This is a genomic window from Sphingobacterium sp. SG20118 (assembly GCF_044740685.1).
GTDB lineage: Bacteria > Bacteroidota > Bacteroidia > Sphingobacteriales > Sphingobacteriaceae > Sphingobacterium.
Genome location: NZ_CP172826.1, coordinates 3,229,602 through 3,344,944, shown reverse-complemented (window position 1 = coordinate 3,344,944; position 115,343 = coordinate 3,229,602). Strand labels below are relative to the sequence as shown.

Below are 115,343 nucleotides of genomic sequence, written 5' to 3'. Positions count from 1 at the left end.
ATTATCCCTATATGCGTTTAGCAGATGAACATGGAAATCCTTTGGAAGTAAATATGGGCGGGTTTAACCCTGTTTTCAAGGATACGGTAGCCGGGGGTCGATTATTGGATTGGTCCTATTTTCCTTTGAAAGAATTGGATGATTCAAAAGAAACACAGAACATAAACGAGTTTTTTACCACGATGAATGCAGGGTATCATTTTGATTTTGGATTAAAGTTAAATATTTTGTACGCTTACCAACGATCTTCTTCTACATTTAAAGGATGGAGAGGTGTTGGTTCTTTTTTACAACGTGATTATATCAATAGTTATGCGAGTTGGAATGACAAGAAGGTTACTTGGAATCTACCAGTCGGTGACAGTTTTTATTTAGCAAATTGGGATAATCATACGCATCAGGGGCGTGCAACCGCTGTGTATCATAGAAAATGGAAAAATAAACATGAGCTGAACCTATTTTCGGGTATAGAGATGCGGAATATTGAAAAGAATGCTACGTCCAGTCAATATTTTGGTTTTAATCCAGAGACAGGGTCCTATAAACCTGTCCCCTACGGTGTATTGGTGCCCAAGTTGAATGGAATCATGGGCTCTTCTACGATTCCTGACCCCAATATGTATCAACATTTTCAAAATAATTTTATATCCTATTTTGCCAATGTTGGCTATACCTATTTAGATAGGTATATATGGAGCGGGTCTTACAGAAAAGATGCTTCCAATCTGTTTGGTGTCAAGAGTAATGATCGTGGGCAACCTTTCTGGTCCATAGGAGGAGCATGGCTATTGTCCAAAGAATCCTTTATGCAAGACAGCCCATTTGACTATTTGAAGTTGCGCAGTACTTTTGGGTATAACGGTAACATGAACAATAGAACTTCGGCCTATCCGATTATCAGTATCGCTATCAATCCAAATAGTACGACTGGGCAGAATTATGGTATGATCACGTCACCGCCAAATCCCAGTTTGCGTTGGGAACGGGTAGCGATCACGAATCTCGGGCTCGACTTTGCATTAAAGGGAAACAGGGTTTCAGGGAGTGTGGAATACTATGTCAAAAATGCAAAGGATCTAATTGCTCCAGACCGTGTTGACCCGAGTACTGGGTTTACGACTTTGATGATTAACAGTGGAAATATTCGTACCAAAGGTTGGGACGTTAGTTTGAATGCAGTTCCTATACAAGCTAAGAGCTGGACATGGAGCAGTAATTTCGTTTTTAGCCATGCACGTACCAAGGTGTTGCAATCGTATATCGAGAATGAAAATGGTAAAGATTTTATCAGTTCAGCGCAATCTAATGCAAGGACTGCAGTTACCGGTATGGATCTATATAGCCAATTGGCCTATAAATGGGCAGGTTTAGATCCTGAAACGGGTCAAGCTCGAGCTTATTTGAATGGAAAGGTGTCCAAAGATTATAATGCCATCTTAGCCTTGAAGGTACATGATCTTGAAAATTATGGTTCGACTGTTCCTGTGTATACGGGGAGTTGGCGCAATAGTATACGTTATAAAGCAATTGAACTCTCCTGGAATATTTCCTATCAATTGGGACATAAATTCTTGCGTAATTCTTTTGACAATAACCTGTTTTTAAACAGCAATATTGGACATAAGGATTACGCTTTTCGTTGGCAAAAGCCAGGGGATGAATTGGGAACAGATGTGCCTATTTTTCAATACCCTGCAGACTTAGGTAGTCAAGTATTTATGCGTTCGTCTGCTTTATTAGAGAATGGTGGGCAGATCAAGCTGCGGGATATACAGTTAAGTCTGAACGTACCTTTTGCCAATAAGTTTAAATTGAAGAATTGCCGAGTATACGCTTATGTGCAAAATGTAGGAGTTATTTGGCGTGGTAATAAGTTGGGTATCGACACTGAATATGGCTCCAATATACCTGACGCCATGCAGTCGTCTTTAGGTCTTAGTTTTAATTTTTAATCCCCGAAATCATGAAGATATACATTTCTATTTTTAGTATCTCTACGCTATTGTCATTTTGTTGCTGCACTGATTTTTTAGAGGTCAAGCCGGATATCAAGATGGTCATCCCGAAAAGTCTGGAAGATGCAAAGTTGTTGCTCAACGATTATGCAACGATGAATACCGGTTATCCCATATATGGGGAGTGGTCTGCCGATGAGTATTATATTACGGACGAAACCTTTGATGCGCGTTTAGATTTTGATCAACGCAACACTTATATGTGGATGGATGTCATTTATGATGATGCTACACAATGGCAAAAACCCTTTAAAGCTGTATTCAATGCCAATCAGATTATTGATATCATTACTAAAGGAGTAGTGGATAAGAATACTTTGGAAGCGAAGAAACCTATTGGGTGTGGCATATTTCTTTCGGGCATTTGCTTTCCAGCAATTGGTGGAAGTTTTTGCACCTGCTTATCAGGCTAAAACAGCTTCTTCAGAGATGGGGATTCCACTTCGTCTGTCACCTAATATGGATGAACCTTCTGTACGTGCTACAGTACAAGCAACGTACGATCAGATCGTACAGGATTATAAGGAGGCATCTTATCGATTACCTATTGATGAAGAGATTAAAGGACGGCCTTCACGAGCAAGTGCCTATGCCGGTTTGGCAAGAACTTATTTGGTGATGGGGAAATTTGAAGAGGCTTATGCTTATGCGGATTCATGCTTGCAATTGAACAGTACACTGATGGATTTTAACGACTTGAAGAGTGGGAACAGTTTGCCTATTGCAAGGTTTAATTCCGAGGTGCTTTTTGCTGCTATATCGGCAACCTCGGGGCCAATGAATCTCAATAATGGGTTGGTTGATTCTACATTATATAAGAGTTATGCGCCCGCCGATTTGCGCAAAGTTGTTTTCTTTCGGTTGAACACGTATCCATTAGATTCTTATGGTTTTAAAGGGAGCTATGATAATTCCATGGCGAATCTATTTGTTGGTTTTACTACAAGTGAAATCTATTTCATCAAGGCTGAGGCAGCCGCGCGAATTGGAAAAATCGACGCGGCTTTAGGAGCATTGAATACGTTAGGTGAAAGTCGATATGAATGGGGTAAATATGTTGCTGTGACGGAACAAAACCCATTATCGTTATTGACCTTGATTTTAAAAGAAAGACAAAAGGAGTTGGTCTTCCGTGGACGTCGCTGGTCGGATCTGAAAAGATTGAATCTGGATCCTCGATTTCAGAAAACGCTGACGCGAGAGATGCATGGTGTGACTTATCAACTGGAACCTAATAGCCGTACATATGCTTATAGACTTCCTGAAATCGTGGTCAATAATGGAAAAATACCACAAAACAAACGCTAATCATTAAAAAAATAGTGAAATGAAATATTTAAAACTAAAGGTACTGCTGTTTGCGATGTTGATGCTATGTGTCGATGTGATTCATGCGCAGTCAGGTAAAAAAGGAGATTTAAGTAAAGCACTTAAAGCGGGGGATACTTTTGTGCCGCCAAGTAAATTACATCATATACGTCATGCTGGAAAAATAGATTTAAAGAAATTAGCGGACAAAGTGGTCATCTTGGATTTTTTTGATACATCTTGTGGTACCTGTATACAGTCGCTGCCAAAACTGCAAAAATTGCAGGATAAGTTGAAAGATAAGATGGAAATTGTTATCGTCGCTTGGCAGGATAGGGCTACTTTGGAAAAGTTCTTTGATAAGAATGAATTTCTAAAGGAGAATAAGGTCAATCTTCCTGTGATCTATTCAGATCTGTATTTGAAAGAACAATTTCCGCACCTCACGGTGCCCCATGTAGTACTCCTCTATAAAGGAAAGGTTCAAGCGATATCGGGTAATAAGGTAGTCACTGAAGAGCATGTTTTGGAGTTATTTAATAAGGGAAAGATAGATCTACCACTCAAGAATGATTTTGGCGAAGGAGACCTGGTGGGGGCAGCTAAAGGTAGTAGACAAATAAGGGGAGTCGTTACCTTATCAGGCTATCAAAATGGTGTTCCTTTTCAATCTTTTATAAGGCAGCAGGATAGTTTGACGGGCTTGCAAAAGACATCCTTTTACAATGTCTCTAACTATAGTGCAGTACTATTTACTTGGGCCAAAATTAAAAAGGCAGATTATGTACCAAGACCGGAGCGGCTGTTGCTGAACGTAAAAGACCCGAATCAGTATGAGGATACCGCTAATGTTGGCGATGTCTGGTATGCGCAACATGCGATTTCTTATGAGCGTTTGGATTCCATACAACGTACCGATTCGGCTCAGGCACGTATCGTTCTACAAGATTTACATAGTTTTTTGGGTATCCGTAGTTACAAAACGATGAAGTATATAGAATGCCTCATACTGAAACCCTGCCCAATAAAACCTTACAAGGGGAAAGTACCACTGAATGGTTTGATATTTGAAGGCAGTTCGGTCTTCGCGGTTATGACAGATATGGGACGACAATTTCCCCCAGTTCTAGACCTGGTCAAAAGTAAGGTGGTGATAAAACTTGGGAAATACCGTAATTTGGAAGAATTGAACGAGCAGCTTGCAACCTATGGTATTGTAGCAACGATTGGGATGGGAGAGCAGGAAGTGTTGGTGATTGAAGAAGTGGAATAGTAAAAATAATATAGGGTATGATGATTCATACCCTATTCTAAGTTTAGCGAATGCTGATTTTAGACCTATAATAAGCTACCTAGATTCTAGCTTGTAAAGATACATTAAGGCCGTTAACCTGATTTTGAAGTGAATTGATCATTTCATCCTTCAAGTCTTCGGTGATAATGGGTTTACCATTACCATCATCATCGGCTTGAAGTGTACACATTTGCTGTGTCGGACTAGAACATACAATAGGAGTTGTTGCTAAAGTATAAGAGTTCGGTTTCTGACGGGTTTGATCCCGTATAATTGAAAATTGCCATAACTTTGGTGGCTTTTACAAGATTTGAAAGCCATAAAATTTATAATCGTTTAACTTATTTATATAAATATTTCGTATATTCATATTGGTTATAATCGCTCATCTTGGTAAGATGATAGTCAAATAAGAGCTTCCATGATAGGAGGCTTTTATTTTTATAGTAGTCTTTTTGTTTTCCCATACCCGCCCTTGGGGAAGGTTGTAAACTTACGTGGATACCTCATTTTTAATGGCACGAACCAATAAAAGCTAAAATTTGAATAACTAACCAATATAAAAACATTAAAAATTATGATCTCGAGTATAGGACATGACAATACCAACTGGGCATGTAGCGCAGTCCGTAGGCATAGTTGCTGTCTTTTTATCCATTGGATAAAGCTTTGCATATGCGGTATATTGAACATGTTTGTTTTCATTGTGTATGCTAATTTTAAACTGTGCTTAAAAAACTCCCCAGCTCTTTCCGAGCTAGGGAGCCATGGCTGGCTTAATTAAACGGGGCGGTAATCCCAACAGACCCATTTTACTGTTTCGAAGTGCTTACATCTTAAGAATTTCAGCCTTCTTGTTTAGATGTAAAGCAATCTTCTTTTTATTGTTGATTTGAACTAAGACTAAGGTAAAGAGGATTTTGAAGGGAGCGTTAGCAGATTTCTTACATTTTTATTGCAACATATGTTGCAATAAAAATGTAAGAAATGCGACAGTTTTATTGTTACAACTGCGCATTAATTATCGATTTACAATGCATAGATATTGTAAATCGATAAAACGCATTTTGCTGTTGAAGATTTTCATCCAATTTGTGTTTTTATGGCACCCTCATTGTTCGCGGACGAAATTCTGCGTGGAATAGTGAGGATTGAAATTTTTCTAGTTTTTTTGAAGATTTCATGTCTTCAGGGATACTAGTAAACATGCTTTTATAATTCTATAGTGTCTGTAAGCTTAGGTGCAGGTTAAGTGGTGGGTATTGTAGATGGCATAGAACCGAGTTCTAAGGGAGCTTCTGAATGGGTATAAAAGATGTTTACTAAAAAAAGGATTATAAATTCTCTTTATAATCCCTTTTTAACAAAAAATAAGGTTGACAAAATTATGAAGTGGTTTTTTAGCTAGCTTATCCTCCTTTACCTTCACAAGGAATGTTATCTAAGCGCACGTTTGTTGATTCTACTTGATTATTAAGTGCATTTGTGATTTCTATGCAAAGTGGAATTGTAATAACGGGTTTTTCCATGTTATCATTAGCTTGGATTACACAAACATATTTTTTTGGGGATGAACAAAAAATTGGTATAAGTCCAATAAGTACATAATTATTGGGATCGCAGGGGGCACACGATGGAAGTATGGGTTGAAATTTGTACCAAGGCATAATGGTGCTGCTTTTTAGATAAAAAAGCTTAAACTTTAATGATATGCCTACTCTGTTATAGGATTTTCAGCAAACTCCTTACTTAGGTCATGTATTATCTATCAGTAATTAATATTTATAGCTAGGGTTTTAGAAGCACATTTGTAGTTTCAGTCCTACTGTTCACTGCATTAACAATCTCGCATACTAATAAACTGATAATAATGGGTTTTCCCATATTGTCATTGGCCTGAATGGCACAGAGAAAATTATTGGGATTTGGACATGGGGGAGGATTGTTACCATACAATGAATAATTGTTCGAATCACAGATATCTCCTCCGTTATAAATATACCAAGGCATAATTGTAGTGCTTTTATACATCAAAAAGCTTAAACTTTAATGTAACGCCTACTCTGTTATTGGATTTTCAGCAAACTCCTTTATTAGGTTCTGTATTATTTATCAATAATTTATATTTATAGCTAGGGTTTTAAAAGTACGTTTGCTGTCTCTATTCCATTTTGAAGTGCATAAATTATTTCTGCACATAAATCATCTGTAATAATAGGCTTGCCCATAAAACCAAGGGCGAATATAGCACAGAGTTGATCATTGGAGCCGGGACATGGGGGTGGGGTATTGCCGTGCAATCTATAATTATTGGAGTCGCAAGGGTCTGAAGAAGTGGTAGTCGGCATAAATAAGTACCAAGGCATAATGGTGCTGCTTTTTAAATCAAAAGCTTAAACTTTAAATTTTTAGCTTACTCTATTACAGGGTTTTCAGCAGCGCCCTTTTATCTTTAACCAGCTTTTGATTGTCGGTTTGATAATAGGCACCGTACCAACATTTACTCTTTTGTAAGGGAAGTGGTACGGGCCTAGTGATCTGAACTAAGACTAAGGTAAACAGGTTTTTGAAGGGAGTGTTAGCCGAAATCTTACATTTTTATTGTTACATCTGTTGCAATAAAAATGTAAGAAATGCGACTCTTTTATTGTTACAAGTGCGCATTTTTTATTACAATTCGATATAAAAATCCTGTAATTCAATAAATGTAACTTCGGTGGTGGAAGTTCTTTTCGTTTTCTGTTGATTTCGGCACTGCGATTGTCGCAAAGCGGAATTCTGCGTGAAATAAGAAGGTTTGTGGTTATCGTTGGTCTTTCAGTGGATTGCATGTGGACTACCATAAGGCTAGTGATGAAATTGAAAAGATCGATTTCGATATCTGGTGTAAAAGAACGCAATTGATCTTTTATACGGCATGGGAGTTGGCGAATGCTGCGACAAGGCCGGTGGTGGACAAAAAGGTGAACAATTTAGGTAGATAGGGAGGTAGCGCTCGTGTGGTTATTCTAGGTTTTTGATTTTCTTTTTAGCCCTCTCGTAGGTTTGTCTGCATATGCCCAGATGCATGGCTTTGATGGTTGAGTTGGCTACTAGGCTAAATAATGGGTTGTCTGCTTCAAGGCGGATAATACGCTCTTGTGTAGGTGCATTGAGCAATTATCAACTCTTCTATGATTTTTACCACGAAAGAGTTGATATGGAGCTAACCTTTCCGTTTTATGTGACTATAGCTTTTTCTTTTTAGACCTACGTGCATCGCTTTGATGTCCAGATTGGCAATACTACAGAACAGTGGGTTTTCCTTCTCAAACCGTATGATGCGAGCCAAAGAGGGCTCATTGAGCAACTGGATCCGATGCTGATGGGCTTGCTCATTCTGCAGGATGGTTTGTTCGATATCGGCAGATACTTCTGGAAATTCACTGCGAATGGTCAGCATATCCGGATAGCTTATCGAAGTGACGATCCCACCTTCGAGTACCTGTACATAATGACTCCGGTCTGTACCGTTCAACAGGCTCGATGCAAATAGGATAGCTTCTTTTTTCTTCCAGATCTGTGTTCCATAAATAGCATCTTTGCTCTTGCTATAGTAATAGCTGTGAACGATAGCTTGTGCAGAATACCAAACGCGCCCTTCACTGGCTGGGCCCGGCGATTCCAAATCTTGGAGTTTTAGGGCCGATTGGATCGAGAACATGGGGGCTATACGCTCAAACAATAATTGCTCGCGATCAGGAGTTAAATTGAGAATAGTCTTTATATAATGCTTGATCAGGTTGTCCTTATGTTCCTTCATGACCATTGCTTTTCACGAATCGATCTTGTATGATTTTGTGATGTAATTTAGGTTTAGCGTTTAAAAGATAGAAACGCGATTGATTTAGGTTGTTCATAATTTATTAAGTTTATTTTGATTTAAAAGGTTGATATAGGGTTATGGACGATACCGGATGAGAATCATAAGCGGTAGTGGAATTGGATTGCCCGAGCTCATCATCATAAGTGGTGAATTGGGGTCGGACATGATGATATCTTTTGCATCAGGTACATCGTCTTCGGCTAAGGTCTCTTTGTAAAAATTGATAGGTTGACCAGACTCCCAAGTCGTAGCAATGCCCTCGGCAAGCATCGATTTAAAGGAGTCGGACATACTGTTGATCTGGATGATTTGATTTTTATGTAGATCAAAATGCGTCGCCATGAATAGGGCGAAATCAAGACGGATCTGCATGATCAGAAATTGTTGCTCTGATAGAGAAAGTTGGAACAGCTCGGCCTGAAACAAACCGACTCCCTCGTTGTTAAGATTTTTTTTCATATTTTATTTTTATAATTAATGGCGTTATAAAAATCGGAACATTTTGGAGCGAAAACAAGAGCAACGTGTAGGTAATATGGATAATATACACTTTAATGCATATATTTTCCCAAATGTACAACGTGTACATCGTGCGTAATGTAGAAAATACACCGCTTATAGGACATTTGATTGCGTTACAGGAAATGGTATGATTTGTTTGGAATTATTTTATCGATTTGCAGGTGTTTTTACCATACTTTGTAAAGAAGGTAATAATCGGTTTGTAATTTTAGCGATAATTTTCTCCGTGATTAAAAAAAGAGTTAATCAAGCCGATTTATGACCTTAAAGGTGTGATATTGTTTGCTGCGAAATACTTCATATGGATGATTTCATACATATGCTTAGCGTTTGACAATATTGACAAGCTAGGGCAGGAAAGGTCTATATTTGGTGATTTAAACTAAGACTAAGATGCAGGCAATAGCCTAGCTGGCAAGCGGTTTTTGTAATGGTTATCAAACTGAATATTGTTTACTTTAAAATTGCTGCTGCTGTTGATCTGGATAAACTACTGCAGCATTTATTGAGGTGGAAATAATTCAAGTATTTTATCTTTTAATGCCTGCCCTTTTAAATCTTTTGCAATCACTTTTCCTTGTGGATCTATTAGAAAATTGCAGGGTATTGTACTTATACCATACTGGTTATGAACCTCACTGTTGCTAGCCTTAAGGTCAGAAACCTGACTCCACAATAGACCATCCGCAACAACAGCATTTATCCACTTATCTTTTTTACTATCTATGGATACGCTCAAAATATCAAAGTTTGAATCTTTGTATTCACTATAAACGGTCAACAGATTTGGATGTTCTTGTCTACAGGGTAGGCACCAGGATGCCCAAAAGTCCAATAATAAATATTTCCCTCTGTATTTTGATAGCTTGATTTTATTCTCATGCATATCCATCATTTCAAATTCTGGCGCTAGAGCACCAACAGATACCCTATTTTTTTTCAGAAACATTTGTTTCGCAATTTCAGCCTCAGGCAACTGTTGCAGGTCTGGTGAAAGTAAATGGAATACTTGTTGCGCTTGATGGATATAGTTATTATCTCTTGCTATGTTGTTAACGATATCAAGACTGACAAATGAACTCGTATATTCTTTTGCAAAAGTCAATTGAATATCAAAGCTTTTATAATAATTAGCTTCAATTAATTTGCTGTTGTTAATGACCAATAAGGTGTCTTTTCGCTCTTCATCGCTAAAGAAATCAGGGTCTTTTATCAATTGACGTTCCTTATTCAAAGGTGCTAATCTCGCCTTTAATAGCTGAAAGGTATTATTCTGTGCAGTACCGCTTATGACCGAATTTTGTAAAGTATCCGGGCTAATGACTTTAACTACTCCTTTTTCAAGATATAGGGTTGTAAGATCATTTATAAAATCATAATTGTGGGTAGGGTTTTGATTTCTATATAAATTGGCCTTTATTGGAGTGTTATTGATATTCCCCTTAAATCTAAAACTGTTATTCTTGACGATAGTAGAATCCAACACATATCGTCCCTCAATTCTATAGCTCAAATAGATGATATCGTTATCAATTATTTGCTTTCCACGACCCTCTATTTGAAACTTTTGTTGTGAAAACAAAAGGGTAGCAACATTGCTTATTATAAATATAATTAATAAAAATAATTTTAATCGGGCATTTATCATCCTATAGGTCTATTTGTTGGGAATATATTTTAAACCGTAAGATAGCGATTTTGAATTGTAATCTAATGGTGCTATTAAGTGGTTTATAGATATGAACTGTAATATTTTAGAGATTTCAATTTAGAATGGTCATTAATTACCGACGAGTTTGAAAACTAGAATAGAATACTATAAAATATATTGAGCCGATTGGTCATCCCACTCGGCTCATTAGTATCTTTTCCGACCTAGTTACTTACTGTTTTCCAAAAGTTGATATTAACATCTTCAAGTTGGCTTTATCCTTTTGTAGCACTATATACCTAGGTAATAAGAAACAATGTTTTTAATCTTTGAATATTAATTTATTCGTCCAGTCAATTTCATCTTTTGAGATGGTATGCGGCCTGTTTTCATAAACTTCAAGATGTACCGAGGCATTCATTTCTTCTAGCAAGGCAACGGTTTCTTTCACTCGTTCCAAAGGTACATGGGCGTCAGGGTTGCCTGTCCCAATAAAAATCGGTGTTCCGTTAAAGTCACCGGAATAGTTTGAGCGGTTTATTTCATCACCGATCAACCCTCCGGTAAAGGCCGCAACGCCGCCATATCTTTTTGCATTGCGTGTAACAAATTCCAATGCTAAGCAAGCTCCCTGTGAAAAGCCAAGAAAGTAGATGTTTTTAGTGGCAATTCCCTGCTGAATTAAATCCTCTACCACATCTTTGAGTAAGTCTAATGCAGAAGATAACCAGGGCTGATTTTGTTCGGGCTTCATCAAAAAAGAATATGGATACCAGCTGTGATTAGTGGCTTGAGGAGCAAGTAAGGCATAGCTGGCCACATTTAAATGTGAAGCAAGCGCTAGAATATCCTCAGCATCTGCCCCACGACCGTGTACCATAATAAGTACCTTTTCCGCTTCTTTCAAAGATTTGCCTGCTGTTTGTATGTTTTTACTGTGCATGATTGTTCTGTTTTATTATTACTTAATCTCAGGAAGTCCTTTTTCTATTTGATCTCGCATCGGTTCATATTGGTCCGGCAATTGCAATGAGCTTCCCAAGTTTTCTAATGTTTCATCTGTTGCAAAACCAGGATTATCTGTCGCTATTTCAAACAGCACGCCTCCGGGTTCACGGAAATAGAGCGAAAAGAAATAGTCTCGATTAATTTTCTCCGTGATTTGAAGACCCCTTGCTACTATTTTTTCTCTAATTTTCATCAATACCTCATCATTTTTCACTCGAAATGCGACATGGTGATTGGTGCCACCTGCATTTAGGCCTCTTTGTGCCTGTGGCATCTCCAGTAAATCCACTAGGGCTGCATTTTCTACAGCATCGGTTTGATAGCGGTATAAATTACCATCCTGCTCGATCTGTTTGTAACCGAATACCTCCGTTAAGATGGCAGCAGTTGCTTTGATATCGATGAGTGTTAATGTAACTGTGTGAAATCCCTTGATGGCTACATCGGCATTTATTTCAGCCGTGTTCCAACCTTTTCGATTATCTTGATGTTTAGCCTCGATCAAATTCAGCCATAATCCGTCAGGGTCTTGAAATGCTAAATGTTTTTCTCCAAACCTTTCACTGATGATATCGTGGCGGACATCGAGTTTTTCAAAACGCGCTTTCCAGAAATCCAAGCTGCCTTGGGGAACGGAATAACCAATTTCAGTAGCCATGCCTGCACCGTTCTTTCCTGGTCTAACATTTGCCCAAGGGAAGAAAGTAAGGATGGTACCTGGAGTGCCTTCCTCGTTTCCAAAGTAGAAATGGTAGGTTTGGGGGTCGTCAAAATTAACGGTTTTTTTAACCAAACGAAATCCTAAAGTTTTGGTATAAAAGTCGTAGTTGCGCTGCGCATCGCCTGCAATAGCGGTGATGTGATGCAGTCCTAATATTTTATTTTCCATGATCTTTAAATTAAACTTGTTTTATAATTTGTACTTCGGCACTCAATTTCACTTCATCGCTTACCATTACACCTCCTGCTTCCAGAGTTGCATTCCAGTTTAAACCCCAGTCCTTGCGGTTGAACTTTCCACTTACTGAAAAACCTGCTTTTTCATTACCATAAGGGTCTTTTATAAATCCTCCGAAATCAACATCCAACACCAACTCTTTGTTTATTCCTTTAATAGAAAGCATTCCTTTCAATTGATAATTTTCTTCGTCAAGCTTATTCAATTCGGTACTTTCAAACGTGATTTTGTTGTAGGTTTCGGTATCGAAAAAGTCAGCGCTTTTTAAATGTGCATCCCGGTCTGCATTATTCGTGGAAATGGAATCGGTATCAATAGTGACGGAAATTTTGGCATTACTAAAATCTGAACCATTACTTTCAACTGCGACATTAAAATTTTGGAATTCGCCCTTTATGTTTGTAATCATCAAGTGCCTAACTTTAAAAATTAATTCGCTATGTGCGGGATCCAGTACCCATGTTGTTTTTGTTTCTGTAGTTTTCATTATTATCTGTTTTTAATTTTTTAATCTATGTTTGTGTTTGTTATATCAAAGGTCGGGTATATAAAAATCAAACCAGTTAACCTATGTTAACAAAGGATAGGACCTATCTTTTAGCAGTCACTAAGCTATCTAATGAGTATTTTCCACTTCCAGTGAGTAATAACATGATATAGACAAGCAAGTAATGTAATCCCATTTCCTGTTTGGCAAAGGGGTCAGCACCGTGGACTATAAAAACAGCTACTAACATGGTAATGATGAGCGGAATAACGGCTACCCTAGTTCCAAGTCCAAGTAAGATAAGAACGGAACATCCCATTTCAGCGAAAATGGCGAGCGCTAAGCTCATTTCTGTTCCTAAGCCAATGAAATCCATAAATTGGACCGGTGTTTCGTTAAAAAGTGCGATTTTAGAAATGCCATGAGTAAGCATTAATATGGCAATACTGATACGAGCCAAAAGTATGGCTATATCTACATGTTCAGATGAGCGGCTTACGCTAAATATTTTTTTCATTACAGAATGATTTAAATTATTAATATCTGCAAATTTCGAAAAATGATAGGCGGTTTCCGTTCACATAGGTTAAGAAAAACTTTTATCTACATTTCATAGATCACCTCTTTTCGGATGCGGCTTAGTGATTGGGCAGCAATCCCAAGGTAGGAGGCTATTAGATATTGTGGGATACGCTGAATGAAGTGCGGAAACAATTGTGAAAATTCCAGGTAACGGTGTTTAGCATCTTCACTGGTGGTTTTGGCAATGCGGTAATGCAAAGTGGCAAGTGAGTTCTGAAGTAGAATACGAAAAAAGCGGTCGAAAAGGGGATGGCATCTGCACAGTTTTTCAAAGTTTTCCTTATGAAGAAGCAATGCTCTAGTGGGTTCTAGGGTTTCTATATTGAATACTGCAGGTTTGTTGGTGAAATAACTGGAGGCATCAGTGATCCAGTAGTTTTCTATGGCAAATTGAATGGCATTCTTATCACCCTTTTCATTTATAAAGTAAGAATAACAGGAACCTTGTAGAATAAAGTATTGATATTTACAGGTTTTTCCTGCTTCTGCCAAGAACCTCTTTTTATCAAATGATTTTTCAAAAGTAAGCTCCATAAACTGCGCAAGCAACTCGTCAGAGATTTTTTCCCCTAATGTTGTTTCTATGTTGTTTCTAATCAATTCTTCCATGATCTTTTTTACAGCAAGTAAAATACGTAATTTATCTTAAATAAGCTCCAATAAACGATCCAAATCTCTTGCATCAACTCCTAAAAGTACAAGTGTTGAATTACTGTCAAATCCTTCTTGAAGATAGCTACAACGCAAACAAATAGTAATACTTAATTGTAGTGAATAAGTAATAGTTTATTTTAAGTAATTTAAGTTACCGAAACCCAATTATTGAGCAGCGTTTTTATGAACAAAATTAATGGGAACCAAAGTAATACGAGCAGGAGAAAGTATACATACTATAATATTATGAGCAGATTAGAAAATAAAGCGATCATCATTACCGGCGCGGCAATGGGACTTGGTTTGGCAGCAGCATTAGAAACTTGCTTCAAGAGGGGCAAATCTTACACTTGTGGATTACAATGAACAAAGTTTGATGCAGGCCAAAGACGAAATCAACAAAAAATTTCCGGACAGTAAAATTGTTACTGTTGTTGCAGATGTTTCAAACGAAGATGCGGTAAAAAATTATGTAGATGAAACAGTAAAAGCTTTTGGCCGCATCGATGGTCTTTACAATAATGCAGGTATTGAAGGTAAACAGGCAAGTATTACGACGTATGATTTAAACATTTTTAAAAAGGTGATTGATATCAACCTGATGGGTGTATATTATGCTATGCGCTACGTTATTCCTGTTATGCAGAAACAAAAATATGGACGTATCGTAAATGTAGCTTCAGTAGGTGGCATTCGTGGGGTTTTGAATCAAATGCCCTATGTTGCCAGTAAACATGCGGTTTCGGGTATGACAAAAAATGCAGCACTTGAATATGGAAGGGATGGAATCAACACCAATGCCATTGCACCTGGTGCAATACTTACACCAATGGTTGCCGAAGCTTTCAAACAGGTTAATCCGGATGACCCCAAGGCGGCAGAAACAGAATATGCTCAACATAATCCTACCAAACGATTGGGATTACCACATGAAGTAGCTAAACTGGTCGCATTTCTTTTAAGTGAAGATGCATCCTATGTTAATGGACAAACCATTGCCGTAGACGGTGGAGAGTCCAATGTTTATGGAAACGTTTAAGACCGGAGCTTCTTTTCCATACAAATTAAGTTTAAAACTATTTTCAGAAATTGGGACCACGGAAACCGATGTTACTTGGCTGTTTTATTATCGGTTTAGGTATTTTGCTAACTAGTTTTACCTTTCTCTTGGCTCAACAATACATCATTACAGCCTTTATTGGTTTCACCCTTTTTGGGATAGGATTAGGTTTTTATGCTAACCCCTCCACGGATGCGGCTTTAAGCAGTGTCCCCTGATAGCAAAGCTGGTACGGCGTCTGGGATATATAAAATGGCCTCTTCTCTGCGTGCGGCTTTTGGCGTTGCCATCTCGGCCGCCATATTTTATGGCCTTAGTCATATGATGGGAGGAATTGGAAAGTGCCTTATGTTTTTTGGTTCGTTGGTGGAACAGATCATGAAACATATCGGGAAGCCAAAAAGAACAACCTGATAAATTCTGCGGAAGGAGTCCGTATTACTTTCATTACCAGTCTATCCTATTCTATATGATAATCGATGTTCGTTTCCGAACAATCGATGTTCGGAAACGTACACTTTTACTCATAATTTTATTTTTAATATTCTTGTAATTAGTGAGTTGTGGTTTTGGCTATTGTTTTGCCAGCATGGAACTGTAATTATTACTGAATACTATCCATAAGAAATTATTAACCTGATTAACCTGTGTGGAACAAGGATAAAATATAGACCATTATGATAAGACACTACTTTAAAATAGCCAAGCGTAACCTATGGAGAAATAAGGGGTACTCCGTATTGAATATTGGAGGTTTGGCAATCGGAATGGCGGCAGCTATATTGATCTTATTATGGATTCAAAACGAAGTAAGCTTTGATAGATTCCATACCAAGCGTGATCGGTTGCATATGGTAGGCACCAACGTCGACCTTAATGGTGAGATCAACACGATGTTTTTAACACCAAAACCGTTGGCTCCGGCGCTAAAAGCAGAGTTTCCCGAAATAGTAAATGTCAGCCGATATTCGGATGTGGGAAAGATGCTATTGACTGCCGACAGTAAAAAGCTTAAGGGACATGGTGTATTTGTTGATTCGGCATTTCTTCAGATGTTTGACTTCCCTTTGGTTAGAGGAAGCGAAAAGCAAGCGTTGGTTAATCCTACAGATATCGTTATAACGGAATCATTGGCCAAGCGCCTGTTCGGCTCGGATGATGTCATCGGAAAAACGGTGAAGCTTGAGAATGCCGATCCAGCTATTATAACAGGAGTGATGAAAGACACTCCAAAAAATACGCGTTTCAACGAAGCTGAATTTTTCATGCCCTGGAGCTATATGGAAAAAAAAGGAGAGTCGGATGAGCATTGGGGAAACAATACCGTCATTACCTATCTTGAACTTGCGCCAGGAGCCTCCTTTGCCACAATCAATTCAAAAATTCAAGATATTACGACCAAACATCTAGAGGGGAAAGGGGATTCGAAATTATTCCTTCAAGCCCTCCCAGATTGGTGGCTGTACACGAAATTTGTCAATGGAGAAATGGTCGGAGGAAAGATCGATATGGTTAAGGCCTACCTGTATATTGCCGGATTTATTTTATTGATTGCCTGTATTAATTTTATGAATTTGAGTACTGCCAGTAGTGAGAAACGTGCAAAGGAGGTTGGGGTACGTAAAGTCGCTGGAGCCTATCGCTATTCCCTTATTTTACAATTTCTTTGTGAGGCGATCATGATGGCATTTATAGCTGGCGCATTAGCACTTTTAATGGTATGGTTATGTCTGCCGGCGTTTAATGAGCTGTTAGACCGGAAGGTAATGATTGATTTTACACAACCTGTTTTTTGGATTTCTTTCTTCGGATTTATCCTTATCACCGGATTATTGGCAGGTAGTTATCCCGCTTTTTTTCTTTCCTCTTTTCAGCCTGCAAAGGTATTGAAAGGAACATTTAAAAACAGCAATGCCACCTTTAGCCCAAGAAGATTGCTCGTTGCGATTCAATTTACAGTAGCCATTGCCTTAGTAATATGTACGCTCATTATCCAACGACAATTGGAGTTTGGAAGAGATCGCGAAAATGGATACAATAAGAATAACCTCATCTATCTTTATGAAGAAGGAGCCATTAAGAAGAATATGGCATTAATCAAACATGAATTACTTAGTAGCGGTGTTGCCGAATCAGTTACCCGAACGAGCTCACCACTTACAGAAAATTGGAGTAGCACTTGGGGGTTTGGTTGGCAAGGTAAAGATCAAAATGATAAGATTATCTTCGATATAATTTCTGCTGATGATCAATTTGTCAAGACTGCTGGGTTGTCACTAGTGAGCGGTAGAGATTTTGATATTCAAAAATATGCTTCTGATTCCGCTGCGGTTATACTCAATGAATCTGCGGTGAAAGCTATGGGATTTAAAGACCCACTGGGGCAGCTCGTCCAGCAGCATGGCCGAGATTGGAAAGTTGTGGGTGTAGTAAAGGATTTCATATTAAATTCTCCGTTTGAAGCGATTCCTCCCATGGTTATTTTGGGTGCAAAAGGTTGGTTTAATATCGTGCATATCAAATTTAATCCTTCTTTGACAACCTCAGCAGCACTGGAACGTACAGAAGCCATATTTAAAAAGTATAATTCCGAATATCCATTTGAATATACCTTTTTAGACGAAGCTTATGCTCAGAAATTTACAGATACACAGCGTTATGGTGTTTTGGCAGGATTGTTTACGATGATCACCATTACGATCTCTTGTTTAGGTCTGTTTGCACTATCGGCATTTATGGCAGAAAATCGCAAGAAGGAAATTGGAATACGCAAGGTGCTCGGAGCCTCCGTATTTTCTATTGCGAGGTTACTATCCCTTGAGTTCGTTATATTGGTTTTAGTCTCCTGTTTGATTGCTTTCCCGATCTCGTATTTGTTTACAGAGCGTTTCTTTCTCCAAATGTATACCTACCGAGTACCAATTGGTTGGAGTGTTTTTGTATTATCGGGAACGGGCATATTAGTATTGGCACTCATTACGGTGAGTACACATGCCATCAAAGCAGCGCTGTCCAACCCGGTCACATCATTGAAAGACGAATGATGCTCAGACTTGGTCTTGAAAAATAGAAAATCGCTAAAGCTATAGGCATTTTCATAGCTGCAACTGGAAAAACAATAATAGTATCTTATAATAAGATATATTGAACCAACTGGGATGACCAGTTGGTTTTTTTAATATATTGAGTTCGCGGACCCTTCATTAGAACTAACTATTTATAATTGCCAATTATAATTGGAATTAGCGTGTGCCCAAGAATGTGAATTAGCAAGAACTCATTATTCATTTTGGCATTTGATACTATCATTTCCTGAAATCTGTTAAACGTCAAATTTGAAGCAGGTTAGTATACTTGAGCGCTACATCTACCAATAAATACCAACGCCTAGCACGGTAATTTTTATTCAAATTTCTTTTTTTTGAAAATTGCAATCTAGGCATATCTTAACTCATAATATTTTGAAAATCTCCTTTTATGGATAGATAGAGCCTTTTTTTCCTTTCTTTACGGTTTCCCGTATACTAAGCTCGATATGATTATTTATTATTGTGTGAATATGCAGATTACACAACTATTTTACTTTTTTATACCGTAGGTGATTTCGATACGGTTATACTGTTGTAATGAGATTCTAACTAAATCATGAATAGAGTCCCTATTACTGTTGTCATGCACTACCAATTACTACGCCTTTTATATGTGATTCTCTTTGCAGAGAAGAAATAAACATTGACTAGAAAAATTATTTAACATTAATGAAATAATCATTATAAACCAAACATGAAAATACAATTAACAATACTTTTGCTCGGACTAGGTCTGATCGGATGTGAAAAAGAGACACAATTAAGTTCAGAAAAAAATGACGATTTAGTTGAGGTAAACGGTAAAGTATACTCTATTAAGCAAACTCAAGCAAGAATGGGATACTTCTTACACATTGATAAGGATGAATTCACATTTAATAGAGATAGTTTAGGTTTTGAAAGAATAAACTCAAGTGGAATCTATAAAATAGAGACATTCGTTGAATCTTTGAATATAATGGAAGAGAGGAATATATTATGAGATTAATACTAATTGTTACATTGTTTTTAAATTTTATATTTTCAAGTGTATCAGCTCAATCGAATGATGATTCAGGAAATTTAATTTACCCTTATAATTTTAACATTACCAATACAGCTTTGAATAATGGGAAGATTCCATATAATTCAAATAATATAAATATAATTAATAGAACTATAAGTGGCACTTTAGGAATAACTGTAACTCAGCTATATTCTACATATTTTTCCGATATACAAACTTCAATTGCTTTAATAAATTCGAATAATGAAATTATAAAAGTTACTGCAGGTCCTTCATTTAATAAAAATGATTTTATAACTAATGGAGTTTTTTTCCCATCATCACAAGTAAAGAATTTTTCAATTGAGTTTGATGCACAGCTTCAGTTAAATCCTGGATATAAAATTGCTTTATTATATAAGTACTATTTCAATGCTAGTGTTGGTCTACCAAATCAAACAACTTCTGGATGGTCTCCTAAAGTAACACATAATAGAGATTGGTTTTATCACAATAAAACTTTCTCTTTTATTGATACTTATATACCTCCAAGTGTTACAACCACAATAACAGGACCATCTTCAATCTGTTCTGACGGTACCTACATAATAACTAACTCAGGAACGATTACTTTAGAAAATGCATCTGGTATAGCTACTCTTACAAAAATTAATGGCAACTCATATAAAGTAAGTAGAGTAGGAACCTCTAATGGCACTGTTTCCCTTCAATCCACTACCGGTACTAAAATCACCAAAAAAGATATTTTTATTGGAACCAAGATAGATGGGTATATTGAGGGACCAGCTACAATGAGACCTGGATTAACTTATGAATTTAAACTTATTCTAAATGATAACATTGCTAATTATAGTAACATTGAGATAGGGCAGCCTAGTGGAACGACACTTGTTTCTAAGACCACAACTACTATAAAAGTTAAAGTGCTTTCAAATTTTGCGTTTTCTCCAGGAGAAAACGAACATATAGTGACAGTTACGGCTAATGCAAATGTAGGTAATTGCGGTAATGCATCTATATCAAAGCCTGTTACTGTATTTGACCCTCGAATACCTATTAATTGAACAAAATAAACTTAATGATACAGAGTCCAGTTTCTATTGCTGCAATTTATATTGTAGATAAAGCCTATTTATTCGATAATTCTTGTGAAACAATGGTACTTATCGCGGAGGTCATCAAGGGGCAGTTGGAAATTTTAGTGCCAGGACATAAACTACCAAGTTGGTTTATTGAACACGTTGTTAATAAATTATAGAAATAGCATTTCAAACACATTGTATTATCGTATCTATTTAGCTGTAGTATACTCATTACGGTAAGTACACATGCTATCAAAGCAGCGCTGTCCAACCCGGTCACATCATTGAAAGACGAATGATGCTTGAGGTAGGTGCTGACAAAGAGAAAATGGCTAAAGCTATAGGCCTTTTCATTGCTGCAACTTGAAAAGTTATAAGTAAGATCTTATAATAAGATATATTGAACCAACTGGGATGACCAGTTGGTTTTTTAATATATTGAGTTCGCAAACCCTTCATTATCTATGAAAACAGTGATTTTAATTGAACACTCAAGTTAAAAATCTCCTTATTTATATCAATAAGGATAAAGATTTATGAAGGCAAAGTGGCCTCTTGTTCACCATTCATGCTTTTTCGTACCAAATCTCCCAAAAATAAAGCAAATGGTTCGATATTGTTTTCAACGCTTGCTTGTTCAAGAGCCTCCATATAAATTTTGCGGCTTTCTACAGGTATAACTGTCCATGGATAACCACCTGAAGCAAGCATAGTATTCATTAAAAAACGTGCCATTCGACCATTTCCATCCATATATGGATGTATAAAAACAAAAATAAAGTGCCCCAAAACTACACGTACAGAAGCTTCCGATTCTTGTTCCAGTAATTCAAATATTACCGGCATAGCATCTCTCATAGCGTCCACATTTAAGGGTAGATGCTTAGAGTTTCCAATATAGACCTGATGGTTTCGGTATCCTGCAAGGTCGGATGCTTTGAGTATTCCAGCAGTTACACTAGGGTCGAAGAGCTCTCTATACCATTTTCCATGATCTTTATCGACTTCAATGCCCGCATTTTTACCATCTAATATAGCTTCTATAGTTTCTTTCACTGACTGGAATGTTAGGTAATACCCTCTTGCGGCCATTGCGTCACGCTGCTTAAGGTCCTCTTTATTCTCTTTTGTATTCCATTCGCCTGAGCTTACTTTCGCAATTAGCTCTGGAGTTACACGGTAACGTTCAATCGATAAGGAATGGTAGGCGTCCATCACATAAATATCCTCAATTGCTTTTAGATATGCTTTTTTATCACCCGAAATACCTGGAGCTGGAGGAAACGATGATATCACTACTTTTCGCATTTCTGACCACATTAGCTTAATACGGTTTGCATAGGGTAATCTTTCCCTGCTGGAAAAGTTTAAATCTAATTTACTTTCAAAGGGATCTTCCTCGCGAATATCATAGTCAGCTTGTTTAAAGGTATCAATGATCTGATCAGCAATTTTATTACGGCCAATGTTTCGGAATGCACCTGCTAAACGACCTGCTATTGTAGTGTGTCCATTCTCTAAAAGAATCGGTAATACCTCGGATGCATCCCGTATCAGTGATAAAGCAGTTCGCATATCAATCGGATTATGGATGTATAAACTTGGAGTTGCATAGACTAATGCCGACGGAAGATCATACATGATGAGTCCTTTATCTGTCGTAAAGCTGTATTCCGACAACAGTAGTTTTCTTCGTAAACTGAATAATGAAGTATTATGGGGGAATGAAATAGCGCTATTATTTCCTTTTGGGGACAAAATAATTAATTGTTGTGGTACGGCGCGATTACCAGCGTGAATTAATAAAGAATGGTCGGCAGACAAGCACCAATTATTATCATATTTATGTTTGATGAATTTTGCAACAAAATCCCAGTAAGAAGTGTACCAAGAAGTTGTCTCCCCATCCTTTTCATTAGGATTTGATGAAATGTACCATCCTTTACTCACATCCTTTAAGAAACCTTTTTTAATAAGAATTTCTCGATATTTTCGATTTGGTAAATCATTTGTATGGATACCAACTATACCCTGATCTTGCAATTTTTTCAAATGTTGTAAGGCCTCTACAAATCTTTCTTTAGGTGTAGCCATTTTATGTTACGCTTTTCTAATATTAATATAGTAAAGTTAGTAAATAATTGTGGTAATCTTATTGAATACTGTTGTGGTAATCTTATTGAATGCTGTTGTGGTAATCTTATTGAATTATGTCGTGGTAATCTTATTGAATGCTGTCGTGGTAATCTTATTGAATGCTGTTGTGGTAATCTTATTGAATGCTGTTATTCTTTGTAATTACTTTCAACATCCTTTTAAGTTTTCAGATATTATACCAATAAAAAAGGGAATCCAACAATTTGAAGGTTTTACAAACATCGACTTAATCACCTTTGTAAATGATGACGGCAACTGGAAAGTATCTCATCCATCAATTTGTACGAGTAAGTAAAGTTCATATATTTTCCATCTATTCCACTTTACCAACATTGCTAATCTTTGTTCGGTAATTACATTTGGAGCAGTGCGTATTCCGTCCCAACTTGAAGTTCCATTTTGGAATATCAAGTTTTTAAACAAAGAGTTAGTTAGGTCTTATATTAGATATTTTCAACTATTTCAATCTTTTTACAGCTTCCTTTATCTCAGGTAAATCCATTTTATACTTTTCTAAATCCCATCCGGGCAGGTATTTATCCATTGGAGGGAGTCCCATAGATACTCGGCGGCTTTCAAGATTATCAACATCAACTATTGGGTAGAGGAATTTTTTTTTAGTTGTTTTGTCAGTAAACCCTTGACTGCCATATAGCTGATCTTCACCTTTGCGGACTGCAATTCTATCTTTCAATATCGCTAGATTACTTGAAAGTGTTTTACCATCTTTCTCAGCTTTCTCAATCATAGGAAAGTATTTTTCTTGTGTAGCTAGATTTGCATGCTGTATTACTAGAAATAAACCCTGACTAGCAAACATCCCTACATCTTGAGGACCAAGCCAGCCTTCATTATCAAGTAGTGTTGTCACTATTATGAGATTGAGAGAATCGACCTTTCTCATATTACTTCTTGTTACCGATAACTGTTTTTCATCAGCACCATTTTGCGCCAATTGTATGTATTGTTTTCTGGATTCTTGATCTTTAAAAAAAACAGAGTCAAGTTGTAATGCTATATCCTTTCTGAATTTGGTACTGTCAATATCAAATTGAGAAACTTGAGCATAAGATTTTAAAATACCTAAGTAGCTAATAATTAATATGAATAGTGCTTTTCTCATCAAGTTTTATAATTTGGTTTTTCTGTTTACTCAATAGACATTACAAGGTCATCGCTACTGAGTTTTATATTTGGTTTATTTAAGGTATTCACAGCATTTTTCACACGCATCTGTTCTTCTTGAGATAGAAAATTTGGAACTAAAATATTTAAGTCAATCTTTAAAAGACGATTGATTATCACGAGATCTTTAAGAGTAAAAGGTGTGATACCATTGATCAATTCTGACATGTGTGTTTTGCTTTTATGCCCCAAAATTGTAGCTAAATTTTCTTGCGTTAGTTCTAACTTCTTAAGTTTTTTTCGTATTTCTTGCTTTCTGTTATCGATAAATAATCTTTCAAATTCCGCAATGCGTTCGTAATTATCACTTTCAGCTAGTTTTTGATCGCTAATATTATTGACATCGTTCCACTCGACATTTTCATAAGCTTCAATCAAATCACGTAACTTCGATCTCAAATTTTTAAAATGAACACTTTCCTTAGATAGCAATCTTAGTTTTCTGTCAGCTACCAAAGCTCTTTCATAATCCAATTCATTAGATATTGAATTACTCTCTACTAACTTTTCAATGTCAAAATGTGTTTTCATTTAGTCTATGTAGTTTTTAGTTCGAAGCCATTTTTCAATGGTCGATTTGTTGTTTTTGAATGTTTCATCATATTCTTGATGCGTACCAGCCCACATGATAGTGGCTTCTCCTTCATCGTCCAGCTCAATTAATATAAGTATCCTATGAATGTGAATGTCAAAGAAATAAAAGCCATCATTATGTACACAGTCAGCATCAGGTCTTAAATCTTTGATGGTTTGTTTAGTTTTGTATGGTTCAAATAATTCTAAGACATCAATTAATTTATCGATTTCTTGGCAAAGTAATTTATTGCCAATATTCTTCTTTTTACACTTTAGAAGTATTTTCTTTCCTATAATTCTCATAAGAATCTATGCAAATATACAACAAAAGTTCGGAATTTATCCGAACTTACGATTTATACTTTTCATTATCTGGTGATTCAAACGGTACGACCAATGCTAAGATTTCTTCATCGGATAGAGTAGCGTATTTGCCCTTAAAATCTTTATGAATGTAGTAATTCACACCCTTTATAGGCCGTATTAAAACAATACTTTCATTTCGAGGTGCTTTATTCAGTAAACTTGTGATTTCACTTGGATTTCTTTTCCATAAGGAAGGAGTCATATGGGTCAGAAGATTTTTTGCAGTATTTGGTTGGTTTAAGCTTCCTTCTTTTATTAATCGGTTAAGTTCATTGGCTAGTGCATGATTCTTATCTTTAGTTTTGACACCAGTAATTTTTCTTTTTTCGATTAAATCTTTTGTTAGTTCATCTAAATCCGTGAAATTAGGAAGAGGGAAATTTGGATTAGCTAAATTATAATATGTAACATTAAATATACTACCTATTTTTATCATCTTGTCAATGGTTAGTCCAACATTACCGCTGATTATTTCTGTTACATTTTTAATGCTTGAATTAAGCAGTTTTGCCAAGTCATTTTCACTTAATCCAGATGCATCAAGATATTTTTTAACTTGTTTGCCAAATTCAACTTTGTACTCCATTTCTGTCTTCATAAAAATAGTTTGGATTATTTTGTTTAATCTATTTGTTTTACTATATTTGTTTAAGCGATTTAATTATCACGGCTAATAGCCTTGATGAACGATGTTTTTTCATACCAAAAGACCAAATTACCAATGAAGAAACCGTGAAATCGCCCTATGCTTAAAAAGTTTATTATCTTTACTTAAAGTTATAGGGTGCTTCTCACGTGAACTTCAGATGGTAACTATAAAGAAATTTATAGTAGGGTTGGTCCCCTTGGTTCTGAAGTTGTGAGGACACCCTTATTTATTTTATAAGTGGTTCTTAATCTTCAATAAAATCAACGTTCATTCATAAACAAATAAATTATGAGAACGATTAAAAAACCAATTCAAAGCCCCATTTACCGGATCGAAGATCAGATGAGTAGGTTTTACTGCTCATCACCGCCAAAGAACACCATCTTTCCACCTGAATGAAGAATTCTTGGAAATAAAAACCAAAAAGGGGCAAGAGCAGATTGCACTTATAATTGTATATAACCGTACAAATGATAAACCCTGATTACGGTTTTTACCGATTCATGCTATAGCAATTCCTTATTTAGTTAATAATTCTAAAAATGCTCTTTCAAGCGTCAGACACTTTAAAAGTAGCACTAAAGAATTAGATTACCAAATATTCTAATGCAATATGGTATAGTTTATCTATACTTCTGTGAGTGGTTTTTTATTTATTATTATGAAATGCAATACCGATAGCCAATTATAACACGTAACGAAGACGTACAATTGCATTTTTTCCATCTTATTTATTAACTATTGATCGGTTGAAAAGGGAGCATAGTGCCTAATTTTTCAGCTCCTAATTCGCGTTCAATTAAACATTAGTATCATGCAAAAATCTTGCGCAAGGGATAGTTACGCACTATCCACAGGGGAAGATATGTCTTTTGTTTTGAGCGAAAAAACGGTTCCAATTAATAAAAAACCAGTTATGATAACAGATTTACAAGAACGATATTTTAAGGAACTGAGGTTTGATGTCGTGAAGGGGCTATCTCCAAAATCATTGCAGTATGTCATGGGCGAGCGCCCAATACAACCCTATTATTCGCTGTTGATAGACTTGTTGGAGACTTCGGATTCATTCAGTATGGTCGTGCGCAATGACAGTACCGATGTACTGCGGATATCCTTGATCAGTATGGAGCTCTATGAGATTTACCTATTTGCGTTAGGCTTGCCGGCAGACTTTCCAACCAAACAGATATTAGTGCTTGGTGAGGAGCGCGAAAAGTTGGTGCCCAATGATAAATTGGTAAAAACGCCATGCTATTGCTATGAACTGGCTGTACCTGCTAAAACAGAGCGCGAAGAATACCGTCAGCGGATATTGAACGATATGAACAAACACTTTCAGTTAGATGTAAGAGTCGAGAAATTGGCCGTTGTTCAAGGCAGTCGACCAGTTTTGACCAATGATAGCGAATCTGTCGAGCTGATTTGGGAGGAGCAGTTGATGATGATCATAAAGTCTAATAAGGTTAATCCTTCTTGACCATGATAAGACAGACAAAAGTTCCGCCTTAATTAGGTAGGGTTGCAAGTCATCAAGGATGACTTTATATCGATGAAAGCGTGCTGATAACCAATTATGATAAATTAACGACAGACGTATAACGCTTTTCGATTCCATCACTTTATTATAGCCTGAGCGCAAGCTTATGGACACCTGATTAGCTTCGATTGGAAGCTATCTTGGATGTCTATTGCCATCAGGTAAACGCCAAATTTAACCTTGCGAAAAAATGAATAATTTTTACAGGGGTGGGAGAGTACATGCCTATTTTAAGGGTATTCTCCAATCCATTAATAACCTAAAAAACAGGTGCAGTAAGCTAGGGATAACACGTCGATATCCTACAGTTGAATATGCTCTTGAAAATAATATTGCACATGCAACTAGTGTGTGTTTTATCAGTCAATATTCCATCGATGAAAGTTCGTCTATTATTGGGGACAGCTGTGTACCTGAGCTGGGATTGGGTCGCCATTCGTTTGGCAGTTCTTCGGCAGTTGTTCGGCAGTTTCCCGAAGCCCAGTCGAAGCGGAGTCGAACAACACCCGAACAAGTGTCGAAGCGGTCTCGAACAAGTGTCGAAGGACACTCGAACAAACCTCGAACAGGAGCCGAAGAAAAGGTAGAGAAACATCCGAGTACGGCAGTACTTCAAGATTTCAAGAGTGGAGCCAGTGACCGGCCGATGTTTTGCTTTTCGGGGAGCAAGCAGGCATCAAACTCGGGTCAGCTTCGTACTGTATTCGTACCAGCTTCGGAGAATATACGCCCTGCTAAATACCTTTTAATTACCTTCCAATTACCTTTTCTTGGGCAGCCGATGTTTGGGAGATGTGCCGGAGGTGTGCAGGAGATGGGTGAGGTACGAAGCGGGTTAGAAGCAAGTACGAACCCGGTACCGAGAATGTACTGTTTAGGTACCGTTAGTTCACGGGAAAGGTACCGAAAAGGTACTGGGAGTGTACTACGAAGCTACTGGAGAGGTACCAAAGAGGTACTAAGAAGCTACTGGAAAGGTACGGGGATTAGTACCATCGGAGTGTCTTCTGCTCGGGAATCAGATAGTTCGAGCTTTAAGGGTGCGTTATCTCAAATAAGCTCTTTTAAGGCTTCTAAGTTTTTAAGTCAAGTATTTACTCATACCGAGCGTGATAATTCTTTAAGGCGCTTAAAACTCAATTCAAACTTGACACAAAGGGTCGATCAGGCTATTGGAAATAAGTGTATTGCCCGTTTGTTTGGTTCGACAAGATTTTCGATTGCATCGATTTTACTGCTGTTGCTGACGTTCGGAATGGCATCCAGCCAAGCTCAGAGCAAGCAGGGTTACGTACTGCAGGGAACAGTGGTATCCGCGGTGGACAATAAACCCTTGCAAGGCGTATCCGTACGCGTAGAAGCAGAGAATATCAAAATCTCCACCAAGAAAGACGGTTCGTTCAGCATACCCGTAGCAAACCGAAAAGGGAAGGTCAAATTCACTAATGTCGGTTACAAAACAGTGGAACAGGAATATACCTCCAGTGTGATATTGTCTGTGCAACTATATGCTTCGGATAATCAACTTGATGAAGTCGAAGTGGTCTCGACTGGATACCAAAAAATCCCAAAAGAAAGAGCAACAGGAAGCTTTGAAGTTATTGGGAATAAAGAATTAAATATCGGAAAATCTACCCATTTTATCAACAGATTAGAAGGCTTATCACCATCAATACGATTTGAAAAGCGTGTTCCAAATGTTAAACCTGAAGAGCAGATTTTTCAAAGAGGGAATTCCACATTTTTAGGATCATGGAGTCCACTGATAATTCTTGATAATTTTCCCTATGAGGGCGATTTGACAAATATAAATCCAAATGATATTGAGAGTGTTACGATATTGAAAGATGCTGCTGCTGCATCAATATGGGGAACAAGATCAGGAAGCGGAGTGATAGTTTTAACTTCCAAATCAGGAAGTAAACTGGAGCGTATACGATTGGAAATGAGTTCTAATATTCAAATAGGACAAAAACCTGATATCTACAAATTACCTTTTATGTCGAGTAAGAGTTTTATTGAGTCGGAAGAGTTTCTATTTGAAAATAAGTACTACGATTGGATGATTAATTATCCGGACTATACGATATCACCGATTGTTAACTTACTGGATCAGCTCCGTTCTGGAAAAATTGATAGACCTACATATGATAGTGAAAAAACTGAATATGAAAAAAATGATGTCCGTGATGATTACATGAAACATGTGTATCAAAATAGTGTAACGCAACAATACTATACTAGTATGGCGTATGGGGGGAAGAAAATGGATTCCAGAATCAGCTTGGGCTTTGATCGCACTTTGGAAAATTTAAGGAATAATAACATCGATCGTATAAGTGCCAAATATGTGTCAACGATACGTCCTTCTGATCGTCTTTCAATAGATTTTAATGCGGGATTTTCGGACAATGGAAAGAAAACTCAAGGCGATGCCTCTAAGGTGGGGTATGGGTCCTTGTATTCGGGGGCTGGAAAAACCTTTTACCCTTATGTCCGTCTTGTTGACGATAATGGTGTAGGAATTAATCTAGAAACCGTTACTTTTCGAAAGTCTTATATTGACACTCTAGCGGGGGCAAGACTCTTTCCGGAGCATTATAATGTCAAAAATGAACTGTCTGCCAGTGAAAATCGGATTCATGTCACTGACGCGACATTGAGCATTGGTGCTCAGTATAAATTGAGTAATGCATGGCGAATCAATGCATCTTATCAGTTTCAACGCTCATTGAGCAAGATGACCGATAATGAATCTATAGACTCATATTATGCTCAACATTACATTAATTTATATACACAATTTACACCGAATGCACTGACCTACAATGTCCCGGTTGGTGATATCTACACACGTAGAATAAGTGATTTATATTCGCATTATGTCAGGACGACCACAACATTTGAAAAGGAATTGGGCCCCGGTCTTTTAAATGTTCTTGGTGGTGTTGAAATGAAAAGTATGGATAACCGGATTGAAGGTTATAAACTGTATGGATATAACGCTGATAGAATTGAATTTAGCCCTGTCGATTATAAATCTAGTTTTCCATTGCTCAATGGTCTTCAAGGCCGAGATCATATTTTTAATGGCAATAAATTGGAAGAATATAAGCAACGCTTTTTTTCCGTCTTCATGAACGGATCTTATATCGTTAATGATAGATATATTCTATCAGGAAGCGTGCGACGTGATGCCGCTAATCTTTTTGGCGTTTCTGCAAATAATAAGTGGCAACCACTTTGGTCGGTCGGTGCTGCATGGGATATCAGTAAAGAGTCTTTCTCTCCCACAAATATCTTTTCTTATTTAAAAGTTCGAGGCACATATGGTGTAAATGGAAATATAACAACTCAAATATCAGCTTATCCAACAATTGCCTATGATGGTATTTTCCCATACACCGGATATACAAATGCTTACATGATGAATCCGCCAAATCCAGACTATCGTGCCGAACGTGTGGAGATTTTTAATGCAGGATTAGACTTCGCAACAATAAATAGGAAATTGAATGGAAGTTTGGATTTTTATGTGAAAGGTGCAAATGATCTTGTTGCGCTGGCTAATATTGACCCGACAACTGGTTTTTACACTCAGGCGGTAAACATTGCTAACTTCAAAAATAAAGGAGTGGAATTGAATTTAGAAAGTGAAAACATGTCATTTGGCGAATTTAGGTGGAATTCAAATTTGATTTTTACTTACGGTCGGAGTATCGTGACCAAGTATAACTATGAGCATGAAAGTGTCTCGAATTATATGTGGACGACAACAGCTCCTAATCCTGTAGTTGGTAGAGATCTATATGGGTTGTATTCATTTCAGTTTGCAGGATTGGATCATCAGACTGGGGCTCCTTTGGGTTATTATAAGGGTGAAGTTTCTGATAATTACGGTGAGATAATGTCTGTTGGTATTGATGATGTGAAATATATGGGCCCCAGTCTCCCATTATATTCTGGTTTTTTAGCAAATACATTTTCGTGGAAATCCCTGTCTTTACGCGCTAGTATGCAATATAAATTTAAGTATTTCTATCGTCGTAGGAGCATCAATTATACTGGCCTTGCACAATATTGGCAAATGCAGGATGACTTTGATGACCGATGGGAGCAGCAGGGAGATGAAATGCATACGAATGTTCCAGCGTTTATTTATCCAATGAACTATCAACGTGATCAGTTCTATCAAAATACTGATGTTTTAATAGAACCTGCCGATCATATTCGATTGAAAGATATCAATCTAGAGTATGTTTTAGATATGAAATCAAATGGATTCAAATCAATGCATTTTTACTTGAACGCAGATAATCTCAATCTCGTTCTATGGCGTAAATCAAATTATAGTAATGATCCTGATTTCAATTTTCTTGTACCGACACCACGCACATTTACTTTTGGTGTAAAAGCGACATTTTAGAATTTTAATATTATGAGAAATTATACAATATATCAATTCTTGCTACTTGGCTTGATAATAGCATGCAATTTATCCTGTAATAAATTTTTGGAAACGAAGCCCGATACCAGATTGGCTATACCGAATACCTTTGAAGATTGTCAGGCTTTGCTGGATGGATACGGAACAGTTAATATGGGTTACCCATATGTAGGAGAACTTTGTGCCGATAATTTCTCCATAGCAGCCGATAGCTGGAATAGTTTAGGTGATTATGAGGATCGCATGCTTTATATATGGGATAAGGAAACGACTCCTATTATGACACAATGGGCTTCGCCCTATCAAACGGTTTATATAGCAAATCAGGTATTGTCCATTTTGAAGGAGCTGCCAAATGGTACTAGGCGCGAACAAATGGAAGGTGCAGCTTACTTCTATAGAGCTTATGCCTTGTTTAGTCTGGCGGAAATTTTCGCACCGATTCCGCTAAAAGATTGGTCAAATGCAGAAGCTACAGCCTTGCCTTATCGGACCTCACCTAACGTAGAGGATAAAAGTGTACGAGTTCCTTTAAAGGAATATTTTAATCTCCTATTGCATGACTTGGAACAAGCTGAAAACTTATTGCCTATAACTAATGGGCTAGCATCTAGACCTTCTAATACTGCCGTTTTAGCTCTACTTTCTAGGATTTATCTTTATATGCAGGATTATGATAAAGCCCTCTTTTACACTAATAAAGCTTTAGCGCAAAACAATAGCCTCATTGATTATAATAAGTTGATTACATATGAAGAGAGTCCATTTAAACAGTTTAATGAAGAAGTGATTTTTCAAGCTATTGCTACAGGGTCTTTTACATATTATTATACCGTTTGGAAGGTAGAACCTATGTTTTTTAATAGTTATGCTGAGAATGACTTAAGAAAGTCTGTATTATTTATGGATAATGGTGACGGTACATTTTCATTTAAGGGTAATTATGATGGCGAATTTAATCAGGCTCCTTTCAGTGGTCTGGCTGTCGATGAATTGTTTTTGACACAGGCAGAGTGCTTGGCTAGAACAAAAATGATCAAAGAAGCATTGATATCACTCAATAGTTTGTTGGGAAAACGCTTCAAGGCAGGGACTTTTCAACCCATTACGACACAAGAACCGAATCGGTTACTTCAAATTATTTTGGAAGAGCGAAGGAAGGAGTTGGTGATGCGACAAAGAAGATGGCCTGATTTAAAACGATTGAATTTAGAAAATCAAACTGCAACCACTTTGAAAAAGCAATTAGGGGATAAAGAGTATCAATTATTACCTAATGATTCTTTTTATACTTTTTTGATTCCTAAAGAAATCATTAATAACTCATCACTTTTACAAACTATTCGATGATATGAAATATTTACGATATATATTATACTTTTTTCCTATTGTTCTTTTTGCACAAGAGCGTCTAGTGGAAATAAATTCAAAAACTATCCATATAGGAATGCAGGCTCCTATAGATGCTATTGGTTTGACAGCAAACGGGAAACAAATAGGTGTGTTAAAAGAATTTCCAGAGGAGTTAATTATTTTGGATTTCATGAATACTTCCTGTACAAGTTGTATAGCAGCATTGCCTCTATTGAACAAGTTGCAACAGGAAAATAAGGGTAGATTAAAAATAATATCCATATCTAATGAGAAGAAAGATAGGGTAGAAGGTTTTAGTCGAAATAATGATGTCTTTAAAGCCAATAAATTAGATTACGTGGTAGAAGATACCGTTTGGGGAAAATTTTTCCCTCACCAGACGGTATCTCATATGGTCTGGATATTTAAGGGAATAGTAATCGCCATTACTTTCGCCGAATTTGTGAATCAAACTATGATTGATAAAGTATTGGCGGGAGGTCGCTTGGATTTACCTATAAAAGATGATTTTTTGGTATATGATTATACTGTACCATTGATTAAAAATCAGATTGGATACTTTTCGTTTTTGACAGGGTATTTGGAAGAGGCATATACCAGATTTGGTCAAGAAGCGGATAGTACACATCATTTTGTACGAGAATATATCGTAAATGCAGGTATTGTAGCTGCATTTTTATATTGTTATAGTAAAATATCGGCACTCCCCTATATGAAGGATAGTCGTATAATCGTTGAAAGGTCGGATAAGAAACGATTTGTGTTTGATAATGAACAGTCTGGATACCTAGAAATCTGGAAGCGTCGTTATGGAATGAGTTACGAAGCAAATTTTGACATGCATACTAATGAACAGGATAGAGCTCATGCTATGATCGCTGATATGGAACTTAAATTGGGAATTAAAACGGCTATTGAATCGAGAAGTGTAAAATGTTGGGTTGTAAAAGATGCTGTTCAACAGAAAGGTCAGCTTAATGAAGAAGGTCAGACCATTGCTGACTTTGCCTTTATGCTTGACTTGAACTCAGAAAGACCTCCAGTTGTAAACGAATCAATAAATAATAATAAGTACAGATTTGTGGGTTTTTCAGATTTTAAAGAATTACAGCATAATCTTAGAGATTTAGGCTTTTTATTGGTAGAGGAAGATCGACAGATTCCCTGCTTTATTCTAAAATAGATAAAAGGGCTACTTTAGGTAGCCCTTTTAAATAGATTCTGTGAAAATCTAAGTTTTTAATTTGACGTTCGTAGTGCTCGTTCTAGTATTTAAAGCTTGTAACATTTCATTCCGCAGAGCAGTTGAAATTGACGGAACACCAGTTGAGTTAGGTGCTTCAATGGTACAGATTTGATTACTTCCAGAGCAAGGAGCCGTTCCCAATGAGTAACTTGCAGGGTCACCTGGATTGTTCGGATTATTTAATTGAAAAGTTGGCATATCGCTATTATTTAATTTATAAAAATTTGATTTATTCTAGGCTACGATTTGGTGAATTATCAACTCAGCGTTTCGGCCTGCTGTGTTACTATTAACTATATGTCGTCATAAAGAAAATCAGCAGGTCTTAAAATAGTGTACCCGCCTGCCGGGGAAGATGGCGAATTTACGTGGATACCTCATTTTTATTGGCACGAACCAACTTTTAAAACTAAAATTTGAATACCTAACCAATATATAAACATGCAAAATTATGATCACCAGTATAGGACATGACAATACCGACTGGCCATGCAGCGCAGTGCGTAGGCACAGTTGCTGCTGCTTTATCCATTGGATAAGGCCTTGCATATGTGGTGTATTGGTCATGTTTGTTTTCATTGTGTATGCTAATTTTAAACTGTGCTTAAAAAATTCCCCAGCTCTTTTCGAGCTAGGGAATCATGACATTATTCAACTAAACGGGCCGACAACCATAACGATCCCATTTTACTGTTTCGAAGTGCTTACATCTTAAGAATAACAGCCATTCTGTATAGATGTAGAGCAATCTTCTTTTATTGATGATTTGAACTAAGACTAAGGTAAAGAGGATTTTGAAGGGAGCGTTAGCAGAAATCTTACATTTTTATTGTTACATCTGTTGCAATAAAAATGTAAGAAATGCGACTCTTTTATTGTTACAAGTGCGCATTTTTTATTACGATTCGATATAAAAATCCTGTTATGCAATAAATTTTACTTTGGAGATTGAAGTTTTTTAGATTTCTGGCTATTGCGGCATTGAGATTGTTGCTGAGCGGAATTCTGCGCGAAATAGGGTGGTTCGAAATTTTTACGCCTTCCTTCTTTGTTGTTATGTACTGTATCTTATGCGTAAAATAAGGATGAGATAGGGTATTGAAAAGATACGCTCTTTTGCTTTCGAATAACAAAAGAGCGTACCTTTTTGGGGCAGTGTATTACGGGCTACTTCTTCTTAAGAAAAGCGTAGGTCTGTCTAGTAAGGCCTACATGCATGGCTTTATAATGTAAAGAGGCAATACTGCAGAAAAGTCGGTTTTCCTTCTCAAACCGCATGATGCGATCCAGAGAGGGTTCATTGAGCAATTGGACCCGATGCTGATAGGCTTGCTCATTCTGCAGGATGACCTGTTCAATATCGGCAGATACTTCTGGAAATTCACTGCGAATGGTCAGCATATCTGGATAGCTAATGGATGTGACGATTCCGTCTTCGAGCATCTGTACATAATTGGTCCGATCGGTACCGTTCAACAGGCTAGATGCAAATAGGATAGCTTCTCTTTTCTTCCAGATCTGCGTTCCATAAGGAGCATCTCTGCTCTTGCTGTAGTAATAGCTGTGGACCATAGCTTGTGCAGAATACCAGATGCGCCCTTCATTGGCTGGTCCAGGCGATTCTAAATCTTGGAGTTTTAGAGCCGATTGGATGGTGAACATGGGGGCTATACGCTCAAACAATAATTGCTCGCGATCAGGAGTTAAATTGAGCATCTTCTTTATATAATGCTTGATCAGGTTATTCTTATGTTCCTTCATGACTATTGGTTTTTAAGGATTGACCTTGTATGATTTTGTGCTGTAGTTTAGGTCTTGCGTTTAAAGGATAGAAACGTGATTGATTTAAATTGTTCATAATAGTATTGGGTTAGTTATTGATTTAAACTAAGACTAAGATAAAGAGGAAAGTAGGAGGAGTGTGACCGCAAATGACCCATTAATTTTGCAACATATGTTGCAAAATTAATGGGTCATTTGCGACTCTTTTATTGTTACAAATGCGCATTTTTTATTGAATAATAATATAAAAATCTTATTACTCAATAAATGTCATTTTGAAGATGAAAGTTTTTTTGATTTCTGAATTTTTCGGCATTGCGATTGTGGCAAAGCGAAATTCTGCGTGAAATGGTGAGGCTTGAAAATTTTCTTTTGTCTACTCTGTTCAGGATTTTCGGTGTATTCCTTATTTTTTAGGTACTAAATCTTGTACCTATTAGCGTTCATAGATCATGGCGTAGGATGATGTGCTCTCTATTGCATCCATAGTATATCGCCATCGCTAATTCCTGTTTCATCATTCCATCAATGATTGGCAATTTATCAGCATCAAAATGGGCACGAATAGCATATATTTTCCCCGTAACCCTATTGGATGGTGGCTTGGTACCTTCTACATATAGGGTATATTGACTCGGGTCTGTTGGGTCCTGAGGAATACCTTGTTGTGGTGTATATAGATACCAATTTCTCATCGCGCAATGCTTTTACCTAAAGTCCAATCCCAGCTTACTCTATTATAGGGTTTTCAGCATCGCCCTTTTATATCATGCTACTGTGCCTTTTGTCTGATGTTAGGCGCCGTACCAGCGTTTACTCTTCTGAGCAAGTGGTACGGGGCCAACATCATAACACAAGGAATAAACAATTATAAATAACACTATGATAAAGTTTCAATATTAATCGCAATCTCTAAATCACTACCTTTTACTAACACATTGGTCATACTTTTATGGTGCTACATTGCGCAGCAGGTCTCTTCCTGCAGATAACAGATGATGATCGGTTTTTTGCGGTCATCCATCGCTGGAATGGTACAGATCATAACGTGGCCCTTCACAGTGTGGTGGATGATCACCATATAGGGGGTACTGATTTTTAGCTTTTTGGTCGCCTTCTTTTTTGCAGCAGGGGTGTATGAAAACCATGGCATAATCGTGGTGCTTTTATAGATTAAAAAGCGTAAACTTTAGTTTCTAAATAAGTTAAACTGCTCCATGAGGACGCCCACTAAGGCAATACATGTCAATCCTATATTAACTTTGAGATGTTTTCTCCAAGTCATTCTCTTGAATAGTGCACCCGAAGAGCTGGGGTAGATGTCATAGATCTGAAAAATAATCCCGGAGACATAGAGCGTGAAGATCAACATCAATCCGAAGGAGAAATACAAGCCCAACAACATGGTCTCCGGGAACAGCAACAGACAGACAGCACAAATTTCTAGTAAAGGGATAAGCCAAGTCAAAATTGGAACAGTCCATTTCGGTATGGCTTGTGACCCTAAGATTCTGCCAAATGACTTGAGCCTAGCAAGTTTTGGTACCGCTATGTAAGCCCAAAGAAGGGCGAACGTGGCAGCAATGATATATGTAATAAATGTCGCAATCATAATGTCAGTTTTTATCTGGTGAATTAAACTAAGACTAAGGTAAAGAGGAAAGTAGATGGAGCGTTAGCAGATTTTTTACATTTTTATTGTTACATCTGTTGCAAAAAAAATGTAAGAAATGCGACAGTTTTATTGTTACAATTGCGCATTTTTTATCCCAATTCAATACAAAAATACTGTTGTACAATAAATGTCACTTTGGAGATAGTGGTTTTTTTCGTTTTCGGCTAATTGCGGCATCGAGATTGTTGCAAAGCGGAATTCTGCGTGAAATTGGGAAGTTTGAAATTTTCCTTGTTTTTTTATGAAGGTTTTTCACCCAGAAATACTACTTAATGGATGCTGAACTCTCCCATGTAGGGAATAGCCTAGCTGGCAAGTGGCTCTCGGGGTGAAGATGCAGGAGTATGTTGGTTTTCGATCGAAGTTTTAATTTATTGAGGAATCAGCTGTTGATAAAGCGGATTATGAATTTATCTTCCTGTATTAACATTCTTGAATATTTTAGTTTATGCAATTGTTCTCAATCTGAAGTTCTCAATCTGACCAACTGAAGCAATAGAAAAGCTTTATTTAATTGGTATTATAAAAGCGTATTCTTCTTGTGGTAAACATTGCGTGGCATCACAACTTTGCCATTTAACTACACCCCTAGCATTGGCAACCCCTTTATCATTATTCAATTTTACCTTTTGCTGAAAAACGACTTCATTGATAAAATAACCGACATCCATCTTGAACACTTTTTCGTGTTTTACTTTTGGTGATGGTGCTAAAGTTTTGCCAATTATTGAAAAATCTACAGATTTTTGAAAGGAAAACGATGTTGGTATGGGACCATCACCGTTTAAATTTAGAGCATAAATATGCCAACCATTCTGGATAGTTGCTTTGACGAAAAGCACGGCCTCTTTGCTATTTATTTTTTTACTAGCAACTGTCCATTTTACAGGTTTGTGGATCTGTCCAAATGACGCTGTAATCGTTAAAATTACAGAAGTGATGAGTAATAATATCTTTTTCAATTGTATAGTGTTTATTTAATTCTGAAGTTAAATTAGTAAATATTACGTTGATATCGTAATGAATGGAATATTAGTCGTTCGTCCCTAGTATTGGTCATTCATCCCTAGTTTTTGGTGATTCGTCCCTAGTATTGGTGATATGAGTAGTAAATTAAATGATATTTTATTTAGTATTTTAAACTAATTTAATTAGTTTTTATGGATATTGTTTTGTATCTTTAAAGTAATAACCAATTCACTGAATTTATGAATTCAAGAGAGACAGAGCCAGGTATTATTCCGCGTAAGCAGAATGATGAGTTGCTCAAAGGCGTATTTGAGGAAAATTTTCATGATTTTCTACTCTTTATGTATCCGAATGCAAAAGAGTTATTTGATTTTGATCGTGGATTTTCATTTAAGAATAAGGAATTATTTAAGATCATCCCCGACCGTGAGCGTTCAGATGGTAAGCGTATCGCAGATCTATTAGCGAAGGTTTATTTGAAAGATGGTACGGAGAAGTGGATCATGGTACATACCGAGATTGAAGGAGGTAATAGTTGCGATTTCGCGTATCGTATTTTTCAATATCACTACCGTATTCGTGATAAGTTTGACGTACCTGTGGAGACCATTGCAGTCTTTACTGGCGACCGCAAGCAACGTAGGCCTTGCGAATATTTGGAACAGGGGATACACACCTCTATACATTTCAAATACCTGTCCTATCAAATTTTTGACAACTCGGCGACAGAACTTCTGGATTGTGATAATATCTTTGCTTATATTGTGGTAGCCTGTCAAAAGGCATTACTAGAAGGGAAAGTTCCAGAAGAGGAGTTGGCAGAAGATCGAAGCACGATCGTTCGCGCACTTCTGGCGAGTAAGAAATATGATAAAGAGCGGATTATGCATTTTTTATTTTTCTTAAAAAGCTTTATCTTTATACAAGATGAAACAATAAACAATAATTTTGATTCATATATTTACCAAGTGTCTGGAGGCGCTATCAACATGGGAGTTATAGAAATAATTAAAAAACAAGAAAGAGAAGCAGGGATGTCGGCAGGGATGTCGGCAGGAATGTCGGCCGGAATGTCGGCCGGAATGTCGGCAGGATTAGCAGCTGGTATTGAAAAAGGACGATTAGAGGAACGTGCTAAACTCAAAGCAGAAAAACAGAAAGCTGAGCGTGAAAAAGCGATGGCTATTGCATTAGAATTTAAGAAAATGGGGCTACCTATTGCTGATATAGCTAAAGCTACTGGCCTTTCCATCGACGAAATCGAAAAACTATAATAGGAATACGATAAGATATATTGAACCGATTGGGATGGCCAGTCGGTTTTTTTATTTTTCTTAAAAAGCTTTATCTTTATATAAGATGAAACAATAAACAATAATTTTGATTCATATATTTACCAAGTGTCTGGAGGCGCGATCAACATGGGAGTTATAGAAATAATTAAAAAACAAGAAAGAGAAGCAGGAATGTCGGCAGGAATGTCGGCCGGAATGTCGGCAGGATTAGCAGCTGGTATTGAAAAAGGACGATTAGAGGAACGTGCTAAACTCAAAGCAGAAAAACAGAAAGCTGAGCGTGAAAAAGCGATGGCTATTGCATTAGAATTTAAGAAAATGGGGCTACCTATTGCTGATATAGCTAAAGCTACTGGCCTTTCTATAGCTGAAATTGAGAAGTTATAATAAGAATACGATAAGATATATTTTCAATTATTTCAACCTTTTTACAGCTTCCTTTATCTCAGGTAAATCCATTTTATACTTTTCTAAATCCCATCCGGGTAAGTATTTATCCATAGGAGGTAGCCCCATAGATACTCGGCGACTTTCAAGATTATCATCATCAACTATTGGGTAGAGGAAATTTTGTTTAGTTGTTTTGTTAGTAAACTCTTGACTGCCATATAGCTGATCTTCACCTTTACGGATTCCTTTGTGCTTTTTAGTATATAATTGTATTCTGTTTTTAGATAGGTTTCAAAAGTACATTAGGGGTCTCTATTCCATTTTGAAGGGCATAAATTATTTCCGCACATAATGCAGCTGTAATAATAGGCTTGCCCATATGATCAAGGGCTCGTATAGCACAGAGATATATGTTTGCACCGGGACATGGGGGTGCTGTAGGGCCATATAATGTATAATTATTGGGATCGCAAGGGTCTGAAGGGGGGGTAGTTAGTGTATATAAGTACCAAGGCATAATTGTAGTGCTTTTATGGATCAAAAAGCTTAAACTTTTAAGTAACGCCTACTCTTTTATAGGATTTTTGGCAAACTCCTGATGTTGAGGTAGACTTATGGGATATAATATTCCTGTTTTAAAATGATGTTCTCACCATCGCGACCGGAATGAACGCTTGCAGCCATTTCTCTCTGAAGCGATTCATCAATGATGGGTAATCCGGCGGAATCAAAGCAGGCTTTGATGGCATAGATCTTATCGGAAACAGTCTCTGTTGGATGGCGATTTCTTGCCTACCACATAGCGTGTGTATTGAAGGGGATCCACTGGGTCCAATCGTGTGCCTTGCTTGGGTGTAAAAAGATACCATGTTCTCATCGTCCAATACTTTGCAAACCTAAGTTTCACTTTTCGCTTACTCTATTGCAGGGTTTTCAGCATCGCCCTTTTATCGTTTGCCAGCTTTTGTTTTTCGACTTGATAATAGGCACCGCACCAACATTTACTCTTTTGTAAGGGAAGTGGCGCGGGCCTACATCAAAAACCGAAAATGAAAAAAAACAATCAAAAGCATGGTTCCAACAGCTTAGCTTTCTAGTCAATTACAATGCTCTATATGGACACCCAAAAGGGTGATATTTGTCAAAAGAGCTATCTTATAATTGTTGCAGTCCTAATTTCGTTTTACTGGCTATTTGAACTAAGACTAAGATAAAGAAGAAATCGGAGGGAGTGTTACCGCAAATGACCCACTTTTTTTGTTACATCTGTTGCAAAATTAATGGGTCATTTGCGACTCTTTTATTGTTACAAGTGCGCATTTTTTATTGTATCATGCTAAATAAATCCTGCTTCTCAAAAAATATTGATTTAATGATGGAATTTTTTTTCAATTTCTGTTCATTACGGCATCGAGATTGTGGGAGAGCGGAATTCTGCGTGAAATAGCAAATCTTTTGAAGGTGAGTAAGAAGAGTCAAATTATCTTCTCTAGGTATAATCAATTATTAGAACAGATGGGCGAGCAGATAAAACTTGCGAGGAAGCGACGTAAGCTGACGACTATTCAGGTAGCGGAGCGTGCAGGTGCGCGATCTAATTTATATTTGATTGAAAAGGGTGATGCAAGTGTGGCATTTGCAGCCTTTTTTAATGTTCTTATAATATTAGGATTAAAAGAGGATATATTAAAAGGGGCAACTGAATTTTGCGTGAAACAAATAAGGTATCAGATTATCGTTTGGTGAACATCTACTTCATAATAGGTTCAATAAGTAATTTTTCACATACCATGTTGCTCAATACTTCTCTAGTGCTATCCGCATAATTGACAACCATACTTTTGTCAAATGGTTCAATGGATACAACCGTGATAATAGCCCCTAGTAAAAGTTGTCGACTACTCAAAAATCGAAGCAATTCTTCAGAAGAAGGTTTTACAGCCATAAATTTGACCACATCACCTGTTTTACAGTCACTTAATTTGATGAATTTCTTTAATTTTAACTTCCCATTTGCATCAGGTATAGGAGATCCATGTGGATCGACTTCGGGAAAACCTAAAATTTGATCCATTTTTGCAAAAAAAGCAGGAGACTGAATATGTTCAATCTGTTCGGCAATGTCATGTACTTCTTCCCATCCAAATCCCATTTTTTCAACAAGGAACATTTCGGTCAGACGGTGTTTACGGATAATCAAAGATGCTTCTTTCTGACCTTTTTCCGTAAGTCTTAGTGGCTTATAGCTTTCATAAACAACTAAGTCTTTTTCGCTCAGTCGTTTCATCATACCATTTACCGTAGGCATCTTAATATCTAATAACTTACTTAACTCGTTCACGCTTGCTTCACCTTTTGTACAGGTCAACGTAAATAATGCCTTTAGGTAATTTTCTTCTGTATGGGATATCATTATTACAAAAATACAAATTATTAGCATAGGCTAACAATATTGTTAGAAAATATTTGTTAGCATGTGCAAACTTTGTAGTTTTGCTAAACTAACAAATAAGATATACATGATGAACATTAAATTTTTTCTAGTAACATTTGGTCTGACATTAATACATTTGACGATTTCAGCTCAGATTAGTCAATTGAAAGGTAAGATAACGGACAGTGAGGGTGAGCCTATTGAATCGGCTACGATCACTATACCTACTTTGGGTATTGGAACCAAAGCGGATAGTCTTGGATATTATGAGCTTAATAATATCCCCTTGGGTAATTACCCAATAAAGGTGAGTTTTATAGGTTTTAGCACAAAAACGCTACAGTTAAGTGTCAACGGTACGCAACCTCATGTAAAGAATGTGGAATTGATATCGATGACCAACCGATTGAACAGTGTAGTGGTTACAGGAACCCGAACCGCTCGTCGCAGATTGGAAAGCCCTGTGGCTGTTAATATTTTAGATAGTAGAACATTCGATATCACGCAGTCCAATACACTAGCCGATGGTCTGTGTTTCCAACCGGGGTTACGAATGGAAACTGATTGCCAAACCTGTAATTACACCCAGTTGAGGATGAATGGATTAGGAGGTTCTTATTCTCAGGTATTGATCAATAGCCGTCCCGTATTTAGTTCATTAATGAGTTTATATGGATTGGAACAGATACCGGCCAATATGATTGACCGCGTTGAGGTAGTAAGGGGCGGAGGATCAGTTCTGTATGGCTCTTCTGCTATCGCTGGAACGGTCAATATATTGACCAAAGAACCGCGAAAAAGCTCCTTTACGATTTCTAATAATACTTCTTTGATTGGTAAAAAAACATTAGACCATTTTTTCAATGCAAACCTTACGGTCGTAAATGAGGAGGAAAATGCAGGAGTCTCAATTTTCGCCTCTCATCGAGATCGCGACTCTTATGATGCAAATGGCGATGGTTATTCCGAAATGCCGCTATTGTTAAATAATTCCTTCGGATTCAACTCTTTCCTGAAGTTAACTCCTCAAGATAAATTAGAAATAAATGGATGGAGTATCAATGAGGAGAGAAAAGGTGGAAATAAATTGGACTTACAAGCTGATAAAGCCGATCAATCGGAGTATCGCTTGCATAATATAGTAGTAGGTGGATTTAATTATGAACATCAGTCGAAAGATAAGGATCAGTCTTTCAGTGTATACGGTTCTGCACAGAATACGAAAAGAACCCATTATACCGGTATAGATCAGATTGATGCTTGGGGCCGTACTAAAAATCATTCCATGCATGGAGGTGTACAATATAATTATATTGCCAATAATTTTTTGAATGGAAAGAATACCTTTACAACAGGAGTAGAGAATCAGTACGAATATACTTTTGATGAAATCAAAGCATATGATTACCTGATCGATCAGCATGTCAATTTATTCGGTGCTTTTTTGCAGAGTGATTGGGAGATAAACAATAAGTTGACACTATTGTCCGGACTTAGGCTCAATAAATCCAATCGTATCGATAAACTCGTACTGACACCCAGATTCAGTGCGCTATATAAGTTAGGAAGCGAAATCCAACTAAGGGCTTCCTATGCAAGAGGATTTAAAGCACCACAGGCACTGGAAACCGATATGCACATGGCGTTTGCAGGTGGTGGGGTGTCCGTAATAAGGACCGATGCTAACCTGATGGAAGAGACTTCTAATAGCTTCAACGCTTCTCTAGATTTTAACAAACCAAGTGAGCACTTTATATATGGTTTTACTATTGATGGATTCTTTACACGTTTGTACGATACCTTTGTTTTGGAAGAAGTGGGCGTTGACCAAAATGGTAATCAACAATTGCTGCGCAAAAATGGAGGTAATTCGTCCGTAAGAGGGGTAACTGTAGAAGGCCGTTTGAATTATGATCAAAAAATGCAGTTTGAAATGGGGGTAACCTTCCAAAAATCAACTTATGATAAAGCTGTTTCTTGGTCATCGGAACTCGAAGGGAATAAAAAATATTTACGCTCACCGGATACTTACGGTTTTTATACCCTTAGTTTTTGGCCTCAAAATCGCTTCAATGCCGTATTGTCGGGCGTATTGACAGGACCTATGCTGGTTCCCCATTTCGCTGGTGCTCCAGGTATTGATGCAGATGTAGTGAATACTTCACCTACATATTTGGAAAATAACGTTAAGTTCTCGTATCGTTTTACCCTAAATCAAGTTAAGCAAGATTTACAATTTAATATTGGTGTACAAAATATGTTCAACCAATATCAGAAAGATTTTGATATCGGAAAAAATAGAGATAGCAACTATATCTATGGTCCCGGTCGACCGAGAACATTCTTTTTGGGATTGAAGTTTGGATTGATGTAAAACAGCAAAAGATCGTATCTACTATTAATTGCATACAATTTAATAGTAGTAATGGTTGGCCTTCTTTTTGAGAAATTTTTAAACTTTACTAAAGGGAGGCCAACCTTTTTTGTTGAAGATCATCTTTTTTTCTCTATCCGTAATAGTTAATGTATATCACCTATATCTACTGAATTATGGACAAACCACATCTCATTAAAAATAACAAGCTAATAATTTTGTTAGGTCATGCTAACTTATTACTTTTGTTAAGCTAAGTTGTAAAATATGTTTTGATTATGGATTACGTAATAGAATTACTGGAAGTGAAAAGGAATTATCTGGAACGGGATATTCGAGATAATAATTTGATGCAGATGAATATGAAGAAAGCTACCGAGCAACTGCATCAAGTCGGGCAGTTAAAAAGAGCAATTAAAATATTGAAACAGAAAATTAAAAAATAATGAAGATTACACACGTGTTACCCGAACCACCCTATGATGTAAATGCATTGAACCCGATCGTTACGGAAGAAACTTTTTATTAACACTATGGTAAACACCATGTTGCTTATGTCAATAATCTAATAGGGTTTTGGGAGATCATAAACTGGGATTTTGCTAACAATAATTTGAAATAATATGAACTATACCTGTATGAGCCAAACAGAAAACTATTGGCAGACATTGACATCCTCGAGCAATATGCATTTTGAAAAAGGAGATTTTAAAAATGCGCTATCGGGGTATGAAGATGCTTTGTGTCGCGCTGAGGTATTGAACAATCATATTTCGGATTGTATCCGTTTGCAGATTCCTTTCATTCAGGTATATATTATCTCCTGTAATAATCTAGCTAATACCTATGAAGTGTTAGGTAAACATGAGGATACCGAGAGTATGTTAAAACGAAGTGTTTACTATTTGCTGCATCTGGCAAAAAATAACATGTTGAATATGGACGAGATACATGCAGAAACTGAGGAGAAGTGCGTTGAACTATGTAAGTTTTGTCGACAAAACAAATCAAGGTAAAATAAAACAAGAACTGCTTTTTAAGTTACTTAAGGAGCAATTTTTAGAAAAATAATAAAAGATCACAATGAAATTAATTCTTATTCGGCATGGACAATCGCAATGGAATCTTGAAAACAGATTTACGGGAAGGAAAGATGTGGATCTGACAGAACAGGGTAGAAAAGAGGCTTATCATGCAGGTATGCTGATCAAAGATATTCCTATTGATGTGGCGTTCACTTCATGTTTGGTAAGAGCAGAGCATACGTTAGCGATCATACAAGATGTCTGTGGACTTCAAGATATTCCGGTTATTAAGAATGCTGCCTTGAATGAACGGGGCTATGGGAATCTAGAAGGGATGGATAAAGCAGATGCAGCTAAATTATTTGGTGATGACCAAGTGCATATCTGGCGTCGGTCTTACGATATCCCTCCTCCTGGAGGTGAGAGCCTGAAAGATACCTATAACCGTACTGTTCCTTATTTCTTAAAGACGATCATGCCCATGTTGCAAGAGGGGAAAAATGTATTGATCGTTGCTCATGGCAATAGCCTGAGATCGTTGGTGATGTATCTGGAGAAACTTTCTCCTGAAGAGATATTGAATCGTGAGATAGGGACTGGTATTCCATTACAATACGAACTGTAAACAATAGATCATCTCTTCGATCTGTATCGTTTTTAAATTTGTACTCGATAATACTTTGTAGTTCCATTTTCAAGGAATTCAATTAATTTATCTAAGTTTGCAGTTCATGAAAAGAACACTTTTATATATCCTATCCGTACTCATGCTTATCCAAGCATGTTGGGGTCTTGTGATTATAAGTGCCTTTTATATCAATCGCGATTATATAGCGCAATACCTCTGTGAAAATAGGGGCAACCCGCAATTACACTGTGAAGGTAACTGTGTGCTGATGAAGAAAATGAAAAAAGCGCGCGATAATGAAAAGAAAAATATTGAGAATAAAATAAAAGAAGCGAATTTTTTTGTGCTTGCATCAACCACCGATCTGATATCGCCATGGTTGCAAGAGGATATGGATCAACAACCAAATTTTGATCAGAGAAATACACTTTATACCTTTCATGTTTTTAATCGTATGCTGCGTCCCCCCAATCCACAGCATCTCCCTTTATCTGTTTTTACAGCTAATTCTTCGGCTATCCTCGCTTAAAAGAGCTTAGTTTTCGTAATTATTATGTTGATTTTTTTAGTTCTTGAAACTTAGCGTTCAGGGCTTTATCATGCTATTTTATCGAATTGCTGATGAGAACAATACGTGCGATACACGTTGTCTTTGCAGTATATGGGCAAACGACTCGTCGTACTCCGCTAGAATCTCACTTCACATTTTTACCTTATCTATGGTTATCAAAACCGGAAATATCAATACATTAACGTTGGGTCATCTTGACCCTGCTCATAATGGGATTATTGTTTACAACCTTCAAAAGGATGGTTTGGGCTGTCTTCAAGAACTGCATCTACCCAATAGACGGACATTTTATACGGTCATCTATTTGACATCGGGTGTTATAAACATCAACATGGACAAGTATGCTTGTCGATTGGAAAGTATGCAGGTAATTTCCTTTAGTCCAAGTACTGTGTTGCGGGTATTAGATGAAAATGAGAAAAAGGAAGGTTGGGTGCTGCTGTTTGAAGCCTGTCTTTTTACACAACAGCATGATGATGGGCATCCTCATTTTTCTTTCTTGAGGGAACAGAAAATGCAAGCACAAGCTCTGGTGCCGGAGGAGAGGCAGGTCTGGAATGTGATTTTGGAAACGATGCAAAGGGAGTATCGCTACAGGCATCCTGATGCTAAAAATATATTAAGGTCTTATCTAACTATTATTTTAGAAACATTGGATCGGAATGTCTTTCCCGAAATGGTGTCATTGCCGAAAGATGAAAAGGAAGAAAAGGTTATTTCTTTTGAACGCTTATTGGAAGAGCGATATGCCAATCAACGCTTTCCTTCTTTTTATGCGGACCAGCTTTTTATTTCGGCCAATTATCTCAATCGCCTCTGCCGGGAACGGAGGGGAATATCTGCTGGGCAGATGATCCGTGATCGTGTACTTGTGGAAGCTGAAAGGCTGCTCATTCATACCTATAAGCAAATAGCTGAGATATCTTTTGAACTTGGATTTGAAAATGTATCTTATTTTATAACCTTCTTCAAGAAAAAATATGGGCATACACCTGAAGAGTTTAGGAAGATGCAATAAGGAGCCAATAGGATAGATGTGTTGCTGTCCTGAAATCATCATCGCGCTATTCTGTATTTAAGGATAGCGCGATGATGATTGTGCAAGTTAAATAAGCTTGTTAGAAGCTATAGGATACATGGGTGAGAAACCTGTCTCCTGCTTGTACGCGACCGTCTGCAAGGTTCTGGTCGAGCGGTGATTGGTAGTTGCCGCCAAAGGATATTTTCCCAAGGTTGACTTCTACCCCTATAATGCCTGTAGTGGAGTGCCCGCCAGATTGTGCCACATCATATTTTCCATAGACCACATCCTTACTTTGGGTTTCATAGATTAGGCCAGCATTGGGTGCAATACGGACTTTGTTCTGGATATTGAACTTGTAATAAGCGAGGGCATTGGTCGTAAATTTATTGGCATATCGGTAATCGTACTTGTTCTCTGTATTCATTTTATAGGTGGCATTGACGTTCAAGCCGACATCCATTAATCTGACATCATAAGCCAGATTGACCATAAAATCCGTACTGGCTGTCCCCAATTGAAAATTATTGGGAGCGTCTTGCGCGGTATTGCTGCGTTCACTTGCGTCGTATTTGCCTGTAGGAGCTTTTATGCCAGCACCTAGCCAGAGCGAATGGACCAGCATTTTATTGGATGAGGTGCTGGTTGCTTCTTCGAATATTTTGAAGTACCCCATGGCTACGACATCTCCCAATCCATTTTTTTCGCCCTGCTCTCCACTGCCTTTAATGCTACGGGCATTGAAGTTATACGGTAGAATGGCCATTACCCGCCAACGCTGCCCGATGTTCCAGGCTCCCCACATCTCCATGCTTTGATAGGTTTCATCAGCCGTAAGTGGTGTGCGATTGCCGGTTGGTCCAAGGTGGGAGAGGAGGGATTTATGCTGGTAGCGAAGACCGACGAATCGCTTGTTGAAATCGGGGAGGATACCTATATAATAACTTCCTACTCCACATCCACAGATGTCACATGCTTTTGAAAAGGGTATCGCGATACCGCAGGCCAATAGTGTCAATAAGATGTATCGCATATATTTTCCCATTCGATTGTTATTATTCATTTGTATCTATTTTTATAGTGTGCATATTTAGTTAGTTATTTAGTTAGTTAGTTAGTTAGTTCACGGTAAATCCTGATCCTATTTCGGGTTCGGCCAATAGTTTATTGGTTACAAAATCCCGATCATCCAATGTTTTGAGGAAGCTGATCAAGTTATTTTTTTCCTCATCGGTCATGCTTATACCCAGCGAACCGTCAGCACGCCTAAAGATGGGGTCTAAGGTCGGAGAGTCCACCATGCCATCGCGGTAGTGCTCGATCACGCGATTGAGGGTCAAGAAACGACCATCGTGCATATAGGGTGCGGTATACGATAGGTTCCGAAGACTGGGTACCTTAAATTTGTATCTGTCTGCAACATTCAAGGTTACAGAATCTCTACCCGTGTCATGCGCGCGATTAGGGGAAAGTCCATTATTGCGGTAGCTCCTGTCCGTAAATAACGGTTCGCTATGGCAGGATGAGCAGTTTTTCTGAAAGAAGAGATAGCCCTTTTGCTCCTGATCTGTAAATGAATAGCCTTCCTCTTTGCGCATGACATGATCGTATTTTGAATTGCTGCTTACAGCCATTAACATGTATTGCGAGAGTGCTTTAAAAAAGCGCGCATCTGTGATTTCGGCGGTCCCAAATGCTTTTTTGAATAGCGCCGGGTAATCCGGGTGTGCGCGTAATTTTTTGAGCACATTTGGAACGGTTTCATCCATTTCTACCGGGTTGGTTATGGCATTTACTGCTGTCAGATCGAGGTCGAATACTCCACCATCCCAAAAGAACTCTTTTTGCCAAGCCATATTCATGATGGGCATGGGATTGCGTATGCCGAGACGGTCGTCAATACCATGGCTCACATCATGACTATGATGGGTGAAAGCCGAAGATTGAATATGACAGCTTCCACAGGCGATGGTATTATTGCGCGATAGCCTAGGCTCAAAGAATAGGCGTTTGCCCAATTCAAATCCATCTTTTGTGATCGTGTTTCTTGCGAAATTATACACTGGCTCTGGAAAATTGCTCGGCTTCACGAATCCTGTGAACAATTCTGGAAGCGATTCTTCTCCTTTTTTGCATGCCCAAACCAAGACTAAAAGTCCAATAATCACTGCTATTTTTTTCATCCTCTATAGCTCTTCTTCACTCTTTACAAAATTTTCAGTATGATCATGCGTAAATAAACTCGGGAAATTATTGGCAATATTGACGCTGTAATCACTGAACATAACATTGGGGTGCGCTACTATACTAAAATTATGGGGACCATTGAACACTTTCATGATATCGACAAATAGGTGGACATTACTGCGTAATCCGGCTCTCACTTGTGCTGTGCCTGCGTTTTTAAGGTCTACGGTAACCGTTTTGATATTGTTGATCGTAGGGGCACTGTAACCACCAAATCCACCGATATGGTATTTGAACTGTTTATTTCCCGTAGGATCTCCTTGTTGATCATCCGAAATGAGATCACAGTAGCCTTCCATTTTGAAAAAGATGTAGCCACTGTTCCAGCCCCAGTACATGCCACCTCCATGTCCTTCCTCTGCATCGAAGGAAAGTACACCGGTTCTCTTTTCTACGGGCATGGTATTTCTAAGGCTGTCTACACCGATCACAAATTCGATTTTACTGTAATCTCCTTCAGGCACGTTTACTTTTGTAAATCGTGTTGTCCGATCTGCAGCATTCACTAAAAAATAACTTGAATCTTGGGGTACGGTATAGCTACTTCCATCCGTTTTATACACTTTGATATTACTGATGAAATATTGTAATAGTTTGATCCTAAAAGGTTCTCCTTTTGCATTTTTATATACCCTTGATTCCAAAGCTAAAGTCTCTTCACCTACGATATTGTCAAATTCGATAGAGAATTGCCCTACTTTTTCTTGGTCTGGTAAGGGAGCTTCAGTCTTGCTACATGCGTAAAATAAGGATAGGAGGAGGGTCAGCACTGCTGCGCGTGCGATTTTGCTACGTACTTCTGTTTTCATCGTTTTCATTTTAATATAATTAGTGTTTATATAATTTTTATAGGGTGTTACTTTACTTTGACGGTATAAATGAGGGTATCCTCCGATAGGGTTTCCTTATCTTTCATAAGCTTCACTTTAACGATCCATTCTCCAGGCATAGAAAAATGGATCATCCCTGAATACTTTCCGTTTCCAATGCTTTTTGCATGTTCATTTTCTGAAGAACCATGTTTCATCGCGGGCATAAAAGGTTCGATCGCTACTGTATAGTCATCGACATTGGACAAGATTTCTTTATCCTTTTTACTCAAGACAAAGGCTATGGTCTGTTTCCCTACTTTAACTTCCTGAGGAAGTAAGCACGATACAAATAGCTGGTCATTACGCTTTGTTTTAGTAAGTAGGGTACGCGTAAAGGAGTCTTGGTGTACTGGTAATGAAAATATTAATGTGTCTGTTTTGTCTTCCTCTTTTACAATGGTCTTGAATAGCCACCCCTTTCCCATATCTTTTATATTCGCCATGTTAAAGACCACATCAGCACGGTAGACTCCATTTCCTAAATTCACTAGTGGGTAAGATGGTCCCGGATGTGACATCATTCCCATATCCATTACGATTTGATAATCTAATGAGGCAGCTGAATTCGTTTTATCATTTTCATATTTAAGGTATAGGGATTCGAACTTATTTGATAGCCTATCGGAGGTCCAGAGTGATATTTTTTTACTGTCATATAACGTATCCGCGAGCTGTATCATGTGGGATAGATCTACGGTTGAATCTGAACTGCTCATGTCAGTTATTGCTATTGTTTGTTTCGTTGTATGGTTGCAACTGTACATGGATAAGACTAGCGGTATTAGATACAAGTGCTTAGCAGCTACTGTTATACTTCGTGTAATTGTTTTCATTTTTAATAAAATATGTGTTTATATAATTTTTAGAGATTATCCACGACTCGGTTACTGACGAAATCTTGCGCTGGGCTAGCACTATTTTTCATAAGCTTCACATTGATTTTTGTGCACACGCGCATGGTGTAGGTCAGCATCAGATTCACCCTGAAATGTACTACCACAAACAGCAGATGTTCGGCATGCGCAATATGCCACGCATCGGATATTCCTAGCTCAATAAATGAGCATACAGCGCGTGTCTGTATACGCTTTAGGGTTGTTTTTGGCGCTCTTGATAGCGTGTGCAGTTCTATATGATTCGTGAAAGATGAAAAAACTTATTGGACAGATTTCGTCAGTTGACTTATGCCATTAAGCGGTGTAGAGTGGGGGATGAAAGATGGTTTCTGCAAATTGAAAGGTGTACATATTATCTTTCAAATCGTATTTTGGAACACGGATCTGCGGATTGTATTTGTTTTTTTTGAAGTCGAAGATATCCATAGGATGGATATAGGCAAGTTGGTCTAGATTTACAGGTGCTTGTTTCGTTTCCTTTTCAGCCTGTTTCTTTAATTTCTGCATCAGTACGCACTGACCGTTACAGTGCATGAGTGGTTTGTCTTTATTGAGACAGAATTTAGCGTATGCTATTGTATTGAGCTTGTAATCGACGAGCATACCAATCTTGCTGAACGTCTGAAATAAGAACGTCAGTAAAAGTATGCATATGGTCAATTGTTTCAAGTCAGTTAATTTTTGTACAAATATACTGCCCTAAAATTGATTCCAGTTTTGATTTTCGTGCAGATGATACTGCATTTCGGAACATATACAGGCGAGTCCCATTGGACGACTCGCACGGTTCATGCTGGTGGTACGGTTTTATTCAGACCAAACGGCCAATTCATTACCATCTGGATCGATAAATTGAAACCGTTTACCTCCGGGGAAACTGAAAATATCCTGCGCGATGATACCTCCTGCTTTGATTACCTTTTTCAAGGTCGATTCGATATCCTTTGAATAAAGAACAATCAGTATGCTTCCTTTTGCGGGTGTACCTGTTGTAAATCCACCATCGATATAGTCGCCTTCAAAGGCCGTGTAGTCTGGTCCGAAATCAGTGAAGTTCCAATCGAAACTGGCCGTATAGAATTTTTTGATTTCTTGAAGATCCTTCGATAGAAATTCGATGTATTGGATCTGTTCGTGTTTCAGTTTATTTTGTGTGGTCGTATTTGCCATAGCCTTTAGATTATAGATACAAACTTAAATAAATTTGTACGACTTGTGTTTGGTTGAACCTAAAAAATATTCATGCTCATTTTTAGCTTGCTAATTATAACTAATCTGTCATAACTGATGCGGTTGAATTAGTAGCAACCTGTATTATATACAGGTTGCTATGCGTAATTCTTTAGTCTTGTGTACGACCTACCCGGAAAGTTTAGTATGGCATTGTCAAAATTTATCAATTATTCATTAGGGAACTACCTAAAAGTGGGAAGCTACTTATGTGTACTTATCGCTTTGATGTGATTGTTGCCAATAATTTCAAGGAATAACCTTTCAATAATTGATATGAAAAAAATACAATTTTTACTCTTGCCTTTTTTACTGTTCTGTACAGCATCTTTTGCGCAAAACAAGGATGCGCTAGGCTATGCGAAAGTTATCAATAGCAGCAATGCCAGGGCGCATCTTACTGTACTTTCCGCTGACGCATGGCGGGGTAGGGAGGCTGGAACTGAAGGTGGTGATAAAGCGGCCCAATATATAGCCGATTATTATCATAAAGTAGGGCTAAAGGGGCTGGTAAATGGGGGATATAGACAGGAAGTGGAAGCCAGGCGCATCCCATTAGCTGAATCTTTATGGGTTCAAGGGGCTGCTTTTAAACCGGTGGTCGATTTTTTTAATATGCCCGCATCGGTTTCTATGACTGGTTTTCAGCTGAAAACGGATAGCATACTCTTTGCTGGTTATGGGGTTATTGATGACGGTTTGGAATCGTACAACGATTTTCAGGATCAAGCCATAACGGGTAAGGTGGTCATGTTGCTCGGGTCTGGACCGCGAGATGCAGCTTTCTCTTTTCAGGATAAAATTAAATACTTGTCTTTTCATAAGGCTAAAGCGGTCTTGATGGTGGAACCGGTGGTGGATAATAAGTCGGATGGTCTTATGCAACACCTTTCGAACGAGCAGATGCTGTTGCAGGGTTCACCTGAATTAGCGGCAGTGCAAGCGATGGAACAAGGGATGCCGCTGATCTATATCGGCCAAAAAGTGGCGGATGCGCTCTTGAAATCTGCTCATACCGATCTTGCTGCTGTCCGGGAAAAACTGACGGAAACCAACAAGCCCTATCCTTTTGTCTTTAAAACCGACTTTGCGGCTACGGCTTCTCGAGCAGTGGAAACGGTGCATACTGCCAATGTATTGGGTTTTTTGGAAGGATCCGATCCAGTATTGAAAAATGAGGTGCTGTTGCTGAGTGCGCATTATGATCACCTGGGGGTAAATCATTATACCGAAGGTGATAGCATCAATAATGGTGCTGACGATAATGGGTCTGGTACTACTGGAGTGTTGCTTATGGCGGATGCGTTTGCACAGGCCGCTAAGGCGGGGAAGGGGCCTAAACGTAGTATCCTCTTTATGGCGACTACTGGCGAAGAAAAGGGATTGTTGGGCTCGTCCTGGTATGTGGACCATCCGGTGGTGCCGCTCGATAAGATCATAGCCAATCTAAATGTGGATATGATCGGACGGACGGATACTTTGCCGCATCCTGATCATAATTATATTTACATCATCGGCGCGGATCGACTGAGTACCGATCTGGATCGGATAGTGAAAGAAACCAATACCACTTATACAAATCTTGAACTGGATGAACGGTATAATGTGCGTAACGATCCTTTTCAATTGTATTACCGATCTGATCATTACAATTTTGCGAAGCGAGGTATACCGGTTACCTTTTATTTTAGTGGATTTCATGCAGACTATCATAAGCCTAGCGATGAAATTGAAAAGATAGATTTTGATATCCTCTGCAAAAGAGCACAGTTGATCTTCTATACGGCATGGGAGTTGGCGAATGCTGCGACCAAACCTGTGGTGGATAAAAAGGTGGAAAAATAGCGCGGTATATGAGGTGGGCATTGGGCATTTAGGTGGACAATCAGGTAGATAGGTAGATAGGGATTGTCCTTATGGTTATTTTTGGTTCTTGATCTGCTTTTTAGCCCTGTCGTAGGTTTGTCTGCAGATACCCAGATGCATGGCTTTGATGGTCGAATTGGCTACTTGACTAAATAATGGATTATCTGCTTCAAAGTGGATAATACGCTCTTGTGTAGGTGCATTGAGCAGGATGATACGGTCTTGATAACTTTGCTCTTTCTGGATGCTCAATTCTTCCATATGCTGTGCTATTTCTGGAAATGCATTGCGCAGGTCAAGGAGGTCTTGGTAGGACATGGAAAGTACAGGTCCAGCTTCAATCATCTGAATCGTATGATTGCGCGGCATATCTTGAAAAAGGCTGTTATTGAAGATAATGGGCTCGTTCTTTTCCCATATGTAGGTACCGATATTGCTTTGCGTTTTTTCATTAAAATAATAGCTGTGTACCATAGCATTGACAGATAGCCAGGCGCGACCTTCTGCTGCTGGTCCTGGAGATTCTAGTACCTGATTTTTGAGCGCTTTTTGAATACGAGTTATCTGAACGGCTCGTTCCATCAGCTCCGGTTGCTTTGCTGCTGGAACCAGAAGTTTCGACTGTAGATAGCTTAAAAGTAATTTTTGTTTTAAATCGTTCATAGTGAGGATTAATAATAAAATGGTTTTCAGAAAGATAATGCATAGCCCGTGAAAAAAAAGTGACGAAAGTCACTTTTTTTAATGATATAGGACACTTATTTTAAAAATCTGGGTTTAAATGACTTTAGGGGCCATTGAAATCTGAAAAATGGTTACTTTTTTTTGATAAATTGTTATAATGTACACTTTTATTGATTTTTGGTGATGATTAATGAGGTGGATATGGTGCTGAAAAAGATGGTTTAAGGATTCGCCCGTGTGCTGGATGCAGGTATGGAGCTGAATATGATGGTCATAATTGAATAGTTAAACATCAACTCTTTTACAGCTGTACCGTAAAAGAGTTGATGTGGAGTTATACCTGTCGCCTGATGTAACCGTATCTTTTTCTTTTTAGACCTACGTGCATCGCCTTGATGTCGAGGTTGGTAATGCTGCAGAACAGTGGGTTTTCCTTCTCAAACCTCATGATGCGATCTAAAGAGGGCTCATTGAGCAACTGGATCCGATGCTGATGGGCTTGCTCATTCTGAAGGATGATCTGTTCGATATCGGCAGATACTTCTGGAAATTCACTGCGAATGGTCAGCATATCCGGATAGCTAATCGAAGTGACGATCCCGTCTTCGAGCATCTGTACATAATTAGTCCGATCGGTGCCGTTCAACAGGCTCGATGCAAATAGGATAGCTTCTTTTTTCTTCCAGATCTGTGTCCCATAAATAGCATCTTTTTTCTTGCTGTAGTAATAGCCGTGAACCATAGCTTGCGCAGAATACCAAACGCGCCCTTCACTGGCTGGGCCCGGTGATTCCAAATCTTGGAGTTTTAGGGCCGATTGGATCGTGAACATGGGAGCTATACGCTCAAACAATAATTGCTCGCGATCAGGCATTAAGTTGAGCTTTGTCTTTATATAATGCTTGATCAGGTTTTCCTTATGTTCTTTCATGACCATTGCTTATTACTGATCGATCTTGTATGATTTTGTGATGTAGTTTAGGTTTAGCGTTTAAAAGATAGAAACGCGATTGATTTAAGTTGTTCATAATTTATTAAGTTTATTTTGATTTACAAGATTAATATTGGGTTAAGGACGATATCGGATGAGAAACCATAAGCGGTAGTGGAATTGGATTGACCGAGCTCATCATCATAAGTGGTGAATTGGGATCGGACATGATGATATCTTTTGCATCGGGTACATCGTCTACGGCCAGGGTCTCTTTATAAAAGTTGATAGGTTGACCAGATTCCCAAGTCGTAGCAATGCCCTCAGCAAGCATCGATTTAAAGGAGTCGGACATACTGCTGATCTGGATGATTTGATTTTTATGTAAATCAAAATGGGTCGCCATGAATAGGGCGAAATCAAGGCGGATTTGCGTAATCAGAAATTGTTGTTCTGATAAAGTAAGTTGGAACATTTCCTCCTGAAATAAGCCGACTCCCTCATTGTTAAGAATTTTTTTCATATTTTATTTTTATAATTAATACAGTTATAAAAATCGGAACATTTTGAAGTCGAAACAAGAGCATTGTACAGGTATTTTCGATAATGTACACTTTTTTGCTATTTATTTTCCGAAATGTACATCGTGTACATCGCTTAGGATGTTAAAAATACGCCGTTTTTAAAATATTTAATTATACTGTAGGAAATAGTTTTGTTTATGTAAAATGATTTTATATTTTTATAATCGATTTTATATTGATTTGTAAAATCGTAAAGAACCAATTTGTAATTTGAATAAATTATTTTCTCCATGATTAAAAATGAGTTAGTGAAGCGGATTTATAGTCTTGCTGGTATTATACTGTTTGCCCTTTTGATTAATCTAGGCAGTGCTTGGGATGACCTTATCGATCGTTTGGAAAAACCGATGTTTGTAAAGATGGTCATCGGCACTATTGGACTGCTGTACGCTTATTTGTTTCTTGTGCAAGGGATATACAAACAGCTAAACAAGGCTGATTCTTGGTACGGGAAACAAAAAGAATATATCAAAATGTTGATTTTTGTACTACTTAGTACAGCTGTGGTTGTGTTTATACACTTGTTTGTCGTCGATTTTTTGTTAGCACAACGCAACCATCAATCGGTCTTCACCGAGCATTATTTTAACAGTGACTTTTGGTTCTTTTTCATTCCGTCATTGCTCTATATTATTACGCTTTATTACAAACCCCAAATACGATTGTTCCATATTTCTAAAGCACCTGTATTGCTACAAACAAGCGTAGCTGAACCATTGGAGGAAGAGGTTATGGAGAAGCAGGCTGTTGCCGAAGTGTCTGTGGACGAAGAAGATGTGGTTGATAAACCCATTGCAGCAGATCTTAAGGTAGAAGAGGCTTTCATAGCAGGGGATTTGGGTGAAAAATTAGCGAAATCGAAGTTACACCCGTCTATTGATGAAAATCATGAATTGCTTAAGTTATGGCGAGCGTCTGGAGATGTGGAATATTTGTTTGATTATTTTCAAATGCTTTTGAACGACGAGAAATGGCACTTGGAAGGGCAAATACCGCTCTGGAAAGCTGTTGCTTTTGAAAGAACTAAAATCATTACCTATGTTTATTTTGCGAATGGTGAAAAATGGGTACTGCACGATATTGATAATGCCGTATTCGATAATCCATGGGTGATTAAAATCTCCAATAATTACCATTTAAATATGCTTTATGCCACCTTGGAACGGAAAAAGATTATGCTCAAGAAAGCACATGGAAATAAGCTTAAAAGTCCTAAAAAACTACAAAAAGTTGATGTTTTAATACTACATGAAAATGTTGTAAATGTATTGCTGGAGGTGATGAAGGTTAATCAACTAAATTATATGCTCATCATAAGCCGGCGGATGTTTGACAATTATGAAAACTTTTGCAGATTGGCAGAGCTGAAGAAACTTGATGTAGAGCAGTTGGGAGATGATTTTGGCAGAATTGAATAGTTGTGGGGCTCGAACGCTATTAAAATCCTATTGATTACCTTTGCACAAATTTAGGGAATCGTCATGGCGGATAAGAAGAATAGTTTTTTGTTTTTGGTATACTTGGTCGGATTGAGCATCATTGGTTTTTTGGCGACAGATATGTATCTGCCGGCATTTGATGTGATGCGCATGGATTTCTCGACCGATAAAAGCAGTATAAGTGCAAGTTTAAGTGTTTTTTTGGCAGGATATGCACTTGCTCAATTGGTGTGGGGGCCAATTTCTGATCGTGTAGGTAAACCTAAAACGATACTCATGGGATTGACAATCTTTACACTCGCTTCTTTGAGTATATTTTTTACACATCAAGTTTCGTTATTATTATTGTTGCGCCTGGTACAGGCCATAGGGGTATGTGCTGCTGCTGTGAGTTGGCAAGCTCTGGTTGTAGAACGTTATCCTGCTGCTCAGACCAATCGGATCTTTGCCACAATCATGCCTATGGTGGCTTTATCGCCGGCATTGGCGCCTTTGCTTGGCGTGTATCTGCTCAAGCATTTTGGTTGGAGATCGATATTTATCACCCTAGCGATTTTAGCAATCCTGCTGATGGTATATACCTTTACGCTAATGCGTAGCCAATCATCAGGTACTGTAGAGAAACCAAAAGATCTGGTGAAGACAAATCGCTCTTACTTCTCTCTCTTAGGGTCTAAATATTATGTGGGCAATGTGTTGATATACGCTTTCTGTTCGGGTTCGTTTTTTGCCTGGTTAACCGGGTCTCCTTTCTTTCTCAAAGAATTGGGTTATGATGAGAGTCAGATCGGATTGAGTTTTATCCCGCAGACAATCGCTTTTATGGCAGGGGGATATGGTTATAGATCACTCTCTAACCGTGTGGAAGGAAAAAGATTGATGCCTTATTTACTGTTCTTATATTCGATATCACTGATTGCGATTTATATAATCAGTATAACGATGACGCCTACCTTGACCATACTTTTGATTCCCTTTTGTATCATGGCGCTTGCCAATGGTGCTTGTTATCCCATAGTGGTGGCAAAGGCGCTCAGTGTTTTTCCCAACAACTTGGGGAAAGCTGCGGCATTGCAAAACACCATCCAACTCGGTATCTGCTTTATAGCGAGTGCCATTGTATCTATTTTTTCTAAAAATGCCTTGTTGGCAACTACTATTGTCATGGCTGCTACTGTTCCTTTTGTATATATCGCACACCGATTGACGCTCAAAGGTAAGGAGTCGAATAGCTAGCTTAATCTCTGTGCGCATTCTTTTTTGTCATATGCTGTAACCTTTTCATCGTAGCCCAACTCTAATCTTGTATAAATCGATATTGATTTATGTAAATTAAATATAACGAGATGGAAACGATGAGTTTACAACGAGGAATTAAAGCTATATTTTCCTTACTGAGGATTACTTTGGGAATTGTGCCCATTGTTGCGGGCTTGGATAAATTTACCAATATATTGACCAATTGGGAGCAGTATCTCAATCCCGTTCTGGTCCAGATATTGCCCTTTTCTGCGCATACCTTCATGATGGTGGTGGGCGTTATCGAAATCATAGCGGGGATACTCGTTTTGAGGCGTCCGGTTATTGGTGGGTATGTTGTGGGTGTGTGGCTTACTGCTATCGCATTGAGCCTTTTGGCGAGTTTTAGTTTTGTTGATGTGGCGGTACGTGATCTTGTGATGGCAATTTCCGCTTTCTCACTGGCAAAAATGGCGAAATTAATAGAAAACTAATCTGGAATTAGCATCAACGAAGGCATCTTAGAAACCCTATTACTCCACTTTTCTGCTCGCCATATGCTGTTCTCCTGCATATAGCACAATAATATACTTGGCAACTGCTCTTATTGAACCTGGCTCATGTATGGCCTTGTAAACAGTTGGTTCGAAAGGCTTGGTGCCATCTTTATCCTGTTCAGCTCGTTCGGTGTCATGTGCTGTTATGTAATCTGTTGAGGTATCTGTTTTGAAATGACCGAGCCTGTTGAAGGCAATCATTTTTATGGGTTGTTCGTATTGTTGACATTCAATCGCTACATATTGTACTTCGACCCAACAGGTGCAGTATTTCGGGATCAATAAATAGAGGATGGCAAATAGTAAGAGCATAAAAATTGCACCTCCTAATAGACACGATACGAGATTGAAAGCAGTGGCCTGCGCTACTGCTTTATTATTTATAGTTTGATTCTCCGATGGCGGTTTTCCCGCTACGGTCCTTTCCCAAGGGACCTGCTCATACAACTCCTTATTGAACTTATTGGCAGCAATCAGCTCCTGTTGCAAGTCGATAAGGAGTTTTCTTTCTTCCGGAATAATATGATTCCGCTCCTCAATTCCATCCATAATTCCATTTTCCAATATTACTTTTTCAATGTTTTCCGGCTCTTCTGCAACAGGTTGTAGCGGAATGGCGTCAGCTTCTTGCTCGCTATCGTACTTTTGATAATTTATTTTTTTAGAATTCCGCAATTCTCGCCATTTGATAAATGGCCTTGGTGCGAACTGAATAAGTATCGCTAACAGTTTAACAATACCCTCATCGGGATTGGTTGTTTTTTCTGTCATAAAATTTTTCAGGGGTTTAAGTTTGTCGAGCTCAAATCGACGAATGCCAGTCTCTAGGTCGCTATATCTATTGGTTGGATCAAAAAAATCGCTGAATACTTGGATGTCTTCTCTTGATAGTCCATTTGCAAACAGTTTAAGACTGAAATTTCTCAAGTTTCCAGGTGTTGGATTCTCCAGTTTAATATCTAGCACATGCTGGGAAAGCTTTTCCCGATAGGTATTTATAACCTCTTTTTTAAATTCTTCAAACTCAAACATTACTACAAAATTAACCCAACGGTCGCACCGTATTTTACGGAAAACCGTAAAATGAATCCCTCAAAAATGTCCCCTTATTGTCCGGAATAATCGGAATTCTATAGGAATTTCTGGAATAGTTATGGAATAGTTGGAAATACTGGAATACCCTGATGATTAGCTGTTTATGTGCTATAGATTTGATTTCGAAATCATGGTTCTAACGATAAGTTCTTGCAAGGACAGGTACGGAACAGGTTTCGAAAAGAATGGATATCGCGGTCGTCAAAACCGGTTTGGGAAGCAGTTCTTGTCTCCCGCGATTGAAGTTCACACTTCCCAAAAAATTCAGAAGGCCTTCTGAAAACATTGTAGTAACCCCGAGCATGAAGCACGTGGGCCTACCAGGTTTTTGACTTTTAATTTTTTGAAAAATGTGGTATTTCATTTTAGCACTTTTATTTGGTAATCCTTCAGATTCACATACAAATAATGAACAAACTGTCATGCAGACGAACAGCGATCCTGAAAAGAGTGGTGGCGGTGATAAGGGACACGTTCAACCAGGTAAGTAATTGCCTATATAATGATTAGAATAAGACAACTTCGGTTGTCTTATTCTGTTTTGGGAGGAAGGGTTGTTTTTAAGATTAAAATTCGATATTTTCGAACAAAATACAACTCTTATTGAAAGGCTTCAGCTTATACATATTATTGATCATATTTCTTTCTTGTGAGAAAGAAGCTATTCAAAAGGAAAAACCAATTGACAACCCTTCGTATGATAAGGCATTTGAATATTTGGAAGCAGCAAAATCGGATAGTGCTTTCTTCTACTTTGGAAAAGCAAAGCAGGTTTTTTCAGAAGCGGGTGATAGCCTGTTTGTGGCTAAATGTCTGATCAATATGGCTATTATCCAAATCGATCAGGGAGATTATTTTGGAGCGCAAGAAACGTCATTGGAAGCAGATGCCTACCTGAATAAACAGAATAAGGATTATCATCGTTTTCTGAGTATGAACTTCAATAATCTGGGGAATGCCACTGGTTATCTTCGTGAATATAAACAAGCTATTAAGTTTTATGAGTCGGCCATCAAATATTCGGACAATCCTCAGAATACCTTGGTCTACCGCAATAATCTAGCGATGACCTATGTCACTAATAATGAGCTGGAAAAAGCGCGGGAGATATACGATGATATCATCAATCGCACACATAAAGGCCAAGTTGAGTACGCACGGGTATTGTCCAATCTGGCAAAAGTAAAATGGTTGCAGGATCCAAATTATAACGCCATTAGCGAATTCTTGTTAGCCTTAAAAATACGGGAACAAGAAAATGATATGTGGGGGCAGAATGCTAGCTTATACATGATCTGTGAATATTATACAGAAAAGCAACCTGACTCTGCGCTATTTTATGCGAAAAAGAGATATGCGGTCGCTAGGGCAATAGCGAGTCCTGATGATCAGATAAAGGCCCTTCAAAAGCTGATTAACCTAAGCCCTAGTGAAGCTGTAAAACCTTATTTTGAAACCTATAATGATCTTAAGGATAGTGTGCAATTAGCCCGTAGTGCAGCTAAAAATCAATTTGCGTTGATCCGTTATGAGGTGGAGAAAAATAAGGCGGATAACCTGAGTTTACAAAAAGATAATGCGGAGAAGGCTTTCCGGATTACTCGTCAACGTATGTGGACTGGAGCAGTGTCGGTCTTGTTTATCTTAGCCATTGTAGGTGGTGCGGTCTGGTTCAAAAGAAGAAAGCAACGTCTTGAATTGGAAGCGGATGGTAAGATCAAAGCGAGTCAGCTGCGGACATCCCGTAAAATACATGATGTAGTGGCCAATGGTCTTTACCGCGTGATGACCGAAATCGAAAATAGGGATGATATTGATCGCGATGGAATTCTGGATCGTCTGGAAATCATGTACGAGAAGTCGCGTGATATTTCTTATGAAGTGGAAGAAACTACCCAAACACAACTGGATTATCATAAACAGGTGACCGATTTGCTGAAGTCTTTTGTTACAGAAAACAGGAAAGTGATCATTGCAGGTAATGATCCGGAATATTGGAAAACGGTAAATTCGCATACGAAATACGAAATCCATCATGTATTGCAAGAGCTGATGGTCAATATGCGAAAGCATAGCCAGGCGAGTGATGTGGTCATTCGCTTTGATTGGGCACCCTCACATCTAAACATTTACTACAGCGACAATGGGGTGGGCCTGTCAGAATCACTGGTCCGCGGTAACGGCCTAACTAGTACGGGAAACCGTATTGCTGGTTTAGATGGCAAGATTACCTTTGTAAGTAAGGAGGGGAAAGGACTTAAAGTCGAAGTTTCGATTCCGATTCTTTAAAAGATCATACTATATGTTTAAAAAAGTACTCATCGCCGAAGATCATGAAATTGCAAATATTTCAGTTCAAAAGACACTCCACGAACTCGGTATCCAAAATGCGAAATACGTCTACTATTGTGATGATGCATTGACCTGGATTAAAAATGCGCAAAGAGATGGTGAACGCTACGATTTGTTGATCACGGACCTCACTTTTGAAGTGGACCATAATCCGCAACGTATAGCGGGTGGTATCGAACTGATAAAAGAAGTCAAAGCGATCCAGCCAAATTTGAAGGTAATCGTACTGTCGGCAGAAAGTCGTAGTGCTGTCATCGATGAATTATTTAAAACGCGTGCTATTGATGGTTATGTGCGGAAGGCTAGACGTGATGCCCAATATCTGAAAGAGGCACTACAAGCGGCATGTCAAGATAAAACCTATCAATCTCCAGAAATCAAGCAATCTATCCGAGAAAAAAACTCACATGAATTCAGTAACCTTGATATTCATATTATCGCGTTATTGTCGCAGGGAATCCGTCAAAAGGATATTCCATTCTATTTGCTGCAAAAAGAAATTAGACCATCGGGATTAAGCAGTGTGGAAAAACGACTTAACCTGATGAAAGAGGTTTTGGAGTTTTCGAAAAATGAGCAATTGATTGCGTACTCAAAGGATATCGGGATCATCTAGTCGTAACGCTATTCGTTTTTCTCTCCAATAGGATATTTTCATTTTTAGATGGATATATCTTGGGAAGATTAGTGGAATGAAAAATATTAAACACTTGGAATTCAGTTTTTTATTATTTAACTTTCATGTACAGAAAATGTTGTTGCTAGTTCTATAGGGACAATAAAAGGTTAGTACAAATACCCTCCATCCTCTATTCCCCTGAATAGAGGATATTTTTTTATTGGTTGTTTCCTTTGGGCTTGGGTAAGTGTTGCGTTAGAATAAGTTGACATGAGTATGCTCGTTATTTGTTACCCTTAATTTTTCTATCAGACTTTAATCCCTATGTTTGTGCAAATTTTAAGGAATAGAGATATGAGGATACCAATGATCTTATTAGCGGCATTAATGTTGAGTTGTCAATTTCTTGCGGCTCAAACAGCAAGTGAACCTGTTAACAAGACCACACAAGAGCTTACAGAGCCCGCTTTAAAAACGACGAAGGCAATGTCGAAGGAGATGGCAAAAGCTGAAGCAAAAGCAGCTAAGGCTGAAGCAGAGGCGGCTAAGGCTGCTGCAAAAGCAGCTAAGGAAGAAGCGAGAGTAGCGAAAGCGGCAGCAAAGGAAGCAGCGCGTGTTGAAAAAGAGCGCATAGCAGCTTTGAAGTTGCAAAATGCAATCATGAAGGCAGAAAAACCAATTACAAAGCATATCGCACAATTGGAAAAAGAACGCAAAGCACTTCAAAAAATGAATGTTAATCTGGAAAAAAAGATAAGCAAAAACGCGCTTGATGAAATCCAAGTTGAAAAGGAAAAAGCAAAAATTGCGAAGGCGGAAGCTAAAATTAAAAAATTGGAAGCGCAATTGTTTGAAGAAGAGAAAAAATTGAACAAGCTAGTGAACTAAACCGCACAAGTTTAATAAAACAATAAGGGGTTCTTTTTCTCAAAAGAACCCCTTATTGTTTATAGTGCATGCTGCCCTATCTTGCTGGCAATGCCCATTACTTCAGTTGTGATCATTAAAAACGAAAATGGTTAGGATTACGCGCTTTGTAACCTAACCATTTTCTTGATAAACCACTAGGGTTTTGTTAATGTGCTTTCAACCTGAGCCATTTCTTATGATAAAATGGCTTTGCTTAAAAACGGTGTAAATATCCCCATCTACCTACTAATGTGAATACAACAAAGCTATCATTCATTTTTTCGATAATAATACGGGAAACCGTAAAAACACTTATTTTTTTAAAAAAATTAAAAAGATGTAAAATTCATCCAATCTGTATTGTCTGAATAATCCATCAACGGATCTGCATGATTGGTACTGTTCAACTGTCCGATAAACATAGCAATATCCATTTTGATGTGTTGACGCGTGATCTCTGTCATTTCGTCGTTAAAGCCTGCATTATTGATCAATAGCACATACTGAAAACACACGACACGAGCAATGATTCGGCCCAACGTCATCATATCCCGTTGTTTTGGTTGATCTGGGAAATTGAAATTCAAGAGTTCGGAAAAGAACGGTGCAGCAAGTTCAGTCGCTTTATATTGCTTTAAGTAGGCAAGGAAGTTACTCTCTTTGCTTTTTCTCATTAGCTTGGCAATTGCTTCTGCAATCTGTGTGTAGAGCATTTCATTTGATCCTTCAAAAATTTGGAAGGGTCTGCTATCTACTACGCCACGTCCTGCGACATGATCGAGTCGGTAACCGTTTGCGCCAGATAACTGTAGACATATCTGCGATGCTTCTTGCATAAGGTCTGTCACAAAAGCTTTCACACTGTTGGCATCAACTCCATGTCCGGAAAGATCGTTGCCGATTCCGCTCATGGAAGAACTGTAAGAACACATAGCCGAACATATTGTAAATGCAGCCTGTAGACGAGAAAGTTGAAATTTCACCGAATCCATTTCATTCAAGCGGATACCAGTAACTCGTCTGTCATGACAGTGTTGCATTGCTTCGTCTAGCATGCGTTTGATGAAGCCCATACCCATACCTGGGAATTGGAGTCTACTGCGGTGCAGTGTATCTAACATCAGTTTGATACCTGTGCTTTCTGGGTTTAATCTATTTTCTGTTGGGACCTGTATGTCAATGTTGTTGATTCCGTAAGGAATAGCATAAAGACCAAGGCTATTATAGCGTCTTTCAACTTCGATTTTTTGTGCAGCAACGGCATCTTCTGTAAGGAAGAAATCGATGTCTCGCGTCAACTCACCATTTTCATTTCTTTTACGTGCGGTCACCAACCAATAGTCGGCAGCTCCTGTAAGTCCTTGCCAATGTTTTTGACCTTGTATATGGTACTTGTCGCCTTGTTGCTCGTAAGAGGTACGCATGTTGAGCGCATCGCTACCATAAGCAGGTTCGGTGATCATAAGACCCCCCATTGCTTGATGCTCTAAAAATCGTTTAAAGACCTTGTCTTGAACAGAGGCATTGCCATATTTGGTTAAAGGCTCTAAGAATAAGGCGATATTGATACCGAAAATAAGCGATAACGAAAGTGATTCATAAGAAGCTGCTGCAAGAACACCTAGGCACTCTTTAACATGAACTCCGCGACCACCGTGACTCTCTGGAATAGCAACTGATAAGGGTGTCATGTCCATAATTTTACTTAGAAAATCAGGAGGTAAATCTCTTGATAAGCTCAGGTTATTATAGTCATATTCGGAATTGAATAAGTTGGATAATCTTTCCTTAAAAGCGGAAATGAAAACGTTGAAATCTTGGGTCATGGTTGATTCTTCTAAAAGGTTAAGCATCTTAAAATGTAGGATTAAATGATGAACAATTACGAAGGGGCTTATGCAGATACCATTCTTGCTCACCGTATCTTAAATTTTCAGAAGAAAAGTAAGAACTTAGGTAAGATAACGAAAATCTTGGAACCAAAGAATATATATTTTTTGGTTTAGCATGAATCTTTATAGAAACTGACTGCATATACACGATCTATTTTTACAAAAATAACCCTTAATATGCAATCTCTTTGTTTGATTCAGTATAAAGACTAGGACAAATCGTGCATGAGTGCCAATTTTCTATTTCGATTTGTTGCGATAGGATGTCGGTGAAACGCCTACGATTTTCTTAAAAATACGCGAAAAATAGGAAGGGTCAGAGAAATCTAGCTCATAGCAGATATCCGCAATACTTTTTGTTGATTCGAATAAAAGCAATTGGCTGTGCATGACGAGAACTTCCAAAATAAGCTCTTTGGACGATTTTTTGAATACGGACGACACGCATCTATTCAGGTAGTTGGGCGATACCGCAAGCTTGTCGGCATAAAAGCTGATTTCTTTTTGTTTTAAGAAGTTTTTATGCACAAGCTGCTTAAACAGCATGGCTATTTCCTGACTTCTATTGAGCATTTTGTTGGATGCCGAAAGTTTGATGATTTTTAATAATGCCGATTTAAGCAGGCTCTCGAACAATTCTTTATAGGGCTGGTCGGTATGTAGTTCCTTATACAGCAATCGAAAAAGTTGATGGAGATCTCTGTCTTCTTCGGAGGTGAGGTTGTGAAGTGGAGAAATGGTAAAGATATTCAAAAGCTCTTGCTCTCTAAAGATAGAGGTCATGGCAGCATCATTGACCAATATGCAATGTCCTTTGGCTGATTTGTCGACCGATTTGATAACTGAAATATTGCCATAATTGCTCACGAGAATGGCGGGTGCCTGTACGACATATTCTTTGGGACCTATTTGGTGCTTGAAGTGCCCCTCGGTAATGTGGACAATGAGATTATAACCTAGAAAAATGGGAGGTGTCGGGAATTTGATATAGGGTGCAATTTCACTAAGTCGGAAGATTTTGACTGGCGATTGCATATATTTCAGATGATCCAGGCTTCCGAACATAAAACGTTCTACAAATTCATTGGCATTTACTTGTTTTTCCATCCTTGATTGCAATTATCGATCTTCTCTATTTTAAACCTTTAAAGCTACTGTATGTTTTGCAAGCCTCCCAATCCCAGAAAAGGAAATGACAACAATTTTACATGGCATGCGGCAGGTAGGTATTCGCTTTAGTAAAGCTGCGTCGCTTATGGAAATAGCGTGTGGGAATTTTAGATAGCAAAAAGGGCCTGGTTGTTGACCAGACCCTTTGTTTATATAGGACCTATTTCACTGCAATAGGTGGTATTTGTTGCTTGAATCGACTATTTATAGATAGCGAAATCTTCCATCGGATTTCTTACTTTCTTCATTGGTGCTAACCAGTCTTTTTCAGCGTCACGGTACCCAACATACATGAGGGTAACACTTTTTAATCCCAAACTTGCCAAGTCGAGTACTTCGTCTACCACTTCATTGTTAAAACCTTCGGCTGGTGTTGTATCGATACGTAATTCAGCTGCTTGCGCTAAAGAAAGTCCCAAGCCAATGTACGTTTGCTTAGCGGTATGGATGAAATGCTCTTGCTCGCTTTGCGATGCATACAGCTTTTTAATCATATCGGTGTAGCTGTTGAAACGACCTTCAGGAAGGTTACGCTCGTCGGTTGTACGATTGTAAATGCTGTCAATACGCTCGTCGGTATACTTGTCCCAAGCTGCAAAAACCAATACATGCGAACAGTCGCGCATACATTCCGGGTTAAGTGCTCCTGGAATTAGTTTTTCACGTACTTCCTGACTTTCGACAACGATGATTCTAAAGGGCTGTAAGCCCGATGAGGTAGGAGCTAAGCGTGCTGCTTCAACGATTTTGTCTATGTCTTCTTTACTTACTTTTTTAGTTGGATCGTATGCTTTTGTAGCATGACGCCACTGTAAATTTTCTATTAATGTCATTTTTGTATATGTTTTAAATCAATCAAGTTTTCTATTTGCTCGTTACTTTTAAAATTTTATAAGCGATCTGTCGCATGGTTTCTATTTCTTCTATGCTGATCTCTAGCTCTGCGACCAATTTCTCAGGAATGCACTTCGCCTTTTTTTTCAAATCTCTGCCTGCTGTGGTTAACGTGATATCGACAACGCGTTCGTCGGCGGTACTACGTTGACGGTCTACCAATTGCTTTTGCTCCAAACGTTTCAGTAGGGGCGTCAAAGTACCGCTATCCAATAATAATTTGTGTCCGATCTGATTGACGGTTTGTTTGTCGCTTTCCCAAAGTACCATCAAGACCAGATATTGTGGATACGTAATGCCGATCTCATCTAGATGAGGACGGTAACGCTGTATGATCTCCCGACTCAATGCATAGAGCGGAAAGCAAAGCTGATTATCCAATTTTAAGTGATCGTTCATGTTAACTTGTGTGTGCTGCAAATATACAAATTTCTCACAACTATATTGTGCACAATATAAAAAACGATTTATTTAAGGTGTTTATTGACAGTGATATGGCATTGAGGGGACTTTAGCACGGTTTTTTATTTGAGGAGGGCTTAGGTAGTAAATGCTGAAATAGTGAAGTGGTATAACGATCCTACTCGTCGTGATTTTGAACGGATTGGACTATTGGTCGATAGTGGGGCGACCGGATGGATTTTGAAGGGTTTATTCAAAATTTTGGTCTATAATTCGTTATTTAATTCTTTTCCTTTGGTTTAGCTGGATCTTATTGTCCATCCATTTTATGCCTGGCTTAGTAGCAAACCCTGTGCTATATGTACGCTTTCGTAAAGTTACGGACGAATAGGAGCCTGTTCTTACGGGAAACCGGAAAAAGCTTAATTTAAAGTTATTTTACTGCTAAACCTATGGTTATTTCGATCGAATGGTTGTGTGGATATTGTTTAGTGGATGGAAAAGAATCTTTAATGCCCTTTTGATAATAGTCCTTTAATATCATCCAAACTTTGCAGTACGGTTTCCATGACTGTTTGTGCTTCGGGAAGGGTTGCTGTATGGTAACTATAGAATTCCCAAATTTCTATTATTTCCTCAAAAGGTACTGTATAGGTATCGTAGAAGGGGTTCAATGATCGGCATTGAAGTAGCCCATTGTCCAGTATACGGATGGATTTGAAAACAATGTCTTGACCTCTCATGACCACGATAGCCAGTGTCTCGGGTTTGATGGTTTCTCCAGTCTGCCATAAATTTTCCTGTAATATCCATTTTTTGAGGAAAAGGGAGCATGGAGTCGCCCATTATTGGAAAGGTGCGATAAGTATTGTTTTTAGGAAGATTGGGAATATGGTATTTGGGCAAGTCGGCAATATAAATAGGGTCACAGTAGCCTCCAGAGATATAACCGGCCTTTCCCATGATAGGTACATAATCTACATTTTCATTATTCGTCTTATCGACACTGATGGCCAAAACACGAAGATTGCCACCTTTGATATAAATGTCATTACCTGCTTGTAGATCTCGGATTTTGAGTTCGCCCAATTTACTGATATCAACGGTTAGTAAAGTATCCAAACTGATTTTGAAATAAGTAGATACGGATAATAGGAAAGTTGGATCCATAGCCTTCGTTTTACCGATTTCAATAAGGGCAAGCTTCGTTCGCGTTACATTGATAGCATCGCCAAGCATGGTCTGACTCACTTTTTTGCGCTCACGGAGGAACTTCAGGTTACGGGCGAAAAATATTTTTGGTTCTTTGTCGTTCATTTGTTATAATTAGAAACACAAGATTGTTTCTATTGGAAACAAAAGTAATGGAAAATATCGAGAATAACAGGTGCATCATTTGAACTTGTTTATTTTTCTAGGGTATGGCTGCTGATAGATTTCTGGCCTTATTTAATCGCTCGTGTCTCAGTGGTTTTTATCTGTCTAGCTATTCTTGCGAATCGTGAATGCAGGTTTTAATTGTATAACAATCATTATTAAATTGAATAAGTTGAAAAATATGGAGTATGCCATCGTAGATATTGAAACCACTGGAGGCCATGCTCGAGGTAGCCGCATGACAGAAATTGCGATTGTCATCCATGATGGTGGTAAGGTTATAGAGCGATGGGAGTCACTTATCAATCCTGAACAGTATATTCCTTTAGCTATTTTTGGATTGACGGGAATTAATAATGAATTGGTAGCAGATGCGCCTGTTTTCGCAAGTATTGCAGAACAGGTATTCAATCTGCTTGAAGGACGTGTTTTTGTTGCGCATAACGTCAATTTTGACTATTCCTTCATTCGTCATCAGCTGGAAGAGGTGGGGTATAAATGGACCGCTAGGAAACTGTGTACCGTGAGATTGAGCAGGAAAATAAAACCAGGTTTACGGTCTTATAGCTTAGGTAATTTGTGCGATAACCTAGCGATTCCGATTGCCAATCGCCATCGTGCTGGAGGAGATGCCGATGCAACTGCTGTCTTGTTCAGTTACTTGCTCCAATGGGATAATGAAGGAGTGATGGAGCAAATGCTTAAGAAAACCTCCGCCGATCAACGTTTTCCTGCTAATCTATCTCCTGAAGATTTTGAAGCATTACCGGATACCCCTGGAGTCTATTATTTTTTGAACCAACACGGAAAAGTAATCTATGTGGGTAAGGCAATTAATCTCAAAAAGCGAGTAGCATCTCATTTTACGGGCCATAATATCAATAAGCAACGGCAACATTTCTTAAAAGAGATCTATCATATCACTTTTGAGGTTTGCGCCAATGAGCTGATGGCTTTGCTGTTGGAGTGCGCTGAAATAAAAAGATTGTGGCCAGCTTACAATCGTGCTTTAAAACGTTTTGAGCCAAAATTTGGTTTGTTCAAGTATGAAGCCGTAAATGGTTACCAGTATTTGGCCGTTGGCAAACTGAAGAAACATAGCCAATGTATACAAGTATTCAACCTGGAAAGTGAAGGTATCCATGTTTTACGTCAATTAATGACTACATTTGGCCTGGATCATCGGTTATGCACCTTTGGATTATCGTCTGTTCCTTATGTAAGTAGGAACAATAATGAGTATGGTGATCTTCCAGAAATAGGTGCACATAATGCAAAAGTGGATTTGGCTATTGATTATCTAGTAGAGCAACAGCCCACATTCGTGATCACAGGTAAGGGAAGGACAGCAGAGGAAAAAAGTTATATCTGGGTCGAGCAAGGCAATTTCTATGCTATGGGTTATCTGGATCAGTATGCTCAAGTTGATGCAATGGAGGATATTCGCTCCACCTTGACGCGATACTATGGTAATCATTATATGATGCAATTAATCAAAGCATATATCAGCAAGTATCCGCATCAAGTAACTTACTTGAATGATTCTCAGAAAACGATCCTATTACCTGAACAAACGGGAGAATATGAAGATGGTTCTTTACGCTTGTTTTAAGTTTGTCTATTATTGAATTAGAATAAAAGAATAAAAAAAGAATAAATGGAATTCGTATTATCAATCGTAAATATTGTTATTTTTTTGTCTCTCGCTTTATTGCACCTTTACTGGGTTTTTAATGGTCAGGTTGGTATCGCTGCATCTGTTCCGACCAAATTGAGTGGCATGAGAGTATTTACCCCCAGTCGATTGGGAACCTTTATAGTAGCGGTTGGCTTAATTGTGTTTGCGCTCACGAATATGGCTTTTGATGGCATCATAAAAGTGCCTGTGCCTTTCAACTATATCCTATATGTAATGTGGGGTATTTCTGTCATTTTTTTATTGCGGTTTATTGGTGATTTTAAATATTTTGGTATAACCAAGCGTTTCCGGAAATCGATATTCGCTAGGAGAGATACTTATATCTATAATCCCATATGCTTGGTGCTCTCTATTACGCATGCTATCCTGATTAATTAAACGCTGTTAACGATCCGGAAGGGATAATTGGTCATATCCACAGTTTTCGGGCTTCGATGAAAAGCGTAATCTGATTGAGCACAATAGGTAGTTTTTTGGCGATATCTCTTGTCCAAAAGCGGAATACGGTATACCCCTTATCCCTTAATGCACGGTTGACACTTTCATCTTTTTGCATGTTGCGTTCGATTTTTGGAATCCAAAATAAGCGATTGGTTTTGATACGGTTGCGATTATTTTTCCAGTCGAAACCATGCCAGAACTCGCCATCTACAAATATAGCTAGTTTATACTTTTTGATAACGATATCTGGGGTGCCCGGAAGCGATTTGTCATGAAGCCGAAAACGGACATTCCTTGCCCATAGTGCTTTACGTAAAATCAGTTCTGGTTTTGAATTCTTAGCTCTTATTTTTGACATGATGCGACTACGCTTCCGACTGGTATAGAAACCCGATTTTTCTTCAAAACGTGGTACATGGATTTTCTCCGAATCGTCATCATAGGTCTGCATATTCTAAAATTACAGAATAATAGGATAAAGTAAAAACAAGACCTGTAATAAAATTAGGGACAAATAAGGATTGGATAGGTTGATAATTATTTTTACTAAAATAATTAGTTTATCTAGAATTTATTTTTAAGTTTGTATAGATTTTGGTCGGTGCAATTTTCCTGCAAAAGAACAGTAGAATTTGCTGTAGATCATATGGTCGAAAAAAGATTCTGATGACTATTTTCGCGTATACCCGATGGTTATGGAGATAAATGGATCATGCGAATGATGAACAAAAAAACATTAATATATAAGTTAGTGTTCAGGTTATTAAATGTTTAATATAGAATATAACAGGTTGGCGATTTAGTTTTTGAAATATTAAATCGATAACCTTACTTTTGTTACCACATATGGCAAAAAATATAAAGGTAATTGAGCTTTTTGCGGGTGTTGGTGGGTTCCACCTCGGCCTGACACAGGCTTCAAATGCCTACCAAGTTGTTTGGAGCAACCAATGGGAGCCTTCTACAAAAAGTCAACCCGCTTCAGAGGTTTATAGATTGCGTTTTCCGGATACTGCTCATTCCAATAACGATATAGCAGCAGTAATAGAAGATGATTTTCAGTCAATTCCTGACCATGATCTTTTGGTTGGTGGATTTCCGTGCCAAGATTATTCGGTAGCAAGTACCTTAAATCGTTCGGGTGGAATAGCAGGAAAAAAAGGGGTGTTATGGTGGTCGATATATAATATTTTAAATAAAAAAGGGGAGCAGAAGCCCAAATATCTTTTTTTGGAAAATGTGGATCGATTGTTGAAATCACCAGCAAAACAAAGAGGTAGAGACTTTGCGATTATGTTGGCTTCATTATCCGATCTTGGATATGCGGTCGAATGGCGCATTATCAACGCCGCAGAGTATGGTTTTCCACAGAGAAGGAGACGGATTTTTATTGTTGCCTACCATGAAACTTCAGCAATCTACAAGCAGATGCTCCAAGCGGATACTCAAGATTGGTTATTATCTGAAGGTGTCATCGCGGAGGCATTTCCGGCTTCTACCGAACATAGCAATTTTAGGGAATTTGAACTTGAAGGAGATCTTGAGTCGATAACGCAAGAATTCAATAAGAACAAATCTATAGCGGAAAGCCCATTTGAAAATGGGGGCTTGATGATCAATAGAAAAGTCTGTACACTAAAGACTATTCCCGATTACCAAGGCAACTATAGTAAATTGGAAGATATTTTGATACCTGAGGAAGAGGTGCCTAGCAATTATTTCATTAATGAGGATGATTTAGATAAATGGAATTATCTAAAAGGTTCCAAAAGTGAAGAACGAACCAATAAGGCGAGTGGTTTTACATATCATTACTCTGAAGGGTCTATGGTATTTCCAGATGCACTGGACAGACCATCTCGTACTATTATTACGGGTGAAGGCGGTGCGGCAGCTTCTCGATTCAAACATGTTGTCACTTGCAAGAGTGGTAAATTAAGGCGATTAACGCCCATGGAATTGGAACGACTCAATATGTTTCCAGATAACCATACCAAGGAAGCAACTGACGTGAAACGTGCATTTTTTATGGGTAATGCCCTCGTGGTGGGGGTCATCGAAAAGATAGGAAAAGAATTAATCAAAAGGATTTCGTAAGAAATCCTTTTTTTGTTATCTTAAACTAGCTTTAATACCAATACCAGATATGTCAACCGAATTACCCTACGATAGGAAAGATAAATACGCGATACTTAAATATGCGCAATTACTAACAGGCAAATCCCTGCGCATGGTGATACAGGATAAACTTGCCCCGGATGTAGCCATACGGTTGGGGAAAGGAGGTTTTGGCACTATGGTGGAGGATCTGTATTTTGATTATCGTCCCAATTCGGATGCGCAGGCTGATTTTCCAGAGGCAGGTATTGAACTTAAAACAACTCCACTGAAAGTTGTACAAAAAGGGTTGGTGTCTAAGGAAAGGTTGGTGTTTAATATCATCAACTATATGGAAGAGCATCAGCAGGTTTTTCGGACAAGCTCGTTCTGGAAAAAAAATGCGGAATTGCTTTTGCTATTCTATATACACGATAAAGAAAAGGCTTTATTGGATTACCAATTCAAGATTGTGAGGTTATGGCGTTTTCCAGAAACAGACCTTAAAATAATAATCGATGACTGGAATACCATTGTGAAAAAGATTCGCGAAGGTAAGGCGCATGAATTATCTGAAGGGGACACGATGTATCTTGGAGCATGCACCAAAGGGGCAACAAAAGCATCCCTTCGTAGCCAACCATTTTCCGAAGACTTTGCCATGCAACGCGCCTTTTCTTTGAAGTCTAAATACCTCAATTTCATTGTGGAACAGTCTCTAAATGGTGATGAACATGCTATTGATGAACGTGAATATGAGTACTTGCTAAGTGAATCTGTACTTAGTAGGGAGGAGTATGAGCTTTCGGAAAAAGTCGAGCCGCCAGTTGGAGAGCAGATCGTCCGATCGGTAAGTGAATATAAACAGGGGCAGACATTTGAGGATCTAGTGGTCGAACGGTTTGCAGCGTACATAGGTTGGTCCGAAGCGGAGCTTATCGCTCATTTTAAACTCAACATAAAACCGAATGCTAAAAACCGGTATCAAGTAATCTGCAATCGGATAATGGGGGTGACGGGGAAGTATATTGAAGAATTCGAGAAAGGAGAGGTGGCCATGAAAACTGTGATGCTGCAACATAACGGTAACCTGAAAGAGAGCATGTCTTTCCAACAAATAAAATATCAAGAGATAGTCCATGAAGATTGGCTTGAATCTTACTTTTATCAGGCATTGAGCAAGCGATTTTTCTTCGTTGTTTTTCAGCAAGATAATCGTGCTGTACCGAGACTTTTTAAGGTTAAGTTTTGGACCATGCCCCTAGCTGATCTAATGATTGCCGAAGCTTTTTGGGAGGATACTAAATCTAAAATTGCAGCGGATAGTTTCGATAACTTCATTAAAATAGCAGATGATCAGATTTGTCATGTTCGACCTAAAGCTAGAGATTCTCAAGACCTCATGCTGACGGCATCTGGACGGATGGAGAAAAAGAAAGCTTATTGGTTAAACAGTAGTTATATCAAAGAGGTTGTTTTGACAGAAATTTAAAATGAAGGATTGTTTTGTAGCCTATGGTTTCTTGTCATTTTACTAGTCTTTTGCATGATAATATGAGAAGGTAATCTTTACAAAAAAAAAAGACCAGTATACCTGGTCTTTTCTCAATATGTTATTCCGTTTTTCCACCACTAACATGTTTATATTGTGGTACAAAATCCACCTTGCTAAATAAATGTGGGGCGTTCATTTCAATACCTGCTGCTAAGAAATCATTGAGGATCAGTTGATGGATTTCGGATTTAGCCAATTCAATTTCTCCAGATTGGGATATAAATGCATTCAACTCATAGAGCACATAGAAGTCGTCCAATTTTTTTTGTAAAACAAAAGGAGCTGGATTCGTTTTTACCCGTTGTACACGAGCAGGTATGGCCAATAGTAATTCATGTACCCGTTCCCAAGGTTCTTCATAACCTACCGATACTTCGACTTGAAAGCAAATCCCCTGCTCGGAAAATGTCGAGTAATTGATGGTGTTGCCAGAGAGTATCGAAGAATTAGGAATGGTAATTTCTTCATTTTTAATCGTTCGTAATCGGGTAACTAAAGGTGATTTCTCAATGACCACCCCCGTTTTATCTGCAATTGTGATGCGGTCGCCGATGCGGAACGGACGCATATAGGTAATAACGAGGCCTGCAATGATATTGGATATCGCAGACGACGATCCTAAGGAGAACAACACCCCGATAAAGACAGAAATACCTTTGAAGATATCTGAATTTGATCCTGGGAGATAAGGAAATATGAGGACTAATGTAAAAGCATGAAGTAGAAACCGGACGATTGTAAAGGTGGGCATGGCAAATTCACGATGAAAACCACTCATTTCCAACTTTCCCTTATCGATTTCATTGAATATATATTTGATAAACTTTACGGCATAGTGCATAATAAAAAGGATAACAAATATGGTAACCAATTTGGGGATGTATGTCCAAACAGCCAAGATTGCTTTTTTCAAGGGTTTGGTGAATAAACCGATGAGGTTGTTTGCCCAGCTCTGTGTAAATGGAAATACACTAAAAATAATCGGAAGCACGATGAACGCCATTAAAATAATTAGACCCCATCGCAGAATCCCAATGATACTGATGAACATTCGCGTTTTCTGCACCGAGGTGACCAATACATAATTCTTGATTTTGATATCCTTGATCCGTTGGGTGCGTTCGGTCAATATACGCTGTACACTGTAGGCCCTCATTTTATTGATCAACAGGATCAATAAATAAAATACGATGAGGATGAGGACGATCAGTCCGGTTCTGATTAATAATTTGGTGATGCTATTGTTTTCTTTTTCTTGTGTAATGGTATGCTGGATATTCTGTAAATACTGTTTGGCGACCTCTTCTTTATTTTTTCCTTCAAGTAAGGCGTCAAGTTCTGTTATCGAGGTGATGATCAAGTCTTTGTAGACGATATCAGAACTGATCTCATTGTTTTCAATCTTGAACGAGTCTACTTTTACAAAATCATCTTCATAGAGATTTTGGATTCGTGCGACTACATTTTGAGCACGGTCTTTAGCTAAAGATGATCCTAATTTATTGTAAATATAAAATATGGTGTCTTGAAAAGGTGCAACAGCATAACGTTTTGTGTTTTTCTTGATGGAGTCGACCTTGATTTTTAGCTGTTGATTTCGGATATTATTTTCCTCGTCGAAGTTATTGAGTTGCTGTTTTAAGTTCTCTTTCTTTGGACTATTTTGAGTTTTTAGATTTGTGATCTCTGATTGTAGCTTTACGCGTTCCAACGAGTCATTGATCTGTTGTTGACGAATACCGTTCAATAGAGAACTCAGTCCAAGTTCTTTCGTATCGGTAGAGTCCGCTTCTTGAGCTGTAAGACTGCTGAAGCTCGTAATGAACAATATAGCAGTAAGGAAACAAAGGTGAAATCTTTTCATATTTAACTGAATATCTTTGTTCTAAAGCCTTTAAAACAGTTGTAGATGGGGCGATTTAGAATGGCCAAACTTAGATAAATTTGCTTGCTTAAACAACATGGATTATGATGAATAATTTATGGTCGATTTAATTTTTCTATCGTTACTGATTGACGTCATGTTTGTTTCCATTCTAATCTTTTTCGACTGAGCGTGAGCTTTATTGGAAAATTAGTTTTGCTAAAGTTCTGTAATCTGCATTTATGCATAAATGCATTTGTTGATAAAATAGGTTGGTATATTTTTTACTAATAGTTATTTATTAAATGGTTGTAACACTGTCTTGAATTGCTGTTTTGCTAAATTATATAGCCTTGAAAAATTGAAGTTTATTGGAGGTTCCTCATAACTAATGAATAATCTGCATTAAAAATTGACTTTCTGTTATCAATCTAATTTTCCTCCTTTTATTCTTGTATAGTTTGCTTTAATCTATTTTAGAGGTGTTTTACGTCTGTTTTCTTTCGTTTCATAAATAGATTTCCGGGATATTCAACATAAGGTATAATGTTTACATTTTGTTGTTGCATTTCGTGAATTTTAATTCATCAAATACATGTTTTTTACCTGTTTTCAAACGTTTTCGTAAATAAATACCCAAATTTGATGCATTTGTCAGAGATTAATTAATACTATTGTTTAGTGTTAATTAAGTTATAACCAGTTGATGAAGGTAGGTCTTATTTCCCTTCATTATTAAACCTTTTGTTGCATTAAAAAACTTAACCTATGAAAGAAATTCGTTATTTATTTCAATTGTTTTTTTTTCTGTGGAGTATGCTATTCGCATTCCATGGACAGGTATATGGTCAGGGTTCGGAGCGGGATATCGTGGGGTTGGTAAAATCTGCTGACGGTCATTTTTTAGAAAAGGTTAGTGTTAAGGTGAAGGGAACTTCAATCGGAACCGCTACTGACGTCAATGGAAGGTATAGGATCAGGATACCTGTTTCTCCGACAACTATTTCTTTGGTCTTTAGCCATAAAGGATATGAAACTAAAGAGCTTGAAACGCAAGGAAAAGATGATATTAAAGTGATACTGAAAGATTATGTGGAGGATTTGGAAGAGGTCGTCGTGATTGGTTATGGTACAGCTAAACGTAAAGATGTCACGGGTGCAATTGCTTCCGTTCAGGCTGAAAAGCTTGAAAAAGAGGCTCCTCGTTCTATACAGGATCTACTTCGTGGGAATGCCGCAGGTATGGTCATTGGTATGGGGCACTCCGCTAAGGGGGATGCCGATTTACTTGTTAGGGGAAATGGCACTTTAAAAGCTGGAAATAGTCCTTTGAATGTAATCGATGGGGTGATCTTTGATGGTACTTTTGCTGATATCAATCCCAATGATATTCAATCTATCGATATCTTAAAAGATGCCAGTGCTACTGCAGTTTATGGGGCAAAGGCGGCCAATGGGGTGGTCTTGATCACAACAAAAAAGGGGAAGAAGGGTAAACCTACGATTACCTTTAATGGCAATTTTGGCATGGTTGAGAATGCAGGAATGCCTCGTGTAATGACAGCCGATGAGTTTTTGAACTATCGATATGACTATGAGGTTGGGAAAAATACAACCGCTTATTTAGAGCAATATCCAGAAAGGTTTATGGATCCGCGTAAGCTAACTGCGGTGAGTCAATTGGATTGGTTCAATTATAGTCAAAAAGATCCTGTGACAGCTGTTACGGAAGATGAGTTGGTCAGGACTTGGTTGTCACGTTTGGAGTTGAAGACTCCGGAAATTGAGAATTACCTGAATAATAAAATCACAAACTGGCAAGATCTGGTGTACCAAAAAGGTATTCAACAAGATTATTCAGTTGCGGTATCCAACAGCAATGAAACGTCGAATTACTATTTTTCGTTAAACCATGTGGATAGAGAAGGGATCATCGTAGGAGATCGATTCAAGAATTTTCGTACGCGTCTGAATTTGGAAACTAAAATTACACCTTATCTGAAGGTGGGTGCCAATAGCAATTTTGCAGTACGAAACGAAGGGTTTTTAAGTGCAGATTGGAACCAATCGGCCATTATTTCTCCTTATGGGTCTAATAATATGGATGATCCGACAAGTATTTATCAAAGATTGCCAACGGGTGACGTAACTCCTGTCAACCCGTTCTTTGATAATCAATTTAGAGACCGCAAAGATGTGTACAATACCTTGAATTCGAGTTTGTATGCAGTCGTCAGCTTGCCTTTTGGTATTGAATTGCAATCTAATTTCACTCCTTCATTTGTATGGCAAGAATATTACAACCATGATTCTTCTAAAAATCCTGAATGGGCCGCCAAGGGTGGTAGTAGTGAGCGCACTTTCAAGAAAACCTATAATTGGCAATTGGATAATGTGCTGAGATGGAAGAAACGGTTTGATATCCATAACTTCGAGGTTACCCTTTTGCAGAATGCGGAAAAGGGACAAGCTTGGAAAACAAAAGCTACCTCTTCTCAATTTGTTCCAAGTGATGTACTTGGTTGGCATAGATTGCAGGCCGGTACTATACCCATCAATGAAAGCGAGGATACTTACAAAACTGGAGATGCGCTAATGGCCCGTTTATTCTACTCTTTGAAAGATCGGTATATGTTAACTGCTTCGATTAGAAGGGATGGGTTTTCGGCATTTGGTTCTCAGAATCCAAGAGCCACTTTCCCAGCCTTGGCATTTGCTTGGGACTTCTCCTCAGAAGGATTTATGAATAATATGGCATGGCTAGATTATGGTAAACTGAGGTTGTCTTGGGGTAAAAATGGAAATCGCGATATCGGTATGTACGAAGCTTTATCGGATATGACTTCTGGATTGCATCCCTATATTGATGAAAGTGGAAACATCTATCTATCCTCACAATTGTATGTCAATAGAATGGCAAATCTAGGATTGAAGTGGGAGACAAAAGCTTCTTACAATGCTGGGTTAGATTTCTCCATATTTAAAGGTAAGCTGAGTGGAGCAGTGGACTTCTATACGGCTACGACACAGGATCTTTTAGTCAATCGGTCTTTACCTGATATCATTGGTTTTAGTAGTGTTGCTGCAAACTTGGGCGAACTTAACAACAAGGGATTCGATATTACTTTGAACAGCAACTTGTTGAAAAAGGGAGATTTCAATTGGAATGCCTCTGCGATTTTTATGTTAAACCGAAGAAAGATAGTATCGCTTTATGGAGATATGATCGATATTAAGGATAGTCAAGGAAATGTGATTGGACAGAAGGAAGCGGATGATATTGACAATAAGTGGTTTATTGGACAGGACCCCGATAGAATCTGGGCTTATGAACGGAATGGCGTTTGGCAGCTAGGGGAAGAGGAAGAAGCTGAAATATATGGTAATCAACCCGGTGATTTTAAGTATATCGATCAAAATGGCGATCAAGTGATGACGAATGAGGATCGTACATTTCAGGGGTATAGGTCTCCGAGATTTAGATGGTCATTTCGGAATGAATTCAGTTATCGCGACTTGAGCCTTTCTTTCTTTTTGTATTCCAACTGGGGACAATTTAATGACTTTAATCGGGCGGCAAACAATAACAGTTTTGCGGATCGGAGTACTGATTATGCACTACCAAGATGGACGGCAGACAATCCAATTAATGATTATGCACGTATCGGTTCTAAAAATATAGGCACTTATTACGTGGATAAATCATTTATTCGATTGGAAAATATCGTATTGTCCTATAATCTGCCAAAATCAATCTTGAATACGATACAGGTTCAGAATCTGAGGGTTTCGGCATCTATCAGAAACGCAGCATATTGGACTAAAGATTGGAAATTTGGAGATCCTGAATCGAAAACAGTTGATAATTCATATGGAATACCGACACCTAGAACTTATAACCTGAGTCTCAACGTTACTTTATAATTGTTACATCATGAAATTTGAAAAGAAAATTATACCTGCACTAACAATTGGTTTTTTTACAATGCTCACGTACTCCTGCAGTAAGGAATGGCTCAAGCCGCAGCCATTGTCTTTTTATGAACCTGATATTGCACTGTCTGATGCGAAAGGAATGTACTCTGCATTGACCGCTTGTGAACGGAATATGCGCCATGAGTTTTTTGGTGATGCTCCTCCTATATTGACTGAAATGATACAATCGGATATCGCTGTTGAAGGTACTACCGATAAGGCGGGACCTCAAATGGATATGGATATCGCCCTAATGCCTGATGCAGACCTTAATAATAACGATAGAACGAAAGTCGGTTGGTATTGGTATGAAGGATATAAAGGAATCAAATATGCGAATCTCATTATATCGCGGATTGATGTAGCAGTTTTTAAAGATGAGCAAGAAAAGAATGCCGTCCTTGGTGCTGCATATTTTCAAAGAGCTTACCGTTATTTTAAATTAGTTCATCAATTTGGAGATGTGCCTTTTATCGATAAGGAAATCAATGAGCCTAAGTATGATTTTTATAGTAGTAATCGGTGGAGCATCCTAGAAAAGTTGAAAAAGGATTTAGAATTTGCTTATCAATGGGTCCCTGAAAGAGTGGATAGGGGACGTACTTCAAAGGCTGCTTGTGGGGTATTGCTGATGAAAGTAAATATGGCTTTACTGGATTTTGACAGCGCTATTACTGTTGGTAAAGAAATTGTTGCAATGCATCCGTTGATGAAAAATAGATTTACCTCCAATAAGTCAAAACCAAACACTAACTTAATGTTTGATTTGCATAGTGTTGAGGCTAAACTGGATGGCGCCAATTCGGAAGGATTGATGTATGTGGTTTCTTTTCCAGGTGTGGATGGGTCTGATCGTATCAGGACCATGCGCAACGCGGTTCCATTTTGGAATAATGGTGGTATTAAGACTCCTGATGGTAAAACTGGGACCAGTATTGTATTGGCAGAAAATGAACAAGATAATTCGTTAGATCTAAATAAAAATTATGGTCGGGGAATTGGAAGATTACGTCCAACTTGGTATTCTACCAATGAAATCTGGAGAAAGGGTAAGGAAGACAATGATCTAAGGGGCATCATGAATCGCGATAGTTGGAAAACAATGGAAGACCTAAAATATAATGAACCTACGCTAAAAAAAGACGGGAATCAATGGTATGGGAAAAGTTTCGTTAAGCCTGTAGGGATGAGCGTAGAAGACTCCATTCGTCTTTGGTTTTCTTGGCCACATTATAAGATCTTTGTACCAGATCCTTTGCAGACACAATGGGAAGGTGGTGAGACTCCTTGGTACATCTACCGTTCGGCGGAGGTATTTCTATTATTGGCTGAAAGTTATTATTGGAAGAATGACCTTGGACAAGCAGCTATAGCTATGAATGAGGTTAGGGAAAGGGCCGGTGCTTCCAAATTGACTGCTGCAGATATCAATATAGGAGAGATATTGGATGAACGTGCTCGAGAGCTCTATTATGAAGAAAATAGGCATATCGAACTGGTGAGGATTGCTTATACCTATGCGAAAAGTAAAAAATCCTGTGAAATATTTGGAGGACGCACCTATAATCTGGAGGGAATAAGTGGTTCAGGAGGCGTTAATTCCAATATCAAGCAGGAAGGTGTTAATTTTTGGTATGACAGAGTCGTTTCTAAAAGTAATTTTTACAATAAAGGTGTGAAGCATAAGTGGGCTGAATACAAAGTTAGCGTGCATCATATGTTATGGCCTATTCCTGCTAAGGCTATCAATACGAATATCAAAGGGGTAATCAATCAGAATATTGGGTATCCAGGAGCTGAGAAAAATCAAATTCCCTTACTATTGGAAGCTGAGCATAATGAAGTGAAAGCAAAAACGTAAACCATAAAGTTGAATAAAAATATCTAATTATAAGCTAATGAAAAACAATGTAATTTTTAAGTCGATTCTCCTTGTAGCACTATTAAGTAATGGCGTATTGTCGCATGCTCAAGAGGATAGAAGCAAGGAGAAGGGGTGGGTAAACCTGTTTGATGGAAAGACGCTCAATGGTTGGAAGTCTGTTGGAGGTAAGGCTCCTTATTCTATAGAAGGGGAAACAATTGTTGGACGTATGACAAAAGGGACTCCGAATTCATTTTTAATCACAGAAAAAGAATATGGTGATTTTTATTTTAGAGTTGGATGTAAAACTTGAAGGAAACCAAACGAATTCGGGTATCCAGACACGGAGTCACTTGGATCCGAATGCGAATGGTGGTCTTGGTCGTGTATATGGTCGTCAGGTTGAAATAGATCCATCTGAAAGGGCGTGGACGGGTGGTATCTATGATGAAGCTCGTCGCAGTTGGTTATATCCATTGGATCTAAATGAAAATGCAAAAAAAGCGTATAAGCAAGAGGAATTTAATCATATCCGCATCGAAGCTATTGGAGACGAATTGCGTACTTGGGTCAACGATATCCCTGTTTCTTATGTGGTAGATACGATCGATCGGACTGGATTTATCGGTCTTCAGGTGCATAGTATTCCTGAAAAATTGGATGGAAAGAAGGTGTATTTCAAAAATATTAAGATACAAACTTCTAATCTGAAATCGAGAGCTTTTCCGAAGGACGTCTATATTGTGAACCTGAAGCCTAACGAAGTTGTGGCTTCTGAAAAGAAAAGTGGTGTCAAATTGTTATTTGATGGAAAGAGTAGCAACGGTTGGAGGAGCGTTAATGGTGATAAATTCCCGGCGAAAGGTTGGGAAGTGAACAATGGCGAGTTAAAAGTGTTGAAGTCGGATGGCTCAGAATCTACCAATGGGGGCGATATCGTTACGAAGGATAAGTATGCAATTTTTGATTTATCTTTTGAATTTAAACTTAGTTCTGGTGCCAACAGTGGTGTTAAATATTTTGTGACGCTTAAAGAAAAAACAAAGGGATCTGCTATTGGATTGGAATATCAGGTGTTGGATGATAAGCTTCATCCCGATGCGAAAATGGGGAGAGATGGTAACCGTACGTTAGCTTCACTTTATGACTTAATGACTTCCAATCAAGATGGACGTGCACGTAGATCTATTGGGGAATGGAATAGAGGTCGAGTTGTGGTGACTGCCGACAACAAAGTGGAGCACTACTTGAATGGTGTTAAAATGTTGAGCTATGAACGTGGGTCTAAGGAATTCAAGGATTTAGTAGCTAAGAGTAAGTATAAAGATTGGGTAGATTTTGGTGAGGCTAAAGAAGGATATATCTTGTTGCAGGATCATGGAGATCAGGTCTCATTCCGTAGTATAAAAATCAATACAAGTAACTAAATTATAAGAGTATGAATCATTATTTATCGCGCAGGAGTTTTGTAAAAAAATCAGCGTTAGCGGGTGGAGCGGTGTTATTCGCAAATAGTGTGTTGGGAAATATTCAATTGGCCAAGCCAAATGAACGCGTCAATTTGGCTTGTGTAGGTTTGGGAAATAGGGGAGGAGAGATCATTAAAGCCTTATATGCAACAGGGTTATGCAATATCGTTGCGCTTTGTGATGTTGATCTTGGTGCAAAACAGACAGAAGAGATTCTTTCGATGTTTCCTGACGCATCAAGGTTTCAAGATTTTAGGGTGATGTTTGATAAAATGTCCAATCAGATCGATGCTGTAAGTATCGGAACTCCTGATTTTTCTCATTTTGCCATCACCATGTTGGCATTGGATCTTGGTAAACACGTATATGTTGAAAAACCGATGGCCAGAACGTTTCATGAAGTAGAATTGATGACTAACAAGGCTAGGAAAACACCTAAGATAGTAACTCAAATGGGAAATCAAGGGCATTCGGAAGCCAATTATTTTCAATTTAAAGCATGGGAGGATGCTGGAATTATCAAAGATGTGACCCGTATAGATGCACATATGAATATGCCTCGTAGATGGCATGGCTGGAATGTCAATATGAAAGGATTTCCGGCAGCAGAAACAAGTCCACAGACACTAGATTGGGAACTTTGGCAGATGCAGACGATGGGACATGATTATAATAAGGATTTTGTCAATGGACAATGGCGCTGCTGGTATGATTTTGGTATGGGGGCTTTGGGGGATTGGGGAGCGCATATATTGGATACGGCACATGAGTTTCTAAATCTTGGACTACCTACTGAAGTGTCTGCTGTAAACCTGGATGGACATAATTCTTATTTCTTCCCGATGTCATCGACATTGAATTTTCATTTTCCAAAAAGAAAAAGGATGCCTGCTGTTGATATCAATTGGTATGATGGTCTAAACAATCTGCCGCCAATACCAGAGGGCTATGGGGTTTCGGGTTTGGATCCTAATATCCCGGCGCCAAGTACAGGAAAACTAGAACCTGCAAAATTGAATCCAGGGAAAATCATTTACAGTAAAGACCTCATGTTCAAGGGTGGTTTCTCATGGAAGTACATTGCAAATCATCCCCGAATCTAAAGCTAAAGATATGGAGTCTAAGTTGCCAGTAGTACCCGTATCTCCATCCAACCATTTTGCTAATTTTCTAAAAGCCTGCAAGGGTGAAGAAAAAACTAGATCTCCATTTGAAATAGCGGGTCCATTAAGCCAAGTGTTTTGTTTGGGAGTTATCGCGCAACGGTTGAATGCGAAACTTATATTTGATCCGGAGAAGAAAGAAATCGTGAACAATATATTTGCCAATGCTTTATTGGCAGGCCCTCCGCCAACGCGAGGTTGGGAACAGTATTATAGCATGTAGCTCATGAAATAAAATAGCGTATTTAGGTTTGTTTATAAAAAAAGAGAGGTGAAAACCTCTCTTTTTTATGTTAGTATTGCCATTGAGGAGGTAGATCTGATTGATTTTTCGACAAGCGATTCAGTTAATGCTATCTGTTCTTTGTGTAACATATAGCCATGAGAATTGTTGTATAGTTATGGAATCTGTTTATTATGCTGGCACAAGTGGTATTCTTTTGCCATATAAGAACAAGAGTTATTATCCCGAAAAATTACAGGATAAAAGTAGGTTAGCGGTTTGTAGCCTCTTGTTCAATTCGGTAGAGATCAATAGTTCTTTTTATCATATACCGCGTGCAGTAACCATGCTACGGTGGTCGCACGAAGTGACCGATGGTTTTCTTTTCACCTTTAAATTGTGGAAAGGGATTACTCATGCCAAGGGGTTGGCCTTTGAAGCGGCGGATGTCGCGCGGTTTATGGAAGCTATCGCTGCTGTTGGAGAAAAGAAAGGATGCTTATTGATTCAATTGCCCCCATCGGCACATTTTGATGCGTTATTGCCTTTGAATCGGCTGCTGGAGACGATCGTCGGTCTGCCGCAGAGCAAAGGCTGGAGAATCTGTGTGGAGTTTCGGCATCCATCATGGTATCGAGCAGAAACCATGCAACTGCTGGATGATTACCGTGTTGCCATGGTATTGCATGATAAGAATAATAAGGGAATCAACCTCCAGCATACCGGTGCAAATTTTATTTATCTCCGTTTTCACGGTCCTGGGGGTGATTACCGAGGGAGTTATGACGATGCTTTTCTACAAGAATATAGCGCATATATAAAGGAATGGCTCTCTGATGGTAAAGATGTTTTTGTTTATTTTAACAATACCATGGGGGCAGCTATTGCTAACCTAAATACCTTGTCGGCCTATGTGATAGAAGGTGGTGTACGCTAGCTGATTTGACAGGTGTTCGTGAAGATGTTACAGCCGATAACGGATACCTAATGTCATGTAACTGGGGTCGATGCCTTCTGCTTCAAAATAAAATTTAGCTTTGTAACCTACGTAAGGGGAAAACCGTTTGATATCAAACTGGAAACCGACTTGTCCATTAAAGATAAGGTCGTCGATATCTGTGTTTCTAATCTTTTCATAACCTAATCCACCTCCTATAAAAATACTTGGAAGGTTTTTTAAAGGAAATAGAGTATAAAGATAATCTACTCCCACATAACCGATCTGTTCTGTAGCCAAACCTATTTGTGCTTGTATGGCTTGGCGTTTCGTTAAATCATATTTTCCTTGCAGGCCATAGTATGTGGTGTAGCTAGGTGATTCGAATTGTATCTCTGAGTGCAAACCTATTGAAAAATCGTTTTCTTGCGCCAAGGCTTGATTGATAAATAGAAAAGTGAATAAAATAAATAATAATTTGGGATAAATTTTCTTCATAAAGTATCGCTGGTATATATAATTTCGCTCAAGATACTATAATTGCAGTAATAAATCGAATATCGTTACACAATAAATAAGTCGCGTAGGATACGACTCCCTGAAGATGATGTTTAGGGTGTTATGTGAAACGCAGGTTTGTTAGCTAGGAGTATTGACTCTGATTACTCGAGGAAATTTGCGTACCATTGTCCCGACGATTTGACAATGCGCTGTTGCGTCTGAAAGTCCACATGCACCAAGCCGAATCTGGGTTGATATCCCTCTGCCCATTCGAAGTTATCTAGAAAAGTCCATACAAAGTAGCCTTTCACCGGAATGCCCTCTTGCTTGGCCCGGAGAACTTGCCCGATGGTAGCTTGTAAATACTGCAATCTTTTAGTGTCATGAACGACGTTGTTTTCAACTTTATCTGGAAAGGCGGCACCATTTTCGGTAATGATCAGGGGTGGCATGTTGGGGTAGGAGTTGAATTTTTTCAAAATATGGTACATCGATTCTGGGTATACTTCCCAGTTCATTGCAGTCATTTCTACTTTACGGTCCTTTGCATTTACTATTTTTGCTCTTAGGTACGGGACAAATAAGGAATGCTTAATAATCTCGCGTGTATAATTTTGGACACCGATAAAATCCATATTAAATTTGAGGTCATTTTCATCATTGGCCTTCATATATTGCTCGATTCTTTTCAGGACCTTGATTTCACGAGTTGGATAACCCATTCCCAACAAAGGTTTCCAATAGTAACCGGTTGAGTAATACATCTGCTTTTTTAGCCGCAAGGATATCTTTTTCTCGGTCTGTGTAGGGTTCTATATGCGAACAAGAGAAGGTTGTGCCTACCGTGCTGTCCGGTTGTAAAGCTTTAATCACTCTTGCGCCAGCTGCTTGTGCAAGTGCTGCGTGGTGTGCTGCGGCTAAAAAGTAATCCAGCCCCTTCTTCCCTGGAGCATGTACTCCGAAGAAATAACCTGCAGCACTGAATACCGTTGGCTCATTCAAGACCATCCAATGCTTTACCCGGTCACCGAAGTGTTTGACACAGACAGCAACATATTCGGTAAACCAATCTTTGATATCCCGATTTAGCCAGCCTCCCTTTTTATCAAGTGCAAGGGGGAGGTCCCAGTGGTATAGCGTTATCCAAGGTGTGATGCCCAATTCTAGAGAAAGGTCGATAAGTCGATTGTAAAAATCGATTCCCGATTGGTTGACTTCACCTATACCATTTGGAAGGATGCGGCTCCAGGAAAGTGAAAATCTAAAGTGCCGAATGTTTAAACGATGCATCAAGTATAGATCTTGCGTATAACGGTTGTAAAAATCACAAGCGATATCTCCATGATGACTTTGAAATATCTTGTTTTTTTTCTTTACGAAGATATCCCAAATTGAAGGTCCTTTACCATCAAAGTCATGAGCGCCTTCAATTTGATAAGCTGCAGTAGATACTCCCCAGATAAAATCTTTGCCAAAGGCTTCCTTTTTTAAAAGCATTTATCCTGATGGTTATGGTATGATGGGTAAGACATTTTTTTTAACTTTTGTGGAATTTAAAAGGTGAGTAGAACGAACTAAATTGGCCAAGAAATAGACGGAAAACTATTTTATGGAAGAAATGAGTGATCGTTTTCATAATTCAAATGTTTTAAACCACAGTGAACATTAATTTGCTTTCCTAAAGCTACGAAGTTATTGTGTACAATTTATTAAATTCATGTTAAGTTTTTGATGGAAGGTTAGGTCTTTAACAGGTTGAGTGTTTAACTCGTTAAGAGTAGCTAAAATACCTAGTATTGGGTATGTTTTGATACCTATTTATGTCATTACTTTGTGTAACAACTTATAATTGCACATGCAGTTACCAAATCCATATCTCTTAAAGAATGAAGACTTTATGACTTTGATTCAGGTCATTTGTCCAAAGTGCAAGGATAAAGCGGTGGTTTTGGGCGGGAAACCATTTCGTAATATAGTGGAATACGAATCTGAAGTTCGTTTTTCGTGCGTTACCTGCGGCTTTGCCTTGGAATTTAGTAACATCCCTAAATTCACGTTGGATGCAAAAAGTAGGAAACAAGATATTCAAGCTAGAGTGTTGATGCTCAATACGTCTTGTGATCCTTTTTTTGGTTTTGATGTTTGGTATAGGGTAGATACGATGTATGGAATATTATGCGCTTATAATTTGGAGCATCTTAATGCCATTGAATACTATATAAGCGATATGAAACGGAATCGAAATGGGCTGCCTTATAAAAATAATAGTATGAGCAGTCGACTTCCGCAGTGGGTGAAAGCGACAAAGAATCGACCTTATTTGCTTAAAATCATCAAGAGGTTAAAGTTGAAATAATTGCATCACGCAACAGCTTTTCGGAAGTAGGGAATGGGGTATGAGCGGTACACTATAGCTAAAGATTTACATTGGGTGTTATTGCAGGCATAGGGATAGGTTGCTGCAATAACACCCGCTGTTCTTCTGTCTAGAAGAATTGTGACAAGCTAATTTGCTTAAGCATTTAAAGGCTCAATTGTAAAACCTGCATGCTGGACAATTTCGATAACCTCCTTTTCGGTCATCCCATCAGTTTTAATGGTCAGTACTTTGTCTTTTTTTGTCGTGTCGACCTCCCAATGTGCAATGCCTTTGTTATCGTTAAGAAAGGGCGTTACTTTCGTAACGCAGCCACTACAATTAATATTTGTTTTGAATTGAAAATTTTGATTATTGCTTTCCATGTTATTTTAATTTTATTATTTATTGATAATACAAAGATGGGTAAACATAGGCTGTTGAATTTTACGTTATTTCCTATTTGTTTTGTAATATTTAAGACAATACTATTAACCCATACAAATACTTATGACCGATTATCCGCTATTATTTGGTTCTCAATATGCGGAGTTTTATTGTGTCGCATTCGTTTATAGTAGGAAGAAGTGAATCCAGTGTGTTTTTTCAATTGATTGGAGAGATGGGCTGGACTGCTGTATCCTAGCATATTAGCAGTTTCTGATAAGGATTGATCTGTATTGGACAATAAGTCCTTTACTTTTTCAATCTTCCTTGAGATGATGAATCTTTCTAGTGTGCAACCCTCGGAGCTTGAAAAAAGAGCACTCAACGAACTATAGTCTCTGTGCAGCTCGTTGCTGATCCATGTCGAGAACTTAACAGACTCTCCTGTATGCAGTTGTTCCTGTATACCTTTTTCAACTGCATCTTTAATCTGATCGACGGTCTTTTGATGTTTGTCATATAGCAGATCAAATCCGTTTTTGTTGAGCATGTTTCGGATTACTTGTTCTTCCATGACGATATTACCTGTGTTTTTTAAAATGACCTCGCCCAGACGTATTGCTGCTATCTCCATCCCAAGTTTTTGAAATTCTTCAGTGAGCATGTAAATACACCTGTTGCATACCATTCCTTTTATCAATAATTTCATTTTTCGCTATCGTATTTTAGTTGCTTGCAGTATTATTTTTTCCATTTTAAGCGTAAGCTATTACTGACTACACTTACACTGCTCAATGCCATTGCTGCTCCAGCAATCATCGGGTTGAGCAAAAAACCATTGATTGGAAAAAGGATTCCTGCGGCGATAGGAATACCGATAAGATTATAGATAAATGCCCAGAATAGGTTTTGTTTGATGGTCGCTACTGTATGTTTAGAAAGACGAATCGCCTGAGATATTTTTGATAGATCGGATGAAATAATGGTCATCTTGGCCACATCCATTGCAATATCACTTCCTTTACCCATCGCGATACTCACATCTGCTGTTGCCAGTGCAGTGCTGTCATTAATGCCATCACCGACCATTGCTACTACTTTACCTTGTTGCTGTAATTTTTTCACAAAATCTGCCTTGTGCTGTGGTAGAACTTCTGCTTTGTAGTTGGTTATACCTGTCTGTTGTGCAATGGCTTTTGCTGTAGCCTCATTGTCTCCTGTGAGCATATAAAGTTCGATACCCATCTTCTGCAATTGCTTAATAGCTGCTATTGAGGTTTCTTTGATCTTATCTGAAATAGCCAATGCAGCTAAAGCGTGGGTATTGTCTGCAAACCAGATAACAGTTTTAGATTGCTCACTCCACTTATCCGCGTGAAGTTGCAGCTCATTTGCTATGGATATCTTATTTTCTGCTAATAATTTGGCATTGCCCACAAGGTATGTGACATTATTGTATGCTGCTTTTGCTCCTTTGCCAGTGATGCTTTCAAAATTGTTTAGCGTTATAGCAGTTGTATCTTTTAGATGTTTAACCACGGCCTCTGCTAATGGGTGTTCCGAATGTTTTTCTAAACTCAAAAGAATTTGTTTTGTAGTATCATCCTCTTGTACCCATTTTATATCTGTAACCTGCGGCCGGCCTTCTGTAATCGTTCCGGTTTTATCCAATACGATGGCGCTTACTTTTTTAGCTAACTCAAGGCTTTCAGCATCTTTGATTAAAATACCATTCTCGGCTCCTTTACCCACACCGACCATAATAGCAGTAGGAGTAGCTAGTCCCAAAGCACAGGGGCAAGCGATAACCAGTACTGTGACTGCCGCTAAGAGACCTTGAAACCACGCCGCTCTCACCACCTAAGATTACCCATAGCGTAAAGGTGACAATAGCAATACTGATAACCACCGGCACGAATATGCCTGCAATCTTGTCCACTAGCTTTTGCACAGGTGCTTTGCTACCTTGAGCATCTTGCACCATTTTGATGATTTGGGCTAACATGGTTTCTTTACCTACCTTTTTTGCAGTAAATTGAAAACTTCCTTTTTGGTTGATGGTACCCGCAAATACCTTTTCTTTTTCGGTTTTCAATACAGGAATAGGTTCACCACTTAGCATGCTTTCATCCACATAAGAGTTGCCTGATTTTACGATGCCGTCTACAGCAATTTTCTCGCCCGGTTTGACCACTATCACATCGCCAGCGTTTACTTCTTCGATAGGTGTTCGTTTTTCAGTACCATCGGATTGTATGATGGTGACCGTTTTGGGTTGAAGTCCCATTAACTTTTTAATAGCCGAAGAGGTGTTACCTTTAGCTTTTTCTTCTAGCAATTTTCCAAGGAGGATAAAAGCGATGATGACTGCTGCTGCTTCAAAATAAACGTGTGCTTCTAAACCTCTATTGTTCCAAAAATCTGGAGCAACCATATTGAATACACTGAAAATATAGGCAATCCCCGTACTTAGCGCAACAAGGGTATCCATGTTAGCTGAGCGGTGCTTTGCCTGTTTCCATGCATTGATAAAAAAGTCTTTACCCAACCATAGAACGACTGGTGTAGTGAAAAACCACATGATTTCGTTGCCATAAGGCATATCCATAAAGAACATACCAATAATGACCACAGGTAGAGCAAGTAAGACTGCCCAAATAGTTTTAAGCTTTAGTGTACGGAACTTTTTTTCGTGGATTCCTTCTAAAGTTTCCTGTTCTTTGGATTCATCTTCTAGGAGTAGATCGAATCCGATAGACTGAACTGCTTTTTGTAGTGCTAAGGGGTCTGTCATATTGGGTAGGTATTCTACCGATAGCCTTGCAGTTGCAAAATTAACGGAAGCGTTGACTACTCCTTCAGCATATTTGACACCGCTTTCTGTACTGATAGCACAGGACGCACAGGTCATGTTCAGTACAGGAAAAGATTGTTTTATGGTAGTGACACCGTAACCTAGGCCTTGAATGGCTTTAATAGCTGCAGATAGGGTCTCGGTTTCGTTAACTGTAATCTTTGCGCGATGGTTGTTCAGTTCTATTTTGTGGGTATCAATTCCCTTAACCTGTGCAAGGCCTTTATCGACGATTAGTGCACAGTGCTCGCTATCTACATCTTCTAAGGGAAGGTATATTGGTTTCTTTTTATTCGTTGCCATAATTTGTATCTTTTATTTTACGATACAAAATTGGGAACAAATAACGGCTAGAGTATTGCACTTTGATGGGAAAGAATTGTAAGATTTAAGCGGGAAGTAGCAAAATCAGCATGTTTGATTATTGTAGTTTATTGTAATACCGGACGGGTTTTATCATATACTCTATTTTGGAAAATAGTTCATTTTCGGTCAGAGAAATGGTACGGTACATTTATGGTTGAGGTAGTTTGACTTTGAATATACTATAGGGCAATTGTACGCGATTGACTCCGTTGTTCCACTTAGGATCTTTGAATAATTGCGCACATGAAAAATACAGATAACCGTCGGTGCCTATACCAAGTGAATCAGGCCATAGCAATCGTGGGTCTTGCACGAGCGTATGTAATTTCCCATCAGGGCTTAAATATTTAATGCTGTAATCCAAAGAGGTTGTTAAGTAAATATTTCCATGAGCATCAGCAATTAAACCGTGTGTGATACCTACATCGCCCATATCTTGTACTTTTGATTCCAATGTTGCTGGACTCAAAGTAGTATCAGCTAAATATTTCGTTTCAATGCGGTACAAATTGTTCTTGTTAATGGGTTTAAAATACAAGTACTTAAAATCTTGTGTCAATGCAATGCCATTTACGTTCGAGAGGAATGGTTTTCCTTCCTTGTTGCGCATTTCTGTTCCTTTATATTGAAGTACGATAGTAGAATCCGCCAGTGTAAACGAAGTGTTTTCCAATGTCTTTCTGTGTCTCCCGGTTTCTAAATCTAATACGATAATCGCAGCCTGTCCGGGGTCAGAAAGATAGGCCAGTTTTTTCTCTACATCGATTCGTACATCGTTGAGGCCAGATTTGGTTTTATCAAGATCATCAAATGTATAAATACGTTCTACTAGATTGGTTTTAGTATTAATTTTTAACAGCTTAAATTGTCCATCTGCAGGCTTGTCCGAATCACCAAAAATGGAACCCGATGAAGATGGTTTGGAGTCTAACACCCATAGATTATCCTGTGCATCTATAAACAGATCTTGTACACTTACAAAGTGTGAAGCCTCATCCCCCTGATGATTCCATGTGGTGTCGGGGTAGGGAATACGTTTTTCGTTCACAATCTCGGTCAGCCCATATTGATAGTCTTCGTTTTGTTTAGGAAAAGCGACAAACAATCGATTTGTAGAAGTGACACTTACACCAATAGCTCTATACGCTCCAAAAGAAGCTGCAACTTCCAAACTAGGGCTTATAGGAAGATTATCTTGTGCTTTCATGGTAAAGAACAATAAATGGATAAATAGAAAACATAATAACATCTTTTTTAACATATTCATTGGTTTTATTGAAAACTGTAAAATCGAATTTTACAAGACATACCTACATTTGTCTCTCTATATAGTAAAATTCGTGATACCTATTTTATAACGCTTCATCTTCCCTTATTGTTTTAAATGTCTAGCCTAGCTCTCTATATCCATCCCGTTCTTCCACGTCACGCATCATAGCATGAAACACGTGTGCAAGTGTTTCATGTCTGGTCAATGGCGGCTGCCCTTTCCTTAAAACATAATCGGTATACATACCTTGCTGCGCATTCCACTGAAGCCACAATAACAATTCCTGTCTTTTCATGGTAGGTAGCTTTGTGTAGAGCTCTTTTGCCTTGAGTAATCATTTGATTTTAAAATGTCTCCATATGTTTTGGTTGGTGTATACGGTATAATTCTTGAACAATTGGAAGAGATGCGAAGTGGATAGGTTATCGATCTTATCAGTGAAATATCCTGTATTATGGAATCTCTTTCTACAATGAAATTTAGCATTTACTTTTAAAGCTCCTGTAATCAATCAGGCTTTGGAGTTTTTCAATATATTTTATTTAAAAATTTATAGTACTCTAAAGTTGATTCCTATTACAGGAGCTGATGTGGTTAAATACAATGAATTTGTGCCCGAATAGTGTGAAATATTAGTTCTTCGTGCATCATCGCATTTGCGGGTTTGGTATTGAAAAATTAAGGTTTATCTAATATCCTGTTTTTATCAAATAATTAAACTCTTTCTATAATAATCGCATATCCTTGACCTACACCCACACACATTGTTGCTAAAGCATATTTTCCTCCAGTTTTTTGCAACTCTAGGGCGGCAGTGTAGGTGATACGCGTCCCTGACATGCCCAAAGGGTGACCTATAGCTATTGCTCCACCATTAGGATTAACTCTTGCATCATCATCAGCTAAGCCTAAAGCACGGCTACAGGCTAATACTTGTGCGGCAAAAGCCTCATTAAACTCTATTACATCCATTTGGTCCAATGTTAAGTTTGCCTTTTTTAAGGCTTTCTGACTGGCTGTAACAGGTCCAATGCCCATGATACGAGGCTCAACCCCGACAACTGCTGATGCTACGATACGGGCTATGGGTTTTAAATTGTATTTTTCGACAGCTTCTCCAGATGCAATATAAATTGCAGCAGCTCCATCGTTGAGTCCCGACGCATTTCCTGCGGTTACAGTGCCCGCTTCTTTGAATGCTGGTTTTAATTTTGATAAGGCTTCAATAGTGGAGTTTGACCGTACAAATTCATCATTGGTAAAAACAAGTGGATCCCCTTTTTTTTGAGGAATAGTGACGGGAATAATCTCTTGTGCTAGTCTACCATTTGCTATTGCTGCTGCTGCTTTTAACTGTGAAGTTAGCGCAAATTTATCTTGATCTTCACGAGAGATATGATACAAGTCTACTATGTTTTCAGCTGTCATTCCCATTGGATCCGTGCCATACATTTTTTTCATCTTAGGATTTACAAATCGCCATCCAAATGAAGAATCCTCCATTTTCGAATCCATTCCAAATGCCTTTGATGCTTTGGAAATCACCAAAGGGCCACGAGTCATATGTTCTACTCCTCCAGCGATAAATATATCGCCATCACCTGCTTTTATCGCACGATTTGCGTGGACAATTGCAGACATCCCCGAAGAACAGAGTCTGTTGATGGTTTCACCAGGTATGGTAACGGGTAGTCCAGCTAGTAAACCTGCCATACGGGCAATATTTCTATTATCTTCCCCGGCTTGGTTGTGACAACCTAGTATGACATCGTCTATGGCATCAATAGGTATATTCGGGTTTCTTTTTACTAATTCAGTAATGGGTATAGCCGCTAAGTCATCTGCGCGTACAGCAGATAATGTGCCTCCAAAACTTCCTACCGGAGTTCGGATTCCATCGATAATATATGCTTCTCTATTCATTTTATGTTCTTTTGAAGTTTTTATCAAAATAATTGAAAATATAAGATGTTACTAAAGTTACAGAAAGTCCAATCAGACAGCCTAATGTGACAAATAAAAATCGTTCTACAGGTGCCCAATAGCTATCTGTTTGATGTTGCATAAGGACAATCAGTAGTGCTACAATTGCGCTTCGTGCAACATTCATTAAATTGGCAAATCGACAGATACTAATGGCGACTAAAATCCCTATCGTTATTTTATAGATATCGTCAAGGGGAATAAAAAAAACTAAAAGCCCCGAAATCGATCCAATAAAATTTGATTTGCTTCTTTCTATCGTTAATTTTTTTGCATCCCTTTCATCTGGCGATATGACTAAAATAATCGATAGTAATGTCCAAAACAATTCAAACTGTGGAAATGCTTTAATAAGAAAATAACCAATTAAAAATCCTGCAATACAGCGGATAATGTAGGCTATAAACGGGGAATGCATGTTAAGATAGCTTAACGGCGAATTGAGCTGAAGTTAAGCCTTGTACTTCTTCTAAAGTTGCGCCTGGCATCAGTTCAATTAATGTTAAATTTCCATCAATAAATTCAAATACTGCTTTATCCGTAATAATCATATCAACCGCCTTGAGTGCTGTTAGTGGTAGATCACATGTAGAAACAACTTTAGCGTCACCATTTTTTTCGGTATGCATCATCGTGATGATGAGTCGTTTTGCTCCAGATGCGAGATCCATAGCTCCCCCGACACCCAATAAGGGTTGACCTGGTACCGCCCAGTTTGCTAAATTGGCTGATTCATCGACTTGTAAACCTCCCATAATGGCAACGTCAACATGTTTTCCTCGAATCATAGCAAACGAATCGGCTGAATCGAAATAAGATGCTCCTGCTAATGCGGTTACCGGAATTTTTCCTGCATTTACAGGATAGTCCATAGCACCACCACCATCAATGGGAGTGGGGCCTACTCCTAACATGCCATTTTCAGTATGTAGAATAATTCCGTCTTCTTCAGTGATAAGATCTGCAACTAAGGTAGGGATGCCAATACCTAGATTGACGACATCTCCTTTTTTTAGTTCTTGTAGAGCTCTTTTTGCCATATGCATGCGACTCTCGGATGCTTTTCGACTCGAAGATACGGATGCCGAACTCCCTAGGTCTTCCAAAGTTAAGGTCGCTTGTACGAGATAATCGACAAAAGAACCTGGTGTATGGATGTATTCTGGTGCTATTTCTCCTACGGCTACAATTTCTTCCACTTCAGCAATTACTAAATCTGCGGCAGTGGCCATCGCTCTGTTGAAGTTTTGCTCTGTCATTCGGTATTGAAGATTTCCTGCTGTATCTGCTTTCCAAGCGCGGATAAATGCCACATTACCACGTATGCTTGGAATAAAAACCTGTTCTACATCATTTAAGATCTTTGTTTCTCGACCTTCCGCGAGGGCAGTCCCTGCTGAGGTGGGGGTAAAGAAGCCTCCGATGCCAGCACCACCGGCACGAATTGCTTCGGCTAAAGTACCCTGTGGTAATAATTCATATGCTACAACACCATCTTGCGCTGCTTTTACAGCCTCAGGATTTGATGTAAAAAATGAACCGATCATTTTTTTTAATTGACCGTTTCGTAAAAGGCGACCGCCTCCAATTCCTACCTCACCTACGTTATTTCCAATGAAGGTAAGATTCTTCGTATTGGTCTCCGCTAAAGCATGCATGAGATGTACCGGATTTCCAGTCATCCCGAAACCACCTTGTAATAAGATATCATTATCTTTTACCATGGCAGCAGCTTCATGTAAGGATATTTGTGGTATGGATTTCATGTTGTTTTATTTAATGTTGTGTGAAATGTATAATATGCTTCGCAAATTCTTCGGGGTGCTCCATATTGGATAAGTGAGCCGCGTCCAGTGTCACTAAGCTTGCATTAGGAATCCGTTTTTGCATAAATTTGCCGTCAGTCAGAGTCGTTACCTCATCTGCTGTACCTGCTATAATCAACGTAGGTACTTCAAGCAAATGAAGCTGTTCTCTAAAGTCAGCTTGTGCAACGGCATAACAGCAGGCGGTATATCCTTGTAAGGTATTCGACTCAAAATTTTGTAGGATTTCGTGCACTTTTTGTGGTTCTTTTGCTCGATATGTTGCGGTGAAACCAGCGTTCAGCTGTTCCTGTTAAAATACTTTGTAGTCCATGTTCAGTAACTTGTTTTACGCGTGTACTCCAACCTTCTTCGTTTCCGATTTTTGCGGCTGTATTGCTGATGATTATTTTATTAAAACGTGCAGGATGATGTATACCTAGCCATTGTCCTGTTAAACCACCTATGGAGAGTCCACAAAAGTAAACATGATCTAATTTTAAATAATCTAATAATTCGATGACGTCATTTCCTAAATCTGCAATTGAAACCTTGTTTTGATGAATCGAACTGGCCCCATGACCTCTTTTGTCGTACCGCAGTATATTAAAGTGATGGCTTAATACATCAATATTATCTTCCCACATGTGGAGGTTGGTTCCCAGGGAGTTGGAAAGGACCAATGTCTTTTCATGTCCGAAGTTGTCAAACTGATAGTGACAAGTGAAGTTTGAAAATTGAATATTTGGCATTTTTGTATTTTAAATCATTAATTTATATTATCCTAGGTCTCCACCAGCAACAGGGATGGTCACTCCAGTGATATATTTAGCTTCGTCCGAAGCCATAAAGAGGATCGTAGCAACCTGATCATCAATAGTCCCATATTTTTTTTGTAATGAAGAGGAGATGGTTTGATCGACGATCTGTTGGTACCATATTTTTTCATTTGCCGATAGCGGGTTTTCATTCCTTGGTATGTGGCGCTCTGGAGCTTCAGTGCCACCGGGAGCAACTCCGACTATACGGATATTATTGGCCGCTTGTTCAAATGCTAAAGAAGCAGTAATTGCATTTACACCACCTTTAGCAGCAGCATATGGCACTCGGTTTACGGAACGTGTTGCGACAGAGGAAACATTGACTATTACGCCTCCGCCATTTGTTATCATGTGCGGTAGCACGCTTCTACACCCCCATAAGGTAGGAAACAGCGAGCGGTTGACTTCTTTGATGATTTCTTCTTCTTGATAATGTTCGAACGGTTTTGCCCAAATGGTGCCACCTACATTATTAATCAGAATATCGATTTTTCCAAAAGCTTGGATCGCTTGTGTAGATACTTCTTCGAATCCTTGGAAAGTTTCCAAATCCGCTTGAACTGCTATAACATCAAATCCGTTATCAGTTAAATTTTTTGTCAGCTCGAGTACTTTTTCTGAACGATCTACCAAGATCGTTTTTGCTCCTTCTTGTGCTACCCGCTCGGCGACACCTTTGCCAATACCTTGGGCAGCACCAGTAACGATGATAACTTTATTTTTAAATCTATCTTGAAAAATCATATGCTTAAAAAATTATACAGTAAGTGTTCCCGTTGGAATGAATTTCTCAGTATAAAAATTTTTAAAAGTAATTTGTTGCTGCTCTAGGGTAGTTTTTACAGCTTCTACCATAGCATTTGGTCCACAAATATAGATGTCGTAACTATCTTCTTTTAACTCCTCTTTATTCACCCATTGTGTCACAAAACCTGAAGCGAAGGTGTCAGACACCTCATTGGAAACACAAGGATAGGTTAACACTTGTAGGTTTTCAAAGCTTTGAATACGCTGTAGCTCCACTATGTTTTCAGCAGTAGTCGCGCCATAAAATAATTTTATGACCGTGTTATTGACTTCTTTATTTAGTTTCTCTAACATCGCAATAAAGGGAGCGATGCCTGTACCGCCAGCAAAGAATAATGTCGGAGCTGTGATATCTCTACTATAAAAACTTCCTAAAGGACCCGTAATACTTAATGTTTCCCCAACTTTTGCCTGTCTCAAGTAATCGCTCATCAAACCTGTGTTGGGAATAAGTCGAATGATGAATTCCATTTCATCTGTATCTGACAATGATGAGAAAGAATAGGAGCGTGTCTCTGATGAACCAGGAAACTAGGATGTTGGCATACTGTCCTGGTAAGAAAGTAATGACGGTACCATCTTTGATCTTGGTTTTCAGTTGGACAATTTCTGAAGACAAGAATACGAGTTCTGTAATCTCAGTTTCATAAGTTGTAACCTCTACTTTACAGGCTGTTGAACTGGCTAATATATCGACTACCATGTCCGATTGTGGACGCATTTGACAAGCTAATCCGTAACCTAGTTCAGCTTCTTCGTCCGTTAATGCTTCATCAATGTAATCTCCAGCATCAAATGTTCCAGATCTGGATAAGCATTTGCAGGTACCACATGCACCATCTGCACAGTCTAAAGGGATATTGATTCCTACTCGGTAGGAGGCCTCGGCTATCGTTTCATAGCCAGCAGTTTCAATAAAACGGGTTATGCCGTCTTCAAAATTTAATGCAACTTTTGCCATAATAATTGTTTTAAATGTGATATATATCTAAAACTTGACGGATATAATCGTTCTTAATGATGACCTTTTTATTGGAAATCAAAAAGGAATCATCGTTCTTTTTTAGGGTATAAAAACTAAGTCCGAAATAAGTATCCGTAGTTTTATAACGGAAGGATAGTGTATTCCAGTTAAAACGGATCTTCACTTCATCTTGATTTTCTTCTATAATTTCGACGTTCGTGATATAGTGACAAGTGCGAGGTTCTGGCATGGAAGCTGATGAACGCTCTGTTTTGATGCGAAATACTCGATCTTCTAATCCTCCCTTATTGGGGTAGTAGATGAGTGAAATCTCGGTTTGTGGATCTTGCGTAAGCTCGTCTTCATCATCCCAACCGGGCATCCAAAAAACACAGTCACTATCATAGCACTTCAACCATTCATCCCATTGCTTGTCATCTAGATGACGAGCTTCTTTGTATAAAAAAGCTAATATATTTTGGTGATTTATCATGATTTATCCTCTTAATCTTCAAGTTTAGTTTTAGAGAGTCCTGCCTTTAGTGAATCTTTCCAAAATTCATGTTGGGTAATAAATAATCCCTCGTCTTCGGATTTAATACCTGAGATGATTGGCTCGATACCCATTTTTTTAGCTTGCTCATCCTGCCCGTAGATCCAATGTGTAGCACCGCGGCTCATGTCATTGTATTTTAAAGCGGTAGAACTGTAAGCGATCTGGCAGGAACGGAATTCTTCTAGATCATCTGGAGTTCCCATACCTGTCACGTTGAAAAAATCTTCATATTGTCGTATACGTATAGCACGCTCATCTGAAGACTCTTCTTTGGGAGCGAAGCAATAGATTGTAATTTCAGATTCATTGACGGATATAGGTTTAATCACACGGATCTGTGTTGAGAATTGGTCCATCAAGAATACATTTGGATACAAACCTAAATTACGAGTCATATTGACCATGAAACCAGCTTTCTCTTCGCCAAATTCGGAGATTAGACGGTCCTTTTGTTGATATATTGGGCTGACTTCAGGATTCAATTTGTTGGTCCACAATAAAATATGGCCGTTGTCAAAACCATATACACCAGCAACAGATTTTGACCAGTTGTTGGCATCTACAGCCTTTGTTCCTTCTTTTTCATAGTCACGTCTACCCATGGTAGCGACATAATTCCAGTGTACAGAAGACACATGATAACCGTCGGCACCATTTTCCATCTGCAGTTTCCAGTTTCCACTGTAGATATAGGATGATGAACCATTTAATACTTCTAAACCTTGTGGAGCTTGATCTACAATTTGGTCGATGATTATTTTTGAGTCGCCTAAATATTCTTCCAAAGAAACTACCTCTGCGTTCAACGATCCGAATAGGAATCCTTTATAGGACTCAAATTTTGCCACTTTAACGAGGTCATGAGAACCTTCACAGCTGAATTGCTCTGGATAGCCTCCAGATTTCCCATCTTTTACTTTTAATAACTTACCAGCATTATTAAATGTCCAACCGTGGAATGGGCATGTAAATGAGGCTTTATTTCCTTTTTTATAACGGCATAATTGTGCTCCTTTATGTGTGCAAGAGTTGATCAAAGCATGTAAATCTCCTTGCTTATCTTTCGTAATGACTATCGATTGCCTTCCTATCGTAGTGGTGTAGTAATCATTGATATTTGGAATTTGAGATTCGTGCGCAAGGTATACCCAATTGCCTTCGAAAATATATTTCATTTCCAATTCAAACAATTCTTCATTTGTGAAGGATTCCCGATTATGACGGTATATGCCCTTTTCTTTATCGTGAATTACTAGACTATCTAGATATTCGGAAGTTACTCGATTCATAAGTTAAAATTTAAGACAATAAGCACTTTCTTCGAACCATAACAATTCAAATTTTTGGTATTAAAAAAAAGTGAAAAATCTGGATTTAAAAGTAATGTTCAAATCCATTAATTGACAGAATACTTTAGTTTATTAGGATTCTAAAGCAGCTCTTTTTCTGTTGTTTTCTCCAGGAGCAGCGGTAATGATCTCACGAACCATATTGAAATCAAAATTAATTTTTGCGAAAGCTTCAGTTTTTCCATATTGGGTAGCGTCTTCAGCAGAAATTCGTTCAATTTGAGGTACCAGTTCTGGACGCGTTGCAAATGCAAAATCATCGAACAATAATGGATCACCATCAATATTGATTTGAGTCGTTAATTTTCTGAAACCTGGTGCAGTTACGAAAAAGTGAATATGCGCAGGGCGAGCTCCATGGCGACCTAATAACTGCATTAATGTATCTGTAGAACCATTAGGAGGACAAGCATATCCAACAGGTACAAAGGACTTGAATTCATATTTGCCGTCTTCAGCCACATTGATTGCGCGACGCAAGTTAAATTCAGGTTGTGAAGAGTCAAAATGCGAATATAATCCTTTTAAATTGCAGTGCCATATTTCAACTTTTGCCTCTGGGATTGGATTTCCTTTTTCATCACGTACTACACCACTCATATAAAGACGTTCTGAATCCGCTTCAATTTCGGTCTCTAATTCTGCATAAGAGGTGGATTCTGGTGATCCAGCAACGTATAGAGGGCCTTCAATCGTGCGTGGAGTTATATTTTCGATACCAGCTTGCTCATCTTCCCAGTCCATCATTACGTCTATAAATTTCTCAATGCCTAATCCAGCATATACCAATCCATATTCATTGTTTTTTCCAGTTTGAGTAAGCCAATCACAAGCTTTCCACATCTCTTCAGATGTGATATCCAGATCAGCCATTGCATTGAACAAGTCTTTCAGTAGACGGTTTACAATCGTTTTTACTCTTTCATTTCCCGCATTTTCATTTTCCGAAGATTGAATTAATGCTAAGGTTTGGTCGATAATTTTTTGATCTATTCTTTTCATGTGAAATCTGATTATTTTTTTAAATATTTTTTATTAAATTAATGTATCTTTTAGGGCATTTGGATGTTTGCAAATACTCGTTATTTTAATTGTCATATATGGGAATAAAGGCAATGAGCTGATGATGCTGTGTAGTTCATCCGGACTTTCTACATCTAAAACGCTGATGTTCGAATATTTGCCAGCTACTCTCCAGAGATAAACCCATTTTCCTGAATTCTGATGTCCCTGTGAACAGGCTTTCTCGCGTGTTATATAATCTGAAATTTTTTCCTCACTCCAAGTTTCTGGAATCTTAACATCCATTTCAACTACGTAAACCATAATTATTTTCTTTTAAATTTTTCAATTTTGTTCATGTCTAATTCGACTCCTAGTCCTGAACCTTCAGGAATTTCCAACGAATAGTTTTGGTAAACGATTGGCTTTTTGACGATATCATCTGTTAATAATAATGGGCCAAAAAGCTCCGTTCCCCAATCTAAATTTGGAAGAGTAGCACATAGATGAGCTGTCGCAAGAGAGCCAATCGTTCCTTCGAGCATGGTTTCCTCCGTATAAGGCTATACCTGATGCTTGTGCAATGGCTGCTTGTTTTTGTATATTGGTCAAGCCTCCAGATTTAGCAATTTTAAGTGCAAAAACGCTAGCACCATGTATTTTAGCTAACTTAAAAGCATCTTGGGTCGTTTGCACTGCTTCATCAGCCATAATAGGGACTTCAAAATAAGCTGTTAAACGTGCTAGTCCATCAAAGTTGGTTTTGACTAAGGGTTGTTCTATTAAGTCAATGCCGGCATCTTGCAATTTTTGAATACTGCGTTTGGCTACAGATTCAGACCATGCTTGATTGACGTCGACGGTGATTTTGATATCTGAACCTACGGCAGCTTTTATAGCTGCCACATGAGCGACGTCAATATCAGGGTCTTGACGACCAATTTTTAATTTAAAGGTATGGTGACGTTTTTCAGCGATTAGTTGTAAAGCTTCTGCTATGTCTTTGTTCGTATCGCCACTAGCTAATGTCCATAGGACAGGAAGTGTGTTGCTTACTGCACCTCCAAATAGGGTAGATATAGGGACATTTAGCCGTTTTCCTTGGGCATCTAAGAGCGCTGTTTCAATTCCGGATTTAGCAAAATTATTACCTGAGACGTTTTTATCCAGTATTTTCATCAGGGCATTGATACGTGTCGGGTCCTGTCCAATGAGTAGGGGAGAAAAATAGGTGTCAATCGCCAGCTTAATTCCTTCTGGAAACTCATCGGCATAAGAGATACCTCCAATTGTAGTGGACTCACCTAATCCTTCTATGCCATCAGAGCTGAATAAACGGATAATGACCATGGACTGTTTTTTCATTACAGCCATAGAAAGATGATGAGGTCTTATTGTTGGTAAATCAACAATTATGGTTTCAATATGTGTTATCTTTATCTGCTGCATATACTAATTTTAAAAGTAAGTGCATAGTCACTTATGTGAGTACATACTTACTGTATATGCAAACTTACTTTATAATTGATACACGGATATAGGATTATTCTTTTTTTACTAAGACAAATCTGATGCTTATGTTAAATTTCAGAGATTTAGTTCTTTGTGCCTATTTTTTTTCGAAATTCATTAGGTGTCATTCCTGTTTTTCGCTTAAATATTCTTGAGAAATAGCTGGGGTCTTCAAAACCAAGGCTGTAGCAGATGTCAGCAATGGATTTTTCTCCATCGGACAATAATAACTGTGCCTGACTGAGGTAATAATCCATTATCATTTCGCGGGGTGACTTATACGCTATGGTACTGCAAATACGACTTAAATGCCCACTAGTTATCTTTAAATTGGAAGCATATTCTTCAATCGTCTTTTTATAAGAAGAGCTTTCTCTAATAAGTTGCGTGAATCTTCTGTAATAAATAATGGATGCATTATCGGTGCTTAATAGATCTTTTTGTAGTGTTCGAGGTATTCTTCTAAGATGGACGATTAGTTGTCCTACGAGAAATTCCAACATTAATAAGCGCCCCGGTTTTGATTCATGATATTCTTTGATACACTTCAGCATAACTTCAAATACTTCTTCTGAATACTCGCCTGAAACGATACTGGTGGTCTGAAAGGTTTCAATGGCATCTATAACCTCAGCTTCTCTCTTGATCATATGTTCCAATACACTATCAGATAGACTGATGATCCATCCTTTAAGTTCTGAAAGGTGTTCAAAACCATGTTCGGTGTTTTTAGGTATAGTAATGAACGAGGGACCGGTAATCCGGAGTTTTTCATTATTGAAAAGTAGGTCTGTTTCGCCCTCGATAATCACGAAAATTTGAAATTGATTATTATGAGCGTGTGATTTTACCGTATTGTTATTCTCTTTACCGATAATGCCAAATGGGTAAACATAGATAAGGCCTTTCGCAAATTCAATTTGATCATGTCCGTATAACCCTTCGAAATATGTTTTATTTTTATTTACCATTTTCGATTTTTTTTACTTCCATTATATTCATTCAAGAAGTTTTGCTTGATGACAAATACGAACAGTTTGGTACACAATAACGTAAATATAAAAAATTTCTATCAGATTGTGTAGCTGAAAGAAGGAGAATCATTCAATTGACTCGATAACTAACTTTTGACCGTGCAAGGTCGAGGAGCTTGGCTAGCCTGTGGTATTAGATTAAATTTCTTTATTTGGCTTTTAAAAATCGGTCGGACAAGTATTTACGTACGGGTATATCGTATAGTTTTAAACAGATATAGGCCAAGACAATACTCCCTATTACAACTGCTGCCGCTCCAGGCAACGATTCTTCGAAAGTGAGCTTATTGTTTTTCACCCACGCATAATAGAGATAGATAAAAGGATAATGTACTGTATATAGAGGGTACGAGATATCGCCTAAGAATTTGCATGCTCGTGTCGTAAATTGATTGGTGCTTTTTGCAGAAGCTCCCAGATAGACCAGAAGTGGGAAAATCACTAAACAACAAATGGTATCATACAGGCCGTTCATCCATAGGTGCTCGGCGCCACCAATACGTGGTATAGCCAATACCGTAACAATAATCAAACTACACCACCAAAATGATCCCTTTATATGAGCTGGTCTGAAAGTCCGGGAAAGCAACAAGCCTGCGGAAAACGAAAAAAGTAACCGTAAAAATCCTGCGGTAAATTCGATTGCGGTCAGTGAAAATCCAGCACAAATATCTCCATAAGGACCTACGATGGCAAATGTTGCCAGGCCACAGCCCGCAATTAAAACCAGTACAGCTAATGCCTTGGTTGACAATTTACGTATGAATAGTGCATATAAAATATTACCAATATATTCAAAAAATAAGGACCAGCTGGGTCCATTGAGGGGAAACATTTCACCTAAGCCACGGACTTCGCTCCCGGGAATAGCGGGGATTAGCAATGCATTTAATAGCGTAGCACCAAACAGCGCCATGACTGTTACTTTTGATACGTCCCACACGGAGGATTCTTGAAAGTAAAACAGAATACCACCTATGACAGCGCCCATCACGACCATAGGATGCAACCTGACGATCCTACGTTTGATAAAATCTTTTGTAGTCGTTGTACGCCAACGATCATCATAAGCATAACCGATGACAAACCCAGATAAGATGAAGAAAAAATCGACAGCTAGATAACCATGATTGATTCTTTGATCTACATGGCTGGTTGCAAAAGCTTCGAATATGTGGAAACAGACAACCATGATAGCCGCTACTCCTCGCAATCCATCAAGCACATTGTAATGTGGTCTACCTCCAGTTAAAGTAGCTGTTGAAACTTGTGTTTTGAGCATAAATTAAAATACGATTATAAGCAATTTTGGTTTTTTGATAGAAAGATGGTGAATATAGGGAATTATCACAATTATTAAAATAATATTGGACATCATTTGAGAATTGATTCTGAAGAAGAACTAGTTCAATGAAATGTGTTTAACGCGTGAAATCGTATCGTACTTTTTTAATCGTACGATATAGCTTGCTGTAAGTTTTTTTTAAGAAAAGAAATCTAAATTGATTGTGCCAACACTAGAGTGGAAGATACTTTTTTGTAAAGAGAGGGGAGTAAAAAATAGTTTTGTGATGCGTAATTTGATAGAATTAGCACATGGATATAGCAGGTCAGATTGGTCACATGAAAATTGCTTAAATGTATAGATTTTATTGTAATCAATAATTACAGTAAAATCTATACTAAAATTATGTTGAATCAATGGCTAAGATAAACTACCTAAACTTTTTGCTTCGAAAGTAGCAAGCTCGTCAAATTTTTCTGCTTGAATTTTCTGTACCCAATTTGGATCTTGCAAAATAGCTCTGCCTACGGCTACTAAATCAAAATCTCCTCGATCATATCTACGGATCAATTCATCTAGTGGTACAGATGCAGATTTTGATTCAGCATTTGTAAATACATCACCAAAATCTTTATCAAGACCTACCGATCCAACGGTAATGGTAGGTTGTCCCGAAACCTTTTTCAACCAGCCAGCAAAATTTAGATCGCTACCTTGAAACTCAGGTTCCCAATAGCGACGTTGACTACCATGAAAAATATCGACACCTGCATCTACCAAAGGTGATATCCACTCCTCTAATGCTACAGGTGTTGCTGCCAATTTTGCTGTGTAATCTTGTTGTTTCCACTGCGACAAACGTAGGATGATAACGAAGTCAGGACCTACAGCCTGACGCATGGCTTTTACGACTTCAATTGCAAATTTTGATCTTTCTTTAATCGTTTTCCCGCCAAACTCATCTGTCCTGTGGTTCATACCCTCCCAAAAGAATTGGTCGATTAAATAACCATGCGCTCCGTGGATTTCAAGAGCATCAAACCCCAAATCTTTTGCTGCTTTTGCAGCATTTGCGAAAGCCTGTATTGTATGCTCTATATCGGCTAAGGTCATGGTGTCTGGACTTTCAAAAGGTGCAGGTGGAGTCCATTGCATGGGTGTATTGCCTACATGCCATATTTGAGGCGCTATTTTTCCACCTTTTTTATGAACAGCACCCACCACATTTTTCCAACCATTTAAGGCTTGATCACCATAAAAATTAGGAATGTCCTTTAGATTCTTTGAAGAAGGTCTATCGATAACTGTACCTTCTGTGAGAATCAGTCCAACTTCTGCCGCAGCACGACGTTCGTAGTAGCCTTTTACGTCGTCGCCAGGGATACCATCTACAGCAAATGCACGCGTCATAGGTGCCATGACAAAGCGATTTTTAAGGACTAGATTTTTATATTCAAATGGACTAAAAAGTGTTTGTATGCTCATTTTTTTTTATTTTAAATCGTATAACATTGCAAATATATTTCAAATAGTATACATTTGTAACTATTGATAGTATAAAGTAGTTACCTTTGAGTAACTATTAAAGAATATTCACATGAAACGAACTGAATTTAAGAGTTGCTCATGCGCGATGCAACGCTCTATGGGGATTTTAGGAACGAGGTGGAAACCCGTTATCATCTATACCCTGCGTGACCGAAAAGCACGTTTCGGACAATTAGATGCAATGATTGAGCATATTTCAAGAAAGGTATTGACCACATCGTTGAAAGAATTGGAAGAAGATGGTATTATCTTTAGAGAGGAGTTCAAGGAACTACCGCCCAGGGTAGAATATTCATTAACTGGAAAAGGCAAAGCTTTGATACCGATTATGTGCCAATTGGCAAAGTGGAATGAAGATTTTTATGAAGAGCCAGAGATGGCTATGGTTTAACGCTATAAAGAGCATCTGGTTACATAAGTTTATTTTTTTAGGAAAAAGCAAATACGCAGCCAAGTTTTTCTGCAGAAATATAGATGGTTCAATTTTCTATTCGATGGAATTAAAAGATAAGGCGTGTGAGATATTCATCTCACACGCCTTATCTTTTAATCACACTCTTGATTATAGTAAAATATGAATTTATTTTTTGAAAATTATCCTCTCGTTAACCAACCTCTACGCCCTGCTGTTGCGATGGCATATGGCGTGATCCAAAATAAAGAGAATGCATAAAATATACTGTAGGTATAGGCCCAAAATGCTTCTTTCTTATTTTCGTTTTTTGATGCGAAAAAGAATGCTTGTATACTTGAGAAAATCAATATACCTACAAACGTAGCACTCAAAAACATGAGCGGATAATGGAATATTGTCCACAACATTAAAAGGAGTAGGGGATAAGAAAGCAATACTTTCTTCCATTGCATAATCAATAAGATACGTGTACCCAATTTTGGACCTTTACGGAAGTTTGTAAATGCAAAACGACTCATCATAATATTTTCACGAACATTACTTCTTTCCCAACGGATAAACATCTTGTACAGATTTTTGTAACGTACAGGTGTGTCGGTATAGACAAAAGCATTGGATTGAAACAGTACGTGATAACCTTGTTTCAAGATCATATTGGTCATGGCGCGATCTTCGCCAATATCCGATGGCTGGTTCATAAAAGTTTGGTTTATCCAATCTTCCAGACAATTCATCACCGCATCTTTTCTATAAGCAGATAAAGCCCCTGGTGTACACATGACAGTCCCTAAAACACTTTGTGCCGAACGTACAAATTCAAAACTGAATGTAAAACTAACGCTGAGCATACGTGGTATAATTGCTTTTTTATTATTCAGCACACGTACATTTCCAGCGACTGCACCACATTCTTTCTTTTTTACGAATGGGGAGACCATATTTCGGAGCGTATCTTTTTTTACTACCGAATCACTATCAACAGTAATAAATATATCGCCTTTACCTAATTTAAAACCACGATAGAGGGCATGGCGTTTACCCATATTCTTTGGTTGTTTATAAATTTCTACACGATCACCCAACTCTTCCTTAGCTCGTTGTATCCATGCAAAGGTATCATCCTTGCTGCCATCATCGATAGCGATTAGTTGGATCTTATGTTCCGGGTAATCGCTATTGGCAAGACTACGTAAAGTATCGTAGACAAGATGTCCTTCGTTGTAGGCTGGTACAATGATAGTACAAGTTGGTAATTCTTCATCCGATACCGTAGCAATCGGTTTATATTTAAGATGTAAGATTAGTAAAAAAATGATAAAACTGATGCTTGATAAAAGCAAGAAAATTCCTAATCCAATGAGTAGAGTGCCACCGATGCTATTCAAACGTTCGAAGCGAAGTGTCTCGAATTCTGTCTGGAGCATATAGATGCCGAATAATGATGATGAAAATATCAAAAAGGTGAAAGCCCAAATACTATATTCTTTGAGACCATATTGATTGGTTTTACGTTCCAAAATATTATTTAGTTGTTTCGATTGCTGCTCATTTGAATTCAATACAGCAGGCATTACTTGCTTTTGAGCCTCCAGTGAGGGAGTGAGAAACTTCTTCCATATAATCCATATTCTTTTTTATTATTAGTGTGTTAATGCATTTGATCTTGTTGACAAATGACAAACTTACCTTTGTAATAAAAATATTACGAATCCCTAATTACAAAAGACATGCCCCAATATTTTATGAAAATTGAACACAATTACTATTTGTAACAAATCTGATATAAATATTAGTTGTCTAATTAACTGATTTATAGTGTTTTTGGTCCTTTTGCATTCTCCCATATGCGGTAAGAAAATGTCTGTTAAATGAGTAGAGATTTAAGGTTTTTTAACATTTCAGTTTTTTGTTTGTCATGTAGCTTTGTCTGATTGCTATTGTTTGTGTACACTTGACATGAGCTGTAAATATCACAATGTATAGTATCCATTCATAAGCGAGGTTGACAAAAATAGTTGTAAATTGCTATGACCAAAAGCGACATACATGATATTAATCAATAAGCGGGTATGGGGTCATGTGGTTGATAGTGAATTGTTTAATATATGGTCTGGAATTTCTGAAATCTGGTTTTACCAAGAGTTACACTTGAGATATTAGAAAAAATGGTATAGAAGCTTTAAGTTGGGAGAATAGTAAAAGTCTCATCGATTAATACTTTACGCAGTGGAGATTGGCGGCTTTATGTGGTAAATACGGTATTGATGTGTTAATACCCGAAATTAATATAGTTCTGAACCTATAGCCTTATTCTGATGTTTCAATGCTAAAAAGATTATAGAAAGTATATGATCTGACTAAAATAAAACGGGTTCGGAATTGAACTTGAACACAAGTATTAAAACCATAATTTTTACTTTAATTGAACTGCTAATGAGAATTTGCTTTTTTGTCTGTATATATTTTGTATTAAGTACAATCAATTGTTTTGCGCAAATCAACATTGATAAAATGCGTGCTGACTATGCAGTAGCTGTTAAGGATAAAAAACTATGTGCCGCCAATTTGAAAATACTAGAGGCTGGGGCACATACTGCTACTGAGAGAGGATACCTTGCAGCGTATGAAATACTTTGGGCAAAACATAAGAACAACCCTTTTACGAAAATAAGCCAATTTAAGAAAGGTAAAAACCTTTTGGAATCTGTTATCACTAAAAATCAGAACAATATTGACCTTCGTTTTATTCGTTGGTCTGTACAAACCCACGCACCTTCATTTCTTCAATACAATGAAGATAGATTAATTGATAAAGAGTTCTTGGTACACAATCTCCAGAAACTACGAAGTCAAGAAGGGAAAAACATCATTTACAAATATTTGAGCGAAGCAAATAGTTACCTTAAGGGAGTCCACGCTTTTACACACGCCGAACTGGTAGAACTATCAAAATAGCGATATGCCCTATAGCTTAGAAAAATACTCTTTTATTATCGGATATCAGCTTTCGCCAAGTCATAATTTATGAGTTGAGATGTGGCCCCGGGAATTCCCTTTTTAGTGGTAGCTTCATTACAGCGGAGCAATTGAAGATCAGTGTTTATAGCTATTTTTTATTATTGCACAGGTGATTTGTAGCAGGATGCACTAGTATAAATTAAGGATGACATTGGAATAAGAGCTAGTCGAATGTCTACTTGGCCATTGTTATGTAGGTCTAGTTTTCTTGATTAGTACTTTAGCTTTTTTAAGCTGCAAGGTTACATAAAAATGTATTTTTTCGTGATATAAAATCCAACCACCTATTATCCCTATCACACTTCCAATAAATATATCAATCATGCGTGCGAAAAAAATTTCATTCGTATCTTGGGTTAATTGCTTGCCAGACTCCGATAAGAAAATAGTGAGTATGGTAATAAACACGACAGCAACTCCATAATTTCGCACCACTAAAAATTCTACAATTATTTGTAACAGGGTAATGCTCATCACCATAATTAGAGGGGTTGGGTTACCGGATGCGATGAGCCAAGTTATGCCCAGCCCAATCAGTGTCCCACTGACGCGTTGTGTTGCCCTAAGCCAAATATGTTTAGAACTGCTACCTTGCATTACGGCAAGACAGGAAATAGGTATCCAATAGGGTTTTTCGATAGTTAATGAAAATGCCACCGCTAAGGATATCGCCATAACTAGTC

113 protein-coding genes and 2 pseudogenes (2 of these 115 cut by a window edge) are annotated in these 115,343 nt (G+C 38.2%); 49 read left to right on the top strand and 66 right to left on the bottom strand.

Annotated features, from left to right (window positions below; all coding sequences use genetic code 11):
* The 4 genes in view from ACFX5U_RS15540 to ACFX5U_RS15525 are tightly spaced (at most 19 nt apart) and all read left to right on the top strand, a layout consistent with a single transcriptional unit that may run on beyond the window.
* Positions 1 to 1,952 carry the 3' portion of a SusC/RagA family TonB-linked outer membrane protein gene (locus ACFX5U_RS15540; RefSeq protein ID WP_400261327.1) on the top strand. Its footprint begins 1,381 nt before the window's first position, so only the last 1,952 of its 3,333 coding nucleotides appear in the window; the start codon falls outside the window, past its left edge; the stop codon is at positions 1,950 to 1,952.
* Between the two features lie 11 nt (positions 1,953 to 1,963).
* Positions 1,964 to 2,428 carry a hypothetical protein gene (locus ACFX5U_RS15535; protein WP_400261326.1) on the top strand — a complete coding sequence of 155 codons (465 nt, stop codon included), beginning with the start codon at positions 1,964 to 1,966 and terminating at the stop codon, positions 2,426 to 2,428.
* Positions 2,358 to 3,323, top strand: coding sequence for a RagB/SusD family nutrient uptake outer membrane protein (locus ACFX5U_RS15530; protein WP_400261325.1), 966 nt, complete (start codon positions 2,358 to 2,360; stop codon positions 3,321 to 3,323). The genes ACFX5U_RS15535 and ACFX5U_RS15530 overlap by 71 nt, the downstream gene beginning before the upstream one ends.
* 19 nt (positions 3,324 to 3,342) lie before the next feature.
* Positions 3,343 to 4,596: a TlpA family protein disulfide reductase gene (locus ACFX5U_RS15525; protein WP_400261324.1), complete on the top strand. Its 1,254-nt coding sequence runs from the start codon at positions 3,343 to 3,345 to the stop codon at positions 4,594 to 4,596.
* Positions 4,597 to 4,675: 79 nt separating this feature from the next.
* Here the strand turns inward: ACFX5U_RS15525 and ACFX5U_RS15520 are convergent, their stop codons facing one another.
* The 3 genes from ACFX5U_RS15520 to ACFX5U_RS15510 all read right to left on the bottom strand — a co-directional run bounded on the left by ACFX5U_RS15520 (position 4,676) and on the right by ACFX5U_RS15510 (position 6,983).
* The gene (locus tag ACFX5U_RS15520; protein ID WP_400261323.1) at positions 4,676 to 4,807 is read right to left on the bottom strand and encodes a hypothetical protein; all 132 of its coding nucleotides are present in this window, start codon (positions 4,805 to 4,807) and stop codon (positions 4,676 to 4,678) included.
* 1,598 nt (positions 4,808 to 6,405) lie between these two features.
* On the bottom strand, positions 6,406 to 6,627 hold the full coding sequence (locus tag ACFX5U_RS15515; RefSeq protein ID WP_400261322.1) for a hypothetical protein: 222 nt from the start codon (positions 6,625 to 6,627) through the stop codon (positions 6,406 to 6,408).
* A gap of 122 nt (positions 6,628 to 6,749) precedes the next feature.
* Positions 6,750 to 6,983: a hypothetical protein gene (locus ACFX5U_RS15510; RefSeq protein WP_400261321.1), complete on the bottom strand. Its 234-nt coding sequence runs from the start codon at positions 6,981 to 6,983 to the stop codon at positions 6,750 to 6,752.
* A gap of 465 nt (positions 6,984 to 7,448) precedes the next feature.
* Between ACFX5U_RS15510 and ACFX5U_RS15505 the strand changes: the two genes are divergently transcribed.
* A complete protein-coding gene (locus ACFX5U_RS15505; RefSeq protein ID WP_400261320.1) occupies positions 7,449 to 7,601 on the top strand; it encodes a hypothetical protein in 153 nt (50 codons plus the stop codon).
* A gap of 221 nt (positions 7,602 to 7,822) precedes the next feature.
* On the opposite strand, the gene ACFX5U_RS15500 is transcribed toward ACFX5U_RS15505, so the two are convergent.
* From ACFX5U_RS15500 to ACFX5U_RS15465, 8 genes are all read right to left on the bottom strand, one after another.
* The gene (locus ACFX5U_RS15500) at positions 7,823 to 8,419 is read right to left on the bottom strand and encodes a hypothetical protein (protein ID WP_400261319.1); all 597 of its coding nucleotides are present in this window, start codon (positions 8,417 to 8,419) and stop codon (positions 7,823 to 7,825) included.
* Positions 8,420 to 8,557: 138 nt separating this feature from the next.
* Positions 8,558 to 8,941, bottom strand: a complete 384-nt coding sequence (locus ACFX5U_RS15495) for a hypothetical protein (protein WP_400261318.1) — start codon at positions 8,939 to 8,941, stop codon at positions 8,558 to 8,560.
* A 565-nt stretch (positions 8,942 to 9,506) separates the two neighbouring features.
* Entirely contained in the window at positions 9,507 to 10,586 is a 1,080-nt protein-coding gene (locus tag ACFX5U_RS15490) for a redoxin domain-containing protein (protein ID WP_400261317.1), read from the bottom strand.
* A gap of 391 nt (positions 10,587 to 10,977) precedes the next feature.
* Positions 10,978 to 11,598, bottom strand: coding sequence for an alpha/beta hydrolase (locus ACFX5U_RS15485; protein ID WP_400261316.1), 621 nt, complete (start codon positions 11,596 to 11,598; stop codon positions 10,978 to 10,980).
* Between the two features lie 18 nt (positions 11,599 to 11,616).
* Complete coding sequence (locus ACFX5U_RS15480) at positions 11,617 to 12,552, bottom strand: ring-cleaving dioxygenase (protein WP_400261315.1); 936 nt, start codon at positions 12,550 to 12,552, stop codon at positions 11,617 to 11,619.
* A 10-nt stretch (positions 12,553 to 12,562) separates the two neighbouring features.
* Complete coding sequence (locus tag ACFX5U_RS15475; protein ID WP_400261314.1) at positions 12,563 to 13,108, bottom strand: YceI family protein; 546 nt, start codon at positions 13,106 to 13,108, stop codon at positions 12,563 to 12,565.
* A 103-nt stretch (positions 13,109 to 13,211) separates the two neighbouring features.
* A complete protein-coding gene (locus ACFX5U_RS15470; protein WP_400261313.1) occupies positions 13,212 to 13,625 on the bottom strand; it encodes a DoxX family protein in 414 nt (137 codons plus the stop codon).
* A gap of 86 nt (positions 13,626 to 13,711) precedes the next feature.
* Positions 13,712 to 14,299, bottom strand: coding sequence for a Crp/Fnr family transcriptional regulator (locus tag ACFX5U_RS15465; protein ID WP_280566190.1), 588 nt, complete (start codon positions 14,297 to 14,299; stop codon positions 13,712 to 13,714).
* Positions 14,300 to 14,696: 397 nt separating this feature from the next.
* On the opposite strand from ACFX5U_RS15465, the gene ACFX5U_RS15460 reads away from it, so the two are divergent.
* The 6 genes from ACFX5U_RS15460 to ACFX5U_RS15435 all read left to right on the top strand — a co-directional run bounded on the left by ACFX5U_RS15460 (position 14,697) and on the right by ACFX5U_RS15435 (position 20,757).
* Positions 14,697 to 15,383, top strand: coding sequence for an SDR family oxidoreductase (locus ACFX5U_RS15460; protein ID WP_400261312.1), 687 nt, complete (start codon positions 14,697 to 14,699; stop codon positions 15,381 to 15,383).
* Between the two features lie 273 nt (positions 15,384 to 15,656).
* Positions 15,657 to 15,818 (top strand): hypothetical protein, encoded by a 162-nt coding sequence (locus ACFX5U_RS15455; RefSeq protein WP_400261311.1) that lies wholly within the window; start codon positions 15,657 to 15,659, stop codon positions 15,816 to 15,818.
* Positions 15,819 to 16,081: 263 nt separating this feature from the next.
* Positions 16,082 to 18,448 (top strand): ABC transporter permease, encoded by a 2,367-nt coding sequence (locus ACFX5U_RS15450; RefSeq protein WP_400261310.1) that lies wholly within the window; start codon positions 16,082 to 16,084, stop codon positions 18,446 to 18,448.
* Positions 18,449 to 19,187: 739 nt separating this feature from the next.
* Positions 19,188 to 19,475, top strand: a complete 288-nt coding sequence (locus ACFX5U_RS15445; protein ID WP_400261309.1) for a hypothetical protein — start codon at positions 19,188 to 19,190, stop codon at positions 19,473 to 19,475.
* Positions 19,472 to 20,563 (top strand): hypothetical protein, encoded by a 1,092-nt coding sequence (locus ACFX5U_RS15440; protein ID WP_400261308.1) that lies wholly within the window; start codon positions 19,472 to 19,474, stop codon positions 20,561 to 20,563. The genes ACFX5U_RS15445 and ACFX5U_RS15440 overlap by 4 nt, the downstream gene beginning before the upstream one ends.
* A 14-nt stretch (positions 20,564 to 20,577) precedes the next feature.
* Positions 20,578 to 20,757 (top strand): hypothetical protein, encoded by a 180-nt coding sequence (locus tag ACFX5U_RS15435; protein ID WP_400261307.1) that lies wholly within the window; start codon positions 20,578 to 20,580, stop codon positions 20,755 to 20,757.
* A gap of 358 nt (positions 20,758 to 21,115) precedes the next feature.
* On the opposite strand, the gene ACFX5U_RS15430 is transcribed toward ACFX5U_RS15435, so the two are convergent.
* Positions 21,116 to 22,675: a Fic family protein gene (locus tag ACFX5U_RS15430; protein WP_400261306.1), complete on the bottom strand. Its 1,560-nt coding sequence runs from the start codon at positions 22,673 to 22,675 to the stop codon at positions 21,116 to 21,118.
* Positions 22,676 to 22,724: 49 nt separating this feature from the next.
* Between ACFX5U_RS15430 and ACFX5U_RS15425 the strand changes: the two genes are divergently transcribed.
* A complete protein-coding gene (locus tag ACFX5U_RS15425; RefSeq protein WP_400261305.1) occupies positions 22,725 to 23,033 on the top strand; it encodes a hypothetical protein in 309 nt (102 codons plus the stop codon).
* Between the two features lie 162 nt (positions 23,034 to 23,195).
* Here ACFX5U_RS15425 and ACFX5U_RS15420 read toward each other — a convergent pair whose 3' ends face one another.
* From ACFX5U_RS15420 to ACFX5U_RS15405, 4 genes are read right to left on the bottom strand one after another with little or no spacing between them, the layout of a single operon-like run.
* Positions 23,196 to 23,861: a DUF6624 domain-containing protein gene (locus ACFX5U_RS15420; RefSeq protein WP_400261304.1), complete on the bottom strand. Its 666-nt coding sequence runs from the start codon at positions 23,859 to 23,861 to the stop codon at positions 23,196 to 23,198.
* 26 nt (positions 23,862 to 23,887) lie between these two features.
* Positions 23,888 to 24,454, bottom strand: a complete 567-nt coding sequence (locus tag ACFX5U_RS15415; protein ID WP_400261303.1) for a helix-turn-helix domain-containing protein — start codon at positions 24,452 to 24,454, stop codon at positions 23,888 to 23,890.
* Complete coding sequence (locus ACFX5U_RS15410; protein WP_400261302.1) at positions 24,455 to 24,802, bottom strand: type II toxin-antitoxin system HigB family toxin; 348 nt, start codon at positions 24,800 to 24,802, stop codon at positions 24,455 to 24,457.
* A 46-nt stretch (positions 24,803 to 24,848) separates the two neighbouring features.
* Positions 24,849 to 25,463, bottom strand: a complete 615-nt coding sequence (locus ACFX5U_RS15405; RefSeq protein WP_400261301.1) for a helix-turn-helix domain-containing protein — start codon at positions 25,461 to 25,463, stop codon at positions 24,849 to 24,851.
* 865 nt (positions 25,464 to 26,328) lie between these two features.
* Between ACFX5U_RS15405 and ACFX5U_RS15400 the strand changes: the two genes are divergently transcribed.
* The 4 genes from ACFX5U_RS15400 to ACFX5U_RS15385 all read left to right on the top strand — a co-directional run bounded on the left by ACFX5U_RS15400 (position 26,329) and on the right by ACFX5U_RS15385 (position 34,058).
* On the top strand, positions 26,329 to 26,994 hold the full coding sequence (locus tag ACFX5U_RS15400; protein ID WP_400261300.1) for a hypothetical protein: 666 nt from the start codon (positions 26,329 to 26,331) through the stop codon (positions 26,992 to 26,994).
* Positions 26,995 to 27,244: 250 nt separating this feature from the next.
* On the top strand, positions 27,245 to 31,480 hold the full coding sequence (locus ACFX5U_RS15395) for a SusC/RagA family TonB-linked outer membrane protein (protein ID WP_400261299.1): 4,236 nt from the start codon (positions 27,245 to 27,247) through the stop codon (positions 31,478 to 31,480).
* An 87-nt stretch (positions 31,481 to 31,567) separates the two neighbouring features.
* Complete coding sequence (locus tag ACFX5U_RS15390; RefSeq protein WP_400261298.1) at positions 31,568 to 32,851, top strand: RagB/SusD family nutrient uptake outer membrane protein; 1,284 nt, start codon at positions 31,568 to 31,570, stop codon at positions 32,849 to 32,851.
* Position 32,852: 1 nt separating this feature from the next.
* Positions 32,853 to 34,058 (top strand): TlpA family protein disulfide reductase, encoded by a 1,206-nt coding sequence (locus tag ACFX5U_RS15385; RefSeq protein ID WP_400261297.1) that lies wholly within the window; start codon positions 32,853 to 32,855, stop codon positions 34,056 to 34,058.
* Positions 34,059 to 34,106: 48 nt separating this feature from the next.
* On the opposite strand, the gene ACFX5U_RS15380 is transcribed toward ACFX5U_RS15385, so the two are convergent.
* The 3 genes from ACFX5U_RS15380 to ACFX5U_RS15370 all read right to left on the bottom strand — a co-directional run bounded on the left by ACFX5U_RS15380 (position 34,107) and on the right by ACFX5U_RS15370 (position 36,598).
* Positions 34,107 to 34,319 carry a hypothetical protein gene (locus ACFX5U_RS15380; protein ID WP_400261296.1) on the bottom strand — a complete coding sequence of 71 codons (213 nt, stop codon included), beginning with the start codon at positions 34,317 to 34,319 and terminating at the stop codon, positions 34,107 to 34,109.
* 969 nt (positions 34,320 to 35,288) lie between these two features.
* Entirely contained in the window at positions 35,289 to 35,882 is a 594-nt protein-coding gene (locus tag ACFX5U_RS15375; RefSeq protein WP_400261295.1) for a hypothetical protein, read from the bottom strand.
* A 464-nt stretch (positions 35,883 to 36,346) separates the two neighbouring features.
* On the bottom strand, positions 36,347 to 36,598 hold the full coding sequence (locus ACFX5U_RS15370; RefSeq protein ID WP_400261294.1) for a hypothetical protein: 252 nt from the start codon (positions 36,596 to 36,598) through the stop codon (positions 36,347 to 36,349).
* A 257-nt stretch (positions 36,599 to 36,855) separates the two neighbouring features.
* Here ACFX5U_RS15370 and ACFX5U_RS15365 point away from each other — a divergent pair, with 257 nt between their 5' ends.
* Positions 36,856 to 37,005, top strand: coding sequence for a hypothetical protein (locus ACFX5U_RS15365; protein WP_400261293.1), 150 nt, complete (start codon positions 36,856 to 36,858; stop codon positions 37,003 to 37,005).
* Between the two features lie 87 nt (positions 37,006 to 37,092).
* Here the strand turns inward: ACFX5U_RS15365 and ACFX5U_RS15360 are convergent, their stop codons facing one another.
* A complete protein-coding gene (locus ACFX5U_RS15360) occupies positions 37,093 to 37,515 on the bottom strand; it encodes a MauE/DoxX family redox-associated membrane protein (RefSeq protein WP_400261292.1) in 423 nt (140 codons plus the stop codon).
* Positions 37,516 to 38,084: 569 nt separating this feature from the next.
* The gene (locus ACFX5U_RS15355; protein WP_400261291.1) at positions 38,085 to 38,540 is read right to left on the bottom strand and encodes a protein-disulfide reductase DsbD domain-containing protein; all 456 of its coding nucleotides are present in this window, start codon (positions 38,538 to 38,540) and stop codon (positions 38,085 to 38,087) included.
* Between the two features lie 246 nt (positions 38,541 to 38,786).
* On the opposite strand from ACFX5U_RS15355, the gene ACFX5U_RS15350 reads away from it, so the two are divergent.
* On the top strand, positions 38,787 to 39,821 hold the full coding sequence (locus tag ACFX5U_RS15350; RefSeq protein WP_400261290.1) for a hypothetical protein: 1,035 nt from the start codon (positions 38,787 to 38,789) through the stop codon (positions 39,819 to 39,821).
* Between the two features lie 147 nt (positions 39,822 to 39,968).
* Positions 39,969 to 40,229, top strand: coding sequence for a hypothetical protein (locus ACFX5U_RS15345; RefSeq protein ID WP_400261289.1), 261 nt, complete (start codon positions 39,969 to 39,971; stop codon positions 40,227 to 40,229).
* 283 nt (positions 40,230 to 40,512) lie between these two features.
* On the opposite strand, the gene ACFX5U_RS15340 is transcribed toward ACFX5U_RS15345, so the two are convergent.
* The gene (locus tag ACFX5U_RS15340) at positions 40,513 to 40,749 is read right to left on the bottom strand and encodes a hypothetical protein (protein ID WP_400261288.1); all 237 of its coding nucleotides are present in this window, start codon (positions 40,747 to 40,749) and stop codon (positions 40,513 to 40,515) included.
* A 944-nt stretch (positions 40,750 to 41,693) separates the two neighbouring features.
* Between ACFX5U_RS15340 and ACFX5U_RS15335 the strand changes: the two genes are divergently transcribed.
* Complete coding sequence (locus ACFX5U_RS15335; RefSeq protein WP_400261287.1) at positions 41,694 to 41,978, top strand: helix-turn-helix domain-containing protein; 285 nt, start codon at positions 41,694 to 41,696, stop codon at positions 41,976 to 41,978.
* Positions 41,979 to 41,982: 4 nt separating this feature from the next.
* Here ACFX5U_RS15335 and ACFX5U_RS15330 read toward each other — a convergent pair whose 3' ends face one another.
* Positions 41,983 to 42,645, bottom strand: coding sequence for a metal-dependent transcriptional regulator (locus ACFX5U_RS15330; protein ID WP_400261286.1), 663 nt, complete (start codon positions 42,643 to 42,645; stop codon positions 41,983 to 41,985).
* A gap of 106 nt (positions 42,646 to 42,751) precedes the next feature.
* Between ACFX5U_RS15330 and ACFX5U_RS15325 the strand changes: the two genes are divergently transcribed.
* The 6 genes from ACFX5U_RS15325 (at position 42,752) to ACFX5U_RS15300 (ending at position 48,282) form a co-directional block, all read left to right on the top strand.
* Positions 42,752 to 45,040: a TonB-dependent receptor domain-containing protein gene (locus ACFX5U_RS15325; RefSeq protein ID WP_400261285.1), complete on the top strand. Its 2,289-nt coding sequence runs from the start codon at positions 42,752 to 42,754 to the stop codon at positions 45,038 to 45,040.
* Positions 45,041 to 45,318: 278 nt separating this feature from the next.
* Positions 45,319 to 45,486: a hypothetical protein gene (locus ACFX5U_RS15320; RefSeq protein WP_400261284.1), complete on the top strand. Its 168-nt coding sequence runs from the start codon at positions 45,319 to 45,321 to the stop codon at positions 45,484 to 45,486.
* Positions 45,487 to 45,678: 192 nt separating this feature from the next.
* Complete coding sequence (locus ACFX5U_RS15315; protein WP_400261283.1) at positions 45,679 to 46,056, top strand: hypothetical protein; 378 nt, start codon at positions 45,679 to 45,681, stop codon at positions 46,054 to 46,056.
* Positions 46,057 to 46,123: 67 nt separating this feature from the next.
* Entirely contained in the window at positions 46,124 to 46,690 is a 567-nt protein-coding gene (locus ACFX5U_RS15310; RefSeq protein ID WP_400261282.1) for a 2,3-diphosphoglycerate-dependent phosphoglycerate mutase, read from the top strand.
* Between the two features lie 106 nt (positions 46,691 to 46,796).
* Positions 46,797 to 47,222: a hypothetical protein gene (locus ACFX5U_RS15305; protein WP_400261281.1), complete on the top strand. Its 426-nt coding sequence runs from the start codon at positions 46,797 to 46,799 to the stop codon at positions 47,220 to 47,222.
* 190 nt (positions 47,223 to 47,412) lie between these two features.
* Positions 47,413 to 48,282 (top strand): helix-turn-helix domain-containing protein, encoded by an 870-nt coding sequence (locus tag ACFX5U_RS15300; RefSeq protein WP_400261280.1) that lies wholly within the window; start codon positions 47,413 to 47,415, stop codon positions 48,280 to 48,282.
* 100 nt (positions 48,283 to 48,382) lie between these two features.
* Here ACFX5U_RS15300 and ACFX5U_RS15295 read toward each other — a convergent pair whose 3' ends face one another.
* The 6 genes from ACFX5U_RS15295 to ACFX5U_RS15270 all read right to left on the bottom strand — a co-directional run bounded on the left by ACFX5U_RS15295 (position 48,383) and on the right by ACFX5U_RS15270 (position 53,470).
* Positions 48,383 to 49,096 (bottom strand): transporter, encoded by a 714-nt coding sequence (locus ACFX5U_RS15295; protein WP_400261279.1) that lies wholly within the window; start codon positions 49,094 to 49,096, stop codon positions 48,383 to 48,385.
* A 307-nt stretch (positions 49,097 to 49,403) separates the two neighbouring features.
* A complete protein-coding gene (locus ACFX5U_RS15290) occupies positions 49,404 to 50,468 on the bottom strand; it encodes a cytochrome-c peroxidase (protein ID WP_400261278.1) in 1,065 nt (354 codons plus the stop codon).
* Positions 50,469 to 50,471: 3 nt separating this feature from the next.
* The gene (locus ACFX5U_RS15285; protein WP_400261277.1) at positions 50,472 to 51,341 is read right to left on the bottom strand and encodes an MbnP family protein; all 870 of its coding nucleotides are present in this window, start codon (positions 51,339 to 51,341) and stop codon (positions 50,472 to 50,474) included.
* Positions 51,342 to 51,388: 47 nt separating this feature from the next.
* On the bottom strand, positions 51,389 to 52,237 hold the full coding sequence (locus ACFX5U_RS15280; RefSeq protein WP_400261276.1) for a FixH family protein: 849 nt from the start codon (positions 52,235 to 52,237) through the stop codon (positions 51,389 to 51,391).
* A gap of 357 nt (positions 52,238 to 52,594) precedes the next feature.
* Positions 52,595 to 52,969 carry a hypothetical protein gene (locus ACFX5U_RS15275; protein ID WP_144243344.1) on the bottom strand — a complete coding sequence of 125 codons (375 nt, stop codon included), beginning with the start codon at positions 52,967 to 52,969 and terminating at the stop codon, positions 52,595 to 52,597.
* Between the two features lie 138 nt (positions 52,970 to 53,107).
* Positions 53,108 to 53,470, bottom strand: a complete 363-nt coding sequence (locus ACFX5U_RS15270) for a VOC family protein (RefSeq protein ID WP_280566236.1) — start codon at positions 53,468 to 53,470, stop codon at positions 53,108 to 53,110.
* Positions 53,471 to 53,806: 336 nt separating this feature from the next.
* Here ACFX5U_RS15270 and ACFX5U_RS15265 point away from each other — a divergent pair, with 336 nt between their 5' ends.
* A complete protein-coding gene (locus ACFX5U_RS15265; RefSeq protein WP_400261275.1) occupies positions 53,807 to 55,375 on the top strand; it encodes a M28 family peptidase in 1,569 nt (522 codons plus the stop codon).
* A gap of 75 nt (positions 55,376 to 55,450) precedes the next feature.
* Here the strand turns inward: ACFX5U_RS15265 and ACFX5U_RS15260 are convergent, their stop codons facing one another.
* The 3 genes from ACFX5U_RS15260 to ACFX5U_RS15250 form a co-directional block, all read right to left on the bottom strand.
* Positions 55,451 to 56,059 (bottom strand): hypothetical protein, encoded by a 609-nt coding sequence (locus ACFX5U_RS15260; RefSeq protein ID WP_280566238.1) that lies wholly within the window; start codon positions 56,057 to 56,059, stop codon positions 55,451 to 55,453.
* 355 nt (positions 56,060 to 56,414) lie between these two features.
* Positions 56,415 to 57,011 (bottom strand): hypothetical protein, encoded by a 597-nt coding sequence (locus ACFX5U_RS15255; RefSeq protein ID WP_400261274.1) that lies wholly within the window; start codon positions 57,009 to 57,011, stop codon positions 56,415 to 56,417.
* 127 nt (positions 57,012 to 57,138) lie between these two features.
* On the bottom strand, positions 57,139 to 57,534 hold the full coding sequence (locus tag ACFX5U_RS15250; protein ID WP_400261273.1) for a hypothetical protein: 396 nt from the start codon (positions 57,532 to 57,534) through the stop codon (positions 57,139 to 57,141).
* A gap of 291 nt (positions 57,535 to 57,825) precedes the next feature.
* Here ACFX5U_RS15250 and ACFX5U_RS15245 point away from each other — a divergent pair, with 291 nt between their 5' ends.
* The 3 genes from ACFX5U_RS15245 to ACFX5U_RS15235 all read left to right on the top strand — a co-directional run bounded on the left by ACFX5U_RS15245 (position 57,826) and on the right by ACFX5U_RS15235 (position 60,767).
* Positions 57,826 to 59,013: a hypothetical protein gene (locus ACFX5U_RS15245; RefSeq protein ID WP_400261272.1), complete on the top strand. Its 1,188-nt coding sequence runs from the start codon at positions 57,826 to 57,828 to the stop codon at positions 59,011 to 59,013.
* 63 nt (positions 59,014 to 59,076) lie between these two features.
* Entirely contained in the window at positions 59,077 to 60,270 is a 1,194-nt protein-coding gene (gene punC / locus ACFX5U_RS15240) for a purine nucleoside transporter PunC (RefSeq protein ID WP_400261271.1), read from the top strand.
* 119 nt (positions 60,271 to 60,389) lie between these two features.
* Positions 60,390 to 60,767 carry a DoxX family membrane protein gene (locus ACFX5U_RS15235; RefSeq protein ID WP_400261270.1) on the top strand — a complete coding sequence of 126 codons (378 nt, stop codon included), beginning with the start codon at positions 60,390 to 60,392 and terminating at the stop codon, positions 60,765 to 60,767.
* Between the two features lie 39 nt (positions 60,768 to 60,806).
* Here ACFX5U_RS15235 and ACFX5U_RS15230 read toward each other — a convergent pair whose 3' ends face one another.
* Positions 60,807 to 61,862, bottom strand: coding sequence for a hypothetical protein (locus tag ACFX5U_RS15230; RefSeq protein ID WP_400261269.1), 1,056 nt, complete (start codon positions 61,860 to 61,862; stop codon positions 60,807 to 60,809).
* A gap of 413 nt (positions 61,863 to 62,275) precedes the next feature.
* Between ACFX5U_RS15230 and ACFX5U_RS15225 the strand changes: the two genes are divergently transcribed.
* The 4 genes from ACFX5U_RS15225 (at position 62,276) to ACFX5U_RS15210 (ending at position 65,784) form a co-directional block, all read left to right on the top strand.
* On the top strand, positions 62,276 to 62,416 hold the full coding sequence (locus tag ACFX5U_RS15225; RefSeq protein ID WP_400261268.1) for a hypothetical protein: 141 nt from the start codon (positions 62,276 to 62,278) through the stop codon (positions 62,414 to 62,416).
* Positions 62,417 to 62,555: 139 nt separating this feature from the next.
* Positions 62,556 to 64,214: an ATP-binding protein gene (locus ACFX5U_RS15220; RefSeq protein ID WP_400261267.1), complete on the top strand. Its 1,659-nt coding sequence runs from the start codon at positions 62,556 to 62,558 to the stop codon at positions 64,212 to 64,214.
* 13 nt (positions 64,215 to 64,227) lie between these two features.
* On the top strand, positions 64,228 to 64,893 hold the full coding sequence (locus tag ACFX5U_RS15215; RefSeq protein ID WP_038699718.1) for a response regulator: 666 nt from the start codon (positions 64,228 to 64,230) through the stop codon (positions 64,891 to 64,893).
* Between the two features lie 369 nt (positions 64,894 to 65,262).
* Positions 65,263 to 65,784 (top strand): hypothetical protein, encoded by a 522-nt coding sequence (locus ACFX5U_RS15210; RefSeq protein WP_400261266.1) that lies wholly within the window; start codon positions 65,263 to 65,265, stop codon positions 65,782 to 65,784.
* A 350-nt stretch (positions 65,785 to 66,134) separates the two neighbouring features.
* Here ACFX5U_RS15210 and ACFX5U_RS15205 read toward each other — a convergent pair whose 3' ends face one another.
* The 4 genes from ACFX5U_RS15205 to ACFX5U_RS15190 all read right to left on the bottom strand — a co-directional run bounded on the left by ACFX5U_RS15205 (position 66,135) and on the right by ACFX5U_RS15190 (position 70,160).
* Entirely contained in the window at positions 66,135 to 67,658 is a 1,524-nt protein-coding gene (locus ACFX5U_RS15205; protein ID WP_400261265.1) for an acyl-CoA dehydrogenase family protein, read from the bottom strand.
* 279 nt (positions 67,659 to 67,937) lie between these two features.
* Positions 67,938 to 68,804, bottom strand: a complete 867-nt coding sequence (locus ACFX5U_RS15200; protein ID WP_038699714.1) for an AraC family transcriptional regulator — start codon at positions 68,802 to 68,804, stop codon at positions 67,938 to 67,940.
* A 263-nt stretch (positions 68,805 to 69,067) separates the two neighbouring features.
* Positions 69,068 to 69,700 (bottom strand): NAD(P)H-dependent oxidoreductase, encoded by a 633-nt coding sequence (locus ACFX5U_RS15195; protein ID WP_038699712.1) that lies wholly within the window; start codon positions 69,698 to 69,700, stop codon positions 69,068 to 69,070.
* 31 nt (positions 69,701 to 69,731) lie between these two features.
* Entirely contained in the window at positions 69,732 to 70,160 is a 429-nt protein-coding gene (locus tag ACFX5U_RS15190) for a MarR family winged helix-turn-helix transcriptional regulator (protein WP_400261264.1), read from the bottom strand.
* A gap of 162 nt (positions 70,161 to 70,322) precedes the next feature.
* On the opposite strand from ACFX5U_RS15190, the gene ACFX5U_RS15185 reads away from it, so the two are divergent.
* On the top strand, positions 70,323 to 70,466 hold the full coding sequence (locus ACFX5U_RS15185; protein WP_400261263.1) for a hypothetical protein: 144 nt from the start codon (positions 70,323 to 70,325) through the stop codon (positions 70,464 to 70,466).
* A 333-nt stretch (positions 70,467 to 70,799) separates the two neighbouring features.
* On the opposite strand, the gene ACFX5U_RS15180 is transcribed toward ACFX5U_RS15185, so the two are convergent.
* On the bottom strand, positions 70,800 to 71,480 hold the full coding sequence (locus ACFX5U_RS15180; RefSeq protein WP_400261262.1) for a helix-turn-helix domain-containing protein: 681 nt from the start codon (positions 71,478 to 71,480) through the stop codon (positions 70,800 to 70,802).
* Positions 71,481 to 71,703: 223 nt separating this feature from the next.
* On the opposite strand from ACFX5U_RS15180, the gene ACFX5U_RS15175 reads away from it, so the two are divergent.
* Together ACFX5U_RS15175 and ACFX5U_RS15170 are read left to right on the top strand one after the other, a co-directional pair.
* Positions 71,704 to 73,152: an exonuclease domain-containing protein gene (locus tag ACFX5U_RS15175; protein WP_400261261.1), complete on the top strand. Its 1,449-nt coding sequence runs from the start codon at positions 71,704 to 71,706 to the stop codon at positions 73,150 to 73,152.
* Between the two features lie 45 nt (positions 73,153 to 73,197).
* A complete protein-coding gene (locus tag ACFX5U_RS15170) occupies positions 73,198 to 73,617 on the top strand; it encodes a DUF3995 domain-containing protein (protein ID WP_038699706.1) in 420 nt (139 codons plus the stop codon).
* 31 nt (positions 73,618 to 73,648) lie between these two features.
* On the opposite strand, the gene ACFX5U_RS15165 is transcribed toward ACFX5U_RS15170, so the two are convergent.
* Positions 73,649 to 74,131, bottom strand: coding sequence for a very short patch repair endonuclease (locus tag ACFX5U_RS15165; RefSeq protein ID WP_400261260.1), 483 nt, complete (start codon positions 74,129 to 74,131; stop codon positions 73,649 to 73,651).
* 395 nt (positions 74,132 to 74,526) lie between these two features.
* Between ACFX5U_RS15165 and ACFX5U_RS15160 the strand changes: the two genes are divergently transcribed.
* Both ACFX5U_RS15160 and ACFX5U_RS15155 read left to right on the top strand, forming a co-directional pair.
* On the top strand, positions 74,527 to 75,777 hold the full coding sequence (locus ACFX5U_RS15160) for a DNA cytosine methyltransferase (RefSeq protein ID WP_038699702.1): 1,251 nt from the start codon (positions 74,527 to 74,529) through the stop codon (positions 75,775 to 75,777).
* A gap of 49 nt (positions 75,778 to 75,826) precedes the next feature.
* Positions 75,827 to 77,269, top strand: a complete 1,443-nt coding sequence (locus ACFX5U_RS15155) for a MutH/Sau3AI family endonuclease (RefSeq protein ID WP_400261259.1) — start codon at positions 75,827 to 75,829, stop codon at positions 77,267 to 77,269.
* A gap of 121 nt (positions 77,270 to 77,390) precedes the next feature.
* Here ACFX5U_RS15155 and ACFX5U_RS15150 read toward each other — a convergent pair whose 3' ends face one another.
* Positions 77,391 to 79,196, bottom strand: a complete 1,806-nt coding sequence (locus ACFX5U_RS15150) for a mechanosensitive ion channel family protein (protein ID WP_400261258.1) — start codon at positions 79,194 to 79,196, stop codon at positions 77,391 to 77,393.
* A gap of 768 nt (positions 79,197 to 79,964) precedes the next feature.
* Between ACFX5U_RS15150 and ACFX5U_RS15145 the strand changes: the two genes are divergently transcribed.
* The 7 genes from ACFX5U_RS15145 to ACFX5U_RS15115 all read left to right on the top strand — a co-directional run bounded on the left by ACFX5U_RS15145 (position 79,965) and on the right by ACFX5U_RS15115 (position 88,827).
* Positions 79,965 to 83,120 (top strand): SusC/RagA family TonB-linked outer membrane protein, encoded by a 3,156-nt coding sequence (locus tag ACFX5U_RS15145; RefSeq protein WP_400261257.1) that lies wholly within the window; start codon positions 79,965 to 79,967, stop codon positions 83,118 to 83,120.
* Positions 83,121 to 83,130: 10 nt separating this feature from the next.
* Complete coding sequence (locus tag ACFX5U_RS15140) at positions 83,131 to 85,032, top strand: RagB/SusD family nutrient uptake outer membrane protein (RefSeq protein WP_400261256.1); 1,902 nt, start codon at positions 83,131 to 83,133, stop codon at positions 85,030 to 85,032.
* Positions 85,033 to 85,069: 37 nt separating this feature from the next.
* Complete coding sequence (locus ACFX5U_RS15135) at positions 85,070 to 85,348, top strand: family 16 glycoside hydrolase (RefSeq protein WP_400261255.1); 279 nt, start codon at positions 85,070 to 85,072, stop codon at positions 85,346 to 85,348.
* On the top strand, positions 85,311 to 86,462 hold the full coding sequence (locus tag ACFX5U_RS15130) for a DUF1080 domain-containing protein (RefSeq protein WP_400261254.1): 1,152 nt from the start codon (positions 85,311 to 85,313) through the stop codon (positions 86,460 to 86,462). The genes ACFX5U_RS15135 and ACFX5U_RS15130 overlap by 38 nt, the downstream gene beginning before the upstream one ends.
* Positions 86,463 to 86,473: 11 nt before the next feature.
* Positions 86,474 to 87,607 (top strand): Gfo/Idh/MocA family protein, encoded by a 1,134-nt coding sequence (locus tag ACFX5U_RS15125; protein WP_400261253.1) that lies wholly within the window; start codon positions 86,474 to 86,476, stop codon positions 87,605 to 87,607.
* Positions 87,608 to 87,617: 10 nt separating this feature from the next.
* Complete coding sequence (locus ACFX5U_RS15120; protein ID WP_400261252.1) at positions 87,618 to 87,890, top strand: hypothetical protein; 273 nt, start codon at positions 87,618 to 87,620, stop codon at positions 87,888 to 87,890.
* 178 nt (positions 87,891 to 88,068) lie between these two features.
* Complete coding sequence (locus ACFX5U_RS15115) at positions 88,069 to 88,827, top strand: DUF72 domain-containing protein (protein ID WP_400261251.1); 759 nt, start codon at positions 88,069 to 88,071, stop codon at positions 88,825 to 88,827.
* A 27-nt stretch (positions 88,828 to 88,854) separates the two neighbouring features.
* Here the strand turns inward: ACFX5U_RS15115 and ACFX5U_RS15110 are convergent, their stop codons facing one another.
* Positions 88,855 to 89,325, bottom strand: coding sequence for a hypothetical protein (locus tag ACFX5U_RS15110; RefSeq protein WP_400261250.1), 471 nt, complete (start codon positions 89,323 to 89,325; stop codon positions 88,855 to 88,857).
* Between the two features lie 164 nt (positions 89,326 to 89,489).
* A pseudogene (locus tag ACFX5U_RS15105) lies at positions 89,490 to 90,825 on the bottom strand (GH1 family beta-glucosidase).
* Positions 90,826 to 91,183: 358 nt separating this feature from the next.
* Between ACFX5U_RS15105 and ACFX5U_RS15100 the strand changes: the two are divergent.
* Positions 91,184 to 91,684, top strand: coding sequence for a hypothetical protein (locus tag ACFX5U_RS15100; RefSeq protein ID WP_400261249.1), 501 nt, complete (start codon positions 91,184 to 91,186; stop codon positions 91,682 to 91,684).
* Positions 91,685 to 91,842: 158 nt separating this feature from the next.
* Here the strand turns inward: ACFX5U_RS15100 and ACFX5U_RS15095 are convergent, their stop codons facing one another.
* From ACFX5U_RS15095 to ACFX5U_RS14990, 22 genes and pseudogenes are all read right to left on the bottom strand, one after another.
* Positions 91,843 to 92,070, bottom strand: a complete 228-nt coding sequence (locus ACFX5U_RS15095; RefSeq protein WP_038699684.1) for a heavy-metal-associated domain-containing protein — start codon at positions 92,068 to 92,070, stop codon at positions 91,843 to 91,845.
* A gap of 122 nt (positions 92,071 to 92,192) precedes the next feature.
* Positions 92,193 to 92,780, bottom strand: coding sequence for a helix-turn-helix domain-containing protein (locus ACFX5U_RS15090; RefSeq protein ID WP_400261248.1), 588 nt, complete (start codon positions 92,778 to 92,780; stop codon positions 92,193 to 92,195).
* Positions 92,781 to 92,812: 32 nt separating this feature from the next.
* Positions 92,813 to 95,228: pseudogene (locus tag ACFX5U_RS15085) on the bottom strand (heavy metal translocating P-type ATPase).
* 211 nt (positions 95,229 to 95,439) lie between these two features.
* Entirely contained in the window at positions 95,440 to 96,552 is a 1,113-nt protein-coding gene (locus ACFX5U_RS15080; RefSeq protein WP_400261247.1) for an L-dopachrome tautomerase-related protein, read from the bottom strand.
* A gap of 127 nt (positions 96,553 to 96,679) precedes the next feature.
* A complete protein-coding gene (locus ACFX5U_RS15075) occupies positions 96,680 to 96,856 on the bottom strand; it encodes a hypothetical protein (RefSeq protein WP_158500302.1) in 177 nt (58 codons plus the stop codon).
* 419 nt (positions 96,857 to 97,275) lie between these two features.
* Complete coding sequence (gene pcaF / locus ACFX5U_RS15070) at positions 97,276 to 98,484, bottom strand: 3-oxoadipyl-CoA thiolase (protein WP_038699676.1); 1,209 nt, start codon at positions 98,482 to 98,484, stop codon at positions 97,276 to 97,278.
* A gap of 1 nt (position 98,485) precedes the next feature.
* Positions 98,486 to 98,962, bottom strand: a complete 477-nt coding sequence (locus tag ACFX5U_RS15065; RefSeq protein WP_051959971.1) for an FUSC family protein — start codon at positions 98,960 to 98,962, stop codon at positions 98,486 to 98,488.
* 1 nt (position 98,963) lies between these two features.
* Positions 98,964 to 100,310: a 3-oxoacid CoA-transferase gene (locus ACFX5U_RS15060; protein WP_400261246.1), complete on the bottom strand. Its 1,347-nt coding sequence runs from the start codon at positions 100,308 to 100,310 to the stop codon at positions 98,964 to 98,966.
* A gap of 10 nt (positions 100,311 to 100,320) precedes the next feature.
* Positions 100,321 to 100,605, bottom strand: a complete 285-nt coding sequence (locus tag ACFX5U_RS15055; RefSeq protein ID WP_400261245.1) for a hypothetical protein — start codon at positions 100,603 to 100,605, stop codon at positions 100,321 to 100,323.
* The gene (locus tag ACFX5U_RS15050; protein WP_400261244.1) at positions 100,580 to 101,101 is read right to left on the bottom strand and encodes an alpha/beta fold hydrolase; all 522 of its coding nucleotides are present in this window, start codon (positions 101,099 to 101,101) and stop codon (positions 100,580 to 100,582) included. Before ACFX5U_RS15050 ends, ACFX5U_RS15055 begins: the two co-directional genes overlap by 26 nt.
* Before the next feature lie 27 nt (positions 101,102 to 101,128).
* Complete coding sequence (locus tag ACFX5U_RS15045) at positions 101,129 to 101,914, bottom strand: 1,6-dihydroxycyclohexa-2,4-diene-1-carboxylate dehydrogenase (RefSeq protein WP_038699672.1); 786 nt, start codon at positions 101,912 to 101,914, stop codon at positions 101,129 to 101,131.
* 12 nt (positions 101,915 to 101,926) lie between these two features.
* Positions 101,927 to 102,448, bottom strand: coding sequence for an FAD-binding oxidoreductase (locus ACFX5U_RS15040; protein ID WP_400261243.1), 522 nt, complete (start codon positions 102,446 to 102,448; stop codon positions 101,927 to 101,929).
* A 1-nt stretch (position 102,449) separates the two neighbouring features.
* Complete coding sequence (locus ACFX5U_RS15035) at positions 102,450 to 102,938, bottom strand: 2Fe-2S iron-sulfur cluster-binding protein (RefSeq protein WP_400261242.1); 489 nt, start codon at positions 102,936 to 102,938, stop codon at positions 102,450 to 102,452.
* A 10-nt stretch (positions 102,939 to 102,948) separates the two neighbouring features.
* Entirely contained in the window at positions 102,949 to 103,434 is a 486-nt protein-coding gene (benB, locus tag ACFX5U_RS15030) for a benzoate 1,2-dioxygenase small subunit (RefSeq protein ID WP_280566292.1), read from the bottom strand.
* A gap of 11 nt (positions 103,435 to 103,445) precedes the next feature.
* A complete protein-coding gene (locus ACFX5U_RS15025; RefSeq protein ID WP_280566293.1) occupies positions 103,446 to 104,786 on the bottom strand; it encodes a Rieske 2Fe-2S domain-containing protein in 1,341 nt (446 codons plus the stop codon).
* 132 nt (positions 104,787 to 104,918) lie between these two features.
* Positions 104,919 to 105,848 (bottom strand): dioxygenase, encoded by a 930-nt coding sequence (locus ACFX5U_RS15020; RefSeq protein WP_038699664.1) that lies wholly within the window; start codon positions 105,846 to 105,848, stop codon positions 104,919 to 104,921.
* Between the two features lie 33 nt (positions 105,849 to 105,881).
* Positions 105,882 to 106,172 carry a muconolactone Delta-isomerase family protein gene (locus tag ACFX5U_RS15015; RefSeq protein ID WP_038699662.1) on the bottom strand — a complete coding sequence of 97 codons (291 nt, stop codon included), beginning with the start codon at positions 106,170 to 106,172 and terminating at the stop codon, positions 105,882 to 105,884.
* A gap of 2 nt (positions 106,173 to 106,174) precedes the next feature.
* Positions 106,175 to 106,393: an enolase C-terminal domain-like protein gene (locus ACFX5U_RS15010; protein ID WP_400261241.1), complete on the bottom strand. Its 219-nt coding sequence runs from the start codon at positions 106,391 to 106,393 to the stop codon at positions 106,175 to 106,177.
* On the bottom strand, positions 106,287 to 107,297 hold the full coding sequence (locus tag ACFX5U_RS15005; protein WP_400261240.1) for a muconate/chloromuconate family cycloisomerase: 1,011 nt from the start codon (positions 107,295 to 107,297) through the stop codon (positions 106,287 to 106,289). Before ACFX5U_RS15005 ends, ACFX5U_RS15010 begins: the two co-directional genes overlap by 107 nt.
* Positions 107,298 to 107,443: 146 nt before the next feature.
* Positions 107,444 to 108,331, bottom strand: coding sequence for a helix-turn-helix domain-containing protein (locus ACFX5U_RS15000; RefSeq protein WP_400261239.1), 888 nt, complete (start codon positions 108,329 to 108,331; stop codon positions 107,444 to 107,446).
* A gap of 211 nt (positions 108,332 to 108,542) precedes the next feature.
* On the bottom strand, positions 108,543 to 109,676 hold the full coding sequence (locus ACFX5U_RS14995) for an acyltransferase family protein (protein WP_400261238.1): 1,134 nt from the start codon (positions 109,674 to 109,676) through the stop codon (positions 108,543 to 108,545).
* Positions 109,677 to 110,099: 423 nt separating this feature from the next.
* Complete coding sequence (locus ACFX5U_RS14990) at positions 110,100 to 111,164, bottom strand: NADH:flavin oxidoreductase (RefSeq protein WP_400261237.1); 1,065 nt, start codon at positions 111,162 to 111,164, stop codon at positions 110,100 to 110,102.
* Positions 111,165 to 111,276: 112 nt separating this feature from the next.
* Here ACFX5U_RS14990 and ACFX5U_RS14985 point away from each other — a divergent pair, with 112 nt between their 5' ends.
* Entirely contained in the window at positions 111,277 to 111,618 is a 342-nt protein-coding gene (locus ACFX5U_RS14985; protein WP_038699652.1) for a helix-turn-helix domain-containing protein, read from the top strand.
* Positions 111,619 to 111,821: 203 nt separating this feature from the next.
* Here the strand turns inward: ACFX5U_RS14985 and ACFX5U_RS14980 are convergent, their stop codons facing one another.
* Positions 111,822 to 113,213, bottom strand: coding sequence for a glycosyltransferase family 2 protein (locus ACFX5U_RS14980; protein WP_081918499.1), 1,392 nt, complete (start codon positions 113,211 to 113,213; stop codon positions 111,822 to 111,824).
* Between the two features lie 940 nt (positions 113,214 to 114,153).
* Between ACFX5U_RS14980 and ACFX5U_RS14975 the strand changes: the two genes are divergently transcribed.
* Positions 114,154 to 114,597 carry a hypothetical protein gene (locus tag ACFX5U_RS14975; protein WP_400261236.1) on the top strand — a complete coding sequence of 148 codons (444 nt, stop codon included), beginning with the start codon at positions 114,154 to 114,156 and terminating at the stop codon, positions 114,595 to 114,597.
* Positions 114,598 to 114,849: 252 nt separating this feature from the next.
* Here ACFX5U_RS14975 and ACFX5U_RS14970 read toward each other — a convergent pair whose 3' ends face one another.
* On the bottom strand, positions 114,850 to 115,343 hold the final stretch of the coding sequence (locus ACFX5U_RS14970; protein WP_051959969.1) for an FUSC family protein. It continues 559 nt past the right edge of the window; the window shows 494 of its 1,053 coding nt (coding positions 560-1,053); its start codon lies off the right edge, out of view — the gene reads right to left on this strand; the stop codon is at positions 114,850 to 114,852.

What these genes read in the sequence shown, in the direction of transcription:
- ACFX5U_RS15535 (WP_400261326.1), top strand. Translation starts at nt 1,964, where the DNA reads ATGAAGATATACATTTCTATTTTTAGTATCTCTACGCTATTGTCATTT.
- ACFX5U_RS15525 (WP_400261324.1), top strand. Translation starts at nt 3,343, where the DNA reads ATGAAATATTTAAAACTAAAGGTACTGCTGTTTGCGATGTTGATGCTA.
- ACFX5U_RS15520 (WP_400261323.1), bottom strand. Translation starts at nt 4,807, where the DNA reads ATGTGTACACTTCAAGCCGATGATGATGGTAATGGTAAACCCATTATC.
- ACFX5U_RS15515 (WP_400261322.1), bottom strand. Translation starts at nt 6,627, where the DNA reads ATGCCTTGGTATATTTATAACGGAGGAGATATCTGTGATTCGAACAAT.
- ACFX5U_RS15510 (WP_400261321.1), bottom strand. Translation starts at nt 6,983, where the DNA reads ATGCCTTGGTACTTATTTATGCCGACTACCACTTCTTCAGACCCTTGC.
- ACFX5U_RS15500 (WP_400261319.1), bottom strand. Translation starts at nt 8,419, where the DNA reads ATGAAGGAACATAAGGACAACCTGATCAAGCATTATATAAAGACTATT.
- ACFX5U_RS15495 (WP_400261318.1), bottom strand. Translation starts at nt 8,941, where the DNA reads ATGAAAAAAAATCTTAACAACGAGGGAGTCGGTTTGTTTCAGGCCGAG.
- ACFX5U_RS15485 (WP_400261316.1), bottom strand. Translation starts at nt 11,598, where the DNA reads ATGCACAGTAAAAACATACAAACAGCAGGCAAATCTTTGAAAGAAGCG.
- ACFX5U_RS15480 (WP_400261315.1), bottom strand. Translation starts at nt 12,552, where the DNA reads ATGGAAAATAAAATATTAGGACTGCATCACATCACCGCTATTGCAGGC.
- ACFX5U_RS15475 (WP_400261314.1), bottom strand. Translation starts at nt 13,108, where the DNA reads ATGAAAACTACAGAAACAAAAACAACATGGGTACTGGATCCCGCACAT.
- ACFX5U_RS15470 (WP_400261313.1), bottom strand. Translation starts at nt 13,625, where the DNA reads ATGAAAAAAATATTTAGCGTAAGCCGCTCATCTGAACATGTAGATATA.
- ACFX5U_RS15465 (WP_280566190.1), bottom strand. Translation starts at nt 14,299, where the DNA reads ATGGAAGAATTGATTAGAAACAACATAGAAACAACATTAGGGGAAAAA.
- ACFX5U_RS15455 (WP_400261311.1), top strand. Translation starts at nt 15,657, where the DNA reads ATGGCCTCTTCTCTGCGTGCGGCTTTTGGCGTTGCCATCTCGGCCGCC.
- ACFX5U_RS15450 (WP_400261310.1), top strand. Translation starts at nt 16,082, where the DNA reads ATGATAAGACACTACTTTAAAATAGCCAAGCGTAACCTATGGAGAAAT.
- ACFX5U_RS15445 (WP_400261309.1), top strand. Translation starts at nt 19,188, where the DNA reads ATGAAAATACAATTAACAATACTTTTGCTCGGACTAGGTCTGATCGGA.
- ACFX5U_RS15440 (WP_400261308.1), top strand. Translation starts at nt 19,472, where the DNA reads ATGAGATTAATACTAATTGTTACATTGTTTTTAAATTTTATATTTTCA.
- ACFX5U_RS15435 (WP_400261307.1), top strand. Translation starts at nt 20,578, where the DNA reads ATGATACAGAGTCCAGTTTCTATTGCTGCAATTTATATTGTAGATAAA.
- ACFX5U_RS15430 (WP_400261306.1), bottom strand. Translation starts at nt 22,675, where the DNA reads ATGGCTACACCTAAAGAAAGATTTGTAGAGGCCTTACAACATTTGAAA.
- ACFX5U_RS15420 (WP_400261304.1), bottom strand. Translation starts at nt 23,861, where the DNA reads ATGAGAAAAGCACTATTCATATTAATTATTAGCTACTTAGGTATTTTA.
- ACFX5U_RS15415 (WP_400261303.1), bottom strand. Translation starts at nt 24,454, where the DNA reads ATGAAAACACATTTTGACATTGAAAAGTTAGTAGAGAGTAATTCAATA.
- ACFX5U_RS15410 (WP_400261302.1), bottom strand. Translation starts at nt 24,802, where the DNA reads ATGAGAATTATAGGAAAGAAAATACTTCTAAAGTGTAAAAAGAAGAAT.
- ACFX5U_RS15405 (WP_400261301.1), bottom strand. Translation starts at nt 25,463, where the DNA reads ATGAAGACAGAAATGGAGTACAAAGTTGAATTTGGCAAACAAGTTAAA.
- ACFX5U_RS15400 (WP_400261300.1), top strand. Translation starts at nt 26,329, where the DNA reads ATGCAAAAATCTTGCGCAAGGGATAGTTACGCACTATCCACAGGGGAA.
- ACFX5U_RS15395 (WP_400261299.1), top strand. Translation starts at nt 27,245, where the DNA reads ATGAATAATTTTTACAGGGGTGGGAGAGTACATGCCTATTTTAAGGGT.
- ACFX5U_RS15385 (WP_400261297.1), top strand. Translation starts at nt 32,853, where the DNA reads ATGAAATATTTACGATATATATTATACTTTTTTCCTATTGTTCTTTTT.
- ACFX5U_RS15380 (WP_400261296.1), bottom strand. Translation starts at nt 34,319, where the DNA reads ATGCCAACTTTTCAATTAAATAATCCGAACAATCCAGGTGACCCTGCA.
- ACFX5U_RS15375 (WP_400261295.1), bottom strand. Translation starts at nt 35,882, where the DNA reads ATGAAGGAACATAAGAATAACCTGATCAAGCATTATATAAAGAAGATG.
- ACFX5U_RS15370 (WP_400261294.1), bottom strand. Translation starts at nt 36,598, where the DNA reads ATGAGAAATTGGTATCTATATACACCACAACAAGGTATTCCTCAGGAC.
- ACFX5U_RS15365 (WP_400261293.1), top strand. Translation starts at nt 36,856, where the DNA reads ATGGTGCTACATTGCGCAGCAGGTCTCTTCCTGCAGATAACAGATGAT.
- ACFX5U_RS15360 (WP_400261292.1), bottom strand. Translation starts at nt 37,515, where the DNA reads ATGATTGCGACATTTATTACATATATCATTGCTGCCACGTTCGCCCTT.
- ACFX5U_RS15350 (WP_400261290.1), top strand. Translation starts at nt 38,787, where the DNA reads ATGAATTCAAGAGAGACAGAGCCAGGTATTATTCCGCGTAAGCAGAAT.
- ACFX5U_RS15345 (WP_400261289.1), top strand. Translation starts at nt 39,969, where the DNA reads ATGGGAGTTATAGAAATAATTAAAAAACAAGAAAGAGAAGCAGGAATG.
- ACFX5U_RS15340 (WP_400261288.1), bottom strand. Translation starts at nt 40,749, where the DNA reads ATGCCTTGGTACTTATATACACTAACTACCCCCCCTTCAGACCCTTGC.
- ACFX5U_RS15330 (WP_400261286.1), bottom strand. Translation starts at nt 42,645, where the DNA reads ATGATATCCCATACAGAAGAAAATTACCTAAAGGCATTATTTACGTTG.
- ACFX5U_RS15325 (WP_400261285.1), top strand. Translation starts at nt 42,752, where the DNA reads ATGATGAACATTAAATTTTTTCTAGTAACATTTGGTCTGACATTAATA.
- ACFX5U_RS15320 (WP_400261284.1), top strand. Translation starts at nt 45,319, where the DNA reads ATGGATTACGTAATAGAATTACTGGAAGTGAAAAGGAATTATCTGGAA.
- ACFX5U_RS15315 (WP_400261283.1), top strand. Translation starts at nt 45,679, where the DNA reads ATGAGCCAAACAGAAAACTATTGGCAGACATTGACATCCTCGAGCAAT.
- ACFX5U_RS15310 (WP_400261282.1), top strand. Translation starts at nt 46,124, where the DNA reads ATGAAATTAATTCTTATTCGGCATGGACAATCGCAATGGAATCTTGAA.
- ACFX5U_RS15305 (WP_400261281.1), top strand. Translation starts at nt 46,797, where the DNA reads ATGAAAAGAACACTTTTATATATCCTATCCGTACTCATGCTTATCCAA.
- ACFX5U_RS15300 (WP_400261280.1), top strand. Translation starts at nt 47,413, where the DNA reads ATGGTTATCAAAACCGGAAATATCAATACATTAACGTTGGGTCATCTT.
- ACFX5U_RS15295 (WP_400261279.1), bottom strand. Translation starts at nt 49,096, where the DNA reads ATGGAGATGTGGGGAGCCTGGAACATCGGGCAGCGTTGGCGGGTAATG.
- ACFX5U_RS15290 (WP_400261278.1), bottom strand. Translation starts at nt 50,468, where the DNA reads ATGAAAAAAATAGCAGTGATTATTGGACTTTTAGTCTTGGTTTGGGCA.
- ACFX5U_RS15285 (WP_400261277.1), bottom strand. Translation starts at nt 51,341, where the DNA reads ATGAAAACAGAAGTACGTAGCAAAATCGCACGCGCAGCAGTGCTGACC.
- ACFX5U_RS15280 (WP_400261276.1), bottom strand. Translation starts at nt 52,237, where the DNA reads ATGAAAACAATTACACGAAGTATAACAGTAGCTGCTAAGCACTTGTAT.
- ACFX5U_RS15270 (WP_280566236.1), bottom strand. Translation starts at nt 53,470, where the DNA reads ATGGCAAATACGACCACACAAAATAAACTGAAACACGAACAGATCCAA.
- ACFX5U_RS15265 (WP_400261275.1), top strand. Translation starts at nt 53,807, where the DNA reads ATGAAAAAAATACAATTTTTACTCTTGCCTTTTTTACTGTTCTGTACA.
- ACFX5U_RS15260 (WP_280566238.1), bottom strand. Translation starts at nt 56,059, where the DNA reads ATGAACGATTTAAAACAAAAATTACTTTTAAGCTATCTACAGTCGAAA.
- ACFX5U_RS15255 (WP_400261274.1), bottom strand. Translation starts at nt 57,011, where the DNA reads ATGAAAGAACATAAGGAAAACCTGATCAAGCATTATATAAAGACAAAG.
- ACFX5U_RS15250 (WP_400261273.1), bottom strand. Translation starts at nt 57,534, where the DNA reads ATGAAAAAAATTCTTAACAATGAGGGAGTCGGCTTATTTCAGGAGGAA.
- ACFX5U_RS15245 (WP_400261272.1), top strand. Translation starts at nt 57,826, where the DNA reads ATGATTAAAAATGAGTTAGTGAAGCGGATTTATAGTCTTGCTGGTATT.
- punC (WP_400261271.1), top strand. Translation starts at nt 59,077, where the DNA reads ATGGCGGATAAGAAGAATAGTTTTTTGTTTTTGGTATACTTGGTCGGA.
- ACFX5U_RS15235 (WP_400261270.1), top strand. Translation starts at nt 60,390, where the DNA reads ATGAGTTTACAACGAGGAATTAAAGCTATATTTTCCTTACTGAGGATT.
- ACFX5U_RS15230 (WP_400261269.1), bottom strand. Translation starts at nt 61,862, where the DNA reads ATGTTTGAGTTTGAAGAATTTAAAAAAGAGGTTATAAATACCTATCGG.
- ACFX5U_RS15225 (WP_400261268.1), top strand. Translation starts at nt 62,276, where the DNA reads ATGTGGTATTTCATTTTAGCACTTTTATTTGGTAATCCTTCAGATTCA.
- ACFX5U_RS15215 (WP_038699718.1), top strand. Translation starts at nt 64,228, where the DNA reads ATGTTTAAAAAAGTACTCATCGCCGAAGATCATGAAATTGCAAATATT.
- ACFX5U_RS15210 (WP_400261266.1), top strand. Translation starts at nt 65,263, where the DNA reads ATGATCTTATTAGCGGCATTAATGTTGAGTTGTCAATTTCTTGCGGCT.
- ACFX5U_RS15205 (WP_400261265.1), bottom strand. Translation starts at nt 67,658, where the DNA reads ATGCTTAACCTTTTAGAAGAATCAACCATGACCCAAGATTTCAACGTT.
- ACFX5U_RS15200 (WP_038699714.1), bottom strand. Translation starts at nt 68,804, where the DNA reads ATGGAAAAACAAGTAAATGCCAATGAATTTGTAGAACGTTTTATGTTC.
- ACFX5U_RS15195 (WP_038699712.1), bottom strand. Translation starts at nt 69,700, where the DNA reads ATGACATTAATAGAAAATTTACAGTGGCGTCATGCTACAAAAGCATAC.
- ACFX5U_RS15190 (WP_400261264.1), bottom strand. Translation starts at nt 70,160, where the DNA reads ATGAACGATCACTTAAAATTGGATAATCAGCTTTGCTTTCCGCTCTAT.
- ACFX5U_RS15180 (WP_400261262.1), bottom strand. Translation starts at nt 71,480, where the DNA reads ATGAACGACAAAGAACCAAAAATATTTTTCGCCCGTAACCTGAAGTTC.
- ACFX5U_RS15170 (WP_038699706.1), top strand. Translation starts at nt 73,198, where the DNA reads ATGGAATTCGTATTATCAATCGTAAATATTGTTATTTTTTTGTCTCTC.
- ACFX5U_RS15165 (WP_400261260.1), bottom strand. Translation starts at nt 74,131, where the DNA reads ATGCAGACCTATGATGACGATTCGGAGAAAATCCATGTACCACGTTTT.
- ACFX5U_RS15160 (WP_038699702.1), top strand. Translation starts at nt 74,527, where the DNA reads ATGGCAAAAAATATAAAGGTAATTGAGCTTTTTGCGGGTGTTGGTGGG.
- ACFX5U_RS15155 (WP_400261259.1), top strand. Translation starts at nt 75,827, where the DNA reads ATGTCAACCGAATTACCCTACGATAGGAAAGATAAATACGCGATACTT.
- ACFX5U_RS15150 (WP_400261258.1), bottom strand. Translation starts at nt 79,196, where the DNA reads ATGAAAAGATTTCACCTTTGTTTCCTTACTGCTATATTGTTCATTACG.
- ACFX5U_RS15145 (WP_400261257.1), top strand. Translation starts at nt 79,965, where the DNA reads ATGAAAGAAATTCGTTATTTATTTCAATTGTTTTTTTTTCTGTGGAGT.
- ACFX5U_RS15140 (WP_400261256.1), top strand. Translation starts at nt 83,131, where the DNA reads ATGAAATTTGAAAAGAAAATTATACCTGCACTAACAATTGGTTTTTTT.
- ACFX5U_RS15135 (WP_400261255.1), top strand. Translation starts at nt 85,070, where the DNA reads ATGAAAAACAATGTAATTTTTAAGTCGATTCTCCTTGTAGCACTATTA.
- ACFX5U_RS15130 (WP_400261254.1), top strand. Translation starts at nt 85,311, where the DNA reads ATGGTGATTTTTATTTTAGAGTTGGATGTAAAACTTGAAGGAAACCAA.
- ACFX5U_RS15125 (WP_400261253.1), top strand. Translation starts at nt 86,474, where the DNA reads ATGAATCATTATTTATCGCGCAGGAGTTTTGTAAAAAAATCAGCGTTA.
- ACFX5U_RS15120 (WP_400261252.1), top strand. Translation starts at nt 87,618, where the DNA reads ATGGAGTCTAAGTTGCCAGTAGTACCCGTATCTCCATCCAACCATTTT.
- ACFX5U_RS15115 (WP_400261251.1), top strand. Translation starts at nt 88,069, where the DNA reads ATGGAATCTGTTTATTATGCTGGCACAAGTGGTATTCTTTTGCCATAT.
- ACFX5U_RS15110 (WP_400261250.1), bottom strand. Translation starts at nt 89,325, where the DNA reads ATGAAGAAAATTTATCCCAAATTATTATTTATTTTATTCACTTTTCTA.
- ACFX5U_RS15100 (WP_400261249.1), top strand. Translation starts at nt 91,184, where the DNA reads ATGCAGTTACCAAATCCATATCTCTTAAAGAATGAAGACTTTATGACT.
- ACFX5U_RS15095 (WP_038699684.1), bottom strand. Translation starts at nt 92,070, where the DNA reads ATGGAAAGCAATAATCAAAATTTTCAATTCAAAACAAATATTAATTGT.
- ACFX5U_RS15090 (WP_400261248.1), bottom strand. Translation starts at nt 92,780, where the DNA reads ATGAAATTATTGATAAAAGGAATGGTATGCAACAGGTGTATTTACATG.
- ACFX5U_RS15080 (WP_400261247.1), bottom strand. Translation starts at nt 96,552, where the DNA reads ATGTTAAAAAAGATGTTATTATGTTTTCTATTTATCCATTTATTGTTC.
- ACFX5U_RS15075 (WP_158500302.1), bottom strand. Translation starts at nt 96,856, where the DNA reads ATGAAAAGACAGGAATTGTTATTGTGGCTTCAGTGGAATGCGCAGCAA.
- pcaF (WP_038699676.1), bottom strand. Translation starts at nt 98,484, where the DNA reads ATGAATAGAGAAGCATATATTATCGATGGAATCCGAACTCCGGTAGGA.
- ACFX5U_RS15065 (WP_051959971.1), bottom strand. Translation starts at nt 98,962, where the DNA reads ATGCATTCCCCGTTTATAGCCTACATTATCCGCTGTATTGCAGGATTT.
- ACFX5U_RS15060 (WP_400261246.1), bottom strand. Translation starts at nt 100,310, where the DNA reads ATGAAATCCATACCACAAATATCCTTACATGAAGCTGCTGCCATGGTA.
- ACFX5U_RS15050 (WP_400261244.1), bottom strand. Translation starts at nt 101,101, where the DNA reads ATGCCAAATATTCAATTTTCAAACTTCACTTGTCACTATCAGTTTGAC.
- ACFX5U_RS15045 (WP_038699672.1), bottom strand. Translation starts at nt 101,914, where the DNA reads ATGATTTTTCAAGATAGATTTAAAAATAAAGTTATCATCGTTACTGGT.
- ACFX5U_RS15040 (WP_400261243.1), bottom strand. Translation starts at nt 102,448, where the DNA reads ATGGAATTCATCATTCGACTTATTCCCAACACAGGTTTGATGAGCGAT.
- ACFX5U_RS15035 (WP_400261242.1), bottom strand. Translation starts at nt 102,938, where the DNA reads ATGGCAAAAGTTGCATTAAATTTTGAAGACGGCATAACCCGTTTTATT.
- benB (WP_280566292.1), bottom strand. Translation starts at nt 103,434, where the DNA reads ATGATAAATCACCAAAATATATTAGCTTTTTTATACAAAGAAGCTCGT.
- ACFX5U_RS15025 (WP_280566293.1), bottom strand. Translation starts at nt 104,786, where the DNA reads ATGAATCGAGTAACTTCCGAATATCTAGATAGTCTAGTAATTCACGAT.
- ACFX5U_RS15020 (WP_038699664.1), bottom strand. Translation starts at nt 105,848, where the DNA reads ATGAAAAGAATAGATCAAAAAATTATCGACCAAACCTTAGCATTAATT.
- ACFX5U_RS15015 (WP_038699662.1), bottom strand. Translation starts at nt 106,172, where the DNA reads ATGGTTTACGTAGTTGAAATGGATGTTAAGATTCCAGAAACTTGGAGT.
- ACFX5U_RS15010 (WP_400261241.1), bottom strand. Translation starts at nt 106,393, where the DNA reads ATGCTCGAAGGAACGATTGGCTCTCTTGCGACAGCTCATCTATGTGCT.
- ACFX5U_RS15005 (WP_400261240.1), bottom strand. Translation starts at nt 107,297, where the DNA reads ATGCAGCAGATAAAGATAACACATATTGAAACCATAATTGTTGATTTA.
- ACFX5U_RS15000 (WP_400261239.1), bottom strand. Translation starts at nt 108,331, where the DNA reads ATGGTAAATAAAAATAAAACATATTTCGAAGGGTTATACGGACATGAT.
- ACFX5U_RS14995 (WP_400261238.1), bottom strand. Translation starts at nt 109,676, where the DNA reads ATGCTCAAAACACAAGTTTCAACAGCTACTTTAACTGGAGGTAGACCA.
- ACFX5U_RS14990 (WP_400261237.1), bottom strand. Translation starts at nt 111,164, where the DNA reads ATGAGCATACAAACACTTTTTAGTCCATTTGAATATAAAAATCTAGTC.
- ACFX5U_RS14985 (WP_038699652.1), top strand. Translation starts at nt 111,277, where the DNA reads ATGAAACGAACTGAATTTAAGAGTTGCTCATGCGCGATGCAACGCTCT.
- ACFX5U_RS14980 (WP_081918499.1), bottom strand. Translation starts at nt 113,213, where the DNA reads ATGCCTGCTGTATTGAATTCAAATGAGCAGCAATCGAAACAACTAAAT.
- ACFX5U_RS14975 (WP_400261236.1), top strand. Translation starts at nt 114,154, where the DNA reads ATGCGTGCTGACTATGCAGTAGCTGTTAAGGATAAAAAACTATGTGCC.